This window comes from Macrococcus sp. CoH-51_TC_04 (assembly GCF_058188655.1).
Map to the genome: position 1 here is coordinate 57,672 of NZ_JBVGOY010000004.1, position 115,343 is coordinate 173,014.

Annotated in this window: 129 protein-coding genes, 1 other RNA gene and 1 riboswitch (2 of these 131 cut by a window edge); of the genes, 105 read left to right on the forward strand and 25 right to left on the reverse strand. The window is 36.4% G+C overall.

Annotated elements, in window-relative coordinates; genetic code table 11:
- Positions 1-553, forward strand: partial view of a polyglycerol-phosphate lipoteichoic acid synthase LtaS gene (gene ltaS, locus ACZ2V4_RS05295; protein WP_419895396.1) — the 3' portion only. The gene continues 1,385 nt to the left of window position 1, outside the view; only the last 553 of its 1,938 coding nucleotides appear in the window; its start codon lies beyond the left edge, outside the window; it ends in the stop codon at positions 551-553.
- A gap of 233 nt (positions 554-786) precedes the next feature.
- Here ltaS and ACZ2V4_RS05300 read toward each other — a convergent pair whose 3' ends face one another.
- Positions 787-1,602, reverse strand: a complete 816-nt coding sequence (locus ACZ2V4_RS05300; RefSeq protein ID WP_283721827.1) for a ZIP family metal transporter — start codon at positions 1,600-1,602, stop codon at positions 787-789.
- 128 nt (positions 1,603-1,730) lie between these two features.
- On the opposite strand from ACZ2V4_RS05300, the gene ACZ2V4_RS05305 reads away from it, so the two are divergent.
- From ACZ2V4_RS05305 to ACZ2V4_RS05330, 6 genes are all read left to right on the forward strand, one after another.
- Positions 1,731-3,605 (forward strand): ABC-F family ATP-binding cassette domain-containing protein, encoded by a 1,875-nt coding sequence (locus ACZ2V4_RS05305; RefSeq protein WP_283721826.1) that lies wholly within the window; start codon positions 1,731-1,733, stop codon positions 3,603-3,605.
- A gap of 3 nt (positions 3,606-3,608) precedes the next feature.
- Entirely contained in the window at positions 3,609-5,375 is a 1,767-nt protein-coding gene (recQ, locus tag ACZ2V4_RS05310) for a DNA helicase RecQ (protein ID WP_219494026.1), read from the forward strand.
- A gap of 64 nt (positions 5,376-5,439) precedes the next feature.
- Positions 5,440-6,360: an ABC transporter ATP-binding protein gene (locus tag ACZ2V4_RS05315; protein WP_490514588.1), complete on the forward strand. Its 921-nt coding sequence runs from the start codon at positions 5,440-5,442 to the stop codon at positions 6,358-6,360.
- A complete protein-coding gene (locus ACZ2V4_RS05320; protein WP_490514589.1) occupies positions 6,360-7,874 on the forward strand; it encodes an ABC transporter permease/substrate-binding protein in 1,515 nt (504 codons plus the stop codon). Before ACZ2V4_RS05315 ends, ACZ2V4_RS05320 begins: the two co-directional genes overlap by 1 nt.
- Before the next feature lie 84 nt (positions 7,875-7,958).
- Positions 7,959-9,011 carry a histidinol-phosphate transaminase gene (hisC, locus tag ACZ2V4_RS05325; RefSeq protein WP_283721825.1) on the forward strand — a complete coding sequence of 351 codons (1,053 nt, stop codon included), beginning with the start codon at positions 7,959-7,961 and terminating at the stop codon, positions 9,009-9,011.
- Positions 9,012-9,076: 65 nt separating this feature from the next.
- Positions 9,077-9,610 carry a 5' nucleotidase, NT5C type gene (locus ACZ2V4_RS05330; RefSeq protein WP_490514590.1) on the forward strand — a complete coding sequence of 178 codons (534 nt, stop codon included), beginning with the start codon at positions 9,077-9,079 and terminating at the stop codon, positions 9,608-9,610.
- 88 nt (positions 9,611-9,698) lie between these two features.
- Here the strand turns inward: ACZ2V4_RS05330 and ACZ2V4_RS05335 are convergent, their stop codons facing one another.
- From ACZ2V4_RS05335 to ACZ2V4_RS05355, 5 genes are all read right to left on the reverse strand, one after another.
- The gene (locus ACZ2V4_RS05335; RefSeq protein ID WP_283721824.1) at positions 9,699-10,607 is read right to left on the reverse strand and encodes a diacylglycerol/lipid kinase family protein; all 909 of its coding nucleotides are present in this window, start codon (positions 10,605-10,607) and stop codon (positions 9,699-9,701) included.
- Positions 10,608-10,692: 85 nt separating this feature from the next.
- A complete protein-coding gene (locus ACZ2V4_RS05340; protein ID WP_283721823.1) occupies positions 10,693-12,204 on the reverse strand; it encodes a peptide MFS transporter in 1,512 nt (503 codons plus the stop codon).
- A 283-nt stretch (positions 12,205-12,487) separates the two neighbouring features.
- On the reverse strand, positions 12,488-14,002 hold the full coding sequence (locus ACZ2V4_RS05345; RefSeq protein WP_490514591.1) for a peptide MFS transporter: 1,515 nt from the start codon (positions 14,000-14,002) through the stop codon (positions 12,488-12,490).
- Between the two features lie 158 nt (positions 14,003-14,160).
- Entirely contained in the window at positions 14,161-14,661 is a 501-nt protein-coding gene (queF, locus tag ACZ2V4_RS05350; protein ID WP_219494808.1) for a preQ(1) synthase, read from the reverse strand.
- Between the two features lie 10 nt (positions 14,662-14,671).
- A complete protein-coding gene (locus ACZ2V4_RS05355; RefSeq protein ID WP_419895400.1) occupies positions 14,672-15,526 on the reverse strand; it encodes a DMT family transporter in 855 nt (284 codons plus the stop codon).
- A gap of 358 nt (positions 15,527-15,884) precedes the next feature.
- On the opposite strand from ACZ2V4_RS05355, the gene nrdI reads away from it, so the two are divergent.
- The 4 genes from nrdI to ACZ2V4_RS05375 all read left to right on the forward strand — a co-directional run bounded on the left by nrdI (position 15,885) and on the right by ACZ2V4_RS05375 (position 20,249).
- Positions 15,885-16,274, forward strand: a complete 390-nt coding sequence (gene nrdI, locus ACZ2V4_RS05360) for a class Ib ribonucleoside-diphosphate reductase assembly flavoprotein NrdI (protein WP_283721821.1) — start codon at positions 15,885-15,887, stop codon at positions 16,272-16,274.
- Positions 16,237-18,342 carry a class 1b ribonucleoside-diphosphate reductase subunit alpha gene (gene nrdE, locus ACZ2V4_RS05365; protein WP_283721820.1) on the forward strand — a complete coding sequence of 702 codons (2,106 nt, stop codon included), beginning with the start codon at positions 16,237-16,239 and terminating at the stop codon, positions 18,340-18,342. The genes nrdI and nrdE overlap by 38 nt, the downstream gene beginning before the upstream one ends.
- A 61-nt stretch (positions 18,343-18,403) precedes the next feature.
- Positions 18,404-19,372, forward strand: a complete 969-nt coding sequence (nrdF, locus tag ACZ2V4_RS05370; RefSeq protein ID WP_283721819.1) for a class 1b ribonucleoside-diphosphate reductase subunit beta — start codon at positions 18,404-18,406, stop codon at positions 19,370-19,372.
- A gap of 127 nt (positions 19,373-19,499) precedes the next feature.
- A complete protein-coding gene (locus ACZ2V4_RS05375; protein ID WP_241427482.1) occupies positions 19,500-20,249 on the forward strand; it encodes a FixH family protein in 750 nt (249 codons plus the stop codon).
- Positions 20,250-20,325: 76 nt separating this feature from the next.
- Here ACZ2V4_RS05375 and murB read toward each other — a convergent pair whose 3' ends face one another.
- Positions 20,326-21,240, reverse strand: coding sequence for a UDP-N-acetylmuramate dehydrogenase (gene murB, locus ACZ2V4_RS05380; RefSeq protein WP_490514630.1), 915 nt, complete (start codon positions 21,238-21,240; stop codon positions 20,326-20,328).
- 54 nt (positions 21,241-21,294) lie between these two features.
- Positions 21,295-21,792: a GrpB family protein gene (locus ACZ2V4_RS05385; protein WP_458619840.1), complete on the reverse strand. Its 498-nt coding sequence runs from the start codon at positions 21,790-21,792 to the stop codon at positions 21,295-21,297.
- A gap of 90 nt (positions 21,793-21,882) precedes the next feature.
- Here ACZ2V4_RS05385 and ACZ2V4_RS05390 point away from each other — a divergent pair, with 90 nt between their 5' ends.
- The gene (locus ACZ2V4_RS05390; protein ID WP_219494053.1) at positions 21,883-22,782 is read left to right on the forward strand and encodes an EMYY motif lipoprotein; all 900 of its coding nucleotides are present in this window, start codon (positions 21,883-21,885) and stop codon (positions 22,780-22,782) included.
- A gap of 19 nt (positions 22,783-22,801) precedes the next feature.
- On the opposite strand, the gene ACZ2V4_RS05395 is transcribed toward ACZ2V4_RS05390, so the two are convergent.
- A complete protein-coding gene (locus ACZ2V4_RS05395; protein WP_219494055.1) occupies positions 22,802-23,017 on the reverse strand; it encodes a hypothetical protein in 216 nt (71 codons plus the stop codon).
- 144 nt (positions 23,018-23,161) lie between these two features.
- Here ACZ2V4_RS05395 and ytxJ point away from each other — a divergent pair, with 144 nt between their 5' ends.
- A complete protein-coding gene (ytxJ, locus tag ACZ2V4_RS05400) occupies positions 23,162-23,482 on the forward strand; it encodes a bacillithiol system redox-active protein YtxJ (RefSeq protein ID WP_219494056.1) in 321 nt (106 codons plus the stop codon).
- Positions 23,483-23,554: 72 nt separating this feature from the next.
- Entirely contained in the window at positions 23,555-24,625 is a 1,071-nt protein-coding gene (locus tag ACZ2V4_RS05405) for a glycerate kinase (RefSeq protein ID WP_490514592.1), read from the forward strand.
- Positions 24,626-24,702: 77 nt separating this feature from the next.
- On the opposite strand, the gene pepT is transcribed toward ACZ2V4_RS05405, so the two are convergent.
- The 5 genes from pepT to ACZ2V4_RS05430 form a co-directional block, all read right to left on the reverse strand.
- A complete protein-coding gene (gene pepT, locus ACZ2V4_RS05410) occupies positions 24,703-25,926 on the reverse strand; it encodes a peptidase T (protein WP_490514593.1) in 1,224 nt (407 codons plus the stop codon).
- Between the two features lie 115 nt (positions 25,927-26,041).
- Complete coding sequence (locus tag ACZ2V4_RS05415; protein ID WP_419895404.1) at positions 26,042-26,506, reverse strand: threonine/serine exporter family protein; 465 nt, start codon at positions 26,504-26,506, stop codon at positions 26,042-26,044.
- Complete coding sequence (locus ACZ2V4_RS05420) at positions 26,503-27,273, reverse strand: threonine/serine exporter family protein (RefSeq protein ID WP_120786624.1); 771 nt, start codon at positions 27,271-27,273, stop codon at positions 26,503-26,505. The genes ACZ2V4_RS05415 and ACZ2V4_RS05420 overlap by 4 nt, the downstream gene beginning before the upstream one ends.
- A gap of 13 nt (positions 27,274-27,286) precedes the next feature.
- Entirely contained in the window at positions 27,287-28,351 is a 1,065-nt protein-coding gene (gene gdpS / locus ACZ2V4_RS05425; RefSeq protein WP_219494062.1) for a GGDEF domain-containing protein GdpS, read from the reverse strand.
- A 14-nt stretch (positions 28,352-28,365) separates the two neighbouring features.
- Positions 28,366-29,223: a YitT family protein gene (locus ACZ2V4_RS05430; RefSeq protein ID WP_420494231.1), complete on the reverse strand. Its 858-nt coding sequence runs from the start codon at positions 29,221-29,223 to the stop codon at positions 28,366-28,368.
- A gap of 190 nt (positions 29,224-29,413) precedes the next feature.
- On the opposite strand from ACZ2V4_RS05430, the gene ACZ2V4_RS05435 reads away from it, so the two are divergent.
- Complete coding sequence (locus tag ACZ2V4_RS05435) at positions 29,414-30,460, forward strand: glycosyltransferase family 4 protein (RefSeq protein WP_219494066.1); 1,047 nt, start codon at positions 29,414-29,416, stop codon at positions 30,458-30,460.
- A gap of 13 nt (positions 30,461-30,473) precedes the next feature.
- Here the strand turns inward: ACZ2V4_RS05435 and ACZ2V4_RS05440 are convergent, their stop codons facing one another.
- On the reverse strand, positions 30,474-31,112 hold the full coding sequence (locus tag ACZ2V4_RS05440) for a YigZ family protein (protein ID WP_219494068.1): 639 nt from the start codon (positions 31,110-31,112) through the stop codon (positions 30,474-30,476).
- A gap of 133 nt (positions 31,113-31,245) precedes the next feature.
- Between ACZ2V4_RS05440 and fakB1 the strand changes: the two genes are divergently transcribed.
- The 22 genes from fakB1 to whiA all read left to right on the forward strand — a co-directional run bounded on the left by fakB1 (position 31,246) and on the right by whiA (position 54,998).
- Complete coding sequence (gene fakB1, locus ACZ2V4_RS05445; protein ID WP_219494070.1) at positions 31,246-32,097, forward strand: fatty acid kinase binding subunit FakB1; 852 nt, start codon at positions 31,246-31,248, stop codon at positions 32,095-32,097.
- Positions 32,098-32,162: 65 nt separating this feature from the next.
- Positions 32,163-33,380, forward strand: coding sequence for a DEAD/DEAH box helicase (locus ACZ2V4_RS05450; RefSeq protein WP_219494072.1), 1,218 nt, complete (start codon positions 32,163-32,165; stop codon positions 33,378-33,380).
- On the forward strand, positions 33,355-34,035 hold the full coding sequence (locus ACZ2V4_RS05455) for a ComF family protein (RefSeq protein ID WP_219494074.1): 681 nt from the start codon (positions 33,355-33,357) through the stop codon (positions 34,033-34,035). The genes ACZ2V4_RS05450 and ACZ2V4_RS05455 overlap by 26 nt, the downstream gene beginning before the upstream one ends.
- Before the next feature lie 64 nt (positions 34,036-34,099).
- Positions 34,100-34,660 (forward strand): ribosome hibernation-promoting factor, HPF/YfiA family, encoded by a 561-nt coding sequence (gene hpf, locus ACZ2V4_RS05460; protein ID WP_219494076.1) that lies wholly within the window; start codon positions 34,100-34,102, stop codon positions 34,658-34,660.
- A 292-nt stretch (positions 34,661-34,952) separates the two neighbouring features.
- The gene (gene secA / locus ACZ2V4_RS05465; protein ID WP_413474222.1) at positions 34,953-37,481 is read left to right on the forward strand and encodes a preprotein translocase subunit SecA; all 2,529 of its coding nucleotides are present in this window, start codon (positions 34,953-34,955) and stop codon (positions 37,479-37,481) included.
- Between the two features lie 6 nt (positions 37,482-37,487).
- Positions 37,488-38,589 (forward strand): peptide chain release factor 2 gene (gene prfB / locus ACZ2V4_RS05470; RefSeq protein WP_419895409.1). Its coding sequence is split into 2 segments (ribosomal slippage): positions 37,488-37,559 and positions 37,561-38,589, totalling 1,101 coding nucleotides; the frame shifts between segments, so codons are not numbered across the junction.
- A 75-nt stretch (positions 38,590-38,664) separates the two neighbouring features.
- Positions 38,665-38,976, forward strand: a complete 312-nt coding sequence (gene cccB, locus ACZ2V4_RS05475) for a cytochrome c551 (RefSeq protein WP_490514594.1) — start codon at positions 38,665-38,667, stop codon at positions 38,974-38,976.
- Positions 38,977-39,178: 202 nt separating this feature from the next.
- Positions 39,179-40,153, forward strand: coding sequence for a LysM peptidoglycan-binding domain-containing protein (locus ACZ2V4_RS05480; protein WP_490514595.1), 975 nt, complete (start codon positions 39,179-39,181; stop codon positions 40,151-40,153).
- Positions 40,154-40,346: 193 nt separating this feature from the next.
- Positions 40,347-40,787: a CHAP domain-containing protein gene (locus ACZ2V4_RS05485; protein WP_219494081.1), complete on the forward strand. Its 441-nt coding sequence runs from the start codon at positions 40,347-40,349 to the stop codon at positions 40,785-40,787.
- 82 nt (positions 40,788-40,869) lie between these two features.
- Complete coding sequence (locus ACZ2V4_RS05490; protein WP_219494083.1) at positions 40,870-41,409, forward strand: TlpA family protein disulfide reductase; 540 nt, start codon at positions 40,870-40,872, stop codon at positions 41,407-41,409.
- A gap of 10 nt (positions 41,410-41,419) precedes the next feature.
- Positions 41,420-42,064, forward strand: coding sequence for a YfbR-like 5'-deoxynucleotidase (locus tag ACZ2V4_RS05495; RefSeq protein WP_219494084.1), 645 nt, complete (start codon positions 41,420-41,422; stop codon positions 42,062-42,064).
- Entirely contained in the window at positions 42,064-42,297 is a 234-nt protein-coding gene (locus tag ACZ2V4_RS05500) for a CsbA family protein (RefSeq protein WP_219494086.1), read from the forward strand. The genes ACZ2V4_RS05495 and ACZ2V4_RS05500 overlap by 1 nt, the downstream gene beginning before the upstream one ends.
- 168 nt (positions 42,298-42,465) lie before the next feature.
- A complete protein-coding gene (gene uvrB / locus ACZ2V4_RS05505; protein ID WP_413474444.1) occupies positions 42,466-44,454 on the forward strand; it encodes an excinuclease ABC subunit UvrB in 1,989 nt (662 codons plus the stop codon).
- A gap of 4 nt (positions 44,455-44,458) precedes the next feature.
- A complete protein-coding gene (gene uvrA, locus ACZ2V4_RS05510) occupies positions 44,459-47,278 on the forward strand; it encodes an excinuclease ABC subunit UvrA (protein WP_219494089.1) in 2,820 nt (939 codons plus the stop codon).
- Between the two features lie 155 nt (positions 47,279-47,433).
- Complete coding sequence (gene hprK / locus ACZ2V4_RS05515) at positions 47,434-48,363, forward strand: HPr(Ser) kinase/phosphatase (protein ID WP_219494091.1); 930 nt, start codon at positions 47,434-47,436, stop codon at positions 48,361-48,363.
- Position 48,364: 1 nt separating this feature from the next.
- Positions 48,365-49,204, forward strand: a complete 840-nt coding sequence (lgt, locus tag ACZ2V4_RS05520) for a prolipoprotein diacylglyceryl transferase (RefSeq protein WP_420496410.1) — start codon at positions 48,365-48,367, stop codon at positions 49,202-49,204.
- Positions 49,182-49,655 (forward strand): acyltransferase, encoded by a 474-nt coding sequence (locus tag ACZ2V4_RS05525; RefSeq protein WP_219494096.1) that lies wholly within the window; start codon positions 49,182-49,184, stop codon positions 49,653-49,655. The genes lgt and ACZ2V4_RS05525 overlap by 23 nt, the downstream gene beginning before the upstream one ends.
- Before the next feature lie 21 nt (positions 49,656-49,676).
- Positions 49,677-51,095: a tetratricopeptide repeat protein gene (locus ACZ2V4_RS05530; protein WP_490514596.1), complete on the forward strand. Its 1,419-nt coding sequence runs from the start codon at positions 49,677-49,679 to the stop codon at positions 51,093-51,095.
- Between the two features lie 53 nt (positions 51,096-51,148).
- The gene (gene trxB, locus ACZ2V4_RS05535; RefSeq protein WP_219494100.1) at positions 51,149-52,078 is read left to right on the forward strand and encodes a thioredoxin-disulfide reductase; all 930 of its coding nucleotides are present in this window, start codon (positions 51,149-51,151) and stop codon (positions 52,076-52,078) included.
- A gap of 80 nt (positions 52,079-52,158) precedes the next feature.
- The gene (rapZ, locus tag ACZ2V4_RS05540) at positions 52,159-53,067 is read left to right on the forward strand and encodes an RNase adapter RapZ (RefSeq protein ID WP_413474230.1); all 909 of its coding nucleotides are present in this window, start codon (positions 52,159-52,161) and stop codon (positions 53,065-53,067) included.
- Positions 53,054-54,046, forward strand: coding sequence for a gluconeogenesis factor YvcK family protein (locus ACZ2V4_RS05545; RefSeq protein ID WP_490514597.1), 993 nt, complete (start codon positions 53,054-53,056; stop codon positions 54,044-54,046). Before rapZ ends, ACZ2V4_RS05545 begins: the two co-directional genes overlap by 14 nt.
- Position 54,047: 1 nt before the next feature.
- Positions 54,048-54,998, forward strand: a complete 951-nt coding sequence (gene whiA, locus ACZ2V4_RS05550) for a DNA-binding protein WhiA (protein WP_219494106.1) — start codon at positions 54,048-54,050, stop codon at positions 54,996-54,998.
- An 82-nt stretch (positions 54,999-55,080) separates the two neighbouring features.
- Here the strand turns inward: whiA and clpP are convergent, their stop codons facing one another.
- Positions 55,081-55,665, reverse strand: a complete 585-nt coding sequence (clpP, locus tag ACZ2V4_RS05555) for an ATP-dependent Clp endopeptidase proteolytic subunit ClpP (protein WP_283719990.1) — start codon at positions 55,663-55,665, stop codon at positions 55,081-55,083.
- A gap of 161 nt (positions 55,666-55,826) precedes the next feature.
- On the opposite strand from clpP, the gene ACZ2V4_RS05560 reads away from it, so the two are divergent.
- The 12 genes from ACZ2V4_RS05560 to ssrA all read left to right on the forward strand — a co-directional run bounded on the left by ACZ2V4_RS05560 (position 55,827) and on the right by ssrA (position 68,191).
- On the forward strand, positions 55,827-56,066 hold the full coding sequence (locus tag ACZ2V4_RS05560; protein ID WP_219494110.1) for a glutaredoxin family protein: 240 nt from the start codon (positions 55,827-55,829) through the stop codon (positions 56,064-56,066).
- A 133-nt stretch (positions 56,067-56,199) separates the two neighbouring features.
- Positions 56,200-57,222, forward strand: a complete 1,023-nt coding sequence (locus ACZ2V4_RS05565) for a sugar-binding transcriptional regulator (RefSeq protein ID WP_423245840.1) — start codon at positions 56,200-56,202, stop codon at positions 57,220-57,222.
- A gap of 137 nt (positions 57,223-57,359) precedes the next feature.
- A complete protein-coding gene (gene gap / locus ACZ2V4_RS05570; protein WP_012656429.1) occupies positions 57,360-58,373 on the forward strand; it encodes a type I glyceraldehyde-3-phosphate dehydrogenase in 1,014 nt (337 codons plus the stop codon).
- A gap of 106 nt (positions 58,374-58,479) precedes the next feature.
- The gene (locus ACZ2V4_RS05575; RefSeq protein ID WP_490514598.1) at positions 58,480-59,670 is read left to right on the forward strand and encodes a phosphoglycerate kinase; all 1,191 of its coding nucleotides are present in this window, start codon (positions 58,480-58,482) and stop codon (positions 59,668-59,670) included.
- Positions 59,671-59,686: 16 nt separating this feature from the next.
- Positions 59,687-60,433 (forward strand): triose-phosphate isomerase, encoded by a 747-nt coding sequence (gene tpiA / locus ACZ2V4_RS05580; protein WP_219494115.1) that lies wholly within the window; start codon positions 59,687-59,689, stop codon positions 60,431-60,433.
- The gene (gpmI, locus tag ACZ2V4_RS05585) at positions 60,433-61,968 is read left to right on the forward strand and encodes a 2,3-bisphosphoglycerate-independent phosphoglycerate mutase (protein WP_420494243.1); all 1,536 of its coding nucleotides are present in this window, start codon (positions 60,433-60,435) and stop codon (positions 61,966-61,968) included. The genes tpiA and gpmI overlap by 1 nt, the downstream gene beginning before the upstream one ends.
- A 91-nt stretch (positions 61,969-62,059) precedes the next feature.
- Positions 62,060-63,364 (forward strand): phosphopyruvate hydratase, encoded by a 1,305-nt coding sequence (gene eno / locus ACZ2V4_RS05590; protein WP_219494118.1) that lies wholly within the window; start codon positions 62,060-62,062, stop codon positions 63,362-63,364.
- Positions 63,365-63,457: 93 nt separating this feature from the next.
- Positions 63,458-63,691: a preprotein translocase subunit SecG gene (gene secG / locus ACZ2V4_RS05595; RefSeq protein ID WP_012656434.1), complete on the forward strand. Its 234-nt coding sequence runs from the start codon at positions 63,458-63,460 to the stop codon at positions 63,689-63,691.
- Between the two features lie 96 nt (positions 63,692-63,787).
- A complete protein-coding gene (locus ACZ2V4_RS05600; protein WP_219494120.1) occupies positions 63,788-64,528 on the forward strand; it encodes an alpha/beta hydrolase in 741 nt (246 codons plus the stop codon).
- Positions 64,529-64,540: 12 nt separating this feature from the next.
- Entirely contained in the window at positions 64,541-66,865 is a 2,325-nt protein-coding gene (gene rnr / locus ACZ2V4_RS05605; protein WP_490514599.1) for a ribonuclease R, read from the forward strand.
- 10 nt (positions 66,866-66,875) lie between these two features.
- The gene (gene smpB / locus ACZ2V4_RS05610) at positions 66,876-67,337 is read left to right on the forward strand and encodes an SsrA-binding protein SmpB (RefSeq protein ID WP_219494125.1); all 462 of its coding nucleotides are present in this window, start codon (positions 66,876-66,878) and stop codon (positions 67,335-67,337) included.
- 495 nt (positions 67,338-67,832) lie between these two features.
- Positions 67,833-68,191: a transfer-messenger RNA gene (gene ssrA / locus ACZ2V4_RS05615) on the forward strand.
- 105 nt (positions 68,192-68,296) lie between these two features.
- Here the strand turns inward: ssrA and ACZ2V4_RS05620 are convergent.
- Positions 68,297-69,403 carry a tyrosine-type recombinase/integrase gene (locus ACZ2V4_RS05620; RefSeq protein WP_490514600.1) on the reverse strand — a complete coding sequence of 369 codons (1,107 nt, stop codon included), beginning with the start codon at positions 69,401-69,403 and terminating at the stop codon, positions 68,297-68,299.
- A gap of 10 nt (positions 69,404-69,413) precedes the next feature.
- Positions 69,414-70,061: a helix-turn-helix domain-containing protein gene (locus ACZ2V4_RS05625; protein ID WP_490514601.1), complete on the reverse strand. Its 648-nt coding sequence runs from the start codon at positions 70,059-70,061 to the stop codon at positions 69,414-69,416.
- Positions 70,062-70,228: 167 nt separating this feature from the next.
- Between ACZ2V4_RS05625 and ACZ2V4_RS05630 the strand changes: the two genes are divergently transcribed.
- From ACZ2V4_RS05630 to ACZ2V4_RS05730, 21 genes are all read left to right on the forward strand, one after another.
- Positions 70,229-70,435 (forward strand): helix-turn-helix transcriptional regulator, encoded by a 207-nt coding sequence (locus ACZ2V4_RS05630; RefSeq protein ID WP_283711609.1) that lies wholly within the window; start codon positions 70,229-70,231, stop codon positions 70,433-70,435.
- Positions 70,436-70,449: 14 nt separating this feature from the next.
- Positions 70,450-70,617 (forward strand): hypothetical protein, encoded by a 168-nt coding sequence (locus ACZ2V4_RS05635; protein ID WP_490514602.1) that lies wholly within the window; start codon positions 70,450-70,452, stop codon positions 70,615-70,617.
- On the forward strand, positions 70,614-70,910 hold the full coding sequence (locus ACZ2V4_RS05640; RefSeq protein ID WP_490514603.1) for a hypothetical protein: 297 nt from the start codon (positions 70,614-70,616) through the stop codon (positions 70,908-70,910). The genes ACZ2V4_RS05635 and ACZ2V4_RS05640 overlap by 4 nt, the downstream gene beginning before the upstream one ends.
- A 45-nt stretch (positions 70,911-70,955) precedes the next feature.
- Positions 70,956-71,822 (forward strand): primase C-terminal domain-containing protein, encoded by an 867-nt coding sequence (locus ACZ2V4_RS05645; RefSeq protein ID WP_490514604.1) that lies wholly within the window; start codon positions 70,956-70,958, stop codon positions 71,820-71,822.
- Positions 71,815-73,536: a DUF927 domain-containing protein gene (locus ACZ2V4_RS05650; protein ID WP_490514605.1), complete on the forward strand. Its 1,722-nt coding sequence runs from the start codon at positions 71,815-71,817 to the stop codon at positions 73,534-73,536. The genes ACZ2V4_RS05645 and ACZ2V4_RS05650 overlap by 8 nt, the downstream gene beginning before the upstream one ends.
- Positions 73,537-74,116: 580 nt before the next feature.
- Positions 74,117-74,554, forward strand: coding sequence for a hypothetical protein (locus tag ACZ2V4_RS05655; protein WP_283711604.1), 438 nt, complete (start codon positions 74,117-74,119; stop codon positions 74,552-74,554).
- A gap of 13 nt (positions 74,555-74,567) precedes the next feature.
- A complete protein-coding gene (locus ACZ2V4_RS05660) occupies positions 74,568-75,131 on the forward strand; it encodes a hypothetical protein (RefSeq protein WP_490514606.1) in 564 nt (187 codons plus the stop codon).
- A 3-nt stretch (positions 75,132-75,134) separates the two neighbouring features.
- On the forward strand, positions 75,135-75,779 hold the full coding sequence (locus ACZ2V4_RS05665; protein ID WP_490514607.1) for a hypothetical protein: 645 nt from the start codon (positions 75,135-75,137) through the stop codon (positions 75,777-75,779).
- Between the two features lies 1 nt (position 75,780).
- Entirely contained in the window at positions 75,781-76,218 is a 438-nt protein-coding gene (locus ACZ2V4_RS05670; RefSeq protein ID WP_490514608.1) for a hypothetical protein, read from the forward strand.
- 1,132 nt (positions 76,219-77,350) lie between these two features.
- Positions 77,351-77,887, forward strand: coding sequence for a pathogenicity island protein (locus ACZ2V4_RS05675; RefSeq protein ID WP_103214643.1), 537 nt, complete (start codon positions 77,351-77,353; stop codon positions 77,885-77,887).
- Between the two features lie 24 nt (positions 77,888-77,911).
- Positions 77,912-78,241, forward strand: coding sequence for a hypothetical protein (locus ACZ2V4_RS05680; RefSeq protein ID WP_101140377.1), 330 nt, complete (start codon positions 77,912-77,914; stop codon positions 78,239-78,241).
- A gap of 22 nt (positions 78,242-78,263) precedes the next feature.
- Positions 78,264-78,581, forward strand: a complete 318-nt coding sequence (locus ACZ2V4_RS05685; RefSeq protein WP_283727819.1) for a hypothetical protein — start codon at positions 78,264-78,266, stop codon at positions 78,579-78,581.
- On the forward strand, positions 78,568-78,945 hold the full coding sequence (locus tag ACZ2V4_RS05690; RefSeq protein WP_490514609.1) for a LuxR C-terminal-related transcriptional regulator: 378 nt from the start codon (positions 78,568-78,570) through the stop codon (positions 78,943-78,945). The genes ACZ2V4_RS05685 and ACZ2V4_RS05690 overlap by 14 nt, the downstream gene beginning before the upstream one ends.
- A 162-nt stretch (positions 78,946-79,107) precedes the next feature.
- Entirely contained in the window at positions 79,108-79,524 is a 417-nt protein-coding gene (locus ACZ2V4_RS05695; protein ID WP_283711596.1) for a hypothetical protein, read from the forward strand.
- On the forward strand, positions 79,524-79,904 hold the full coding sequence (locus ACZ2V4_RS05700; protein ID WP_283711595.1) for a hypothetical protein: 381 nt from the start codon (positions 79,524-79,526) through the stop codon (positions 79,902-79,904). Before ACZ2V4_RS05695 ends, ACZ2V4_RS05700 begins: the two co-directional genes overlap by 1 nt.
- The gene (locus tag ACZ2V4_RS05705; protein ID WP_490514610.1) at positions 79,897-80,673 is read left to right on the forward strand and encodes a hypothetical protein; all 777 of its coding nucleotides are present in this window, start codon (positions 79,897-79,899) and stop codon (positions 80,671-80,673) included. The genes ACZ2V4_RS05700 and ACZ2V4_RS05705 overlap by 8 nt, the downstream gene beginning before the upstream one ends.
- Positions 80,674-81,232: 559 nt before the next feature.
- A complete protein-coding gene (locus ACZ2V4_RS05710; protein WP_490514611.1) occupies positions 81,233-81,460 on the forward strand; it encodes a hypothetical protein in 228 nt (75 codons plus the stop codon).
- 91 nt (positions 81,461-81,551) lie between these two features.
- Positions 81,552-81,824: a hypothetical protein gene (locus ACZ2V4_RS05715; protein WP_490514612.1), complete on the forward strand. Its 273-nt coding sequence runs from the start codon at positions 81,552-81,554 to the stop codon at positions 81,822-81,824.
- Positions 81,825-82,121: 297 nt separating this feature from the next.
- Positions 82,122-82,331, forward strand: a complete 210-nt coding sequence (locus ACZ2V4_RS05720; protein WP_490514613.1) for a hypothetical protein — start codon at positions 82,122-82,124, stop codon at positions 82,329-82,331.
- Between the two features lie 201 nt (positions 82,332-82,532).
- Complete coding sequence (locus ACZ2V4_RS05725) at positions 82,533-82,817, forward strand: hypothetical protein (protein ID WP_490514614.1); 285 nt, start codon at positions 82,533-82,535, stop codon at positions 82,815-82,817.
- 224 nt (positions 82,818-83,041) lie between these two features.
- Positions 83,042-83,203, forward strand: a complete 162-nt coding sequence (locus tag ACZ2V4_RS05730; RefSeq protein ID WP_158552752.1) for a hypothetical protein — start codon at positions 83,042-83,044, stop codon at positions 83,201-83,203.
- Positions 83,204-83,290: 87 nt separating this feature from the next.
- Here ACZ2V4_RS05730 and ACZ2V4_RS05735 read toward each other — a convergent pair whose 3' ends face one another.
- Positions 83,291-83,545, reverse strand: coding sequence for a hypothetical protein (locus ACZ2V4_RS05735; RefSeq protein WP_099482562.1), 255 nt, complete (start codon positions 83,543-83,545; stop codon positions 83,291-83,293).
- A 177-nt stretch (positions 83,546-83,722) separates the two neighbouring features.
- Between ACZ2V4_RS05735 and aroD the strand changes: the two genes are divergently transcribed.
- Positions 83,723-84,445 carry a type I 3-dehydroquinate dehydratase gene (aroD, locus tag ACZ2V4_RS05740; protein ID WP_420494264.1) on the forward strand — a complete coding sequence of 241 codons (723 nt, stop codon included), beginning with the start codon at positions 83,723-83,725 and terminating at the stop codon, positions 84,443-84,445.
- Positions 84,446-84,513: 68 nt separating this feature from the next.
- The gene (locus tag ACZ2V4_RS05745; protein WP_420496414.1) at positions 84,514-85,047 is read left to right on the forward strand and encodes a nitroreductase family protein; all 534 of its coding nucleotides are present in this window, start codon (positions 84,514-84,516) and stop codon (positions 85,045-85,047) included.
- Between the two features lie 43 nt (positions 85,048-85,090).
- On the opposite strand, the gene ACZ2V4_RS05750 is transcribed toward ACZ2V4_RS05745, so the two are convergent.
- Entirely contained in the window at positions 85,091-85,414 is a 324-nt protein-coding gene (locus tag ACZ2V4_RS05750) for a thioredoxin family protein (RefSeq protein ID WP_012656442.1), read from the reverse strand.
- A 127-nt stretch (positions 85,415-85,541) separates the two neighbouring features.
- Between ACZ2V4_RS05750 and ACZ2V4_RS05755 the strand changes: the two genes are divergently transcribed.
- The 13 genes from ACZ2V4_RS05755 (at position 85,542) to ACZ2V4_RS05815 (ending at position 96,369) form a co-directional block, all read left to right on the forward strand.
- Positions 85,542-85,895, forward strand: coding sequence for a Spx/MgsR family RNA polymerase-binding regulatory protein (locus ACZ2V4_RS05755; protein ID WP_219494133.1), 354 nt, complete (start codon positions 85,542-85,544; stop codon positions 85,893-85,895).
- Positions 85,896-85,968: 73 nt separating this feature from the next.
- Positions 85,969-86,337 carry a glycine cleavage system protein GcvH gene (gene gcvH / locus ACZ2V4_RS05760; RefSeq protein WP_219494135.1) on the forward strand — a complete coding sequence of 123 codons (369 nt, stop codon included), beginning with the start codon at positions 85,969-85,971 and terminating at the stop codon, positions 86,335-86,337.
- Positions 86,338-86,404: 67 nt separating this feature from the next.
- Positions 86,405-86,794: a toprim domain-containing protein gene (locus ACZ2V4_RS05765; protein ID WP_219494136.1), complete on the forward strand. Its 390-nt coding sequence runs from the start codon at positions 86,405-86,407 to the stop codon at positions 86,792-86,794.
- Positions 86,766-87,077, forward strand: coding sequence for a thioredoxin family protein (locus ACZ2V4_RS05770; protein WP_490514615.1), 312 nt, complete (start codon positions 86,766-86,768; stop codon positions 87,075-87,077). Before ACZ2V4_RS05765 ends, ACZ2V4_RS05770 begins: the two co-directional genes overlap by 29 nt.
- 49 nt (positions 87,078-87,126) lie before the next feature.
- A riboswitch (SAM riboswitch) is annotated at positions 87,127-87,229 on the forward strand.
- 72 nt (positions 87,230-87,301) lie between these two features.
- On the forward strand, positions 87,302-88,330 hold the full coding sequence (locus tag ACZ2V4_RS05775; RefSeq protein ID WP_419956631.1) for a methionine ABC transporter ATP-binding protein: 1,029 nt from the start codon (positions 87,302-87,304) through the stop codon (positions 88,328-88,330).
- The gene (locus ACZ2V4_RS05780) at positions 88,320-89,015 is read left to right on the forward strand and encodes a methionine ABC transporter permease (protein ID WP_120786594.1); all 696 of its coding nucleotides are present in this window, start codon (positions 88,320-88,322) and stop codon (positions 89,013-89,015) included. Before ACZ2V4_RS05775 ends, ACZ2V4_RS05780 begins: the two co-directional genes overlap by 11 nt.
- 54 nt (positions 89,016-89,069) lie before the next feature.
- Positions 89,070-89,894, forward strand: a complete 825-nt coding sequence (locus ACZ2V4_RS05785) for a MetQ/NlpA family ABC transporter substrate-binding protein (protein ID WP_490514616.1) — start codon at positions 89,070-89,072, stop codon at positions 89,892-89,894.
- 188 nt (positions 89,895-90,082) lie between these two features.
- Positions 90,083-90,859 carry a Fe-S cluster assembly ATPase SufC gene (gene sufC / locus ACZ2V4_RS05790; protein ID WP_120786592.1) on the forward strand — a complete coding sequence of 259 codons (777 nt, stop codon included), beginning with the start codon at positions 90,083-90,085 and terminating at the stop codon, positions 90,857-90,859.
- 30 nt (positions 90,860-90,889) lie between these two features.
- Positions 90,890-92,194 (forward strand): Fe-S cluster assembly protein SufD, encoded by a 1,305-nt coding sequence (gene sufD, locus ACZ2V4_RS05795; RefSeq protein ID WP_413474266.1) that lies wholly within the window; start codon positions 90,890-90,892, stop codon positions 92,192-92,194.
- 24 nt (positions 92,195-92,218) lie between these two features.
- Complete coding sequence (locus tag ACZ2V4_RS05800) at positions 92,219-93,454, forward strand: cysteine desulfurase (protein WP_490514617.1); 1,236 nt, start codon at positions 92,219-92,221, stop codon at positions 93,452-93,454.
- Positions 93,444-93,908: a Fe-S cluster assembly sulfur transfer protein SufU gene (sufU, locus tag ACZ2V4_RS05805; protein WP_101140368.1), complete on the forward strand. Its 465-nt coding sequence runs from the start codon at positions 93,444-93,446 to the stop codon at positions 93,906-93,908. The genes ACZ2V4_RS05800 and sufU overlap by 11 nt, the downstream gene beginning before the upstream one ends.
- A gap of 20 nt (positions 93,909-93,928) precedes the next feature.
- Positions 93,929-95,326 carry a Fe-S cluster assembly protein SufB gene (gene sufB / locus ACZ2V4_RS05810; protein WP_219494144.1) on the forward strand — a complete coding sequence of 466 codons (1,398 nt, stop codon included), beginning with the start codon at positions 93,929-93,931 and terminating at the stop codon, positions 95,324-95,326.
- 116 nt (positions 95,327-95,442) lie between these two features.
- Positions 95,443-96,369: a magnesium transporter CorA family protein gene (locus ACZ2V4_RS05815; protein ID WP_219494146.1), complete on the forward strand. Its 927-nt coding sequence runs from the start codon at positions 95,443-95,445 to the stop codon at positions 96,367-96,369.
- 54 nt (positions 96,370-96,423) lie between these two features.
- On the opposite strand, the gene ACZ2V4_RS05820 is transcribed toward ACZ2V4_RS05815, so the two are convergent.
- Together ACZ2V4_RS05820 and ACZ2V4_RS05825 are read right to left on the reverse strand one after the other, a co-directional pair.
- On the reverse strand, positions 96,424-97,185 hold the full coding sequence (locus ACZ2V4_RS05820; protein ID WP_413474269.1) for an ABC transporter permease: 762 nt from the start codon (positions 97,183-97,185) through the stop codon (positions 96,424-96,426).
- On the reverse strand, positions 97,182-97,898 hold the full coding sequence (locus ACZ2V4_RS05825) for an ABC transporter ATP-binding protein (RefSeq protein ID WP_420494268.1): 717 nt from the start codon (positions 97,896-97,898) through the stop codon (positions 97,182-97,184). The genes ACZ2V4_RS05820 and ACZ2V4_RS05825 overlap by 4 nt, the downstream gene beginning before the upstream one ends.
- A gap of 72 nt (positions 97,899-97,970) precedes the next feature.
- Here ACZ2V4_RS05825 and ACZ2V4_RS05830 point away from each other — a divergent pair, with 72 nt between their 5' ends.
- The 7 genes from ACZ2V4_RS05830 (at position 97,971) to ACZ2V4_RS05860 (ending at position 104,651) form a co-directional block, all read left to right on the forward strand.
- Positions 97,971-98,819: a DUF72 domain-containing protein gene (locus ACZ2V4_RS05830; protein ID WP_219494152.1), complete on the forward strand. Its 849-nt coding sequence runs from the start codon at positions 97,971-97,973 to the stop codon at positions 98,817-98,819.
- A gap of 11 nt (positions 98,820-98,830) precedes the next feature.
- Positions 98,831-99,664: a sulfite exporter TauE/SafE family protein gene (locus ACZ2V4_RS05835; RefSeq protein ID WP_219494153.1), complete on the forward strand. Its 834-nt coding sequence runs from the start codon at positions 98,831-98,833 to the stop codon at positions 99,662-99,664.
- 15 nt (positions 99,665-99,679) lie between these two features.
- The gene (locus ACZ2V4_RS05840; RefSeq protein WP_490514618.1) at positions 99,680-100,996 is read left to right on the forward strand and encodes a bifunctional metallophosphatase/5'-nucleotidase; all 1,317 of its coding nucleotides are present in this window, start codon (positions 99,680-99,682) and stop codon (positions 100,994-100,996) included.
- A gap of 86 nt (positions 100,997-101,082) precedes the next feature.
- Positions 101,083-101,997 (forward strand): lipoyl synthase, encoded by a 915-nt coding sequence (gene lipA, locus ACZ2V4_RS05845; RefSeq protein ID WP_219494157.1) that lies wholly within the window; start codon positions 101,083-101,085, stop codon positions 101,995-101,997.
- Between the two features lie 7 nt (positions 101,998-102,004).
- Complete coding sequence (locus ACZ2V4_RS05850; RefSeq protein ID WP_241427485.1) at positions 102,005-102,475, forward strand: YutD family protein; 471 nt, start codon at positions 102,005-102,007, stop codon at positions 102,473-102,475.
- A 60-nt stretch (positions 102,476-102,535) separates the two neighbouring features.
- Positions 102,536-103,498 carry a serine hydrolase domain-containing protein gene (locus ACZ2V4_RS05855; protein ID WP_490514619.1) on the forward strand — a complete coding sequence of 321 codons (963 nt, stop codon included), beginning with the start codon at positions 102,536-102,538 and terminating at the stop codon, positions 103,496-103,498.
- Positions 103,499-103,559: 61 nt separating this feature from the next.
- On the forward strand, positions 103,560-104,651 hold the full coding sequence (locus ACZ2V4_RS05860; RefSeq protein WP_490514620.1) for a serine hydrolase domain-containing protein: 1,092 nt from the start codon (positions 103,560-103,562) through the stop codon (positions 104,649-104,651).
- A gap of 39 nt (positions 104,652-104,690) precedes the next feature.
- On the opposite strand, the gene ACZ2V4_RS05865 is transcribed toward ACZ2V4_RS05860, so the two are convergent.
- Positions 104,691-104,954, reverse strand: coding sequence for a DUF3055 domain-containing protein (locus ACZ2V4_RS05865; protein ID WP_219494163.1), 264 nt, complete (start codon positions 104,952-104,954; stop codon positions 104,691-104,693).
- Between the two features lie 83 nt (positions 104,955-105,037).
- Between ACZ2V4_RS05865 and ACZ2V4_RS05870 the strand changes: the two genes are divergently transcribed.
- The 7 genes from ACZ2V4_RS05870 (at position 105,038) to dltD (ending at position 110,627) form a co-directional block, all read left to right on the forward strand.
- The gene (locus ACZ2V4_RS05870; RefSeq protein WP_219494165.1) at positions 105,038-105,475 is read left to right on the forward strand and encodes a DUF86 domain-containing protein; all 438 of its coding nucleotides are present in this window, start codon (positions 105,038-105,040) and stop codon (positions 105,473-105,475) included.
- Positions 105,462-106,247: a TIGR01457 family HAD-type hydrolase gene (locus tag ACZ2V4_RS05875; RefSeq protein ID WP_219494166.1), complete on the forward strand. Its 786-nt coding sequence runs from the start codon at positions 105,462-105,464 to the stop codon at positions 106,245-106,247. Before ACZ2V4_RS05870 ends, ACZ2V4_RS05875 begins: the two co-directional genes overlap by 14 nt.
- Positions 106,248-106,462: 215 nt before the next feature.
- A complete protein-coding gene (locus ACZ2V4_RS05880) occupies positions 106,463-106,594 on the forward strand; it encodes a teichoic acid D-Ala incorporation-associated protein DltX (RefSeq protein WP_283721788.1) in 132 nt (43 codons plus the stop codon).
- 15 nt (positions 106,595-106,609) lie between these two features.
- On the forward strand, positions 106,610-108,016 hold the full coding sequence (gene dltA / locus ACZ2V4_RS05885) for a D-alanine--poly(phosphoribitol) ligase subunit DltA (RefSeq protein WP_219494170.1): 1,407 nt from the start codon (positions 106,610-106,612) through the stop codon (positions 108,014-108,016).
- Positions 108,016-109,227 (forward strand): D-alanyl-lipoteichoic acid biosynthesis protein DltB, encoded by a 1,212-nt coding sequence (dltB, locus tag ACZ2V4_RS05890; protein WP_490514621.1) that lies wholly within the window; start codon positions 108,016-108,018, stop codon positions 109,225-109,227. Before dltA ends, dltB begins: the two co-directional genes overlap by 1 nt.
- A gap of 12 nt (positions 109,228-109,239) precedes the next feature.
- A complete protein-coding gene (gene dltC, locus ACZ2V4_RS05895; protein WP_413474280.1) occupies positions 109,240-109,476 on the forward strand; it encodes a D-alanine--poly(phosphoribitol) ligase subunit 2 in 237 nt (78 codons plus the stop codon).
- The gene (gene dltD / locus ACZ2V4_RS05900) at positions 109,473-110,627 is read left to right on the forward strand and encodes a D-alanyl-lipoteichoic acid biosynthesis protein DltD (RefSeq protein WP_420496418.1); all 1,155 of its coding nucleotides are present in this window, start codon (positions 109,473-109,475) and stop codon (positions 110,625-110,627) included. The genes dltC and dltD overlap by 4 nt, the downstream gene beginning before the upstream one ends.
- Before the next feature lie 43 nt (positions 110,628-110,670).
- Here the strand turns inward: dltD and ACZ2V4_RS05905 are convergent, their stop codons facing one another.
- Positions 110,671-110,913 carry a NifU family protein gene (locus ACZ2V4_RS05905; protein WP_041635844.1) on the reverse strand — a complete coding sequence of 81 codons (243 nt, stop codon included), beginning with the start codon at positions 110,911-110,913 and terminating at the stop codon, positions 110,671-110,673.
- 100 nt (positions 110,914-111,013) lie between these two features.
- On the opposite strand from ACZ2V4_RS05905, the gene ACZ2V4_RS05910 reads away from it, so the two are divergent.
- On the forward strand, positions 111,014-111,322 hold the full coding sequence (locus tag ACZ2V4_RS05910; protein WP_219494174.1) for a YuzD family protein: 309 nt from the start codon (positions 111,014-111,016) through the stop codon (positions 111,320-111,322).
- A 47-nt stretch (positions 111,323-111,369) separates the two neighbouring features.
- Here ACZ2V4_RS05910 and ACZ2V4_RS05915 read toward each other — a convergent pair whose 3' ends face one another.
- Complete coding sequence (locus ACZ2V4_RS05915) at positions 111,370-112,434, reverse strand: NAD(P)/FAD-dependent oxidoreductase (protein WP_219494176.1); 1,065 nt, start codon at positions 112,432-112,434, stop codon at positions 111,370-111,372.
- Between the two features lie 158 nt (positions 112,435-112,592).
- Between ACZ2V4_RS05915 and ACZ2V4_RS05920 the strand changes: the two genes are divergently transcribed.
- The 5 genes from ACZ2V4_RS05920 to ACZ2V4_RS05940 form a co-directional block, all read left to right on the forward strand.
- Positions 112,593-112,829 (forward strand): YuzB family protein, encoded by a 237-nt coding sequence (locus ACZ2V4_RS05920; RefSeq protein WP_219494178.1) that lies wholly within the window; start codon positions 112,593-112,595, stop codon positions 112,827-112,829.
- 11 nt (positions 112,830-112,840) lie between these two features.
- Complete coding sequence (locus tag ACZ2V4_RS05925) at positions 112,841-113,200, forward strand: HesB/IscA family protein (RefSeq protein WP_419895421.1); 360 nt, start codon at positions 112,841-112,843, stop codon at positions 113,198-113,200.
- Positions 113,201-113,338: 138 nt separating this feature from the next.
- The gene (locus ACZ2V4_RS05930; protein WP_490514622.1) at positions 113,339-114,556 is read left to right on the forward strand and encodes an NAD(P)/FAD-dependent oxidoreductase; all 1,218 of its coding nucleotides are present in this window, start codon (positions 113,339-113,341) and stop codon (positions 114,554-114,556) included.
- Between the two features lie 87 nt (positions 114,557-114,643).
- Positions 114,644-115,123: an NUDIX domain-containing protein gene (locus tag ACZ2V4_RS05935; RefSeq protein WP_283721780.1), complete on the forward strand. Its 480-nt coding sequence runs from the start codon at positions 114,644-114,646 to the stop codon at positions 115,121-115,123.
- Between the two features lie 10 nt (positions 115,124-115,133).
- A protein-coding gene (locus ACZ2V4_RS05940; RefSeq protein ID WP_283721779.1) for a YuiB family protein crosses the window boundary here: on the forward strand, positions 115,134-115,343 show its 5' portion. It continues 111 nt past the right edge of the window; the window shows 210 of its 321 coding nt (coding positions 1-210); the start codon lies at positions 115,134-115,136; the stop codon falls past the right edge of the window.

The following is a 115,343-nucleotide window of genomic DNA, read 5'->3' on the forward strand; positions in this document are numbered from 1 at the left end:
AGGACTCTATGATGATTCTGTAATATTAATTTACGGTGATCATTATGGTATATCTGAAAACCATAATAAAGCGATGGCAAAATTATTAGGCGAAGAAATTACGCCAACAAAATTTATGGACCTACAGCGTACAGGTCTATTTCTTAAAGTGCCAGGTGTTGAAGGTAAGGTTGATCATACTTATGCAGCTCAGGTAGACGTAGCACCGACGTTATTACATTTACTTGGAATTGACGCTAAACCATATGTGATGTTTGGGACGGATTTATTCTCTAAACAGCACAAGGACACTGTAACTTTTAGAAATGGTGATTTCATAACATCAGAATATAAATCGATTAATGGTATCTTTTATAGTAACAAAACAAACCAGCCTCTAACAGATAAAAAGCAAGAGGCTGCAGCAGAAACAATAAAAAGACAAGCTGAAAAAGAATTAGAAATGTCTGATGCGCTTATCAATGGTGACTTGTTAAGATTCTATAACAATCCAGAGTTTGAGAAAATTAACGCTTCAAAATACCATTATGATAATGGTGACGTATCTCAATAATAAAGAAAGCCGGTCAATATAGAAAACTTAAATTGTTTTCTATATTGACCGGTTTTCTTTTGCTGAGGGCCAAGAATCGCATTTTTTATTAAATTCAGCGATGAATAAATGATTATTGACGGTGAAAAAAATGCTGACCCTGGCGACAAAATTCAAACGACGCAGAAAACAAAGAACATTTTCTTGGCGCCGTTTTTATTTTGCTGCGGATCAAGATCGCATTTTTTTCAACCTTAGCCCAGTGCGACGTCTAATATCATCATAATTGTAAATCCGACCATGAGTCCCATTGTAGCTAAGTCTGTATTATCTCCAGACTGAGATTCTGGTATCAGCTCCTCTACGACTACGAATATCATTGCACCTGCTGCAAATGCAAGTGCGTACGGTAAGAGTGGCGTTACAAGTAAAACAGCACCTGCTCCGATAACTGCAAATATCGGTTCGACGATTGCTGAACCGTGTCCGAGATTAAATGCTTTCATCTTAGACTTACCATCACCATGTATTGGCAAAGATAATGCTGAACCTTCAGGTATGTTTTGAATACCAATACCGATTGCAAGCCCTATTGCACCCATTAGTGCAGCACTATTCCCGCTGACAACACCACCAAATGCGACACCTAAAGCTAATCCTTCAGGAATATTATGCATCGTAATTGCTAAAAAAAGTAATGTAGATTTCTTAAGATTTGTTGATGGTCCTTCATTAATATGCCCAGGATTAGAGGCATTTGGATGGATATGTGGAATAACGACATCGAGCAGGCGTATAAAGAGACCGCCTAATAAAAAGCCGATTGCAGCTGGTAACCATGGTGTTACGCCATTGTCTTCACTAAAACTGATTGCTGGTGATAGCAAAGACCAGAAGGATGCAGCAATCATAACGCCCGCGGCAAAGCCTTGCATCGTATTCAGCACTTTATTATTTACAGTCTTGAAGAAAAATACGATAGACGCACCAAGTCCTGTCATCAGCCATGTAAAGATTCCGGCGATTCCAGCCTGTACCATTGGTGATAACTCACTAAACCATTCGAACATATGTACCTCCTTATAAAAAAACTGTATAATATTATATTGATATTTATAATACATAACTATATCATATACGTGTTTAATGAGATATTGTTTCTTATATGAAATAAAGAAAATAAGTGGGAGTTTATATTATGGAAGCATATAAAATAGAAAATTTGACAAAGCAGTACGGTGTAAAAACGGTATTCGAAAACCTTAGCTTAAGCATTTCAACCGGCGATAAAATTGCACTTGTTGGTATCAATGGAACAGGTAAAAGTGCACTGTTAAAATGCATTGCTGAAATAGAGGAACATAATGGAACAGTGACTCATCCCAATGGATTTACAATCGAGTACGCAGCACAATCGCCTGTACTAGATGAATCACTTTCAATTACTGATAATGTGCTGGACCGTGCGCATCCAGTGATGCAGTTGTTTAAGAAATATAATCACATATTAAAACAGATGGAATCAGATTATAATGACACATTGGCACATGAACTTAGCGAAATTCAGACGCAGATTGAACAAATGGATGGATTTACATATCGCAGCTCTGCAGAAGCAATTCTTACGAAACTCGGAATATTGAATCTTGAGGCGCCGATTACTACACTTAGTGGTGGACAGAAGAAGCGTGTTGCGCTTGCAAAATCTTTACTTAAGGCACCTGATTTACTGTTACTTGACGAACCGACCAACCACCTTGATTTTGAATCCATATATTGGCTCATTCAGTTCATAAAAAATTATAAAAAAGCTGTTCTCATAGTGACACATGACCGTTACTTCCTGAATGAGATTACGAACCGTATTGTTGAATTAAGAAATGGTAAGCTCTATCAGTATCGTGGTAACTACGAAGATTACGTCGTTCAAAAAGCCGAAGATGAACTTATCCTTGCTAATCAGGAACAGAAGGAAAAGCAATTGTATAAACAAGAACTCGCCTGGATGCGCAAAGGTGCGAAAGCGAGAACAACGAAACAGCAGGCGAGAATTGACCGTTTCAGTGATATAGAAGATAAAGTGAAAGCGCAGAAGAAATCGGAAACGATGGAAATCAATCTTCAAAATAAGCGTCTTGGTAAGCAAGTATTTGAACTAGAATCGGTTGGGATGCACTTTGACGATAAAATATTATTTGAAAGCTTCAGTGATATTGTGCAGACGACAGATCGTATCGGTATTGTTGGTCAGAACGGCACAGGAAAGTCCACGCTATTGAATCTGCTGGCTGGAGAGCTTACACTAAAAACGGGGACGATCAAAGTAGGCCAGACAGTGAGAGTCGGATATTACCGACAAGTAGAGATGGAACTGGAAAAAGATATGCGTATGATCGACTTTTTAAGAGAGAAAGCTGAAATAGGTTTCACTTCTACAGGTGAAAAGATTTCCGTTACGCAATTACTGGAACGCTTCTTATTTCCGTCCGCTGTTCACGGTACCTATATTAGTAAACTGAGTGGTGGAGAACGTAAGCGCCTCTATTTACTAAGTATATTGATTCAAGGACCTAACGTATTATTGCTGGATGAACCGACAAATGATCTGGATACAGAGACATTGACCGTATTAGAACAGTATCTTGAGTCATTTAAAGGTGCTGTCATCACGGTCAGCCATGATAGATATTTTCTGAATAAAGCAGTGACTTCCTATTGGTATGTACATGAAAATACAGTTCATAAAATACTAGGGGATTTTGAAGATTACCTGGACTTCAAATCACAGATAGAGAGCAATATTACCATACAGTCGCCAGAGAAAAGTGAGAAACATAAAAATCAAGAAAAGGGAACAAAACGTGTATCCTATAAAGACAAACGCCGCTTTGAATTTTTGACAGATGCGATTGAATCATTAGAACAGGACATTGCAGATATTGATAATAGAATTGCACAAGAGACGACAAATTATGATAAACTCAATCAATTGACGACTGAACGTCAGGAGAAAGAAATACTATATGAAACATACTTTGAAGAATGGGATGAACTTTCTGCACGAATGGAGTAGGTTATGAAACACATATTACAAGAGTATTTTGGTTATTCCAGCTTTAGGCCCGGACAGCAACAATTAATAGATTATGCGATAAATAATATTCCGACACTTGGCATTCTTCCGACAGGTGGCGGGAAATCTATATGCTATCAAGTGCCGGGCATCTACAAAGGAGGATTGACGCTCGTCATAAGCCCGCTCATCTCATTGATGAAAGACCAGGTGGATGCACTCAATGCGAGTGGTATTAAAGCTAGCTATATCAATTCTTCATTAACGAAACAGGAAATGCGTGCAGTTGAAACGCAATTAATTTCAGGTGAGTGTCAATTTCTGTATGTTGCGCCTGAACGATTTGATAATCATTCTTTTCAGCAGCTGTTATACGCCCTTGATATTCGACTTGTCGCTTTCGATGAGGCACATTGCATATCAAAATGGGGACATGACTTTAGACCCAGCTACCGTGACGTCGTACAAAAGGTGATGACGTTACCTCACCATTTTACGCTTATGGCATTAACAGCTACGGCTACCGTAGATGTTAAGGAGGATATATGCAGCTTACTGCATATTCAACTGGAGCATGTTGTTGAAACAAGTACAAAAAGAGAAAACTTGAAGTTCATCGTAGACCCGACGTATCAGAAACAAAAGATGGTGATTGACTATATAAAGAGTCATAGTGATGCATCAGGAATTATCTACGCTAGCACAAGAAAGCAAGTAGAGTTGTTAAGTGAAGTGTTTGAAGTGAATCAGATTCGTCATACATTCTATCATGCCGGACTTAAGAAGGAAGAAAAAGAACGTAATCAAAGTGCTTTCGTTCGAGATGATATTCCGGTAATGATTGCAACGAATGCATTTGGAATGGGGATTGATAAATCCAATGTCAGATATGTCATTCATTATAATATGCCGCAGGACTTAGAGAGCTATTATCAGGAGGCAGGGCGAGCAGGCCGTGATGGTTTGAAGAGTGAGTGTATTTTAATGTATTCAGAAGCGGATATTAAGTTGCAGCATTTCTTTATTGAGACAGCGCCTGAACCAGTGCAGGAATTAAAGAAAGACAAACTGAGTAAAATGATTCAATATACGAAGACGAAGCGCTGTCTGCAGTCAACCATCATTAATTACTTTAATCCAAATGAACCACTGAAAAATTGTGGTCAGTGCTCTAACTGTCTGAGCCAGGATGAGAATTATAATATGACGACAGAAGCGAAACAAATATTAAGTTGTCTCATCCGCATAAAGATTCCTGTAACTAAACACCTGCTTTCTAAAGTGCTGCACGGAGAAAATGATGATCAGATTCACAACGAATCACTGCACAAGCTCTCTACTTTTGGGTTATTAAAGGACTATGAGGCGAGCGCTGTGCAATCATTTATCGATACGTTAATCTTTAATGGCTATATAAGAATCCATGATCACTATCTATATTGTGATGAAGCAGCAAAAGCCATCTTATTTAATGATGAACAGGTGATGACATATTATAAACCGAATCAATACAATGAGAAAGTAAAAATTACAACGATAGGTGCTATAGATGATACATTGTTAAGGGCACTTAAGACCGCACGTAAAGAATTAAGTGAACGGCTGGATATACCACCATTTACTATATTTTCTGATCATACACTTGAGCTCTTTGCTGATAAAAAACCTGTTTCTAAAGAAGATATGATACTAATCGAAGGTGTCGGATCATATAAGCTAAAACATTACTGCCCAAAATTTATTGAAGTGATTCAGGATTATGTAAGCTAATGTGTTGTTTAACTTCTAGAGTTTAGGTTATATATATTACATTAAATTCTATAAGAGGTGCAACATGATAAAATTTAAACATGTATCGAAACGTTATGGTGAAAATACGGTTGTGGATGATATCAACTTTGAAATTGAAGAAGGAGAATTCTTTGTTATCATCGGACCTTCGGGTAGTGGAAAGACAACGACATTGAAGATGATCAACAGATTGGTTCCGTTGTCAGAAGGTTACATTTACTTTAAAGATCGACCTATCAGTGATTACAAACTTGATGAGATGCGCTGGGATATCGGCTATGTGCTACAACAAATTGCACTATTCCCTCATATGACAATTAAGGAGAATATTAGTCAAGTGCCTCTTATGAAGAAATGGTCTCAAGAACGTATCGATAAAGATGCGGTGCGCTTATTGAATATGGTTGGACTTGAAAGCGAAGCATATTTACATCGTTATCCTGATGAATTATCCGGTGGACAGAAACAACGTGTAGGTGTTGTTCGTGCTTTAATGGCGGATCCTCCAGTAATATTGATGGATGAACCATTTAGTGCACTAGATCCTATCTCACGTGAAAAGCTGCAGGATGATCTCATTCGTCTTCAATCAGAAATTAAGAAGACGATAATCTTTGTTACACATGATTTATCTGAAGCTTTGAAGCTTGGTGATAGAATATGTTTGATGAATAATGGGAAGATAGAACAGATTGGAACACCTGAATCATTCATCAATGCCCCGAATAATGAATTTGTTAAGACATTTATGGGTGATGCGGTGCAAATTAAGCAATATGCTAGAAATATAATGAGGTCAATCGATGTAGCTACTTCAGCACAAGTAGCACCGGATACTTCATTGCATGATGTCTATGCCTTACTCACTGAGCATGAATATATCGCTGTAATGGAAGATACAAGAAGAATTGGTGTTATATCACGCAATGACGTATTACGTCAACTGAGTAAGGAGGCGATGTAATGAATACGTTATGGCAGACATTTTCAGAACGTAAGTATGAATTATTGGAGGCATTGTTCGAACATATTCAAATTTCATTTATTGCTTTATTAATTGCAACATTCATTGCGATACCGATTGGAATCTATTTGACACGTCATTCGAGGATTGCTGAACCTATTATTAATGTGACAGCGGTATTACAGACAATTCCATCTCTTGCATTGCTCGGGTTGATGATTCCACTATTCGGTATTGGTCGAGTGCCAGCAATCATAGCCCTCGTCATCTATGCTTTACTGCCGATTCTGCGCAATACATATACAGGGATCAAAGAAGTAGATCCTTCACTGAAAGAGGCAGCGAGCGGAATCGGTATGAATACATTCCGTCAGCTGACAAAGGTTGAAATTCCTTTAGCGATGCCGGTCATTATGGCTGGTATCAGAACAGCGATGGTCTTGATCATCGGTACTGCGACACTTGCAGCATTTATAGGTGCGGGTGGCTTAGGAGATTTAATTCTTCTTGGTATAGACCGTAATAATACAAGCATTCTCCTGTTAGGAGCAATTCCGGCAGCACTACTTGCATTAATATTTGACTTCCTGTTAAAGCGTATGGAGAAATTGAGCTACAGAAAGCTTATCTACATTCTCGGTGTGATGCTGCTTGTATTTTTACTTGTAGCAGTAGGACCTTTATTATTTGGTAAAGAAGAGAAGCTGAAATTTGCAGGGAAGCTTGGAACAGAACCAGAGATTATTACAAATATGTACAAATATGTCATTGAAGAAAAGACGGATGTCTCAGTTGAGGTTTCACCAGGTATGGGTAAGACAACATTTTTATTCAATGCTTTGAAATCAGATAATATTGATGGCTACCTGGAGTTTACAGGGACAGTGCTTGGAGAAATCACTAAAGAAGATCCTGAGGCAACGACAGAAGCTGAAGTTTATCAGCAGGCTAATGAAAGTCTGAAGAAAAAATATGATATGGCTTTACTAAAACCAATGAAATACAACAACACATATGCACTCGCAGTAAAGAAAAGTTATGCTGAAGAACATAACTTAAAAACGATATCTGATCTTGAAAAGATGAAAGATGATATCAGAGTAGGGTTTACTTTAGAATTTAATGATAGAAATGATGGTTACAAAGGAATCCAGAAGAAATATAATATCAAGTTTAATAACGTGAAGACGATGGAACCGAAGATTCGTTATCAGGCAATTGATCAGAATAAGATAGATCTGATGGACGCTTATTCAACGGATGCAGAACTTAAGAAATATGATATGGTCGTGCTGAAAGATGATAAACACCTATTCCCACCATATCAGGGTGCGCCTTTATTAAAACAAAGTACAATTGAGGAACATCCACAGGTTGTCGATGCATTAAATGAACTTGCAGGTAAGATTACGGATGAAGAAATGCAGAAGATGAACTATGAGGTTGCATATAACAATAAGACGCCAGAAAGTGTCGCAAAGGCATATTTAAAAAAAGAAAAGATTATAAAATAAATTAATTTGTTAAAAAGATAGCAAAAATTTGCTATCTTTTTTTATTTTCTCTATCATAATATAAAATGAATTGGAGGGTCTAATATGAAACCACAACTAGAAAGTCTAGGCGTCTACAAGGCGGGATTATCAGAGGAAGCATTAAAGCGCAAGTTTAATGTTGAGGGAGACTTCAGCAGACTGGCATCGAATGAAAATCCAATGGGCCCGTCCCCGGAAGTATACAAAGCCATTCGCTCACAAGATGCACTCAACTATTATCCTGATCCAGAAGCGGTACACTTAAAAGCATCACTCGCTCATTTCTATCAGGTAGATAGTGACCAAATTCTCATAGGAGCTGGATTAGATGAAATTATCATGATGATTTCGCGTGCACGTCTGAATCCCAAAGGCCACATCCTGACGAGTGAAGGTACTTTTATTCAGTATACGACACATGCACTGATTGAAGATAATGAAGTGGTCAGTGTACCGTTGAAGGAAGGGAAGTTTGATCTGGAAAGTTTTAAAGATAAGATGAATGATGAGACAAGTATCATCTGGATCTGTAACCCGAATAATCCGACAGGTACTTATGTTACTGAAACAGAATTAACTGGATTTTTAGAGAGTGTACATGAAGATGTAATGGTCGTACTGGATGAAGCATACTTTGAATTTGTTCTGCGTGAGGATTATCCAGATGGCGTAGCGTTACTTAAACGCTTCCCGAATCTGATTGTGCTCAGAACATTCTCTAAAGCCTATGGGTTAGCAGGACTACGTGTAGGATATGCCATAACATCTAAAGCATATATTGATGTGTTCAATAAAGTAAAGCTGCCGTTTAACGTGACAGCACTTTCGCTAGTCGGAGCAATTGCTGCATTAAAAGACCAGCAATATTTAAAGGATTATGTTGCTCATAATGATAAAGAACGTAATAAATTCTTTGAAGCGGATTACAAAGAACACCTTATAGATAGCGTAACAAACTTTATATTTGTGAAGACGAATCAGGCTGAAGCGTTATTCGAAGCATTGATTAAGGGTGGAGTAATTGCTAGACCGATGCCTAACGGGGTAAGAATATCAATTGGTACGCGTGACGATAATGAAAAAGTTCATAAAGTACTCAATTCATTCTTCAGTTAATCAAATTACTACAATTAGCAATCTAGATTGCTTATAATAATAGTAATACAGGATAAAGGATGATTATGATGAGACAGTCAATTGCAATTGATATGGATGAAGTACTTGCAGATACATTGAAGAAAGTTATCTTTCAGTTTAATGAAAGTGCAGGTATGTCCTTAACAAAAGAAGATTTGTACGAAAGGAAACTTCGCACAGAATACCCAGAACACGTGGATAAATTAGACAAGCTGTTACTAGATCGAGGTTTCTTTAGAGATTTAGAAGTATTTCCTGATGCAGTACGTGTCGTAGAGCGACTCAACCATCATTATGATGTCTATATTGCTACAGCTGCGATGGATGTGCCGACATCATTCGATGCAAAATATGAATGGCTGAGAGAGCATTTTCCATTTTTAGATCCACAGCATTTTATCTTCTGCGGTAATAAAAGCATTGTTGGAACAGATTATCTGATAGATGATAATCCGAGACAGCTGCGCGCATTTAAAGGCAAAGGTATTATCTTTGATGCGGTACATAACCGAAGTATTTCTGAATTTGATAGAGTAAATTCATGGAGCGATGTTGAACGTTATTTCCTGGATAAATAGATACTAAGCTTTATATATGTAACGACAACACCCAAACCATATCTATATGGTTTGGGTGTTGTCGTAATAATGATAGTATCTATATCTATTAAAATAATGTATTCACTGGCGCTGTTAAGATCTTAAGTTTATTTGGAACAATCGTAACGTCAAGCGGTGTCACAAGATCAATTTCTCCGTCTACATCTACTGACAGTTCATCTTTTGTTTTCAGATGAACATGTTCTCCGGAGATGTGTTCAATATTCTGACTGATTTCATTCCAGTTGACTTCTGATTTCTCACCGATCATGTCTGTAAATGATTTAAGGCCGCTATCTTTAAAGATGAATACATTGAGAATGCCGTCACTTGGTGAAAGTTCAGATAGTGGTATGCGATTTCCGCCGATAAACTGACCGTTTGCGATAATAATCATAGAAGATGTACCATATGATTTGGTGCCATCAACTTCAATTTCATACTCAAAGAAGGTAGGATTAGAGACATTTTTGATCATAGAGAAGAAGTAGCTGAACTTGCCGATTTTACTCTTTACTTGTGGATTGACCCCTTCAGAGTTATCAACCATGAGACCCATTCCTGCAAAGTTAAGTGCATAGCGTTCATTAGTCTTTAGCACATCATAATATTTAACTTCTGACTCGAGTAGCTGAGTAGCAGCACGTACAGGGTCCGGGTTTAGATTTAACGTTTTTGTGAAGTCATTAAATGTGCCACCTGGGAGGATTCCGATTGGTTTATGGTAGCCGCCATCAATCATCCCGTTAATCAGTTCATGTACAGTACCATCACCACCAAGAATAAGAAATATATCATATGGCTGTGAAGACTGTGTAAGTAGTTCATAGATCTCACCTTGCTCTAAGCTTCTGTAGATTGTTAAATGGGTAATTATCTGTGATAGATGCTTTGTAACCTCTCCGATGATTTCGTGTACATCACCTTGTCCTGCTTTATCGTGATAAAATAATATGCCGTTATTAAATTTATGCACATTGACACCTTCTTATTGTTATTTGTTATGTTATATTATATACCTCGTTTGCCCAAATTAAAAACACAGCGCATAGGCGCTGTGTCTAGTGAATACCATCCATTTTCTTTGAAATCCATTTATTCATTAACAATATGATAACAAACAGTATCATGGCAATCGTACCAATAAAAATAAAGTATTTCGTATAACCAAGTGGTTCTATAAGTTTTACAAACTGTGCATTTAATCCTTGAGCTGTAGCATTCGATAAGAACCATAAGCTTAGCATTTGTGAATTAAATGCGACAGGTGCCAATTTAACAGATACCGAAGAACCTGTCGGGGATAAACATAATTCTCCGATAACACATAGTAAGAAAGATAAAACTAGCCATAACGGATTGATGAGGTGTGTCTCATTTTGTGTTAATGGAAGAATCATCACTAAGAAACTCAATCCTGCAAACAAAATCCCTAAAGTAAATTTAAATGGTGTCGTTGGATTACGCTTACCTAATTTAATCCATAATGTCGAAATGACAGGTGCTAATATTACGATAAATAATGGATTTAATGATTGGAAGTATGCAGCTGGCAACGTATAATCAATACCAAATAAAGGTTTCAAGTCCAGCTGAGTTCTTTCAGCTGCAAATAATGCCAGGGTATTTGCGCCTTGTTCCTGAATGACCCAGAACATTACACTCGCTAAGAACAATGGAATATATGCAAGTAATCTTGAACGTTCAGTTGATGTCACATCCTCACTTCGATACATAGTGAACCAGTAGACGATAGGGAGTACAATGCCGAGAATCGTTACGACGAATGAAAATGTATTAAATGTAAGGATTCCCATCATTAAAGTAACTACAATGATACTAATAAGTGCAATTGCTGCGATAACAATGTTTCTTGAGTAACGTTTCTTTTCTTCGCCTTGTAATAGGTTTGTAGGCTCATTTCCGACTAAACCGAGTGATTTACGATTGAAGATGATATATACGACTAATGCAAGCGCCATGCCAAGGGCTGCTGCTAGAAATCCGATATGATAGTTATATTGTTTTTGGAGTGCACCAACAATTAATGGGGAAAGAAAGGCACCCATATTAACAGACATATAAAAAATTACAAAACCACCATCCATACGACTATCATTTTTATGATACAGTCCGCCGACGACATTAGAAATATTGGGTTTCATTAATCCGGATCCCACAATAATTAAAAACATAGATGCTAGAAATGTAGGAACTCCAAACGGTAAGCTCATTGCAATATGTCCGAGCATAATTAATGTTGCCCCGTAGAGCAGGGCTTTTCGGGAACCAATCAATCTGTCGGCAACCCAGCCACCTAAAATTCCTGTCATAAAGATCAATGATCCATACATCGATCCAATACTCGCGGCAGTTGTCTTATCTATACCCAGCCCACCGTTAGCAACCGTATCATACATGTAATAAATTAAGATTGCGCGCATCCCATAATAACTGAAGCGTTCCCAGAACTCTACAAAGAATAGAATCCCTAATCCTCTAGGATGTCCGAAAAACCCAGTCTGTGGTACACTTTGTACCATTTCTTCACGGGAGTATTTCGTTGTTTCCATAATTTCACCTTCCGTAATAAAAATATTCTGAAAATTAATGTTATTTCAGAATATAATTTTACCATTAAATTAATATCATTCAATAACTTTTTAAAAAGACGAAATTTTCAAAAAGTTGATATGCTAGTTTCGTTTAAAGAGTTAAAGTGTTATGTTTTAATTTTAATATAATATATTAATTATAATATGTATTACTAATATAATAATTTCACGATATTAAGCAACTCAAAAACACCCTTAAAGCATCCTATATACTTTAAGGGTGTTAAAATTTATAAAGTTATTAGTGAATCCCTTTCATGAAGCGTTTCATAAAAGGACTTACAATAAGTAATACAATCCCTAATCCGATTGTAACCATTCCGATGTTACCGAAGTATGTTGCGTTATTAACAGTATCATAATATTTAACGAGTACTTGACCGTTAAATAACTGCGCGACTGTGTTTGCTAAGAACCATATACTCATCATTTGAGATGCGAATACACTCGGTGCAAGTTTTGTTGTTACTGATAAACCAGTAGGTGATAAGCAAAGCTCAGCCATTGTTACTAGCAAGTAGCTTAATACTAACCAGGCCGGATTCATTAAAGCGTCGCCGTTATGCGTTAATGGATAAACCATCACGACATAGCTGAAACCTGCTAAAAATAGTGCGATACTGAACTTAACTACTGTTGGTGGATTAAATCGTCCAAGTTTTACCCATAACCATGCAAATAGTGGTGCAAGTGTTACTATAAATAATGGGTTTAGTGACTGGAACCAAGCTGGTGGAATTACAAAGTTAATGGCACCATTTGTCACTTTAGCTAAATCTAACTGTGTATTCTTATCGGCAAACGCAGCAAGGATTGTTGAACCTTGCTCCTGAATTGACCAGAATACAACAGATGCTAAGAATAATGGAATATATGCTGCTACACGTGATTTCTCTTCAGATGTCGTCTTTTTGGATACGAACATCATAATAAAGTAAACAACTGGCAGACCAATACCCAGTGCTGTTACAAGTGACATAAATGTTTGTAAGTTTAAGTTTCCAGTAAGTTGGGCGAATAAGAAATAAATTACAAATGCAATAACAATCACTGTTACATATGTGAGTGTTTTCTTTTTATCTTCAGGTGTTACTGGGTTTGGGATGTCCAATCCAGATAGCCCTAAAGTGGGTTTAGCACGTAATACATAAATAATTAGTCCAAAGAACATTCCGACAGCTGCAACAGCAAATCCGTAATGGAATCCGGCATTTTTCTGTAGCCATCCGACAATTAATGGTGAAATAAATGCACCTAAGTTAATAGACATTACAAATAGTGTGAATGCTGAATCTACCTTCGGATCGTTCTTCTCATAAATTTCTCCGACATTTGAAGAAATATTCGGTTTAAGCAATCCTGTACCTAAAATGATAAATAATAGTGCGACAAGTAACAAGGTGAAGTTATTCGGTAGAGATAGTAATATATGACCGATCATGATGAGAATCGCGCCATATAATATGGCTTTTCGCGTTCCGATAAATCGGTCAGCAAGCCATGCACCTACCACACCGCTCATATAGATCATCGCACCATATATTGATACGATTTGTAATGCAAGTGCATCAGGTAATCCAAAACCGCCATCTTTAACAGAATAATATAAGTAATAAACTAATATTGCTTTCATTCCATAGTAACTGAAACGTTCCCAGAACTCAGTTATCATAAGTGTAAACAGACCTTTAGGATGTCCAAAGAATCCAGTTCTCGGCATACTATTTATAATTTCTTCCCTTGTATGTTGAGACATTCATTTTCCCCCTTCAAATTTAAATACTATAATAAGATAATATTGTACACCTAAAAGAATATTTAGACAATTCGAATTTTGAATAATTTTAAAAAGAATGTAAATAATAAAAATAACGAAGCGGAGATTTTGAAATCTCTCAGCTTCGTTATACCGTGCTATCTATTTGTAATCGTTTCAGGATATAAATCATGATTCATCAGACGATAAGATGCCATTTCTTCATATTTAGTTCCTGGGCGCCCGTAGTTCGTATATGGATCAATTGAAATACCACCACGCGGTGTGAACTTACCCCATACTTCAATGTAGTGTGGGTCCATAAGTTCAATTAAATCATTCATAATAATATTCATACAGTCTTCATGAAAATCTCCATGGTTTCTGAAGCTGAATAAGTATAGTTTTAATGACTTTGATTCAACCATCTTGATATTTGGAATATAGCTGATATAAATTGCAGCGAAGTCGGGTTGTCCTGTAATCGGACATAAACTTGTGAACTCCGGACAATTAAACTTAACAAAATAGTCACGACCTTGATGTTTGTTATCAAATGACTCTAATATTGTCGGGTCATATTCATATAAATATTTATTGTTCTGATTACCAAGTAACGTAATATCCTGTAATTCTTCTTTTTGTCTTCCTGACATAATAGCCTCCTGATTAATGTTGTTTCACTTTTGCTTTTACAAACATATAGTAGCTCGCAAAGAATATTATAATATATCCGAGATAACTTAGTAAGTCCGGGGTCTCATTAAATAGAATAAATCCTATAATTGCACTGAATAACACAGTCGTATAAAAGAATATTGAAATATCTTTCGCTGGTGCATAGCTATAAGCGATTGTTAATCCGAATTGTCCGAGCGTAGCAAATAGGCCGGATAGAATCAGATAGATGATCTGCGCATTTGTCATGGGTTGATATGTCAGCAATGTGAGTGGAATAAGTACAATTGTTGATACGAACGAAAAGTAAAACACAGTCGTATAGAACTTCTCTTTTGAACCGAGTACACGTAATGTTGTATAGGCAAGTCCTGCAAACATGGCGCCAAGGACACCTATTATGGCAATATACATATCTGAACTGAAATTCGGCTTAATGATAAATAGAGCACCAATAAATGCAATTATCATGCTGATGAATTGATACTTTTTAATATATTCCTTTAAAAACCATGCACAAAATAAAATAGTGAAGAATGGACTGAGTTTATTCAGCATATCTGCATCACTTAACACCATGCGGTCAATTGCATAATAGTTAAGAAGCACACCAATCATTCCAAAGACACTTCTTAAAATAAGCGTTAGCTGGTTCTCTCTATGACCAAAAAGAGGCGCTTTATACTTGTATACGAAATACAGAGGAAGGATTATTCCGATAATATTACGAAACAATGATTTCTGTATGACTGGCAAATCTCCAGAGAGCTTTACGAAGGCACCCATTAAACTGAAACCAACCGAAGCAGCAACCAACCATAATATTCCTTTTATTTTATTATTCATATGTGTCCTCCTTTTTCAGTAATATGAATATATTTTCAATAATTTAAATACAAAATTTCTTACGTTTATCAAAGTGAGTAGTAGCAAAGGGTTGCTCGTTTTCTTCAAAAGTCAACCCTAAAAATATAAATTTTTACAAGGTTTTAACGTTGAAAACCCCTTTATAAATGCTATAATTATTCGTATATCTTGTGGTTGTTGGAAAATATACCACTATATCTTGTGTTCGGTATTGATGCGAACACAATACTTGCGAATTGCTAAAAGTCAAGCACATAATACATAAATTTTTGGGTAGTTTTAAAGATAGTTTTAATATTATTGTTCACAACTGCTTTTAAATGAGAGGAGTGATATTATGCTCATCGTCTATTATTCGCTCACTGGAAATGTGAAACGTTTTATACAGAAAACAAAGTATGCAAATACATTAACTCTGGATCAAGCGGAAGGTATAAATGAACCGTATATCATTGTAACAGGAACGATAGGGTTTGGCGAGATACCGGATCCAGTTAGACAGTTTCTGGACCGTCATAGTGCAAATTTAATAGCTGTAGCAGCCAGCGGTAACAGAAACTGGGGTCAGAACTTTGCACGTGCAGGAGACTTAATAAGTAGTACATATCATGTGCCATTATTAATGAAGTTTGAACTACACGGTAATGATAAAGATGTGAAAGAATTTAATATAAAGGTGGAAGAAATCAGTGAATATCGCACAAGAGAAACAGTACAATCATATTGAACTTAATAACCAGGTCACAAAACGTCGAGAAGATGGCTTCTTTGATATTGATAAAGATCAAGAAGCGCTTAAAGTTTACTTAGAAGAAATAAAAGATAAAACGATAACATTTGATACACCGATTGCGCGTCTTAAGTATCTCGTTGAACAAGATTTTTATTATGATTTATTTAATGAATATAACGAAACAGATTTGAACGATATTATTAAGTATGCACAAGACATTGAATTTAACTTTGCGAGTTATATGTCGGCAAGTAAATTCTTTAAAGATTATGCATTGAAAACAAATGATAAACAGCAATATCTAGAAGATTATAAAGAGCATGTTATTATTGTAAGCCTATATTTAGCTAAAGGTGATGTAAATAAGGCGAAACAATTAATCTCTGCGATGATTGAGCAACGTTATCAACCGGCGACACCTACATTTTTAAATGCAGGCCGTGCAAGACGCGGTGAGCTTGTATCTTGTTTCTTATTAGAAGTAGATGATAGTTTAAATTCTATCAACTATATCGACTCAACTGCGAAACAATTATCTAAAATTGGTGGCGGTGTTGCAATTAACTTGTCAAAGTTACGCGCACGAGGAGAAGCAATTAAAGGCATTAAAGGTGTGGCTAAAGGTGTATTACCTGTAGCTAAAGCGCTCGAAGGCGGATTTAGTTATGCGGACCAGCTAGGACAACGTCCAGGTGCAGGTGCTGTATACTTAAACATCTTCCATTATGACGTGCTTGAGTTCTTGGATACGAAGAAGGTAAATGCTGATGAAGACTTACGTTTATCAACGATTTCTACTGGACTTATCGTACCAAGTAAATTCTTTGATTTGGCGAAAGAGGGCAAAGATTTCTTTATGTTTGCACCACATACAGTGGAACGTGAATATGGTTTAACGCTAGACGATCTAAACATTGATGAAATGTATGACGAACTTGTGGAAAATCCAAATATTATGAAGAAATCTAAAGATGCACGTGAAATGTTAAACTTGATTGCTCAAACGCAACTTCAATCGGGTTATCCATACTTAATGTTTAAAGACAATGCGAACAAAGTGCATGCAAATTCGAATATCGGTCAGATTAAGATGAGCAATTTATGTACAGAAATCTTCCAATTACAAGAAACATCCATTATTAATGATTATGGCACTGAAGATGAAATCAAACGAGATATTTCATGTAACTTAGGATCATTGAATATTGTGAATGTAATGGAATCTAAGAAATTTAAAGATTCAGTACATACTGGTATGGATGCACTTACAACTGTGAGTGATGAAGCGGATATTAAAAATGCTCCTGGTGTGGCAAAAGCAAATCGCGAACTGCATTCGGTTGGGCTTGGTGTCATGAACCTACATGGCTACTTAGCAAAGAATAAAATTGGATATGAATCAGAGGAAGCGAAAGAATTCGCAGCGACGTTCTTTATGATGTTAAACTATTATTCATTAGAACGCTCTATGGAAATTGCCCTTGAACGAAATGAGACATTCGCAGACTTCGAAAAGTCAGATTATGCATCTGGTACTTATTTCGACAAATATATTGCGAAAGACTATAGACCTACAACAGACAAAGTTGTTGAACTTTTTGAAGGGATAGCAATCCCAACGCCAGAAGATTGGGCAGGTCTTAAAGAAAAAGTGATGGAAAATGGACTATTCCATGCATATCGTCTTGCTATTGCACCGACACAAAGTATCTCTTATGTGCAAAATGCAACAAGTTCTGTTATGCCGATCGTTGATCAGATTGAGCGTAGAACTTATGGTAATGCTGAAACATTCTATCCTATGCCATTTTTATCACCTGAAACAATGTGGTTCTACAAATCAGCATTTAATACAGATCAAATGAAGTTGATTGATCTAATTGCGACAATTCAGGAACATATAGACCAAGGTATCAGTACAATATTATTTGTGAACAGTGATATTTCTACGAGAGAACTTGCAAGACTATACGTATATGCACATCATAAAGGTTTAAAATCACTGTATTACACAAGAAATAAATTGTTAAGTGTTGAAGAATGTACAAGCTGCGCAATCTAAATCATTAAAGGCTGAATTATCAGCCTTTAAAATATGTATAACAATCAAAAGGACTGAAAATATGATAGCCGTTAACTGGAATACACAAGAAGACATGACAAATATGTTCTGGAGACAGAATATCTCACAGATGTGGGTAGAATCAGAATTTAAAGTTTCAAAAGATATTGCAAGCTGGAAAGAGTTGACTGAAGATGAAAAGTATACATTCAACCATGCACTTGCTGGTCTCACAGGATTAGATACACATCAAGCGGACGATGGTATGCCACTCATCGGTCTGCATACGAAAGATTTACGTAAAAAAGCAGTTTATTCATTTATGGGGATGATGGAGCAGATCCATGCAAAAAGTTATTCTCATATTTTCACTACGCTCTTACCATCTGCTGAAACGAACGATTTACTTGATAACTGGGTTGTGAATGAACCACATCTAAAGTTTAAATCAGAAAAGATAGTTTCTAGATACCATAAACTTTGGGGCAAAGAAGCAACAATCTATGATCAGTATATGGCACGTGTTGCCAGCGTATTCTTAGAGACATTCTTATTCTATAGTGGATTTTATTATCCACTATACTTAGCTGGTCAAGGTCGCATGACGACGAGTGGAGAGATTATTCGTAAGATTCTGCTAGACGAATCTATTCACGGTGTATTTACAGGATTAGATGCACAAAGTTTACGCAATGAATTAACAGATGATGAGAAATTGCGTGCAGATAAAGAGATGTATGATTTATTAAAGGAACTCTATGCAAATGAAGAGCGTTATACTAAGATGCTGTATGACCGTGTCGGGCTCACAGAGGATGTCTTAAATTATGTACAGTATAACGGTAACAAAGCATTAGCAAACTTAGGATTTGAACCTTATTTTGAAGAGAAAGGCTTCAATCCAATCATTGAGAATGCCTTAAACACTTCTACGAAAAACCACGACTTCTTCAGTGTTAAAGGTGATGGTTATGTCATTGCATTAAACGTAGAAGCATTAACAGACGAAGACTTCCAATTTGAATCTTAATATTTGACGAGCTTGTGACAAATGTCGCAAGCTCTTTTTAAGTACAGTATTTGTCACAAATTGGACATTGCTACAAATATATAAAACAGACATAATTGTAAGCGTATAAATATTGAGGAGGAACACTATGAACGCTAAAAGATTATTGATGATAGGTCTATGCACAGTTGCTTTAGCAGCATGTGGCAAAGAAGAAAAGAAAGAAGGGCATGAAGGGCATGAAAATCATGCAACAACATCTGATAAAAAAGTACAACCGTTAACGGTAGATCTAACTGTACCTGAGCATGTAGAAAAGGGGAAAACAGTAGAAATTAAAGCACTCGTGAAACATGGAAAAGAAAAAGTGAATGATGCTGATGAAGTAATGTTTGAAGTGATTAAAGATGGCGACACAAAAAATTCTGTTAAAGAAAAAGTTAAAGAAGCGAAAGATGGTGTTTACACGTTTACATATAACTTTAAAGAAGATGGCACATATAACATTATTAGCCATGTTACAGCATTTAACCAGCATACAATGCCGAATAAAGAAATAACGATTGGAGATGCTGCACAACAGCATAGTCATCAAGATCACCATCATGCCGGTATGATACATATAATGGATATTAAAGCAGAGAAAGATAAAGAAACAACATTAATGATGCATGTAATGGATGCAGAAGGCAAGCCGTTAACAGAGGCATCTGTTGCAAGATTTGAAGTGAAGACACCTTCTGGAAAGACTGAGTGGGTGGACTTGCAGGAAAGTAAACTCGGAGAATATGAAACAAAACATACATTTGCTGAGAGTGGGAAATATACCGTTACAGCACATGCAGAAAAGCAACCTGACTTTCATGTTCATAATGATACAGAATTTGAAGTGAAATAAGCGCGTCAATAATAAAGAGCTTGAGATATCATACTGTATATCTCAAGCTCTTTTTGGCTAATATTAACTCTTTTTATTATAATGGTTCTCCGATAATTCTTACTTCTGTTTCTAGCGCAATGCCTGAATTTTTATAGACAGTTTCCTGAATGTGGGCAATCATATTTTCGTAATCAGTCGCAGTTCCTTCGTTCACATTTACGATAAAACCAGCATGTTTTTCAGACACTTGCACGCCGCCGATGATGTGACCTTGTAACTGTGCCTCTTGAATAAGTTTACCAGCAAAGTGACCCGGTGGACGTCTAAACACACTGCCGCAAGATGGGTATTCTAGTGGCTGCTTTGATTCTCGACGTTCAGTGAGTATGTCCATTTGTGACTGGATAGACTGAATATCCCCAGGAGCAAGCTTAAAACTAGCTTCAAGTACGACAAAATGTTCTTTTTGGATAATACTAGTACGGTAGTCAAGTTCTAATGCCTGATGATCAAGTGAGATGATTTCACCCTCATGGTTAATGACTAAGGCATGATCAATCACATCCTTAATTTCACCGCCATAAGCTCCAGCGTTCATAAATACAGCACCGCCAACAGAGCCTGGAATACCACACGCAAATTCAAGACCGGTTAAATGATGGTCTCTTGCAGTTCTGCTAACATCGATAATCGCTGCACCACTGCTGGCAGTTATACACTGCCCATTAACTTTTATTTTGGTAAGGTTAAGTAGACTGATAACAATGCCTCTAATGCCACCATCTCGAATGATAATATTTGAACCATTTCCTAAAAATGTAACTGGGATATCATTTTGTTTAGCTACATTTAATGCGGCCTGTACCTCTGCATAGTTTGTCGGTATGACATATATATCAGCATTGCCACCAGTTTTCGTATAAGTATATTTCTTTAATGGTTCATTGATTTTTATATGTTCTGACTGAATAGATTTCTTCAGTTGATCGACTATAGTATGTAATTGCATAAATGTTCGCCCTTTCATTGAATTCATTCCTCATTATAGCAAAGGATAGCATAATTAGACAGAAAGACATTGATGAAACCATGACGATTTTTCATCTTCATATTGTTTCAAGTTGAGATGCTCATCAATCTTCTGTTTAAAATGATTATATTCCGTAATATGATTCAGTAAATAGCGTTGCCCTTCCAAATATTGAACTTGTTTTTTACTATCTTTCTCAACAATATGAAGTCGTACTTGTTCATTAAGTGTTTTAAGACTATCAAACTGAGAAAAGACACATTTTTTCTTATATGGATGATGTAATCTATAAAATCCTGATAAGTTTAAACGTTTTTCATCCAATGTCGTTATTTCATGAAGTCGCTTCACAATTACAAGAATATCGATAATTCCTGAAGTATTTGCTCCTTCAATTGCAGTTGAGCCGATATGATATGTTTTAATCACTGGTGAATCGAGCAGGTTTAATAAACTTTGCTGTATTATTTTGTACTCTGATACATAGCGATCAGGGGAATAGTTGATAAAATTATTAGGTTTTACTTTCATTTTAAATCTTCCTTTCAAGTCTGAAAAAATAAATCATGTTTTCATTCTAATCATTTTTAGGTATAATATTGATATCTAAGGAGAGCCGATATGAATAAAATTAATATATTTATATATTTAATAATGAGTATATCAATTATTCTTGCAGCATGTGGGGATAAAGTGACATCTGATATTAAAAATTATAAAGCGGAAATGCATGATGTACAATCAGAAGAAAAGAAGCTTGTACATGAATTGGATAAACTAGGTTTAGATAAAGCTGATCAATTGCTCGGATCGGAAGTAACAGAAGAAAAGAAAAAGAAGTTGAAGTTAATTGAAGAATCGATACATAACAAGATAAGGCCTCAGTTGAAAGTTTATGAACAAAAAGTGAAAGCCATTAACCCTGAAACCTCTGAAGTAAAGGAAGTTCATAACATTTATAAAAGAAATTTAATCAAGAAAAAACAGTTTATTCTGGATCTGGAACACTATATGAAGTTGTTTAATCAATCGATTCAATCTAATGAAAAGATACTTCAGTATACGGAAGTATTTGAAAAAAATAAGGCTTTAAGTGAACAATATGCAAATCAAGTTTCAGCCAATGGGAAAGACGCAAAGGAATACGAACTATTAGCGGATGTTATTAATGACAATAGTGAGCAGCTTAAAAACAAAGTTGAATATTTATCAACTGATGCAACGGTTAAACAAAAGCAGCAGTATATTGAAAGTAAACTACTCCCATTTCTAAAATCGAATATTGACAAACTTAATCAGACTCAGATCTCTTCAAAAAATGTATTGGGTATGCGTAAAGCAACAATTGAAATTTATTATAGCCTGATGAATTATTATAGAGAACGTAAGCTTGCGATGAATATTGAAACCAAGTTACAAAATATGCCGATTCAAGATATTCTGAAAAACACAAAATATATCCAGTCAATCGATGATGAATATTATGAAGCATTAGGAAAGCTAGAAGAAAAAAATAAATGATACCATTATAAGGTATCATTTATTTTTTTAAATATTGTTGTTCCTTCTGTTTCTTTGATATGATGATGTTTTTAGAAATTACTGTAAGCACCCAGATGATAAATGCAGCAATAATGATGAATGAAAGTCCACTATGATTTTTGAAATCAATGACAAACAATACTACGTAAATAAACAGACATAAATTAATAGTATCTACGAAAGTCCAGCGTTTTAATGGATATTTTTGATTCATTATAACCTCCAATAAAGATATTTATTTCATTATATCATGTGTATTATATTAAGATAGGGGTATAATAAATATTAATGCGATTGCTAAATACGTAGAAGCGTGATATATTTTATCTTTGAAGGCACAGATAGGTGGAAAAATAAGATGATGATTAAAATTAATACAATCGAGCAGTTCGAGAAGTTATTAGAAGAACATACGAATGTATATTTCCTGAAACACTCTGACACTTGTCCGATCTCTGCAAGTGCATATGACCAGTTCGAGAACTTTATGTATGAAAGAGATATTAATGGTTATTACTTAATTGTTCAGCAGGCTAGAGAACTTTCAGACTATATTGCTGATTTAACTAAAGTAAAGCATGAATCTCCTCAAGCTTTTTATTTCTCAGATAAAACTGTGAAATGGCATGACAGTCATAGAAATATTACAATAGCAAATCTTTCTAAAGCAGAAGAATAGAATGTACGATGCTTTATCAAAACAATCGATAACTAATAGAATTTCTATTAGTTATTTATTTTGGAGGAAACGATGAAGATATTAATAGCGATGGATACTTTCTTTAATACGTTGTATTCTCAACATGCGAATCAGTATGTATATGACGGGATAGAGACAGAAGATGCAAATGTAGTGATGGTACCATTATTTGAGAGCGATAAAAATATGATTGATGCTCTGCTCACATGGGAAAAAGGCGCGAAACTCTCACAGCAAGTATATAATGGCAATTTAGTTGAAACAGATATTCAAGTCGCACGTGTTGCTCACGATACAATGCTAATTGATGCAGGACAGTTCTTAAATAGTGAAGTGCCTGAAGAAACGTCAAGTTACGGACTTGGTCAGATGCTGATGAATGGTTTGGATATGGGAATGACATCCTTTATTATCTCGTTAGGAAATGTTGCAGTATTCGATGCAGGTGCAGGGATGCTACAGGCATTAGGTGCTAAGTTCTATGATCGAGATCACCAGTTGATTGATAGTGTGATGCATCAAGGGCTGCTTAAATTTGTACGTTACATGCATTTTGATGATATGGATTCAAGATTAAAACATGTGAACTTCAAAATTATTTCTGACCATAAATATCATAATTACGGAAAAAAAAGTCAAGTCAGTGCGCAGGACTATGCTTTTGACGTTAAGCAACGAGTAGATAATAGTATATGGTATATGCTACAGCAATTTAAAAAGCACGGCTTAGATTATACATACTCTCCATATGGAGGGGATGGTGGAGCGCTTAGAACAATCTTTGAACAATACTTTAAAGCAGATATCAGAACTTCCGCACAACTCATCTTTGGACGAACGCATATTGAATCTTTATTAGAAGAAGCAGATGTGATTATTTATGGTGGAGGAAGTAACGAAGAGACATCAGGCTCATTGATTGTCAGTGAAATCAACAATCGCATCGATGAAAGTAAGCAATATATTTATCTTTCTGCAGGCAAACAATTTCTTGCGCATCATATAAAGGATAGCGTCGTACCACTAAATGTCTATCCAGAAGTTACTGAGCTTACAGAAGATATACAGATCGGATTACAGTTGCAGCAAGCTATTCAAAGTATCATGAAATTAAGTAAGTAATATAAGACCCGAACAGTGTAGACATAAATTATGCCTGCGTTGTTCGGGTCTTGTTATAGTGATGAGGATGTTGAAGCTTAAGCTTTCTCTTCAAACTTCTGTAATATACCAACGATATTCATAACAGCACGTTCCATATCATCAACAGAGACGTATTCATATGGGCCATGATAATTTTCTCCACCTGTAAATAAGTTTGGTGTAGGTAAACCCATATATGATAACTGACTGCCATCAGTACCCCCACGAATCGGTTCAACAATTGGTTCTATGTTTAATGATTTCATTACTTCAAGTGGGATATCTATAAGCTGTGGATGTGGTGTAATTTTCTCGCCCATATTATAATACTGATCATTAATCTCGATATGCGCAGCTTGTTCACCATATTCTTTCTGTATAGACGTTATGATGTCACGCATCGTTACTTTACGTGCTTCAAACTGCTCACGAGAATGATCTCTTATAATATATGAAAGTTGTGCACGTTCAACATTTCCATTCAACTCCATCAAATGGAAGAAGCCTTCATAACCTTCTGTATGTTCCGGTACTTCGTTTGCCGGTAAAGAAGACTGGAAGCGTACTGCAAGGTTGAGCGCATTCACCATTTTATCTTTAGCGCTTCCCGGATGCACATTTACCCCGTTAAACGTAATATTGACGCCTGCTGCATTAAAACTTTCATATTGTAGTTCTCCACGACGGCCTCCGTCGATCGTATATGCAAAATCACAACCAAAACGTTCTACGTCAAAGTTATGCGGCCCGCGTCCGATTTCTTCATCTGGAGTAAAGCCGAAACGAATCTTGCCGTGTTTGATCTCAGGGTGGGCAATCAAGTATTCTATTGCTGTCATAATTTCAGCGATACCTGCTTTGTTATCCGCCCCAAGCAATGTAGTACCATCTGTCGTAATTAATGTGTGTCCTTTGTAAAGCGAGAGTTCCGGAAACTTTTCAGTTTCAATCTTAAGCCCACTCTTTAAAGTGATAGCATCACCATCATAAGATTGAATAATCTGAGGATTAACATTTGTTCCAGTGAAATCTGTAGCTGTATCTACATGTGCTAACAGACCGATAACAGGAACTTCTTTATCAGTATTGGATGGCAATGTTGCAAATAAGTAACCAAATTCATCGATATCCGTTTCAAGACCTAAGTGCTCAATTTCCTGTTTAAGCTGATTAAGAAGATTCCACTGTTTATCCGTTGATGGTGTTGTTGTACTAGAAGCATCGGACTGTGTATCGATAACAACATAAGAAGTAAGTCTATCAATTAGTTTTTCTTTCATCTGTATTCCTCCTGTCTTCATTATTATTATTCTATACTTAAAATGAATATGTGTCATGAATAAACTACGAAATCCGAAAGAAAAATTTTAAAAAACTAGGAACGTTTATTTAACATCAAACGTTCCTAGTTTTTTTATTCTTATGTTTAAAATGTTTATACATTTTCATAGTCGTTAAAAATAGCATTTCCGCAATCAATAGACCAAATGCAATTGCGCCAGAAGATAATGTCGCCTGACTCCCTTTAATAATTGCTTCACTAAAATCAGAGATAATCAGGTTCTTTGTTGCATCGTAAGCGACACCACCGGGAACGAGTGGTATGATACCTGATACATTAAAGATGATGACAGGACGTTTATAAATTCGTGCAAGAATATGTGCACATAGACTAAGAGCGAAGCTTCCAAGGAATATACTCACAGCATCAGATAATCCATTTGAATTCGCAATGTAATAGACAATCCAGCCAATGGCACCAACAAATCCACAAGCAATAAGTAATTTTCTTGGCGCATTAAAGATAATCGAGAAGAATAAAGTCGCGAAAAAACTGATGAAAGTTTGAAAAATGATCATATTGTACCTCCAAAGATGATGAAGATCACGCCGACACCTGCACCAATTGCGAAAGCGGTAAGCGCCGCTTCTACACCTTTAGTAATACCGGCAATGAGCTGACCTGCCATCATATCACGAATTGCATTTGTGATTGGGACCCCTGGTACAAGGGGCATAACACCCGATATGATGATTTTATCGAGCGATTCACTGAAAAAGTACTGCACACATGCGATGGCAATTAAAGCAATCACGACTGAACCTGCAAACTCAGCGAAAAAACGAATCTTAAAATATGCTCCTATACGCTCACAAATATAATATCCAGCGAGTCCGCTAATAAATGCAGGTATTGCATCTGACGGGCTACCGTCAAACATAAATAGAAACAGTAAGGATACAATACCTGAAGACAAAACTTTAAGCCAGAATTTGTATTGAAGGTTTTCTTTATCTAATATAGACAGTGCCATCTTTGCGGATTCCAAAGAAACTTTTCCTGATGTAATCGCTCGTGAGATTTCATTGACTTCTGAAATCTTTTCGAGGTCGGTAGTACGGTCTGATACACGATATAAGCGTGTCGAACTTTTTTCGTTAAGAGAGAAGATGATCGCAGTAGGTGTTACAAAACTATGCGTGTTATGAAGTCCGTAAAATTCTGCGATTCGCGTCATCGTATCTTCCACCCGATAGGTTTCTGCTCCTGACTCGAGAAGGATTCTACCTGCAAGCATTGCAACATCTTTTACTTTTTGTTCATCGTAAAGTTGATTTGAAAGCATCTTTTTCTCCTTTTTACTTAATGATAGGGTTGAACATAATCGTATTTGCTCCTTGTTTTTTCGCAGCATGCAACATTTCATCTGCTTCTTTAAAGATTTTACGATGTGTCTTAATTTCAGATCTTGGAATATATCCGACTCCGATTGTTACTGTAAGATGAATCGTTTCTCTATTTTGCAGGTGGAACGTAGAGTTTATTACACCGTTTTTTATGCTTTCTGCAATCTTTACTGTATCATTTAATGACTTGTCATTAAAGATAACTGAGAATTCTTCGCCGCCATTTCTGAAGATTTTAGATTGATCAGGAACATAGTTGTTTAGAACTTGCGACATTTGTTTTAATACTGCATCTCCAGCATCATGACCAAACTTATCATTGACCTCTTTAAAGTCATCGATATCGATAAGTAATAGTGAAAGTGACTGTTTTTGCTCAGAGGACTGGCGGCTGATGACGTTTAAATATCTGTCAAATGCACGCACATTTCCTAAGCCGGTTAAATAATCCACGACATGTTCTTTGTTGAAGCGACTCAGCATTTTCTGTACACGCCATATATCCACAAACATCACGCTCGAACTTAAAGATAGTATGAAACTGGAAATAATCAAAAGTATCATCTCATTAATGATAAACATCTGTTTAATCCAGGTATATACTGCGATGATTAAGATACTGATTAAATTCAGCACTTGAATAGCTTGTATGTCCTGTAATTTGATGAACGGTCCAATCATGCTCACTACAGTAGCGATGATCAGCAAATAGAGTGAAGAAGGAAATGACGTTCCTAATAGATATATATCTACTACAACAATAATGCATGCACTTAAAAATGTATAAAAAAAGTTTGTAAATCTACCGAGAAAAAGTAGAGGAACAAAGGCAAGGTTGAACGAAATTTCTTTATAGCCAATCGGATACGTCAATAACAGTATAGCGATAGTGGTCATGAGTAGTGCGATATAAGGTTTCTTGAAGATGATTTCCCTATCTTCAAAAAACTGAATTCTATGGAATAAGTAAATACCACTGACAGTTACAGCGATATTATAGATAATTGCTTCAATCATATAAGTTCTCCTTCCTATTTTGAGCGGTATATTTTTGCAGCGCTGAACCCTCGTCCTATTATTTCAGAAGTGTTAATAAAGATTACGAAAGAATCTGGTTCTTCTTCTGTTATCAGATTTTTAAAATAAATTGCTTCTGTTTGTTCCATGACAGAAAACAATATGGTTTTACCATTGCGGTCAAAGCCACCAAAGGCATTGACAGAGGTTACACCACGTTCAATTTTATTGTGAATAATATCTATCACTTGTGTTTCCTTTGAAGTAATGATAAAAACAAGTTTGTTGTCACCAGTTCTAAGTTGAACGATATCTATTACTTTACTTGTAACAAATATAGAAATTAATGCATATAATGCAAGTTCGAAATTAAATACGAAAGCACTGAAAATTACGACAAACGCATCGACAACGAGCTGTGCATATCCACTTGATAGACCGCTATACTTTCTGACGATCTGAGCAAGGGTCGCTGTCCCACCTGTAGAACCGTTTCCTCTATAGACAAGTCCAAGCCCGATACCGAGCACGATACCACCATAGAGTGAAGCTAATAATGCATCTTTAGTGCCGTATTGTACAATATCTTGTGTTAAAAAAATTGTAAGTGGCACGAGGAACGTTGCAATTAAAGTCTTCAGGCTAAACGAACGGCCTAATGCAAACCAACCAATTATAAAAATAGGTAAGTTGAAGACAAACTGCACAATCGACGGGTCTAGATGGAATAGGTGATTAAGGATTGTACTTAAACCTGAAATCCCACCTGCAGCAATCTTGCCAGGTAACAAAAATAGATTGTAGCTTATGCCTACAATAATCGACCCGATTAAAGTATAGAGAATATCCATTATTGTTCTGTTCAATTGCATATTATCCTCTCCATCCATTAAAAAATAAGCAAAGCAAGATGCTTTGCGTAAATAATTTCATAATTAGACCTTAACCGTCTTATTATGAAATAAATAAAATGCATAGTCAATTATTACTTATTATAGAAATTAATTGATAACATCATTAATTGTGATATTATTAAGAAGAATGAATTCAAGAGGTGTACACATGCTCACATTAAAACTAATCATTATAACAGCATTATTCTCTTTCGTACTTACACCTATAATTATCAGATTTTCATACTTCATTGGTGCTGTCGATAAACCCAATTACCGTAAAGTACATACTAAACCAGTATCGATGCTGGGTGGGGTGATAATCCTATGTGCATTTTTGTTCGGTTTATGGATTGGACAGCCAGTTGAAAAAGAAATATATCCAATTATTATCGGTGCGATACTCATACAAATAACGGGCCTTATTGATGATTTTATTGATCTTCCGGCTATAATCAAGCTCATTGCACAAATCGGGGTTGCAACAATCGTCGTCTATCACGGAATTACGTTAGACTTGATTACTTTACCATTCGGTATCGTCATTGAATTTGGAATATTTAGTATTCCAATGACAATACTATGGATTGTAGCTGTAACAAATGCAATCAATCTTGTTGATGGTCTAGATGGTCTTGCAGCAGGAGTTTCCGGTATTGCCTTAGCGACGATAGGGTTTATCGCCATCATTCAGCAGAATATATTTATCATGATGCTCTGTAGTGTACTCATCGGAGCATTACTCGGCTTCTTGAAATATAACTTTTATCCGGCACGTATCTTTCTTGGAGATAACGGTGCGTTAATGCTAGGATTTATTATCGGTGTCCTTAGTCTTCTTGGGTTTAAGAATATCACGTTAATTTCTCTGTTCTTCCCTGTCATTATCCTTGCAGTGCCGTTTATCGATATGTCGTTTGCAATGATTCGTAGATATAGACAAGGCAAGCCGATTATGCAGGCAGATAAGTCACATCTGCATCACAAATTACTGCAGCTTGGTTATACGCATCCTCAGACAGTGATGCTCATCTATTCAATTGCAGCATTGTTTAGCGTTGCCTCAGTCATCTTATATCTATCCTCAGTGTGGGGTGCGATATTAATCGTGCTGCTGTTGATTATCACGATTGAATTAATCGTTGAATTTACTGGATTAATAGATGATACCCATCAGCCATTACTCAACTTCATGCGCAGCATTATAAAGAAATAACATCTAGAGCACTCTAGATGTTATTTCTGATGTCGAATGGGAGCATCAGTTCAGATTTCACTTGGATAACTGGGAGGCCTTGTGTGAGTTCTGTAACAAAGTTAATGAATTCATCTTTATCTTCAGAAACAAGTTGTACGTCATATATCACTTTATCTGTATATGTTTGATTTATGATGATAAATTTGTCGTCGATGGCGTGTTCAAACTTTCCCGAGAGCTCATATGGTAATGTTACCTGAATCATCAGCCCGTTTTTATAGATTACTTTACCAGCTAGCTGAATCGCTTCAGACACCCTACCTTGATAAGCGCGGATTAAACCACCACTGCCAAGCTTGATACCACCGAAGTAACGTGTGACAATGGCCACAACGTTATGGATGTCATTTTTCTTCAAAGATTCTAACATCGGTACGCCTGCAGTACCACTAGGTTCGCCATCATCATTTGCTTTTTGAATCTGGTGGCTGTCACCGACTGTATAAGCTGAGCAATTGTGAGTAGCATCTTTATGCAATGCTTTTATCTCGTCAATCTTTGCCTTTGCCTCATCTTCGTTTTCGACTTTAAATAGATATGTAATAAATCGTGATTTATTAATCACTGTTTCTTGTTCAATATTCTGCTTAATTGTGATAAAGTTTTTCAAGTAGGTCACCTCTTTATATTATAATCATTATTTTAACAAAAATTTTAAAATTCTATCATATATCTTTATCCTTTATTTTTATTTATAAACTGTATAGAATATAAAATGGGATGTATTGGAATGGAGGGTATAAATGAAAACGGCAATAATTACTGATTCAACGAGCTATCTTTCACAGGAAATGATCGATCGTTATGATATACGCGTAATTTCACTGAATGTAATATTCAAAGATCAAGTCTTTGTTGAAGCTGAATATGCTGCAACGCAGTTCTACGAGCGTATGCGTTCTGAGAGACAGCTTCCTACGACAAGTCAGCCAACAACAGGCGAATATATTACATTACTAGAACAGCTGAAATCTGATGGTTATACGGATTGTATTGCGATACATTTATCAAGCGGGATCAGTGGAACATATCAGAATGCAATTACTGCAGGAGAGATGGTAGAAGGCATCAATATGCATGCCTTTGACAGTGAAATTGCGTGTATGGTAGCAGGTATGTATACACTTCGTGCAGCTGAGCTTAAGGATATATTATCACCACAACAAATTATCGAAGAATTAAAGCTGTTAAGAGCACATTCAAATGCTTATCTTCTGGTTGATGACTTGAAGAATCTTCAAAAAGGTGGTCGGCTTAATGGTGCACAGGCAATTATAGGAAGTATGCTGCAAGTAAAACCGATATTATATTTTGAAGATAAGATCATAGTTCCTTATGATAAAGTTCGCACAAAGAAAAAAGCAGTGCAGTTCGTCCAGAATAAAATTAAACAAGAAGTAGTTGCACCAGCTACACTTGTAGTCATACATGCCAACGCAGAGGAAGAAGCAGAAGTGATCATGCAACATTTGAAATCTCAGTTTCCGGATGCAGATGTCATTAAAAGTTATTTCGGTCCGGTTATCGGTACGCATGTTGGAGAAAAGGCACTTGGTATTGGCTATGTACACCATAAGTTTGAATTTTTTCAGTAAAGTCTTTCATATTATTATTATTTCAGCACACTTATTTAAGTGTGCTTATTTTTATGGAGGTAAATATGCTGCAATATATAACTGATAATGCTGATATTCCTTCTGTAATAAAAAAAGGAAATAAATATCACTGTAACTATTGTCTGAACGATAAACAATATTTGTTTCATAGCTATTATCACGAAGGAATAGAGAAGGAGATTGTATATTGTCGCACCTGTCTCTCTCATTATGCGACAACGGAAAACTTTATAGCACTTGAACCATGTCAGAAGAAGGCGGAAGTTGTAACACTACATCTCCCGTTCGAACTTACAGCCCAGCAAAAGCGTGCGAGTGATTATATTGTAGGACAGTTTCATAAGAATCAAGATAGTCTGCTCTATGCTGTGACAGGTGCAGGTAAGACAGAAATGATGTTGCAGGCAGTTGTTGAAGCTAGAAAGGAAGGATGTAACGTTGCGATTGCAGCACCGAGAACTGACGTTGTAAAAGAATTAGCACTACGCATGCAGGAATATATGCCAAGAATACAGATTGATGTGCTGTACGGAGGTCATCAGGGGCTAACAGCAGGTCGCCTCGTCGTTACAACTGTGCAGCAGCTTATTCAGTTCAATGAGCATTTTGAATTAATTATCGTGGATGAAATTGATGCCTTCCCGATGAGCTACGATCCACGCCTGTCAGAAGTACTTAAACGAGCTATGCATGAAAAAGGAACAATCATCTATCTGTCAGCCACACCACCAGCACATTTAATGAAGCTCCCTCATATTTATTTACCGTCACGATATCATAATCGTCCCTTGCCGCTACCGAAACTTCACTATTACAAAATTAATAGCAGATCGTTAGAACAGAAACTTAAAGATATTGTTAATACGACGCTCATCTTCTTTAATGATATTAAGCAAATGGAAAAATATTATGCTGCACTTCCTGAATCTCTACAAGCGGATGGGACGATTGTTTACTCAAATGATGATGAACGCCATGATAAGGTAGAAGCCATTCGATGTGGAGAATATCGCTTCATATTTACAACGACCATATTGGAGCGTGGATTTACGCAAGAGAACTTATCGGTCTGGGTCATCAATAGTGAAAGGTTCACGTGGGACAGCCTCGTACAGATTGCAGGCAGGGTCGATAGAAAAGGGGCAAGTATGAATGGAGAAGTCGTCTTCTTTCACGAAGGCCTAAGCGGCCATATGACGAGAGCGATACAAACAATTAAAAGGATGAATAAAAAGCATGGTCAATCGATGTCTGCAGTGTGAAGAGCTGATACCACTCACCCTTACAATTAATACATTATTCCATAAGCCGAAGTTTTTATGTGAACAGTGTACCGCATCATTTACGAAGATGGATACGAGACGTTGTGAACACTGTCATAAAAAACTTGCTGAGGATGAAATGGAATGCAGAGACTGCCTATTTCTTGCAAAATTAAATGTAAAAATAGAAAAAATTTATACTATTGCTGATTACACGCCCTTTGTAAAATCTATGATCTTACAGTATAAAGGACTGGGTGACTATATCCTTAGCAAGGCATTTGCGGAAATATTATTACTCCATTACTCAGCGCACTTCTTTAAAAAGTATGACCATATCATCGCGATGCCGATATCAAAAACGCGACTGCACGATAGAGGATTCAATCAAGTTGCTGCAATATTAGACGCAGCACAAATACTCCATCATGATGTGTTAGGAACGCATTATCGCGATAAGCAGTCCAGAATGACGAAGAAAGAACGCCTGCAGCAAACCAACCCTTTCTATATGAAACAACCGCTAAAACCAGGAGCACGTATATTACTAATAGATGATATTTATACGACAGGTTTAACTGTGCATCAGGCAGCAAGTGTATTATTATCCAATAAAGATTGTCGAGTAGAGGTGTTAGCGTTTGCAAGAGCCTGAATATTTGGTAAAATAGAGTTAGGAAGAAACATCATAAGAATAGTTTCAAAAGGAGCGATGCTTTATGTTTAGATTTGAAATTCATGGTGACAACATCACTGTAACGGATGCAATCAGAAATTATATCGAGGAGAAGCTTAGCAAACTTGAAAGATACTTCACGAACGTGCCGGAAGCGAATGCACATGTGAAGATTAAAACTTATCAAGACGGTAAATCTAAAGTAGAAGTTACGATTCCTCTTAAAAATGTGACATTGCGTGCAGAAGAACGTCATAATGATTTGTATGCTGCAGTCGACTTAATCGTTGAGAAATTAGAACGTCAAATGCGTAAACATAAAACGAAAGTAAACCGTAAATTCCGTGAAAAAGGTGTGGAAAATGATATTTTCCCTGTATTGCCTGGTACTGAACCTGAAGAGGAAAAAGGGGATGAAATCGAAATCATTCGTTCTAAGCAATTTGATCTTAAACCGATGGATGCAGAAGAAGCCGTGTTGCAGATGAATATGTTAGGTCATGATTTCTTTATCTTCAATGATGGTGAAACAAACGAAACAAATATTGTTTACAAACGTAAAGATGGTAAGTATGGATTAATTGAGACATCAGTTGAGCGATAGTGAGTGAAGAAAGAAGTCGGAACTTCAGTTCCGGCTTCTTTCTTTGCATGTCCTGTATTTTGCTATAGCTCATAACGCTTTTGTCATAACCTTGTTGACGGTATTCCAAAAGCTGAGCTTACGACAGAATCCAGGCCATGCAGAAAATACAAACCATTTTCTTTGCATATCCTGTATTTTGCTATAGCTCATAACGCTTTTGTCATAACCTTTATATTTCAATTACAATTAAATACATGCTATAGTTATATGTTGTATACAAATGTACTTTGTAACTAAAGGAGAGAACACGATGGGATTTATTAAGAAGATGTTTGACGGCAACAAGAAGGAAGTAAAATCCTTGAGAAAAGTTGCTGATCAAGTGCAGGCTTTCGAAGAAGAGATGAAATCTTTATCAGATGAAGCATTGCAGAATAAAACGAAAGAATATCAAGTAGAATTACAAAAGATAGAAGAATATAAACAACAAGAAGCTTATTTAAATAAGATTTTACCTGAAGCATACGCAGTAGTGCGTGAAGCATCACGTCGTGTTTTAGGAATGTTCCCTTTCCCGGTACAAATTATGGGGGGAGTGGCAATTCATCGCGGTGACATTGCAGAGATGAGAACCGGTGAAGGTAAGACGTTAACGGCGACGATGCCGGTTTATTTAAATGCGCTTACAGGTCGTGGTGTACATGTTGTTACAGTCAATGAGTATCTAGCAAGTGTACAAGCAGAAGAAATGTCTCACCTATATAATTTTTTAGGACTAACGGTAGGTGTTAATTTAAATAGTTTAACTACGGAAGAAAAACGTGCAGCCTATGCTTGTGATATTACATATAGTACGAATAATGAACTTGGGTTTGATTATTTGCGTGATAACATGGTGACATATAAGGAAGAACGTGTTATGCGTCCACTGAACTTCGCGATTATTGATGAGGTTGACTCAATCTTAATTGACGAAGCGCGTACGCCTTTAATTATTTCGGGTCAAGCGGAGAAATCGACGAGCATGTACATTCAGGCCAATGTCTTTGTTAAGATGCTTAAAGATGAAGTTGATTACAACTATGATGAGAAGACAAAAGGTATTCAGTTAACTGAAAATGGTATCGATAAAGCAGAACGTATGTTTAAGGTTGATAATTTATATGATGTAAAGAATGTTAACTTAATGCATCATATTAACATTGCTTTAAAGGCACAACGCGCTATGTTAAAGGATATCGACTATGTTGTAGAGGATGGCGAGATTGTCATCGTTGATCAGTTTACAGGCCGTACAATGCCGGGTCGTCGATTCTCTGAAGGGTTACACCAGGCGATTGAAGCGAAAGAAGCAGTTGAAATTCAAAATGAATCTAAGACGATGGCTTCTGTTACATTCCAGAACTTCTTCCGTATGTATAATAAACTATCGGGGATGACCGGGACTGCAAAAACCGAAGAAGAAGAATTATTAAATATCTATAATATGGCCGTTACTCAGATCCCTACTAACAAACCCGTACAACGTATTGATGGTGCTGATTTGATCTACGCTTCAGAAAAAGGGAAGTTCCATGCTGTTGTGGATGAAGTGATTCGTCGTCATAAAGAAGGACAACCTGTCTTATTAGGTACTGTGGCAGTTGAAACAAGTGAATATATTTCAGAGTTGCTAAAGAAAAAAGGGATACGCCATAACGTATTGAATGCGAAAAACCATGAACGAGAAGCTGAAATTGTACAAAATGCAGGTCAAAAAGGTGCTGTGACCATCGCAACGAATATGGCAGGTCGTGGTACGGATATCAAGCTCGGAGAGGGCGTTAAAGAACGCGGTGGCTTAGCAGTTATCGGTACCGAACGCCATGAGTCTCGCCGTATTGACGATCAGTTACGTGGTCGTGCAGGACGTCAAGGAGACCCGGGTTATTCTAGATTCTATTTGTCGTTACAAGATGAACTGATGGTTCGTTTTGGTTCGGAACGTATGTCTACGATGATGACAAAGCTCGGCATGAATGATGATCAGCCGATTGAATCTAAGATGGTGTCGCGCGCTGTAGAATCTGCTCAAAAACGTGTTGAAGGAAATAACTATGATAGCCGTAAACGTACGTTAGAATATGATGATGTATTGCGTAAGCAGCGTGAGATCATCTATGCGGAACGTAATGAAATCCTTGAGAAAGATGATTGTTCAGATCAAGTGAAAGCAATGATTGAACAATCTGTGCGTCGTGCAGTGGACTACCACTTTACCGGTGATGAGAGTACACATGATTATGAAGCTTTTAAAAATTATGCAGAAGATATGTATCTGACAGAAGGCGCACTATCAGTTGACGAGATTAGTCGACGAGATAACGAAGAAATCTATGACATTGTAATGAGTAAAGTTATGGCGCAATATGAACATCAAAAAGTAGAATTGCAGGAGCAGTTCCATGAGTTTGAACGCATGATCATGTTACGTACGATTGATATGAAATGGACAGATCATATCGATACGATGGATCAGTTACGTACAGGAATTCACCTGCGTAGTTATGGTCAGATTAACCCACTTCGTGAATATCAGAACGAAGGATTAACTTTGTTCGATACAATGCTTGAATCTATTGAAGATGATGTTTCGAAATACATTCTGAAATCAATCGTTGATAGAGGAGAACAAGTAGAACGAGAACAAGTCGGTAAAGGTGAAGCGATGGTTGCAAATGATGGCAAAGAAAAAGTGAAGCAACAGCCAAAAGTTAAATCAGAACCAGATATCGGTCGTAATGAACCTTGTCCTTGTGGTAGTGGAAAGAAATATAAAAATTGTCACGGAAGAGGGTAAATTGATTTGGAACAATTTGAAATAAAAAATACACTTGAAACTTTGACTGAAAAGATTGATAGTTTCAGGGGGTCTCTTTGACTTAGAAGAAAAAGAGACGAGTATTAAGGAATACGAAGAAATGATGTCTGACCCGGATTTCTGGAATGATGGAGATAAGGCTCAAGATATCATCAATAAGAATAATGCACTTAAATCAGTTGTTCAGGAGTTTAGTACACTCGAAGAAGGACTGGAAAACAGTGAAGTGCTGTTTGAGATGTATAAAGAAGAAACAGATGAGGATACACATCAGGAACTCATCGAGCAGCTCAATACACTCCAGCAAATTGCGAATGACTTTGAACTTAAGATGTTATTGAGTGGAGAATTTGATGCGAATAATGCAATATTAGAATTGCATCCAGGTGCTGGTGGTACAGAATCACAGGACTGGGGAGAAATGCTGTTAAGGATGTATCAACGATTTGCGGATAAAAAGGGTTTCAAAGTTGAAACTGTAGATTACTTACCGGGGGATGAAGCGGGGATTAAAAGTGTGACCTTACTGATTAAAGGACATAATGCTTACGGCTATTTAAAGGCTGAAAAAGGTGTTCATCGTCTCGTAAGGATTTCTCCCTTTGACTCATCCGGACGCCGTCATACTTCATTCGTTTCATGTGATGTTACACCAGAGTTTGACAATGACAATATTGAGATTGAAATTAATACAGAAGACATTAAGATCGATACGTATCGTGCAAGTGGCGCTGGAGGGCAGCACGTTAATACAACGGATTCAGCCGTGCGTATTACGCATCAGCCGACAGGTATTGTAGTAACCTGTCAGAATGAACGTTCTCAAATAAAGAATAGAGAGCAAGCAATGAAGATGCTTAAAGCGAAACTTTATCAAAAGAAAATAGAAGAACAAGAAGCAGAGCTTGCAGCCATCCGTGGTGAACAAAAAGAGATTGGCTGGGGAAGCCAGATCCGTTCATACGTATTCCACCCGTATGCTATGGTAAAAGACCATAGAACAAACGCTGAAACCGGAAATACAAATGCGGTAATGGATGGCGATATAGATTTATTTATCGATGCATACTTAAAGAGTCAGTTGTAAGATTATTTTATAAATTTTCCTTTTTTATGAATTATAAGCTATAATTAAAGTAATCATAAATTAGGGGGCTGACCAATGAAAAAATTATATGCAGGTATCATTACTTTATCGTTATTAGGTCTTGCAGCATGCGGATCAGATGAAGCGGAGAAGAAGACTACTTCATCTGATCCGGGACAAGAAATTTATGCAAATAATTCCTGTATAGGGTGTCATGGACGTAACCTTGAAGGTGCAAGCGGGCCGAATCTACAAGAGGTAGGCAGCAAATACTCTGAGCAGCAAATTCATGATATCATCATTAAAGGTAAAGGGAATATGCCAGCAAAAGTAGTCGATGGCGAAGATGCAAAAAAAGTTGCAGCATATTTAGCAAAACAGAAATAATAATATAAAGTAGGTGAAATGATTAATATTTCATCTACTTTTTTCGTTATGAAATGATATTTCTGAAAATTACGTTCTATGATAGAAGCATAACGATTACATTACAAAAATATTACATTGGTAGATATTGTGTAAGGATATGGTATATTATGTCTTGTAGAAATTTACTAAGAACACTAAAACTCAGGAGGCAACACATATAATGAAAAAAGCATTAGTTACGATTGCGGGAATCACAGCAGTTACAGGAGTAGCTTCACAAGCATACGCAAGTGAACATCATGTTCAAGCAGGTGACACATTATGGGCGATTGCACAAGAGAATGGTACAAGCGTAGATGCACTTAAAACATTAAATAATTTAAATAGCGATCTTATCTTAGTGGGACAAACATTAAAGGTAGAGAATACTGATACTTATACAGTTAAAAAAGGCGATACATTACACACAATCGCATCTCAATTTGATTTAACAGTGAATGATATTATGTCATGGAACAACTTAACTTCAGATACGATTGAAGTAGGTACAAAGTTAAACTTGACAGCACCTATTGCTAAAGTTCAATCAGAAACAGTTCAACCTGTTACACAAGCGAACGCACCAGTAGCACAACAAGCTGAAGCACCAGCGCAACAGTCATACCAAGCGCCAGTACAACAATCATACCAAGCACCAGCGCAACAAACGGCAGCGCCAGCACAACAGTCATACCAAGCGCCAGCACAACAGTCATACCAAGCGCCAGCACAGCAAACGGCAGCACCAGCACAGCAAACGGCAGCACCAGCGCAACAGTCATACCAAGCACCAGCGAAGAGCTATAAAGCACCTGTAAATGGTAATGTAGCGCAAGTCGCAAATGGTATAGCGGCAGGAAAATCTTATGTTTACGGTGCGAATTCTGCTAGTGCAGTAGATTGTTCAGCATTTGCTCAACAAGTACTCGCTGCTCAAGGGAAATCAATTCCACGTACAACATATGCACAAATGGCTGCAGGAACACGTGTTTCAACACCTCAAGCAGGAGATTTAGTATATTTCAATGGTGGAAGCCACGTTGGGGTATACATTGGTAACGGTCAAATGATCGATGCTTTAAATCCATCTGAAGGTATTGGACAACGTCCAGTAAGTTACGTAAATGGTTCAGTAGCAGGATATTACAGATTCTAATAAGTCATGGGACAACTTGTCCCATGATTTTTTTAATTTTAACAATTAACTTGGAGCTGCAATCATTATGTAATAATCAAATTATTATATGTTAGTTGTATTAACCATATATTACATGTAAGTTACATTGGATTTTTCGCTTTTTCTATATGGTAATATCTATTTAGCTAATAAAACAACCGGAGGATATTACATGAAAAAAGTTATACTTTCAATAATTGCAATAATCATGCTGGGGACTACAACTGAAGCAATTTATCCAAATAGTCAACAGGCACATGCTTACAATAATCCTGTAAAGAAAGCTGGATACAATTATTATTATAAAGGAAGCTGTGTATATTATGCGTTTAATAGACGTGCACAACTTAAACGTCCTGTAAGTAACAATTGGAACAGTGCAAAATACTGGCCATCGAATGCACGAAGAATGGGATATAAAGTGAGACGTACACCTGTATATGGTGCAGTCATGATTTCTCAAAAAGGTTATCATGGTCATGCAGCAGTTGTAGAACGTATCAATCGCAATGGAAGTATACTCGTCTCTGAAATGAACTATCCACGTAGCGGCGTGAAGACTTATAGAACAATTTCAAAAGCACAGCGCTCTCAGTTTGAATATATTTACTAATAAAATAATATTAAAATGATTAAATCTTACACACCGTTCGTGTTGTAAGATTTTTTTGTTATAATATGTCATGAGGTGTCCTATGAGAAGATTGATAACAATTCTGTTAGCTGCTATATTTGTTGCACTAGCAACTTATTCAATTTATACTGTAATACAATTTAATAAAGGCAATGAGGAGCCCGGTAATATTGTGACACATAATCACCCGCTTAATAATAAGCAGATTGGTGATATAGCTGTTACAGATATGAATGGTCAGAAAAAAGAAATTGCATCACTTTTAAAACATGATATTACGATAATCAATGTTTGGGCATCGTGGTGCGAGCCGTGTAAGAAAGAGATGCCTGAGCTTGTGACGTATGGAAAAGAGAAACCTAATCATGTCGGTCTTATTGGATTCAACGTGCAGGATAAAATAGAAAAAAGAGACGCGTTTATCGATAACTATAAACCGACATATCCGATGTACACGTTAGATGAAGCGTCGATGAAACGATATAAAATCTACAATATTCCTACGACGGTATTCGTCGATAAACAAGGTAAAGTGTTGAAGACATATGTAGGCGAACTTAATCAACAGAAAATAGAAGAAATTATCATGCAGATTCAATAGGAGGGATTCAATGGGTGTCCATCAATATTTCAAAAGTTTGTCGGATCTAGAAAAGTTAATACGATGTCCCGGAAAATTTAAATACCAGGAACATAATGTTGCCGCACATTCATTTAAGGTCACTAAGATTGCACAATACTTAGCAACTGTCGAGGAGTATCATGGCGCAGAGATTAACTGGAAAAATGTATATGAGAAAGCATTAAACCATGATTACCCTGAAATCTTCACCGGAGATATAAAGACGCCTGTTAAATATGCGTCGAAAGAATTGAAACGCTTATTCAGTGAAGTTGAAGAAGAAATGATCGGTAAGTTTATTGACAGTGAGTTTCCGGAAGCTTATAGAGAAATATATCGAGAACGCTTAAAAGAAGGTAAAGACGATACGCTTGAAGGTCAGATTCTGTCTGTAGCAGATAAGATTGATTTGTTATATGAATCTTTTGGAGAGATTCAAAAGCGGAACCCAGAACCATTATACTTTGAAATTTATGACAAAAGTTTAAGAACGATTATAAAATTCAAGCACCTTTATTGTGTGCAGGATTTTCTGGATAATATTCTTCCGGATATGCTTCAGGAGAAATTTATTCCAAGATCTGAACTGCGTGAAATAACGATGGCAATCTTGCAGCAAAAGGACAATATATAATGACGATATGGTATATATTAGCATGTACATTACCTGCATTTCTGGTGATTTGTTTCAGTATGATTGTACGTAATAAATATACAGGATTACTGTTGTCGGTTATTGTTATCGGCGTATCTGTTTACAAAGGATTCTTTCATTCACAGATGATTGTGTTTTTAGATACGCTGAGCCTGATAGTCGGCTATTTGTTCGTAGAGATGTACAACCTGGATAAAGATAATCAAACATAGGAAGTTGAATACTAAAGACGACTTTTCAAAATAGAATCCGGTAAATGCAAGACATTTAATAGTGTCTATACGTTTATCGGGTTTTGTCATATGATGCACGTTAAACGAATGAAGATTTACGAACAAATGTTTGTACCTTAAGCGTATATTTTGGTAAAATGTAAATCGATGAGGAGGGGACGTATGGAACATCATGACTTTAAGATACATTCAGACTATCAGCCAGCAGGAGATCAGCCTGATGCGATAGAGAAAATCGTACAAGGAATCAAAGAAGGTAAACGCTATCAGACGTTATTGGGTGCTACTGGTACAGGGAAGACGTTTACGATGAGTAATGTCATTGAACGTATCGGTAAACCTACGCTGATCATGGCGCATAATAAAACATTAGCAGGTCAGCTCTATAGTGAGTTTAAAGAGTTTTTCCCAGAGAACAGAGTTGAATATTTTGTAAGTTACTATGATTATTATCAGCCCGAAGCTTATGTGCCTTCTACAGATACATTTATAGAGAAAGACGCATCGATTAACGATGAAATTGATAAGTTACGTCACTCAGCGACAAGTGCCTTATTTGAGCGTGATGATGTGATTATTATTTCTTCCGTCAGCTGTATATATGGTTTAGGGAACCCAGAAGAGTATCGGGATCTTGTTGTCAGCGTACGTGTAGGTATGGAGATGGAACGCAACCAATTATTACGCAAGCTTGTAGATGTGCAGTATACGCGTAATGATATAGATTTTCGTCGTGGTACATTTCGTGTTCGAGGAGATGTTGTGGAAATCTTTCCTGCATCTCGTGATGAGCAGTGTATACGTATCGAGTTCTTCGGTGATGAGATAGAACGCATACGTGAAATCAATTATTTAACAGGTGAAGTGCTGAAAGAACGAGAGCACTTTGCGATATTCCCGGCAAGTCACTTCGTCACACGTGAAGAGAAGATGAAGCTTGCGATTGAAAGAATAGAGAAGGAACTAGAGGAACAACTGAAGAAATTTCGTGACGAAGGGAAGCTGCTTGAGGCACAGAGACTTGAACAACGTACGAATTACGATCTTGAAATGATGCGAGAAATGGGCTTTTGCTCAGGAATAGAAAACTATTCTTTACATCTGACTTTAAGACCTAGAGGGTCGACGCCATATACGTTGCTGGATTATTTCGGTGACGACTGGCTGATCATGATGGATGAGTCTCATGTTACGGTGCCACAAGTTCGTGGTATGTATAATGGGGATCAGGCGAGAAAGAATGTTCTCGTAGAGCATGGTTTCAGATTGCCGAGCGCGCTGGATAATCGTCCGCTGAAGTTTGAAGAGTTCGAACAAAAAGGACATCAGTTTCTCTATGTTTCCGCTACACCTGGTCCTTATGAGATTGAGCATACAGACGAGATGGTGGAACAAATTATCCGACCGACAGGATTGCTGGATCCTATTATAGAAGTGCGACCATCACAACATCAGATAGATGATTTGATGGAAGAGATTCGTGTGCGCATCGAAAAGAATGAGCGTGTACTTATTACGACACTTACTAAGAAAATGAGTGAAGACTTAACAATTTACTTAAAAGAAGCTGGAATAAAAGTTAATTACCTGCATTCAGAGATTAAGACGTTAGAGCGTATAGAGATTATCCGTGATCTAAGACTAGGTGTATTTGATGTATTGGTCGGCATCAACCTGCTTAGAGAAGGTCTGGATATTCCCGAAGTGTCGCTCGTCGCGATATTAGATGCGGACAAAGAAGGATTTTTGCGCAGTCAGCGTTCATTGATTCAGACGATTGGACGTGCTGCCCGAAATGAACAGGGGCGCGTCATTATGTATGCAGATAAGATAACAGAGTCTATGCAGTTTGCGATTGATGAAACATCACGTCGTCGTTCGATACAAGAAGCATATAATGAAGAACATGGAATAACTCCGACAACCATCAATAAGAAGATTCGTGATGTCATCAGTGCCACATTAGAAACAGATGAGGAACAAAAACCCGTACAGAAGAAGAAATTAACGAAGAAGGAAAGAGCACGTACAATAGAGCAGCTTGAACATGAAATGAAAGAAGCGGCAAAAGCTTTAGATTTTGAACGTGCTACAGAACTCAGAGATGCACTGTTTGAGTTAAAAGCAGAAGGGTGAGCGGATGAAGAATAAATCTATTATCGTCAAAGGCGCAAGAGCGCATAATTTAAAGAATGTTGATATTGAAATTCCGAGAGATAAACTCATTGTTATGACAGGATTATCAGGTTCAGGTAAATCTAGTCTTGCATTCGATACCATCTATGCTGAAGGTCAGCGTAGATATGTGGAATCATTGAGTGCATATGCCAGACAATTCTTAGGACAGATGGATAAACCGGATGTGGATACGATAGAAGGTTTATCCCCTGCAATTTCGATTGACCAGAAGACAACAAGTAAGAACCCGAGAAGTACAGTTGCAACTGTTACAGAAATTTATGATTATTTAAGACTGCTATATGCTAGAATCGGCACACCTTATTGTCCGAATCATGGTATCCCTATCGAGTCACAGACGGTACAGCAGATGGTGGATCAAGTTATGGCATTAGAGGAAAGAACAAAGATACAAGTTATGGCTCCAATAGTGCAGGGCCGAAAGGGAACGCACAAGAAACTCATAGAAGAGATCTCAAAAAAAGGATATGCACGTATCATGGTAGATGGTGAAGTTTATGATGCTTCTGAAACAATCGATCTCAATAAAAATACAAATCATGATATCCATGTTATCGTAGACCGACTTGTTGTGAAACCAGGCATTGAGACCCGCCTGGCAGATTCTCTCGAAAATGCATTGAAACTTGCAGAAGGTAACGTTGTCATCGATTTGATCGACGGAGATGAGTTGAAGTTTTCAGAGCATCATGCCTGTCCAATTTGTGGATTTTCAATAGATAAGCTAGAACCTCGAATGTTCTCGTTTAATAGCCCGTTTGGTGCATGTCCCGATTGTGATGGACTAGGTACAAAATTAACAGTCGATTTAAATCTTGTCATTCCTGATGATAGCAAATCATTAACAAATGGTGCATTAGTGCCATGGGAGCCCATCAGTTCGAACTATTATCCGACATTACTCAAGCAGGCATGTAAACATTTTGGGATTTCTATGAAAGCACCTTTTAGAGATTTATCTAAGAAAGATCAGGACATCATCCTGTATGGACATTCAGATGATATTTCCTTTACATTCAGACAGGATAATGGTGTAACACGTAAACGTGTAATGAAGTTTGAAGGTATTGTGAATAATATTGAACGTAGATACAAGGAAAGTCCTTCAGAATATACACGTGAACAGATGAAGAAATATATGGTGGATGAGGTCTGTGATACGTGTCATGGCTATCGTCTTTCTGAAGAAGCGATGAGTGTTAAGATTAATAGTCAGCATATAGGAGAAGTTGTAACGTTATCTATCAGAGAGGCATTACAATATTTCAGTAAGCTTGAACTTTCAAAGAAAGAACAGCAAATTGCTGAACTCGTTCTGAAAGAAATCACTGAAAGGTTGACATTCTTATATAATGTAGGGCTGGAATACCTCACTTTAAATAGAACAGCAGGAACGCTTTCTGGTGGAGAAGCCCAACGTATCCGACTTGCAACGCAGATTGGTTCAAGATTAACAGGTGTAATGTATGTTCTGGATGAACCGTCCATAGGTCTGCATCAGAGAGATAACGACCGTCTCATTGATACATTGAAATCGATGAGAGATATTGGGAATACCCTTATTGTCGTTGAACATGATGAAGATACGATGCTTGCCGCTGATTATTTGATTGACATTGGTCCAGGAGCCGGCGTGCACGGAGGAGAGATTGTCGCACAAGGTACACCTAAGCAAGTGATGAAGAACAAGAAATCGCTGACAGGTCAGTATTTGAGCGGTGCAAAAAAAATAGAGCTTCCTGAAAAAAGACGTACACCGGATGGAAGATTCTTATCGGTAGAAGGTGCAATAAGTAATAACTTGAAGGACGTGGACGTTCAGATTCCACTGGGTATGATGACGGTGGTAACCGGAGTCTCCGGTTCCGGAAAGAGTACGCTTGTTAACGATGTGCTGTATAAGGCACTTGCTCAGAAGCTATATAAATCGAAAGAAAAACCGGGACCTCATAAAGCGGTAAAGGGGATAGAGCATATTGATAAGATAATCGATATTGATCAATCTCCTATAGGTAGAACACCACGTTCAAATCCTGCGACGTATACGAGTCTCTTTGATGATATACGTGATGTCTTTGCGCAGACGAATGAAGCGAAGTTAAGAGGCTATCAAAAAGGTCGATTCAGCTTTAACGTTAAAGGCGGACGCTGTGAGGCTTGTCACGGAGACGGCATTATCAAGATAGAGATGCACTTTCTTCCTGACGTCTACGTGCCATGCGAAGTCTGTCATGGCAAACGCTATAATCGTGAAACGCTGGAAGTGAAATATAAAGATAAGAATATTGCAGATATACTCGAGATGACGATAGAAGATGCGTATCATTTCTTTGAGAATATTCCTAAGATTAAGCGTAAACTTAAGACCATCATGGATGTTGGATTAGGGTATATTCAGCTTGGACAACCTGCTACAACACTTTCAGGGGGTGAGGCACAACGTGTCAAATTAGCTTCGGAACTGCATAAACGCAGTACAGGTAAAACGTTATATATTCTAGATGAACCGACGACTGGATTACACGTTGATGATATTGCAAGGCTACTGAAAGTTTTACAGCAACTTGTTGACAATGGGGATACGGTTCTGATCATCGAGCATAATCTGGACGTCATCAAGATGGCCGATTACATTGTTGACCTCGGTCCAGAAGGTGGAGATAACGGTGGACAGATTATCGCAAGCGGCACTCCAGAACAGATTATGCAAGTGCGTGAGTCATACACAGGTCAATATTTAAAACATCATATAGAGAAATAACTGTTGAGGTCATTGTCAGATCATCTCTAGCTAAACCCGGGCGCTGTAGAAATTGTTAATAATTTTCTGCAGTGCTCGGGTTTTGTTGGTGATTATGAATTGTAAATTGATATAAAGTTATTTAATATAAATGATAAGAGAAAGTGAGGAAAACTATGATAACAAGTATAGAACTAATTGATAAATTTGACCTTAAGTTTTTAGCGGGCAATGTCGCAATAGAAATCCCGGTGGCTAATGCAGACATTTCGCGACCGGGCCTTGAGATGGCAGGCTTCTTCTCTCACTATTCTTCCGATCGCATACAAATACTGGGGACGACTGAGATGTCTTTCTTTGAAACGTTGTCGAAGGAAGAACGTGCAGAACGAATGGTAAAGCTTTGTCGTAAGGAAACACCGTGTATTATCTTAACAAGAAACATTCCGGCCCCGCAGGAACTAATCGATGCATGTAATCGTAAAGGGACACCACTCCTTCAGAGCAAAGAAGCGACGACAAGTTTAATCAGCAAGATTACATCTTATCTTGAGAGTGAGCTTGCGCCTGAAACGACGATGCACGGAGTTCTGGTCGATGTATATGGGGTAGGTGTATTGATTACCGGTGATTCTGGAGTAGGTAAGAGTGAGACAGCACTAGAACTTGTCAAGCGTGGACATCGACTTGTTGCAGATGACAATGTGGAGATAAAGGAAGTTTCACGTAATGTACTGATGGGCAAAGCACCAAAGCTGATAGAACATCTTCTTGAAATTAGAGGACTAGGAATCATCAATGTAATGACCTTGTTTGGCGCAGGGAGTGTCCTTCCAGAGAAACGTCTAATGCTCAATATTAATCTAGAAACATGGGATAAAGATAAAGTTTACGACCGCATAGGATTAATCGAAGAAAAATTATCGATCCTTGATTCTCAAATTACGAAGAAGACGATCCCTATCAGACCAGGGCGTAACTTAGCAGTAATCATAGAAGTTGCTGCGATGAACTATCGTCTCAATAAGATGGGAACAAACACCGCAAAAGATTTTAATGAACGCCTGAATGAACAAATTAGAAAGCAGTCGATAAAGGAGATTTAACATGACACCATTTAATCCAGTTGCATTCGAGCTCTTTGGCTATCCTGTAAGATGGTACGGTATTATTATTGCATTTGGTATTTTAGTCGGATATCTTATCGCTCAAAAAGAGACAGAAAAAAAGCATTTTAAAGAAGATACGTTGATCGATATTGTCATGTGGTCTATCATTTCGGGGATAATTTGTGCTCGTATCTATTATGTATTATTTAAATGGGATTATTATCAGGATCATTTTTCTGAAATTCCGTTGATTATGAACGGTGGCATAGCAATACACGGTGGTTTGATCGGTGCAATTGGTATGGCATATTTCTTATGTAAAAAGAAAGGAATATCGTTTTTTCAGCTTGGAGATATTGCGGCACCGAGTATCATTCTCGGACAGGCAATTGGTAGGTGGGGAAACTTTATGAATCAGGAAGCTCATGGTGATATGGTTTCAAGAGATTTCCTGGAGTCATTGCATTTACCGAAATTTATAATCGATCAGATGAATATTGGTGGAGCATATTATCATCCGACCTTCCTCTATGAATCGTTATGGAGCTTCACAGGATTTGTTATATTATTATTGATACGTAAACGACTGAAGATTGGTCAGACATTTCTTTTATATACGATATGGTATTCGATTGGGCGTGTGTTTGTGGAAGGATTAAGAACAGATAGTTTGATGCTCACATCAAATCTGCGTATTGCCCAAGTGATTTCGATCGTGATTATGATTGCAGCGACTTTAATATGGCTCTATCGTAATTATAAATATCGACTGCCGCGTTATGGTGAAGTAAATGAACCTATAAGGAGCTCCGCTTATGCGTCAGTTAAATCGCTATAGATTAGAGGGGCCTAATCCGTTATGGCAGATGTATAAGACGGTCTCATTCTTTAAGGTTTGCCGTAACTTTGTTGTTATTGAATTGTGTCGCATTCTGCCATCAGTGAAATGGAAACATTACCTGTTCAGTAAATGTCTGAAGATGCAGCTCGGACATCATGTGTCATTTGCTTATAAGGCGATGCCTGATCTGATGTTTCCTGAACTGATAAAAATAGGGGATAACTCAATCATTGGGTATAATGCAACGTTACTTGCACATGAATATTTGACGGACGAGTATCGCACTGGAAAGATTACGATTGGTAGAAATGTATTAATTGGTGCAAATGTTACAGTCTTGCCGGGGGTCACAATAGGTGATGGTGCGAAGGTTGGCGCAATGACAGTTGTATCGAAAGATATTCCTGCGAATGCCTTTGTATACGGTAATCCGATGCACATAAAATAATAACGAACGGAGGTGAGATGGATGAGTAATGTTATCCGTTTTCCAGCAACTGAAGATGAATATTATCAAATTGGAGTAAAGAAGCAGAGTGAACATCATTACGAAGAGGCCATCTCATTCTTCATAAAATCACTGGATTTAAATCTCAGATACGATACAGTACAGCACATTGCTTTTTGTTTTTCGGAACTTGGTAATTTCGATAAAGCACAGCATTATCTAATAGATTATTTTAAAGATGATTTTAATGAAGAAGATGTCTTCTATGATCTGAGCCAGCTCTTTATTAGACAACGTGATCCTAATAAAGCCTTTTTATTCGGTATGTATTATTGTCTGCTCACAGATGACCATGTATATCTTGACGAGCTGAAAAAAATGTTTGAAGTCGTTTATAATGACGTCACTAAAGTAGAGATAGAAAGTGAAAACTTTGTCGTCCATTACATCTTTCAGTATTTTTTTGAGCATATGAATTACGATATTGCCTTAGAATGGATTGATTTTCAGCCTTATAATATTCAGATGCGTACTGAAGTGCGCAATTTGAAGGCCATGACTTTACTATTTAATAGCAAGTACCATGAAGCGGCAAAGATATTAAAGCAATTACTTGAGGAAAATCCTGCTGATATTAATGCGCTCTGTCACTATACTTTACTGCTATACAACACACATCAGACGAAAACTTATGAATCCTATTTGAAGAAACTTAGAACGATTATCCCGATTAACGATGACGAAAAATTTAAACTGGGTATCGTACTTAGTTTCCTGAAGGAATATACAGAATCCTATCAACTGCTGTTTCCACTATATCAAAAAGGAAAGTTTCACAGTTCACAGATGCTGCATGCGTTAAGTTATTCAAGCTATGCACTTGGCTATGTATCGCAGTCTGATATGTTCTTTCAGCAGCTCGGTGAGATTGTAAGCCACCCTGGTGTAAGTCCACGTAAGATGGCTGAAGGTGAAGCCTATATTATGGATGATGTTATGCCGCTTTTAAATAGTGAAGATCAGCATCGTCGTATTATTGGCATCTTTCTGTTATCGCGTCTCAAGGATAAGACGTTGATGATCAATCAGAAAGTATGGAATCAGCTTGAAGAGATGGGGGATTACGAAAAGTTATATCTCTCTTATATCTTTCATAATATTCAGCTTGTTAAACTAGACTTCATTCATAGAGGTCTTGAATTAATCTATGATCAGGATGGCAGGCTGGAGCTGATGGAGCGATGGATTGATATGGCAGAGGCCATCATAGACAAAAAATTAAATCTTAAGCAGATCAATGCATATACAGCGGTTTGCTACTTCCTATTTGAAAGAGCACGAAATGAAAAATTATCAAAACGTGCGGTGATAGAAAAATTTAACACGACGCGCTACCATTTTATGAAGGTGTATGAACAGTTCAAGCAAAATAATATTTAAAAACCTGGAATTCATGTATATTATAAGTACTGAACAAACATGGAGGTATAATTATGAGTGAAATTAAAGAATATGACGTAATCATTGTTGGTGCTGGTCCAGCCGGGATGACAGCAGCAGTCTATGCGTCTAGAGCAAACCTATCTACGATTATGATTGAACGTGGTATGCCTGGTGGACAGATGGCCAATACTGCAGATGTCGAAAATTTTCCTGGATTTGATTTGATCACAGGACCTGACCTTTCAACGAAGATGTTCTCTCATGCACAGAAATTCGGTGCAGAATATACTTATGGTGATATTAAAAATATTACTGTTGAGGGCGATGACAAGATTGTGGATTTAGGTGACAAGCAGTTAAAAGCAAAAGCTGTTATTATTGCGACAGGTGCAGAATATAAGAAAATTGGTGTGCCAGGAGAATCAGAACTTGGGGGACGTGGTGTATCTTACTGTGCTGTGTGTGATGGTGCATTCTTCAAGCAGAAGAACTTAGTAGTAATTGGTGGGGGAGATTCTGCAGTTGAAGAGGGTGTATATTTAACGAAATATGCAGACAAAGTAACAATCGTGCATAGAAGAGATACATTAAGAGCTCAGAAAATTCTTCAGGAACGTGCATTTAAAAATGATAAGATTGATTTTATCTGGAATAGTACGTTAAAATCAATCAACGAAAAAGAAGGAAAAGTCGGATCTGTAACATTGATCGATAATGAAGGTAAAGAGACAGATGTTGAAACAGATGGAGTATTCATCTATATCGGTATGCAGCCACTGACAAAACCATTCCAGCATCTAGGTATAACTGACGAAATCGGCTATATTATGACGAATGAAGAGATGGAGACGAATATTCCTGGAATATTCGCTGCTGGTGACGTTAGACAGAAGAAGCTTCGTCAAATCGTAACAGCGACAGGTGACGGCAGTATTGCTGCACAGAATGCTCAGCATTATATTGAAAGCTTGAATGATTAATATATTCATAAAAATAGATACGCATTTTGTGCGTGTCTATTTTTATGAATTCATGTAGAATGAAATTAAGATGAGGAGGAATGTATATGTCGAACGAAGATACATATAAACGACTGGTTGTTGTCACTGGAATGAGCGGTGCGGGGAAAAGTGTAGCAATTCAATGTCTTGAAGACTTAGGTTATTTCTGTGTTGATAACCTGCCCCCTATATTGCTGCCGAAGTTTATCGAACTGATGAATAATAATACAGAATCTCTGTCACGCGTAGCTATCGGGATTGACTTGCGTGGGAAAGATTTCTTTAATAGTTTACAAGAAGAAATTCAAAATATTATCAATCTAAATGAAGTACTCGTACAAGTTTTATTCGTCGAAGCAAGCGATCAAATATTAGTTTCTCGTTATAAAGAAACAAGACGTACACATCCGCTTCAGGATAACATTTCATTGATTGATGCGATTCAGGAGGAGAGAATGCTGCTTGCTGATTTAAGAGGGGTTGCAACACACATTATTGATACCTCTGAGTATAAGCCAAAAGCATTGCGCTCTAAAGTGATTGAAATCTTTGGATCTGGCAAAGATAATATATTCACGATTAATGTGATGAGTTTCGGCTTCAAGCATGGATTGCCCATCGATGCAGATATCGTATTCGATGTGAGGTTTTTACCGAATCCATATTACATAGAAGAAATGAGAAAATTAACAGGTCTCGATCCCCTCGTATATGACTATGTCATGAAATGGAAAGAGACTGAAATGTTCTACCAGAAATTAATCGATCTGCTGAAGTTCGTCATTCCTGGTTATATGCGCGAAGGTAAAAGTCAGGTTGTCATCGCTATCGGATGTACAGGTGGACAGCACCGTTCAGTTGCATTAAGTGAACGTATCAGTAATGAATTAAAGGACTTCTTTGACTTTGAGCTTCATACTCGCCACAGAGATGCACTTATTGAGGGAACGATCAATGAAAAGGCTTAAAGTCTGTCTTATCGGTGGGGGTACAGGTCTTTCAGTTATGGCGAGAGGGCTTAAAGAATATCCTGTTGATATCACCGCCATTGTAACTGTTGCAGATGATGGAGGAAGTACAGGTAAGATAAGAGATGTCATGGATATCCCTGCACCTGGAGATATTAGGAATGTACTTGCAGCCTTAAGTGACGTAGAACCCATGCTTGAGAAATTATTTCAGTATCGCTTTAATTCGGATACACTCGGAGGGCATCCTGTAGGCAACTTAATGATTGCAGCAATGACAGACGTCACGGATGATTTCGGTCATGCTGTCAAAGAACTAAGTAAAATATTGAACGTTAAAGGGACGGTGATTCCTTCGACAAATACGAGTCCGATATTGAATGCCGTAATGGAAGACGGTGAAATTGTTGTCGGGGAATCTCTTATTCCTTTAAAGTTCAAAAGAATAGATAGTGTCTTCTTGACACCTGGATATATCAAACCGATGCAAGAAGCTATAGATGCAGTTCTGGAGGCGGATCTCATTGTATTGGGACCAGGCAGTCTTTATACAAGTATCATTCCAAACTTAGTCATCCGTGAACTAGGGGACGCTGTTATTGAAAGTAAAGCGAAGAAGCTCTACGTTTCTAATATTATGACACAACCAGGTGAAACGACAGATTACTCGGTATCAGACCATATAGAAGCGATTCATAAACATGTTGCCTCTCCATTTATTCAGTTTGTCATTGCCAATGAACTTGTACTTCAAAATAAGATTAACGAGAATTATGAAAAGCGTAATTCAAAATTTGTAACGTGTGACTCTGAGAATATTAAACGTTTGGGAATCACGCTTATCACAGATGATAATCTCGTTGAAATCAACGAGGAAGGTGCGGTACGTCATAATAATGAAGTGCTCGCTGATATGATTTATGAATTAGCATTAAGTGAAATCAGTACAATTGAATTCACTCAGAAAGAGGGAGAATAAATTGTCATTTGCTTCAGAGATGAAGAATGAATTGACGCGGATAGAGACAGATCTCTGCTGTAGTAAAGCAGAACTTGCCGCGCTCATTCGGATGAACGGAAATTTAAATATACAGAATATGCAGTGGGTGATTAATGTACAATCAGAAAACGCAGCCATTGCACGACGTGTATATAGTTTGACAAAGAAAATATTCGGTGTTGATATTGAATTACTCGTACGTAAGAAAATGAAATTAAAGAAAAATAATGTCTATATTTGCCGCATCAAGATGAAGACAAAAGAAATTCTTGATGAACTAAGCATATTGCAAGATGGCCAGTTTGTGCAGCATATCGATCAATCACTGATCAAAGAGGAATGTTGTAAACGCAGCTATTTAAGAGGGGCATTTTTAGCAGGAGGATCTGTAAATAACCCAGAGACATCTTCGTATCATCTTGAAATATTCTCGTTATATGAAAGTCATTCTGAAGGATTAACAGAAATGATGAATGGTTATGGACTGAATGCGAAGACTTTGGAACGTAAGAAAGGATATATTTCGTACTTAAAAGAAGCGGAAAAAATCTCAGACTTTCTGAGTATTATAGGTGGATATCAGGCATTACTTAAGTTTGAAGATGTGAGGATTGTCAGAGATATGCGAAATTCCGTGAATCGTCTTGTCAATTGTGAAACGGCCAACTTAAATAAGACGATTGGTGCTGCGATGCGCCAAGTAGAGAATATTCGATTGATTGATGAAGAAGTTGGTATCGATGAACTTCCAGAACGATTAAGAGAGATTGCGAGACTGCGTGTGCAACATCAGGATATCTCCTTGAAAGAACTTGGCGAGATGGTTTCTACCGGTGTGATATCGAAGTCGGGAGTGAATCATCGATTAAGAAAGATAGATGAGATTGCTGAGAAATTAAGAAATGGGGAACATATTGAATTGAAGAAATAAAATATTAGTTATTTTCCATTTTAACTACAAAAAAATAGCGTGTACTAAGAGCTTTTACTTAGTACACGCTATTTTTATATCTTTATTCTGCTGGATGCATAACTTCGTCGATCAAGCCATAAGCTTTCGCTTCATCAGCTGTTAAGAAATTATCACGATCTGTGTCTTTTTCAATCTTTTCGATAGGTTGACCTGTACGTTCAGCTAAGATGCGATTTAATTTTTCGCGAGTTTTTAAAATGTGTCGTGCAGCAATTTCAATTTCGGTTGCTTGCCCTTGTGCGCCACCTAATGGCTGATGAATCATAACTTCAGCATTCGGTAGAGCGAATCTTTTTCCTTTTGTACCCGCTGCGAGTAGGAATGATCCCATCGATGCTGCCATACCGATACAGATTGTCTGTACATCAGGTTTGATGTGCTGCATTGTATCATAGATAGCCATACCAGCAGTCACGCTACCACCTGGTGAGTTGATGTATAGGTAGATATCTTTCTCAGCATCTTGTGCTTGTAGGAATAATAATTGAGATACGATAGAGTTTGCCACGTTGTCATCGATAGCCGATCCTAACATAATGATACGGTCCTTTAACAGACGTGAATAAATATCATATGCGCGTTCTCCGCGATTTGTTGATTCAATTACTGTAGGTATTAAGTTCATTAGTAAATCCTCCTTAAGATTCGTTTAAAGTTCGTTAAATTTAATATACACTATAAAGTCAAAGATAGTCAAAAAAAGCGCTCATATCATTCATATTTTTAACGTTACTGCTAATATTATAGTATTATTTAGGTCGAAATCACATTAAAAGGAGTGTATTTATGAAAGAACTTACTTTATTAGTAGGAAATCAATGTGGACTTTGTAATGATGCAAAGATTCAAATTGCCCTAGCACAAGAAGATATTGATTTCACTGTGAACGAAATCAATATTACGAGCGATCCAGCATTAGAAGTGCAATATTTCATGTCGATTCCAGTACTATTACATAATGATGTTGTGATACAGGAAGGCCAGATTGATTTTGTGACCATTCTGGAATATTTAAGCGATAACTGAAGAAAGCGTATTCATTATTTTTTTAGGAGCTTTTACTTGCTTACTATAGATGGACTTGCTATTATGTATGTGTAACGCAAGTTACTTTTTGACCCGAGCGGGACAAATTTTGTCCATAACTAATTGAGGAGGGATGTATTTGAATGCTTTATTTGAGGTTCAAAAGAAGCTTGTCCCTGATTTAGTTGACAAGATGTACCGAAGATTTCAAATACTCTCTGCAATTGAGCTGCAACAGCCGATTGGCAGACGGGCACTTAGTGAAACGGTTCACCTCAGTGAACGCATCCTTAGAACTGAGACGGATATATTAAAAACACAGGGTTTGATTATCATTACGTCTAAAGGAATGTCAGTAACTGAAAGTGGCGAAGATGTGCTTTACAAGATGAAAGCTTCTATGGATAGTTTGACTAGGCTAGAACATATTGCACATGCAATTGAAAGTCGTTTTGCTATTCAAAAGGTGATCGTTGTAAGTGGTGATGCAGACATCGATGATGAAGTGAAGCTTAGGATGGGTCAGGCGACAAGCGAGTATCTAGAAAGCTGTTTTGAAGATGGGACTAGAGTAACTGTAACTGGAGGATCCACAATGGCGCACATTGCGCGTTCAATGCGTCCTACAGATAAATCTATCAATTTTATTCCTGCGCGTGGCGGATTAGGTGAAGAAGTTTCTTTTCAAGCTAATGCGATAACGCATTTGATGGCTGAACAGACGGGTGGGACGTTCGAAGTTCTTTATGTCCCGGACCAAGTAAGTGAAGCAGGTTATAATGCACTTCTTGAAGAACAGTCTGTTAGACGTGTATTACATCATATTCAACAGGCAGATATTGTACTGCATGGCATTGGTTCAGCTCAGAAGATGGCGGAACGAAGACACTCGTCACCACAAGTTATGAAGAAACTGATGGATGGCAATGCTGTTGCCGAAGCTTTCGGTTATTATTTTGATGAGGATGGCAACATCGTTTATCGTGTAAGAACAATTGGTATACATCTTGATGATCTTACTGAAGATAAAAGAATCATCGCTGTAGCAGGAGGAAATAGTAAGAAAGAAGCGATAGCTTCCTATCTGAAGATAGCTCCGAAGCATACAGTATTGATTACAGATTCAGTTGTAGGTAACTGGCTGATGAATCAGTAGTTTCAAAGGAAATCTTAATATCAGAAGTGTAATATTTTTATTTTTCTGTGTATTTTGATTATAATAAGGATGTATGATGAAGTTGGTAGTAAAGGGTATACCCCTTAAAAATAGACATTTAAAGGAGGCCATACATTATGGCAGTAAAAGTAGCAATTAACGGGTTTGGTAGAATCGGACGTTTAGCATTCAGAAGATTACAAGAGGTAGAAGGTATTGAAGTAGTAGCGGTTAACGATTTAACAGACGATAAAATGTTAGCGCATTTATTAAAATATGATACAACACAAGGGCGTTTCAAAGAAGAAGTTGAAGTTATTGAAGGTGGATTCCGTGTCAACGGTCGCGAAGTTAAATCATTCGAAAATCCTAACCCTGCTGAATTACCATGGGGCGAACTTGGAATCGACGTAGTTTTAGAATGTACTGGTTTCTTCACAGATAAAGAAAAAGCTCAAGCGCATATCGAAGCAGGCGCTAAAAAAGTATTAATTTCAGCGCCAGCAAAAGGTGACTTAAAAACTGTAGTATATAACGTTAACCATGACGTATTAGATGGTTCAGAAGAGATCGTTTCAGGAGCTTCATGTACTACAAACTGTTTAGCACCAATGGCTAAAGTATTAAACGACGAATTCGGAATTATCGAAGGTTTAATGATGACAGTTCACGCATTCACTGGTGATCAAAACACATTAGATGCACCACACGCAAAAGGTGACTTCCGTCGTGCACGTGCAGCAGCGAACAACATCGTACCTAACTCAACAGGTGCTGCAAAAGCAATCGGTTTAGTTATCCCTGAATTAAAAGGTAAATTAGACGGATCAGCGCAACGTGTTCCAGTTCCAACAGGTTCAGTAACTGAGTTAACTACAATCTTAGAAAAAGAAGTTTCAGTTGAAGAAGTAAATGCTGCAATGAAAGCTGCTTCTAACGAATCATTCGGTTACACTGAAGACGAAATCGTATCATCAGACATCATCGGTATTACTTACGGTTCATTATTCGATGCAACACAAACACGTGTAATGACTGTTGGTGAACACCAAATGGTTAAGACAGTTGCTTGGTACGATAACGAAATGAGCTACACTGCACAGTTAGTTCGTACATTAGAATTCTTAGCTGAACAAGCACAAGCTAAATAATAGTTTATTCACGCGTAAGCGGGGGAAGATTTCGCTTCTCCTGCTTTTTTTAATAAGTTATTTGGTATAATTATATTGTAAGAATATATTATTAGGAGGCCATAACATGGTTAAAAAGGTTGTTTCAGATTTAGAGTTAAAAGATAAAAAAGTACTCGTGCGTGCTGATTTCAATGTACCGATGAAAGATGGGAACATTACGAACGATAATCGTATCGTTGAAGCATTACCTACTATTAAATATATTATCGAGCAAGGCGGGAAAGTGATATTATTCTCTCACCTTGGTAAAGTGAAAACCGAAGAAGATAAGGCGAATTTATCACTTCAACCTGTAGCAAATCGTTTATCCGAATTACTCGAAAAAGATGTTCAGTTTGTAGCTGAAACACGTGGAGAAAAGTTAGAATCAGCAATTAATGCATTACAATCAGGTGAAGTATTATTATTCGAAAACACACGTTTCGAAGATGTTGATGGTAAGAAAGAAAGTAAGAACGATGCGCAACTTGGGAAGTATTGGGCATCACTTGGAGATGTATTTGTGAATGATGCGTTCGGTACTGCCCACCGTGAGCATGCATCGAACGTTGGTGTTGCGACACATATAGATACTGCTGCAGGATTCTTGATGGAAAAAGAAATTAAGTTTATCGGTGATGTCGTTGAAAAACCAGAACGTCCTTTCGTTGCCATTTTAGGTGGTGCGAAAGTATCAGATAAAATCGGTGTTATCGAGAACTTATTAGAAGTAGCTGATAAAGTATTGATCGGTGGCGGCATGGCGTACACTTTCTTAAAAGCGCAAGATAAAGAAATTGGTCATTCATTATTAGAGGAAGATAAAATTGACTTAGCGAAAGATTTAATGGAACGTGGTAAAGATAAACTTGTTTTACCTGTTGATGCGAAAGTGACAAAAGAGTTCTCAAATGATGGAGAAATCGAAGTAGTAGCAATCGATCACATTCCAGCTGATTTACAAGCTTTAGATATCGGTCCTAAAACAGTTGAATTATTTGGCAAAGAACTTGAAGGCGCTAAAACTGTCGTATGGAACGGACCGATGGGTGTATTCGAAATGAGTAATTTTGCGAAAGGTACCGTAGGAGTATGTAAAGCAATTGCTGAACTGAAAGACGCGACTACAATTATCGGCGGTGGAGATTCAGCAGCAGCAGCAATGGACCTTGGATTCGCAGATAAGTTCACGCATATCTCAACAGGCGGCGGCGCTTCGTTAGAGTACTTAGAAGGTAAAGAACTGCCAGGTATTAAATCAATTTCTGACAAATAAAAAGGAGTTTTTATAAATGAGAAAACCAATTATCGCAGGAAACTGGAAAATGAACAAAACGGTAAAAGAAGCGAAAGCATTTGTTTCAAGCTTACCAGAGTTACCGGCAGAAGGTGTTGATGCAGTAATCTGTGCACCACATATTCAATTAGATGCAATTATTTCTGCTGATGTTAAAAACTTACAGGTTGGTGCTCAAAATTGTTATTTTGAAGATAGCGGTGCATTCACTGGCGAAACATCTCCAGCAGCATTAAAGGATCTAGGTGTACAGTATGTAGTTTTAGGACATTCTGAACGTCGTGAATATTTTAGTGAAACAGACGAAGATATTAATAAGAAAGCATTGGCTGTATTTAAACATGGGATGACACCAATCATTTGTTGTGGTGAAACAGACGAAGAACGTGAATCAGGTCAGTTTGAAGCTAAAGTAGGTGCTCAAGTAAGCAACGCGCTTAAAGGTTTTGACGCTGAACAAGTGAAACAGCTTGTTATTGCCTATGAACCTATCTGGGCAATCGGAACAGGTAAATCTGCAACAAGTGAAGATGCTGAAGCAAGCTGTAAGTTCGTGCGTTCAGTTGTGGAAAAAGACTTCGGTAAAGATGCAGCTGCAGCTGTGCGTATCCAATACGGCGGATCTGTTAAACCAGGTAATATTAAGGAATATATGGCAAACGAAAACATCGATGGTGCATTAGTAGGTGGCGCATCGTTAGAAGTGGATTCTTTTGTTCAATTGTTAGAAGGTGCTAAGTAATGAAAAGCCCGACAGCTTTAATCATTTTAGATGGTTTTGCAAACCGTAAAGAAACATTTGGGAATGCAGTCGCTCAAGCACATAAACCAAATTTTGACCGTTACTACAATCAATATCCACATAGCGAACTGAAAGCATGTGGATTGGATGTAGGATTGCCTGAAGGACAGATGGGGAATTCTGAAGTGGGCCATTTAAACATTGGAGCAGGCCGTGTTGTCTATCAGTCTTTGACACGTATCAATAAATCGATTGAAGATGGTGACTTCTTTAAGAATCAGGTGCTGCTAGACGCAATGCAGCATGTGAAAGAGAATCATACAGTGCTGCACTTAATGGGATTACTCTCTGATGGTGGCGTGCATAGTCACTATGAACATTTATTTGCGTTACTTAAACTTGCGAAAGAGCAAGGGGTGGACAAGGTTTATGTGCATGCGTTTTTAGATGGTCGCGATGTCGGTCAGCAGACAGCGCTTAAGTATATCGAGGCAACTGAAAAGCAGTTTGAAGAGATTGGTATCGGTCAATTTGCTTCTGTTTCTGGTCGTTACTATGCGATGGATAGAGACAAACGCTGGGATCGTGAGCAATTAGCATATGATGCTATGACATACGGAAAAGGTGTAGAATATAGTTCAGCCGCTGCAGGTGTAGAAGCAAGTTATGCAGAAGGTGTAAATGATGAGTTCGTTGTTCCGTTTGTGGTTAAAGACCACGAAAAAGGAGAAGAGAACACGGGTGTAAACGACGGAGATGCGATGATTTTCTTCAACTTCAGACCTGACCGTGCAGCACAGCTTTCAGAAGTATATACGAATGAAGAATTTGACGGCTTCAAGATGGATAAGCGTCTAATCGGGATTAAGTTCGTAACATTTACTAAGTACAACGATCAAGTGAAAGCAGATGTTGTGTTTGAAAAGGTAGATTTAGTGAACACAATCGGTGAAGTCGCAGCAAGTAACAACTTGACACAACTGCGTATCGCTGAAACAGAAAAGTATCCGCACGTCACTTACTTTATGAGTGGTGGACGTAATGATGAGTTTCCAGGCGAACGTCGTGTGTTGATAAATTCACCGAAAGTTGCAACCTACGACTTACAGCCTGAAATGAGTGCATATGAAGTACGCGATGCATTGCTTGCTGAACTTGATAAAGGCGATTTAGATTTAATTATTTTAAACTTTGCTAATCCTGATATGGTTGGACATTCTGGCATGCTGGAACCAACGATTAAAGCGATTGAAGCGGTGGATGAATGTCTAGGTGCAGTAGTAGACAAGATCTTGGAAATGCAAGGGACAGCGATTATTACAGCTGATCACGGTAATTCGGATGAAGTGGTAAAGCTTGATGGTAGTCCGATGACAGCACATACAACAAATCCAGTACCTGTGATTGTGACGCGTGAAGGTATTACGTTGCGTGACGGCGGCCGTCTAGCTGATCTAGCACCGACATTAGTCGATTTATTGGGTGTTGAACAACCTGAAGATATGACTGGTGAGTCGTTGATTCAAAAAGGTTAATGTGATACAGAAAATGAAATACAAATAATTGATTATTTCAATTAAATCAATAATAATAAATAAGAACACAAATTGAGAGGAGTTTTTATAAATGCCAATTATTACAGATGTTTATGCACGCGAAGTATTAGATTCAAGAGGTAACCCTACAATTGAGGTAGAAGTATTTACTGAAAGTGGCGCACTAGGGCGTGCATTAGTACCATCAGGAGCTTCAACAGGTGAACACGAAGCAGTAGAACTACGTGATGGTGATAAAGACCGTTATATGGGTAAAGGTGTTTTAAAAGCTGTAGAAAACGTAAATGAAATTATCGCACCTGAGATTATTGAAGGTGACTTCTCGGTACTTGATCAAGTATCAATCGACAAAATGATGATTGCTTTAGATGGTACAGATAACAAAGGTAAATTAGGTGCCAATGCAATTTTAGGTGTGTCTATCGCTGTAGCTCGTGCTGCTGCTGACTACTTAGGTATGCCTTTATACAAATATCTAGGTGGATTTAACGGTACTGAATTACCAGTTCCGATGATGAACATCGTTAACGGTGGTTCTCACTCAGATGCACCGATCGCATTCCAGGAGTTCATGGTATTACCAGTAGGAGCACCAAACTTCAAAGAAGCATTACGCTGGGGCGCTGAAATTTTCCACAACTTAGCGAAAATCTTAAAAGGCCGTAATTTATCTACTGCTGTAGGTGATGAAGGTGGATTCGCACCGACATTTGAAGGTACTGAAGATGCTGTTGAAACAATTTTAGAAGCGATTAAAGCTGCAGGACTTGAGCCAGGTAAAGATGTATTCTTAGGATTTGACTGTGCTGCTTCTGAGTTCTTCGAAAACGGTGTATATGACTACGCTAAATTTGAAGGTGAAAACGGTAAAAAACGTACTTCTGCTGAACAAGTAGATTATTTAGAAGAATTAGTAAACAAATATCCAATCATCACAATTGAAGATGGTATGGATGAAAATGACTGGGAAGGCTGGAAAGCATTAACAGATCGTTTAGGCAATAAGGTACAACTTGTTGGTGATGATTTATTCGTTACGAACACTAAGATTTTAGAACGTGGTATTAACGAAGGCGTTGGTAACTCAATCTTAATTAAAGTGAACCAAATCGGTACTTTAACTGAAACATTCGAAGCAATCGAAATGGCTCAAAAAGCTGGGTACACTGCAGTTGTTTCACACCGTTCTGGTGAAACTGAAGATACTACAATTGCGGATATCGCAGTTGCAACAAACGCTGGACAAATTAAAACAGGTTCATTATCACGTACTGACCGTATTGCGAAATACAATCAATTGTTACGTATTGAAGATGAATTATTTGAAACTGCAAAATTTAAAGGTTTAAATGCATTCTACAACTTAAATAAGTAATTATATTTATAAAGGAGAGGCGTGACGACGTCTCTTCCTTTTTTTATGAATATATGGTAAAATGTTAAAAGTTATCATATAGGAGGACCACTCATGAATACGCTATTAACCGTTTTATTAATTATAGATTGTTTCGTATTAATCACAGTTGTACTTTTACAAGAAGGTAAGAGCAGTGGTTTATCAGGTGCAATCAGCGGCGGTGCTGAGACACTTTTCGGTAAACAAAAACAACGTGGTGTAGAATTAATATTAAATAGAATCACAATTGTTGCATCGGTATTATTGTTCTTAATTACTATTGCTATTGGTTACTTTAATATTTAAAACAGGTCCGGACAATCGCGTTCGGGCTTTTTTATTTTAAATCTGTTCCTAAAAAACTTACAATAGTAGATGAGGTTATTAAAAGGAGAATGTATTATGAAAATAAGATTACCAGAACCGTTCTTTTTTGAAGAGGGAAAAAGAGCAGTTCTATTATTACATGGGTTTACAGGGAATTCATCAGATGTGAGACAACTTGGAAGATTCCTGCAGAAAAAAGGTTATACAAGTTATGCACCGCACTATGAAGGTCACGGGGTACCCCCGGAAGAACTGCTTGCATCTAGTCCCCACGTATGGTGGAGCCAAGTCCTAGAAGCTTATGATTTCTTAGTTGAAAAAGGGTATAATGAAATTGCAGTAGCAGGACTATCGCTTGGTGGTGTCTTCGCTTTGAAGCTGGCGCAATATCGTGATGTGTTAAGTGTAGCTACAATGTGCAGTCCGATGTATATTAAGACAACTGGCAATATGTATGAAGGTGTCCTGGCATATGCGCGTGAATTTAAGAAGCGTGAAGGTAAACCTGAAACTCAGATTAATCAGGAAATGGAAAATTTCCATCCGACAGATATGCTTGTAGATTTACAAATGACGATTCAAGATGTCCGAGATACAGTAGATAATGTATACGCACCACTGTTTGTAGCTCAAGGTAGACTAGATACGATGATTAATCCAGATTCAGCGAACATCATCTATAATGAAGCAGAAAGCGATGACAAAGAAATGCATTGGTATGAACAAAGTGGTCACGTTATAACAATAGATAAAGAAAAAGAACAGTTATTTGAAGATTATCATCAGTTTTTAGAACAATTAGACTGGTCAAATTAAAGGAGGAATTATATGCATCTGTATGAACATGAAGTAATTGCATATTTAAAATCATTAAAGGGTAGTGCAGTTACGATAGAAGCAATAGAAGCGCATCTAAATCTTGAGAGTGCAGATGCATTTAAAGATTTAGTTAAAACGCTTGTACATTTAGAACAAACAGGAAAATTGAGTCGCACGAAAAACGATAAGTACTACATTGCATTTGATGGTAGTAAAGCACTCGTAAAAGGAACGCTGAGTCAGCATAAGAAAGGTTTTGCATTCGTAAGAGCAGAGGACGAAACAGTAGATGATGTATTTATTCCACCGAATAAGATTAATCGTGCTATGGATGGAGATACGGTACTCGTGAGCGTATCAAAGGCGCGAGATGGTCGTAATGAAGGTGAAGTAAAGGCAATTGAAAAGCGTGCAATTACTCAAGTTGTCGGTACTTATACTGAAGCGAAACATTTCGGTTTTGTATTACCCGACGACTCAAGAATTACACAAGATATCTTTATTCCAAAAGGTAAAAATTTAGGGGCAGTTGAAGGTCATAAAGTACTCGTAGAACTTACGCAGTATGCTGATGGTACGAATAATCCTGAAGGTATGGTAAAAGCCATTCTTGGTCATAAAAATGATCCAGGCGTTGATATATTATCGATAATTTATCAACATGGGATTAATATTGAATTCAATCCAGCGACGATTGAAGAAGCTAATAATGTACCAGATGAAATCAATCCCTCAGAAATCACAGGAAGAACGGATTTACGTGACGTTCTGACGATTACAATTGATGGAGCTGACGCAAAGGACTTAGATGATGCAATCAGCGTTGATAAGCTGGATAATGGGAACTACCGTTTAATCGTCTCTATTGCTGATGTCAGCCACTATGTAACAGAAGGATCTAGTCTTGATGCAGATGCATATGAACGTGGCACAAGTGTGTATCTAGTGGACCGCGTAATTCCGATGATACCACATCGACTCAGCAATGGTATTTGTTCACTTAATCCACACGCAGACCGTTTAACATTAAGCTGTGAGATGGAAATCACACCAAATGGACATACTGTAAATCATAAGATCTATGAAAGTGTGATACATTCGGACGAACGTATGACTTATGATGACGTGAATGCAATATTAGAGGATAAGGATGCAGCTTTAATCAATAAATATGCACATATTCATGAACTACTATTACACGCCAAAGATTTAGCAGCGATTCTTAAACGTATGCGCGAAGCACGTGGAGAGATTGATTTCGATTTAAAAGAAGCAAAGATATTAGTAGATGAAGACGGCGTTCCTAGAGAAGTAGTGATAAGAGATAGAGGGCTCGGTGAGCGCTTGATTGAATCCTTTATGCTTGCAGCAAATGAAACAGTTGCAGAACACTTTGCAAAGATGAAAGTACCGTTCATCTATCGCGTACATGAAGAACCGAAAGCGGATCGCCTGAAACGTTTCTTTGAGTTTATTACAAACTTCGGTATATTAGTTAAGGGTGGCACAGAGAATATTCATCCGAAAACGTTGCAGAATATCGGTAACGAAATTCATGGTAAACCTGAAGAACTCGTTATCTCGACACTTATGCTGCGCTCGATGCAACAGGCGAAGTATTCAGAAGAAAACTTAGGTCACTTTGGATTATCAGCTGAATATTATACGCACTTCACATCCCCGATACGACGTTATCCAGATTTAATCGTGCACAGACTGATTCGTAAATATTTGTTCGAGAAATCTATGGACGATAAAGCACAGGATTTCTGGGCAGAAGCATTGATCGAGATTAGTGAGCATACTTCTAAACGAGAACGCCGTGCCATCGATGCCGAACGTGATACAGATGATCTGAAGAAGGCGGAATACATGGTGCAGCATATCGGTGAAGAATTTGACGGGATTATCAGCAGTGTTGCAAACTTCGGTATGTTCGTTGAACTTGAGAATACAATCGAAGGTATGGTTCATAATTCAAACATGACAGACGATTACTATAACTTTGATGAACGTCATATGGCGATGATTGGTGAACGTCACGGTAAAGTATACAGAATCGGTCAGAAAGTGCGCGTAAAAGTTGTGAATGTCAACGTTGATGAACGCATGATTGACTTTGCGATTGTTGGTATGGATATGAAGAAGATTGAAGATAAGATTCGCGAAGTGAAAATTAAAGCGAAAAGGAACACAAAATCATCTGATGAAAAACCGCAAAAAAAAGGACGCGGTAAAGCGCGTGGCACAGAAATGAGTAAGAAGCATAAAAATAAGAAACCGTTCTATAAAGCGAAAGCGGTGAAAAATTCAGGACGTAGAAAGAAGAAGTAGAGGTGACGTTATGCCTAAAGGAACCGGAAAAGTATTAGCACAAAATAGAAAAGCGAGTCACGATTATACGATTGAAGAAACGATAGAAGCGGGAATCGAACTTAAAGGAACAGAAATTAAGTCCATTCGACGTGGAAGCGCAAACTTACGTGATTCCTATGCACGCGTGTATAATGGTGAAATGTATGTCTACAATATGCACGTTGCACCTTATGAAGAGGGTAATCGATTTAACCATGATCCACTTAGAACACGCAAGTTACTATTGAAAAGAAAACAGATCGATAAACTGTTTGGACAGACTCGTGAACAAGGCTACACGCTTGTACCACTGAAGCTATATATTAAAAACGGCTACTGCAAGATGCTGATCGGTGTAGCGAAAGGTAAGAAAGACTACGACAAGCGTCATGCCCTAAAAGCAAAAGAAGCGAAACGTGAAATGGACCGTGCAATGAAAGAAAGATATTAGAATAAGTACGACCTGCTTATGTGGCAGGTCGTATTTTGATGTGTGAGATTAAGATGAAGTAGCGATTGCTGCTGAAGATGGCTCATAAATAAAAAACATGAGCCAAGATGAATACCAAGAACAGGGTATAGTGCTGAGGATGGCCCATGAATTAAAAACATGGGCCAAGATGAATGCCGAGAGCAGGGTATGGTGCTGAGGGTGGCTCATAAATAAAAAACATGGGCCAAGATGAATGCCAAGAACAGGGTATAGTGCTGAGGATGGCTCATGAATAAAAAACATGGGCCAAGATGAATGCTGAGATGAGAGTATACTGCTGAGGATGGCTCATAAATAAAAAACATGGGCCAAGATGAATGCCAAGAGCAGGGTATACTGCTGAAGATGGCCCATAAATAAAAAACATGGGCCATCTGCAATGCAATCATTTTTCTTGATACTCACTTATAATTTTGTTATATTAGAAAATGCTAGTTAGAAAATACTAACCACGGGGGCGTTACGGATTCGACAGGGGTCACTTGGGCTGGTATAGCGTGTCGGAGGGTTGTCTTCGTCATCAACACAACAGTTTATAATAACTGGCAAAACAAACAATTTCGCAGTAGCTGCCTAATCGCACTCTGCACCTCTCTCAAGCATCGCCTATGTGCCTGATGTAGAGGTTCAACTTAAGTAGGATACGCTGTACACCTCCGCTTGCGGTCTGTACAGAAGAGATTAATCGAGCTAGCTATTAACCAGGATGTCCGTTTTCAGGTTAATAGCGAAACTTAATAACAGGACTACACACGTAGAAGTATCAGCTGCAGGATCCTTGGACGCGGGTTCGACTCCCGCCGTCTCCATACATAAACCTTTTAGCCTTATGGTTAAAGGGTTTTTATTTTTGTTCCCCCAATATCCCCCCAATTTCCCCCCAGCACATAAAAAAGCACTCACGCTTAATGTGAGTGCTACAGCAGGTTTATTATATCTTTTTGAGTAGACGGGTACAGATGCCCGTATCGTTCGGTTACTTCGTTTATGCCATTATGCCCTAATCTTTGTGCAACGATCATTGGACTAGCACCATGATTAATTAATAATGATGCATGGCTATGCCTAAACTCATGTATTACTATTCTGTCAAAAGTCTCATCATCATCTTTTAAAGCATCATCTATCGCATCATAAGTAGAATATAGCCATCTATCTATAGTGCTATCGCTTATGGACTTAAAGAAGCTACCAAACACTACATAATTATCTTTATATATCTGATTGGCTTTATACCATGCCTGGTACTCTTTTAAATCATCCATTATGTGAGTCGGTAGGTAAACATCTCTTATTGATGCTTTAGTCTTTGGAGACGTTACAACACCATTATAATCAGTCTTATCTATTCTGATATATTCATCATCCCAATTAATATCTTCCCACGTAAGAGCCCTTATTTCGCCTTTACGAGCCCCCGTATAAAATAGCATCTTGAAGAACATTTTTTCTCTAGCATTAGATACATAACTAATAAATGTGTTGAATTGTTCTAAAGTCCAATAATTAAAACGCTTGTTTGATTCTATTTCAAAGTTACCAACGATAGATGCAACGTTCTTCTCTAGTCCATGATATTTAATTGCATGGTTTAATATCTGTACCAGGAATACATGCATCTTCTTTAGGTACTCGCCACTTAATTCTTCTTTTAACTTCTTTGTCTGAAACTTCATTATCATTTTAGTATCCATATTGAACACATCAACGCTATTAAAGTATGGCAGCAAGTGATTGTTTAGGTGTGTTCTCAAAGTCTTTGTGCTGGATGCCTTACGTCTTGCAGAGTACCATTCTAGGTATTCTTGTGCTAACTCATTAAATGGCAGTCTATTTATTTTGCCGATTCCCTCTAATTCATCAATGTACTTGTTACACTCTTTTACAGCATCCTTACGCATCTTAAAGCCACTTCTCATAACCTCTTTACGTTTACCCGTCTCATCATAGTACTTAATACGGAAGTAATAGGTATTACGTTTATCATCCTTATAGATATTGTGAGATAGTCTTAGATCATGCATAGGCTAGTCCTCAATAACCTAATTCTGTTGGATCATTTAATTTATCTATTAGAACATTTAATTCATTTATATGTTCTTTTATTTTCTCTTCTTCATATAATTCTTGTTCTAAATGATATTCTGATTCTCTTTTTTGAATTTCTACTTTTCTTATCAGATAATCATTAATCATTTTGTTAATGTACTTTTTGTCATCGTCATTAAGTTTTATTTTTCTATAATATTTATCATTAAGGACATCATCAAAATGAAATTTCAAATCATTTATTGGAAATTCTTCAACGCTGGTATAAGTTATGCCATTATAACTTGTATATTTAAAAATATTAGGAGAATCTTCTACCATAAATGCACCGTATAATGTATTTTCTTTTTGATTATCATTTTTAGTTTCTATCTTAATTTTTCCGTTAGAAATTTTATTAATATCATCTGCATATTTATTAAATTCAATATAATTATCGGATAGGAATTTCAAAACATCAATTACATAGTTGATTGACTTAATATTTCTTTTACCATTTTCAATACCACTAACATGTCCTTGTGAATAACCTGTATGTTCTGCTACTTTACTTGTAGTTTCTTTTTTTAATAATCTTATTTTTTTGAGTAATTTTCCCACTTCTATCATTTCATTTTCATTTAGTTTTTCCATAAAAGTTAATCCCTCCATTTAAGAATAATTGTATCAAAAACAATCAAATTTGAATAGCATGATTTAAATTTAATTCAAAGTATTGCAAATTTAAAACAGGTATGTAATAATCAAATCATGAATAATATGAATTATATATTATTCAATTAAATCAAAGGAGGAGTAAAATGAAGCATTGGAAATTATATGTGTGCCGAAAGGAAGCAGGTAAAAGCCAGGGAGATATTGCAAAAGTATTAGGTATATCTACAGGTCGCATGCAACTTAAGGAATGCAAGAAAGCCGAGTTTACATTATCGGAATGCCAAAAGTTAGCTGATTACTTCAATACTACACTAGATGAGTTGTTTCCTAGTGAAGAGATGACAGTATAGGGAGGTAAAAGAAGATGAACGCACTTATTAAAACAGTCGCATATACATTTATTGCTTTATGTGTAGCCGATACATTTTCAAAAAATCATGTTGAGATGCAAACGATTATATTTTTTGGTTTATTGCTTGCAGTGGTCTATGAGTTATCAAAAGTAAACAAATTGGAGGAGAAAATAAAATGACAAACTTAAACGATGTATTAGTAGATGTGAAAAGTCTCAAATTAAAGGTAGATGCACTTAATAATTTAGTATTTAGCAATTTAGAAGATGCAGAAGATAGATTAGAACAACAATGGATTAAGGAAAACTTTACGTTAAGAACGATGACTGAAGAACAAACGCAGGACTTATTTATCCTTTCAACAGTGATCAGTGATGTGTGGAAATCAGTAGAGAGGTTACAAGATGAAATAAAAAAAGCCGATAACGTTAAACCCGACCAAGAGCCAACGTTACCAGCAGCAGACGAGTAATAATGAAATTACTCAACTGTATATTATATATGAAAGTGAGAGTCAATGCTATTGAGTCATAACTCTAATATAAAAATTATACCACATATTAAAGTAAATCACTACAAAAATCTTTATTCTAACTCATTTTTAACAAGCAAAGCACTTACATTTAAAGAGTTAGTTAAATACTTATCTGATGTCAAAGTATCGGATGATAAATATAGCAACGGAGCTTATATATTAGGCGATATGAAAGATACACATAGGAATGATGAGAACGTGCTTAATCGTCATGCACTTGCACTAGATATTGATGATCTACCGACAGATACAAGCATAGTAGAGGATATTGAGAATATGTTTTCATTCTCTTATATCTTGTACAGTACATTCAGTCATAGGGTAGATAAGCCACGTTTTAGATTAATCATTCCATTAAGTAAACCGATAGAAAAAAAGTATTACAAGCCAGCTATCAAATTCTTTGAAAAGCAACTCGGTGTGAAAGTCGATGAAAAATCATTTACATGGTCTCAATGTATGGCACGAGCAGTTAAACAGTCAGATAATGCAGATTTTATATTTAAGTATCAAGACACCTATTATATCGACACAGACACCCTTATAAGTGGCTTAAAGCCATACATGGATAAAGATATACCTACTGATATGAATAATGCTTATAAGCGAGATGATAGCCATTGGCAGACGATTGCTTATGGTGGATTATCAGAGGGAGATGGAAGAAACAACGCATTAGCATCCATCACAGGACACCTTATGCGAAAGAATGTAGATATAAATCTTGTTATTGGTTTGCTTACTACATGGAATGACAGCAACAATCCACCTTTACAACTAAAGGAATTTGAAAGAACTGTTAGATCGATAATCACTAAAGAACTACAACGCAGACAGGGAGGTGCTTGATATCGCAGAAACTGAACAACTCAAAAAAATAGCATCGGAACTGATGCAAGTACAAAAGGAAACAAACACGCAAGAGATTATTCCTAACAAATTTAACATAAATAGTAATGGTGCTTTATCTGTAATAAAGAGTTTTACGAAAGATAAAGATACAGGCGAACAAATACCGAACTATGAATATGTAGCAAAGAACTTTCCGAGAATTGAAGGGAAGTATAGAGATATTGAAACCGATGCACTTTTCTATGTGATCTCATTCAATGACGGTGGCAAGCGAATAAATAAGCGAGTTAAAGCCACGACACTCACAAGAAAAGCAGAATTACTAGAATTATCTACTTATGGTTTAGATGTTTCGGATAACAACTATAAAAGTATCATGTTATTTCTTTCATTGATGCAAGCGACTAATGAATATATAGAAACACAAGCATCAACACGTATCGGACACATAAAGAATAACTTTATCATTCCTAATTCAAAAGACAATGATACAAAGCTATTTATCGAGGATGCATCATATCAGAAAATGGCAGATGCTTTTAAAAGCAAAGGAACATTGGAAAGTTATCAAAAGAATGTATTTAATCTCATCAGAGATGAGCCTACAGCAGTTGTTACGCTTTACGGTGCTTTAGGTAGTGTGTTACTTAAAGAACTTGATATAGAGCCATTTATACTTGATTTAAGTGGTAAGACATCAACAGGTAAGACAACAATATTAAAGCTTGTTGCGAGTTGCTGGGGAACTAGTGAACTTGTAAACAGTTGGAATTCGACACAAGTCGCAATAGAACGTAAAGCATCATTTTATAATTCATTCCCTTTGTTGCTAGATGATACACGAGCAGGCAACCCACATGTCATTAAGAATGTGATTTATAGCCATTCAGTTGGACACGATAAAGGCAGAGGGAACACTACCAGCATCAACAAAGAGAATAGTTGGCAATCAATATTAATCAGTACAGGGGAAAATGCCATAAGTGAGTATAGTGGTGGCAGAGGTGGTGCAGGTGCTAGAGCAATCACGCTAGAGGATGAGCCATTTAAAGAGCCACGATTTAATGAACTCTATATAGCCATATCTAAAAATTATGGCACTTTAGGAATTGCATTTTATAAGCAGTTTACAGACAACAAGCAATTATATATAGATCACTACCAGGATATATGTAAAAAGTATCATAGTAAATCTAATAATAATGAAGTGCTTGAAAGACTATCACGAGCCTTTGCATTACTAGAACTCACAGGCTCTATATTGAACGATATTAAAGGTTTTGAACATAACTATAGCGAGTATGTAGAACAAGCCTACAAGTCGATGCTAGAGCAAAATAAGGCTATTGATAAGCCTAAAGAGTTACTTATATCAGTACTAGAATACATGGATAGTCATAGAGATAACATCCTATATGCTGGCGAGAAGTTTGGCAGAGGGGAGATAATCGGAATTTATAAGGATAACTTCCTTGCAGTAATGCCACAAACACTCAAAACATTGTTGGAAATCGAATTACAGAAAACGTTAAAAGAGTGGCAGTCAAGAGGTTACTTAGTAACAGATAGTAATAGAACTGTAAAGCAGGTTAAACAGAGTGGCAGAAGATACACAGCTTATGCAATAAGGAACTCAACTATCAATGAATTAGGTTTTGATTTTAAAGAAATAAAAAATGATTATCAAGATAGTACAACAAGTACAACATAGATACAACGTTATATTTTAAATTGTTGTACCGATAATCATTGATATATCAACGGTTAAACAAGATAGTACAACAAGTACAACGTTATTTTAAATATATATATAAGAATTTTCGATAAAAAGAAAAATACAAATATATTAAGTGTATCTTCAAAAAATGGTGTACCCGTTGTACTATTTCTTGAAAACGTTGGGAGAGTAAGGCTTAACGGTACAACATTGAGGTTGTACCTTACATTACTAATGTTGTACTGTTGTACCTTTATTAAACTGTCACACATTAATAGATAGGGGGAATCGTTGATGAAAGTAGCAGAGAAACCTAGTACGACAAAAGAGCCGAAAGAATTGGCTTAATAACAGGTATCAGTGACGAGATATATTTTTGTTCGATTAGTCGTATATCGACAGTGTACCTGGAACGATTAAACAAGTATGAGTGGATGGCATGGAGAGAAACTTATTTACCTAACAGCGATAAACTTAAAAGTCACAGGTTAATTGCACGTGGAGGTATAAGGTATGTTTTATCGGAAGCTAAAAAATATATCAAATATGTAACTCGATAAGGGAGGACAAGACAATGACAGTACCAATTAAACCATTCAGACTTTTAAAGCATCATGCAACAAGAGAAGATTATGGATCATGTGAAAGGAACAATATCCCGACTTGTCACATCACAAGTACACATGGCAAGTATGCAACTTTAGAGATAGACTTTATCACTTGTGATTATAGATTATCTTCATACGGTCAATGTAAGATGCAGGGCATGTTGAACATGGAACTTGTTTTTGCATGGTTACGAGGTTATAACATCACGATGAATAAATCGAATATCGGCAGCAGCGTGATTGTGGTCAAATCGGACATGCTAACAATCAATACAATAATCACTCAACTCAATGTGTTATCAAGTGATGCACGATTATTCAGACATAAACATGAAACAGACGATATACAAGCCTATGTAAGAACAACGTACCACCCGAAAGGGAACACTAAAATTTTAGTTTAAAGGAGAAATCAAAATGAACACACATGAAATATTCAGCGACATTCACAATAGATTTACAAGCACAAAGGAAATAGAAACGAAGCATCAGGAACTATTAGAACGATATAAGGCTTTGCCATCTGAAATTGATTATTACAGAAAGCGTGGCGATGTTTTAAAGGCATCAGAATTAAATAAGGAACAAGCTAAAGTAGAGAAAGAGTTTCTAGCACTGGATAAGCAAACAGGAACACAACCAGTAGTAACGCAAGCAGAATTAAAGCAATTTAACGAAGCGTACACAAGCGAGATTGAAGATATTAAAGCAGAGTATCAGAAACACGCAGAGAGCCTTACAAAGCAGTTAGAAGCCATTACAGAGGTATATAAACACATGGCAGAGTTACGATATGAAGCAAAAGAACGTGTAGCTAAAAAGCGTTTTCTTGAAGCACATAAAGACATTAATGATACAACGGACTACAACCCAAACATGCCACTACTCGACATACAAATAGTTAATGGTACAAACCCACATGACTATGCACAGCAGCTTAAAAACAATCTATTAAACCAATTACAAAAGGCAGGTAAATAAAACATGAAAACAATCAAACGTAAATTTAAAGAGAACGCATATTCAGAGGTAACGATTCAATTATTCAATGAGGTACTATATCGCAAGTTAGAAGATAGAAAGAAAACTCAACTCGAACGTGAAGCATGTATTAGAGAATTAAAAGAACTTGATGTTAAAGAAGATTATTATAAACGCACTGGAGACTATGAAAAAGTTATTCAGCTATCTAAAGATAAGCAGGACAAGTTAAAGAGAATTGAAGAAATTGATAATCTACTTAATCATGATGATCTAAAAGTATCAGATGATGAACACAAGCAATTCAATGCTGCATACGATGATGAAGTGAATACAATCACATCAGATTACAAGCAACAAAAGAAAGTGGTAGACGAAGCAATCAGCAATCTCACAGAAGCATATAAACAACTTGCAGTGCTAAAGGTGGAAGCAGGAAGAAGATTATCACGTAAAGAATATGTAGAAAGTAATATCAATGGCGACAGCGTTACTACTATTTTTAGAGGTGTGTTGCCACCTAGTGCAGTATATCAAAAGGACGATACAACAGAGGAAGCAATCGCTAGGAAAGTATATCAACAATTAGACAATGCCAACGGACAAGCATTTAAAGAAGTTAAAACAAATAGAGGGGAATTAAAATAATATGATTACATTTAAACATGCAGTAGAAACTAAATTAAGTGAAGAAAAGAATTTTATCGCTTTTCAATTAATGACACGAAATCTTGATATTGAAGTATCAGAAACTAAAGACTTCAACACAGCAAGCCAGGTAGAGAAAGAATGTGAGTTATCGGGTAAGATGCTAGAAAAGTTACCAAAGGTAAGCAGCTTTAAATTGATGCTAGATAATGATGTGAATAAAGCGATTGATGTTAAGCCGGCAGTATTTGAAAAGATTAAAGATAACAATGGTTATTATATGGTACTTGATATTAAAGCAGAGGGCATTGAGCGATTAGGTGTAAGCAACTTACTTAAAGCGAAGCAAGTGCAAGTGTACGTTTCAGCAGTGACACAAGAGCAGGAGATCATCACAGGTTTATCTGATATTGTCGCATTATCATTCAGCAGTAAATAAAAATCGTGGAACAGGTGTTCTATATTGATGGCTTGATTAGAACATATGTTTGACAGTATAACGATATAAGAGGTATAATTAGTGTAGATACAGAGATATAGATCTATACGAAACAGACAAGCGTTCGTTTAAATTAGTACATGCTTTTCCTCCCTTATTAACGTAGGTATAAAAAAATTAAGCCATCAGCACATTGTGTTGGTGGTTTTTTTAATAAACAAATACAAGAGTAGAACAACTTCAATCATTGCTGGAACTTATCAATTGAATATAACAATGTTAGTGTACTGCATTCATGAATGAAGCATACAGAGATAACATGGTTTACTTACTTGATACAGATGTGAGAGCAACTTATAGATGATTGATAAGCGATAAGTATTCATTAGATCATTAGATTGATATAAGAAGATGAGTAACAAGTGATGATGTGATTGGACTTGAATATCTCGATTTACATTCACACATTCCAAAAACTCTTTTTTGTAAATATGATTGAAGATGATTCTATAATGTATGAACAATGTTAAGTATGAACAATGTAGAAGTTGAATGATGAACAAGTGTTGCAACGATAACAAACATTAAATGATTTTAAATAAAAAATAATTAAACAAATAATCAAATAAATAATTGAATGAATGAAGATAATAAATAAAATTCATTCACATTAAGATACAAATGATAAACAACTATATAAAGGTGTATAAGATAGTCAAATAAGCAATATACAAGCATTACAGGAAACGTTGTAGAGAGATATGAACAAGAATATCAAAGGAATAAAACGAGTTGTAGAAAGCCTTAAAACGTTAAATAAAGCGACAGAGTAGCAGGATAGGAAAGCAGCAGGAATAAAAGAAGACGGGAAAATATTTTTTAGAGTAAGGGGTCGAATGAACACCTAAGGGGAGAGAAAAAATGAACAACGAATCGGAGTTACATTTTTGAGATTGTTTAAAATAAAAGTGAAATATGTGGGGATAAACTCTATCGTATCAAGCCTTTAAGCAATTAGGGGGAGGGCATCAATAAACCCCTACCCACTTTTTTAAGGACAACAACGTATCGCTCTCTTTTACGACCAAATTCCCAAAACGAAATATTTCAAACTTGAAAACGAGGTGCATTAATGAAGATTATCAAGTGTAAAACAGTGTTTTCATATATAAAACATGACAAGCTAACTGAATTTGAACTACTTACAAGATACAATCCGATATATATCAAGAAAAAAATTGGTTTCATGAGTTATCAGATTAGCGAGATGTACCACCTCAATATGAGCCATGCAACAACAAGCGATGTACATGGCTATATTACTATAGGATGCCCACTTGAGAATCTAGTGATATGGATAATCTCACAGAAAGAAAGCCTACAGCGATATATAGAGAAGTCTAAAGGCGATATAGCGATGCTGGAACACTGTACAAAGCGTTATACACATAAAGAGCAGCAACAGATTAAACGTTACCTAGTGACGAATGGCAGCTATAGGAACGATGAACTTATTGAACGACTATGTAAAGAACTCTATGTAATGGCTATGTATCAGAGAAACCAACGCAATAAGAATAGAAGAAAAGAAAATGCGACGATCGTTGCAAACCACGTTGAAATGGTAAGACAAAAATTAAGCACTGATAAAGAACTTTTAGCAGTGTAGAGACGATAAGGGAGAGAATGCAGCATGATGTATAAAGTAAGTTGTGATGAAAGAGATTATAAGGTACTTGAAAGGTATATGAGACAGTATCATGACTATGTAAAGCAGTATAAGGATAAGCCAACCGATATGTCACAGATTAAATATGAACGTCTGAAAGCTATTGTAGAGGGAATAACGCAAACATATAACAATGCTTCATTATTTGAGCAGCAACTTATCAAGCTATCATGGTGGGAAAATGAAAGCGATGATGTTATTCAGAAAGTATTGAATAGGGGAAAGCTCACAATCGAAGCATTCAGGGAAAAAGTATTAAGAGAAGTTGCGAATAATACAGGATATGTTGTTTAGCCATAATGGAGGGATAAAGAAGATGTGGGAACCACTTACCGAACACGACTATAAAATGATAGAACTTAGAATAAAGCAGTATCATTCATTAGCAGAGTGGCTACATTATCATCCTGGAACAGAGGGAGATTATATAGATAATGTTAGGCACATAGTAAATTCGATTGCTAAAGTGTATAACTCTTTGGATGTACCTAGCCAACACTTATTTAAGCTGCTGTGGTGGGAATGTGAGCCAATAGATGTTATTGAAGATGTGCTGCATGTATCGAAAAGGACAATCAACAGACATAAGAAATTAATACTTGATAGGATAGGTGCAGAACTTGGTATCGTGTGAACGTGAAGCATTAAAGAACCATATAAGTGGTTACCATAAAGGACAGGTGCAACAACAACAACCGATGCAGCAGTTAGATGGTTATGATCTAGATATTGATGATACTGATTTTTATACAATAGATGATGTTTCAGAGCATAACATAGATGATGCAGCACAGCACTATGAACAAGCGTGTAATGTTGCTGGAATGAGTATGTTGAGGGATAAGGTGTATCAGTTAGGAACAGATAGAGAGATACACGTATTCAATATGATGTTACAGGGTAGAACGGTCAACGAGATGTGCAAAGTCTTTAATATGAGCCATACAACAGTGAACAAGTATATCAATGGCTTGCTGGATAAAGTAATAGAGGGATAGCCAAACGATATGAAATTTAAAAGATTTTAAATAGCGTAAAGGAATAATTAGTAGATATATAGCAAAATTTTGTTATTATATTATAAACAACTCTTGTTGACAAGTACTAAAAATAATTACATAATGTATTAAGCTATGAATTATAAGTTTGGGGTGAATAATATGAATAATAAAAATATTATTAATGTTTTTGAGATATTTAATAAAGATGGTGAAAGAATCGAACAAAGTACTCTACGCGATTTTTTAAACTCAACTGAATTGATATTATTAGATATTACAAAATCAGAATTAGATTTATCAACTGAGTATGAATGGATTGAGGACAATCTTCAAGAAGTACTACTTAAAGTAACTATGAATCTAAGTGATCCCTTGCTTCTTAATATATTAAAAACCAATAATCGTGAATTAGAAATTTTAAAAAAACGTGATATTAATAATAAAGATAAATATATTTCTTTTATCAATTTACTATGTAATTTAGAAATTAAGTTAGACTTTATCACGAAAATTAAAGAAGAAAAAGATATTAAAGAAATTATTGGTAATTATGATTATGTTGAGGTTGCTGCATAATGGTAGAAAAATATCATATAGAATTAATAAGTACAGAACTAGAATTGTTCAATTTTATAAAAAAGAAATCTAAAGATGATTATTTTGAAAATCCAGAACCGCAATATAAAATACTTCTAAATAAGGAAGTATCAAATGTTCGTTCTGGACTAATACTTGTAGAACTAGAAAATGACTATTATGAATTAAAAGTAGGGTACAAAGGGAACTTTAAAAGTTTATTAACGCAAGATATAAAAAATGATGAACTGAGTAAATTGATTATCCCATTATTATTACCATTCGTAAGAGTCTTAATTCATAATAATTTAAGAGAAGCTGGCTTTGAATTAATGCTACCTACTATAGATGTTAAAAGAAGTATTAGTTCAGATGATTAATATTGAAAAGAAAAATAACTTTAGATTAACTGAAACAACTAAAAAATCTATTCAAAACATTTCTAGTGTACTGAATTATTTTAAAAATAATGATGCAACTATCTATTCTATTTTAGTGACACTACTAGTAGAAATCAATGAATTATTTTCGAATTATTACTATAATGAATTGACAAAAACGGATTTAAAAGAATTTGTTAACTTAAAAGTCTCCCAAACAGAGATGTTATTTAACCAAAAGGGAACTAAAGATATTGAACAGTTGAAGTCACTTAAAAGAAGTATTGGTAACCTTACTCATGAAGTTATTAGTATATCTCATAAGCAAATAAATGATATTAGAGGGCATCTTACTGAAGGTGTTTGTCTGTCATATTATGCTGATAGTAAAAAAGAATACAAAGGAAATGAAATCGTTGATAGTACTTTTGTTTGGGATGCTGAATTTTATAATGATAAAACATATTATCAATATGAAAATGGCGGAGAAATTGCTAAGTCTGTGGATATTTATAATTTTAACAAAATTATAAATATGATAGAGTGCAAAACTAAACCAATAAAAGAAGTTTCAAAAAATGAACATCAATTGTATTTTTTAGAGATGATGCAAAGTGAGATTCAAAATTACATGATTGATATAGAAGTAGAAATAAATTTGTTTATTTTAGATGGCTACAATCACTTATCAAATGAATTGAAAGATACTTGCTCTCATTTAGGAATTAGAGTTATTACATCCAAAAATATAATTAATCAAAATATCTAACCACTTACTTAATGTAGGTGGTTTTTCTTATATCATTCTACAATACCTCAACAGTATGTTAAAATTATCCATAACGACTATATAAGGTGGTTAGACAATGAAATTGGATAAAGTAATCAATGCACTTATAATTATTTTTATCGGCGTTATATTGCTGCATATACCGAATAATATATTTGATTGGCATATTAAAGCACAAATAAGAACAGTACAAATAAGTATAGCAATAACTATCTTTATACTTTACTTCATTAATATGTACATAGAAAAGAGAGAGCAAAGCCATTAATAGTACATTTTACGAGTACTACACCAATCGTTGCTGCATATAAGGAGGGATAACGTGAATTTAGCACTGATATTAATATTCTTTCCCGTACTCATTACAACGTTATTCATGATCACTAAGGATAAGAAAAGCGACAAGCACAAGCAGTAGGTAGCCATGAAATATGGTTATCTATTTTTTATTTGTAACTGAAAAAATATGTATGCATTACGAATGTATTTGTATATAATATTTTTAAAATAAAGTGTATGCAGATAAAGGGGGATGCTTATGCTGACAATCAATAAAAAGATATACGAGATTTTAAAAGGAATTTCAAATAACGGTATACCGAAATGCGATAACAAAAACAGATTAATTCCATTATTAGATCATTTATTATTACATGGTTATATTTTAGAAGAAAAAGAGAATATGGAAGAAAGAACATACATTTTAACCGATAAAGGAAAAACAATGCTAAAAGGTCTTGAAAATAAAGAAACAAGTATCGATTAGGACGATTTTAAGAACAATAACTTTGTTTAGTAGGGTAAGTAGTGCATTAAATGTGTTTAAAATCTCCTATATAGAAACGAGGTTAATAAGATTGAATGTTAATATAGATTTATCTGAATTAGAAAAAGCAATACTAGAAGTAATTAAAAACTCTACCTCACAATATGAGTATATTGGCTTTGCTGATGTTAAACAATTCGTTAAAATAAGTGGAATATCTAAAAGCGATTTAGAAAAAAAGGTACTAACAGATTTGGAGTTTCAAAGAAAATTTGTTTTTAGATTTGAAGACAGTAAGAAAAGATATATAAAGATTAAAGGGGCATTAAATTACATAGAAAATAGCTTGTTGAAAAGTTATTAAAGGAGGATAGCACATGAAAGTTACATGCTATGACAAAGATGGAAACGTAATTGATCCAGCACAAGCGAAAGTACCTAAAGAACTCCGAGAGCAGATAAGAAGAATATTCAATGGGAGCGATATAAAAAAATAATTTTATTCACAATCACTAAAGAAAAGCAACAAGCACATGCAATAGATAGCCATGAAATATGGTTATCTATTTTTTGTAGTCTTTACAATTTCTTAATGTGTAACATTGAACTAATTTTATATAATGATATTGATAATTCATTATACATATTAGGGGGATGCTTAATGCTGCAACTGAAAGAAAAGCTGCATCTGATATTAAAGTGTATATCAACAGATAGCATGGCAAAGTTAAAAGATATGGATAGAGCATTACCACTGATTGAACATTTATTTTTTCATGGTTTCATTAAGGAGTTACAAGATGAATGCCAGGAAAAGAAGTATGAACTTACTGATAAAGGTATCAAAATGCTAAAAAACATAGAAAAATAGAATTTTAGGTGTCGGAGAAACGCCCTCAGATGCATCGAAAATTGATAAGTAAGGTAGTAGCCCACTAACTGTGCTTAAAATCGCTTATATCGAATGGCTAAAAATGATTTTTTATATATTATGTAAGCGTGATTCAGTTTATCATTGCTCTTATACTATATAGATGATATTCTTTATAAGAATAATATTGGGAGGAAAATTATGGAGTTATTAATTGCTATTATAGTTTTATTGTGTACTTTTTATATCTTAAAAAATTTATTATTCATTTATGCAGGTTTAATACCAAAACTTATCGGTAATCCATCAAGGACGGAAGATGGTAATCATTTTATTTATTTTATGTTAACTATCATTGTTAGTTGCATCTCTGTAATGATCATACTTATATTCTTTTATAAAATACTAGGTGGGTTTTATCCTTTAGGAGTTATATTAGCTGCTTTATTTTTTAAGTTTGGTACTAATAAAGGTGTGACAGAGTAACCATCATTCCCCCAAATTTTATCGAAACTTAAAATTTATACGTTTTACATCAATTCTGTAATACCTCGAAAACGTTTATATATTAATGTTTTAAGCTACTTTCACAAGTATTCAAATATGTAAAAATCAATTCCCGCCGTCTCCATACCTTAGCCTATAACACTTGGTGTTATAGGCTATTTATTTTGTGCTATATTGGTTATAGACGAACAAAGGAGGATGTTATGAATAATTTTATGAATGGTCTAGCGGTTATATTGTTTATTGCATTTTTACTGTCATTTGTTATACCGTCAATCGATGATTATAAGTATTATTTCTTAGGATTGGCAGTATTGTTATCGATATTAACATTATCACAAGAAGTGAAACGATCTGATAAATAGGTAGGTATAAGCAAGGTGGCGCGTGTATAAATTTACGAGCCACCTCGAGACATCACATCATCAACCGAATGCATAAATTAATAACCGTTAATCACGCGGGTTAACGGTTATTTCTTTCGTGTCATGACTAATTGCTATAGCAATCTGGTTACTGTTGTTCGGGTTGGTGAAAGCAACAGGTTCTCCATTATTAAATTCAATGATATCAAGAATACTATGACTTTTGTAAATAGGTTTCGTTACTGCGATATAAGATTTATTTTCTACTAATCGAATCGGAATTTTAGTATTATTCGTTAATGACCAGCCTGGTAAATATTTAAGATTGAATGTATTTTTCATAGTATCACCTTTAAGTTAAATTTGTGTTCCGCCATTTAAATTGAGATACAAATTTAAAATGAGGTTATTTTCATATAATAAAGAACAAAGATGTTGTAGAATGGAGAAAACAGCTCGTTTCAAACACATATATACATTTTACCACAGTTTCGGGCTTTCATTTGAGGAGGATTTAAATTGAGTGATAAAGGTTTAGCGATTCCAAAGATTATCGTTACATTATCAGATGTGCAAAATAAGGATAATATTCATGTAAAAGAGGCTGAGGAAAACAGTGCTTTCTTTGATATTATTGAGTACCGTGCAGATTTAAAGGTGATGACAATAGCGGATTATAAAGATGAACTTCTATATATTAGAAGCCGTTTTCCAAATAAGAAGATGTTGTTTACATATCGTATGTTCGATGATAGAGACCGAGCAACGATAGAAGCTGCAGATTATTATGAGATTATTAAGTTTATAATTTTAAATGACCTCTGTGATATTATTGATATTGATTTAATGATTTATGAACAATACATGACAGATTTATTACAGCTCGCGCGTCAGCATCAAATTGAAGTACTGATCAGTCATCATGAATTTCAGTACACACCTCGTATAAAAGATATGCTTGCGATGTACAAGAAGATGATTACACTAGATGCAGATTACTGTAAACTTGCAGTAATGCCTCATGATGGTAAAGATGTGCTGAATCTAATGGATGCAGTGTATGAAACGAAGCAAGCTTATGATACGAATGTTATTGGTATAGCGATGGGTGAAATCGGCAAGATAACACGACTTGCATGTGGTGTATTTGGTTCGTCAATGACGTTTGGCTATGTAGGTGAACCTGTAGCACCAGGACAGATTCATGTACGTGATCTGCATCATCGGCTTGCACTGTATTAAGTTTACAAATGAACATCCTTTTACTATAATTGATAATAGTTATCAATTAGTGTGAGAGGATGTTTTTTATGGAATTAAAACAGGCAATTAAAGAGAGAAGAAGTATTAAGCAATATGAAGATACGACAGTTGACGACAGCGTGGTTAAGGATTCTATCGAACTCGCGACATATACACCAAACCATGGTATGCGTGAACCGTGGCGTGTAGTATGGGTGAAGAAAGAACGCTTAGCTGATTTTGGACAATTGTTTGCTGATATCGCATTTAAAAACAATGAAGAGAAGTATCAGACGCATATTGAAACAGTTAGAAAGTTAGCTGGAGTACTCGTCATAGTTGGAAAACGCGATCGCCGTCAGAAAGAAAACTTTGAAGATTTACTTGCAGTTGGCGGGTTTATGCAGACACTATCACTCGCTCTATTTGAAAACGGTGTTGGTAGCTGCATAAAAACACAGCCCCCCTATCTAAATCCAAAAATGAACGATGCATTAAATGTTCAAGATGATGAAATAATCTATGGTGTAATTTATTTAACAGCACAAACTGAAGCACCATACAAAGAAAGAAAGCAAGAAAACTTGATTACGCTATTTTAAAATAAAAACTGCGCATCCAGTTAACCGGACGCGCAGTTTTTTGTTATTTTGTTAAATGTTCTGCTAGAAATGCTTTCACTGATTCAGGTGTTTTGGCGTTCGCTGAATGCAAGTGTGCTAGCTTTTCACTATTCTTAAAAATTAAGATGCTTGGAATGCCCATAACGTCGTTTTCATCTGCTGCTTCAGGCACTTGGTCACGATTAATCTTATACCAGTTATAGTTGTGATATTCGTCAACAATTGGATCAATCCAAAAGTCCATACGCGTACAGTCTGGGCACCAATCTGCGAAGAACTTGATAACAACAGGTTCCTCACTTGCAATAATTTCTTTAAACTCTTCGTATTGACTAATTGTTCTCACTTTTATTACTCCTTATATACTTTTCTTATATTATACTTCTTTTTAAGAAGTAAAGAAAAGAAAACGCTTAGTTGTCGTAATCTTACAAAGTTGTTATGATTGAGGTATCATATTCAGGAGGTTACATATGATTAAATTTTATCAGTTACCCAGCTGTACAACCTGTAGAAAAGCAGCAAAATACCTTGCGGATAATGGTGTGAGTTTCGAGCCGATTCACATTGTGGAACATACACCCACTGCAAAAGAGTTTGATACAATTATTAAGAATACTGGTGTTGATGTGGATTTATTATTCAACAGGCTAGGCACAAAGTATAAGGAGCTTGATTTAAAGGAAACATTGCCGGATAAATCGTATGAAGAGAAATTAGAGCTTCTTGCCTCAGATGGAATGCTTGTAAAACGTCCTTTAGCTGTAAATAAGGATAGAATCACTTTAGGATTCAAAGAAGCGGACTATAAACAAACTTGGTTATAAAAAAGATTGAAGAAACGCTTACATTATGTCATTATAAAAGTGTTAAGTATTTTATTTATATGGAGGGCTTATAATGTCGAACTTAAAATTTTCAAAAGATCATGAGTGGGTTAAATTAGAAGATAACGTAAAAGTAATCGGAATTACAGACTTTGCACAATCAGAACTAGGGGATATCGTATTCGTTGAACTTCCTGAAGTAGGCGATGAAATTACTACTGGTTCACCATTTGGTAGCGTTGAGTCGGTTAAAACTGTTTCTGAATTATATGCTCCAATCTCAGGCAAAGTTGTTGAAGTTAACTCTGAATTAGAAGATTCTCCTGAATTAGTAAACGAATCTGCTATGGACCAAGCATGGATGATCAAAGTTGAAGCAGATGACAGCGAACTTGATGAATTAATGGATCAAGCGCAATATGATGAAATGATTAATGCATAAATGATATACTTTCCTTGATAATAAATTTATCAAGGATTTTTTAATATGACGAAAAAGGTGATGGAAAATGTCTGTAATTCAGAAGGTCATCGTGGTAGAGGGTAAGCGAGACAAGAAAAGATTACAAGAAGTATTAACGGAACCTGTACATATTATTTGCACAAATGGCACAATGGGCATCGAGAAGTTAGATGCCATGATTGAAGACCTGTATCATCATAAAGTGTACATCATGACCGACAGTGATAAAGCAGGGCGCAAGATCAGAGCGTGGTTTAAGCGTCATTTAAGCGAAGGACATCATATTTATATCGATTCAAAGTATGGTGAGGTGAGTAATTGTCCACTTGATTACTTAGCGAAAGTTGTCAGTCGTCATGACTTTGAAATTAAAGAACAGTTTGAATGGAAAGGTAAGTCGCAACCTTATGAGTATCAGAACGCATTTGCAATCTAAAGATCTAGAAAGAATACAAGACAATTATATTATTTTTGGCTACACCCCTTTTTGTGGCACATGTAAACTCGCAGAAAAGATGCTGGATATCGTTAACATGTCACTGAAGATGGATATATTAAAGCTTGATTTGAATTATTATGAATCCCTCAGTACACAGTATAAGATTTCAAGTGTACCTGTATTGCTCATCGTCAAAGACAATGAAGTCGTTGACACGATATTTCGATTTGAGTCTGTTACTTCAATATACGAAATTTTATCGAAATCTATTGACGAATAATTCAATCTGCTTTATTATAAAAATCATTAACAAAACAATTTAATAGTTGCTCTTATCAAGAGAGGTGGAGGGATGTGCCCTTTGAAGCCCGGCAACCGTCTGAAAAGAAATGGTGCCAATTCACATAAAGTGTAAACTTTAGAAGATGAGAGAGTCGAATATATCACTATGTCGTCTTTCTTATGTATTTAAGGAAGACGACTTTTTATTTTAGGAGGATGCACGTGATTAAGTTAAATAATGTTGTAAAGACTTTTACAACGAAAAAAGGTGACATCACTGCTGTAGATCGTGTTTCACTGGATATTACGCAAGGTGAAATCTATGGAATCATCGGCTTTAGTGGTGCGGGTAAAAGTACGTTAATCCGTATGTTTAACGGTTTAGAAAAACCGACGTCTGGTGAAGTGGTGGTTGATAATGATATTATCAATCAACTTGATCAGAAAACATTGAATATGAAACGCCAGAAGATCTCGATGATCTTCCAGCACTTTAACTTGTTATGGTCGCGTACAGTGTATGACAATATTGCGCTGCCACTGGAAATTGCAGGTGTTAAGAAATCAGATATCGATGGTAAGGTGAAGTCATTAATCAATCTTGTTGGACTCAATGGTCGAGAAAATGCATATCCTTCCGAACTGTCTGGGGGTCAAAAACAGCGTGTAGGTATCGCGCGTGCACTGAGTAACGATCCGAAAGTACTGTTATGTGACGAAGCAACAAGTGCACTTGACCCTCAGACGACAGACGAAATTCTTGAACTGCTCGTTGATATCAACAAGAAGCTGAACTTAACAATCGTGCTGATTACACACGAGATGGAAGTTATCCGTAAAATCTGCCATCGTGTCGCAGTGATGGAACACGGTAAGGTCGTTGAAGAAGGTTCAGTATTAAGTGTATTCAACAATCCACAGACGAACATTACGAAGCGCTTCGTAAAAGATGATATCTCTGACGAAGAACTGGAAGCTTCTATCAAGGAGATTAAAGCAGAGTATCCTGTAGGGGCACTGCTTCGACTTAAGTTCATCGGTTCTGCTACAGGACAGCCGATTGTCAGTCAGGTGATACAGAAGTATGGTCTGGATATGAATATTCTGGCAGGTAACGTAAAGCATACACAAGCAGGCTCATTTGGACATTTAATCGTCCATTTAACGTCGGTGAATGGTGATCTTACGAAAATTGCGGATGAACTTAAGCGTCACGGTGTAGAAGTGGAGGTAGAACAAGATGCAAACTAGTTTTTTAGATACGCTTAAAGAGATGCTGAGCTTCAAAAATGTAATTTGGGCAGATGTATGGACAGCAACGGTAGAAACGTTGCAAATGACATTGATTGCAACCTTCTTTACATTTTTCTTCGGGTTGATTATCGGGATTATCTTATTCCTCACATCACGCAGTAACAATAAAGGAGTGCGCATCTTTTATTCCATCACTGCATTTTTAGTGAATTTATTCAGAGCGATACCATTTATCATTTTAATCTTGCTCCTGTTCCCGTTTACTAACTTAATTATGCAGACAATTAGTGGTGTAAAAGGCGCATTGCCGGCACTCATCATCGGAGCTTCACCATTTTATGCGCGACTCGTTGAAATTGCGATGAAAGAAATTGATAAGGGTGTTATTGAAGCGGTGCAGTCAATGGGTGCAAATACCTTTACATTAGTTCGTAAAGTATTGATTCCTGAAAGTTTACCGGCACTTGTGTCTGGTATTACAGTAACAGCAATCGCTTTAGTAGGGTCTACTGCCATTGCCGGGGTTATCGGTGCAGGTGGATTAGGGAACCTAGCTTATTTAGTAGGGTTCACTAGAGCACAGAATGATGTCATCTTAGTTTCGACAGTGTTAATATTACTGCTTGTATTTGCGATACAATTTATCGGTGATATAATCACAAAACGTATTGATAAACGATAATCAGTTCCAATGGAATTTGACTATAAATTAAATAACGGAAAGAGAGTGAATTAAATGAAAAAGTTTATATCATTATTATTCGTAGCTACATTAGTACTTGTACTTGCAGCTTGTGGAGACAACGAAAAGAAAGCTTCTAAAGAAGACGATAAGACGATTACTGTCGGCGCTTCACCAGCACCGCATGCGGAATTACTTGAACAAGTTAAACCAGTATTAGAAAAAGAAGGCTATACTTTAAAGATTAAGACAATCAATGACTACACAACTCCGAACCGTTTCTTAGATGCAGGTGAGCTTGATGCAAACTTCTTCCAGCATACACCATACTTAGACACTGAGAAGAAAGCAAAAGGATATAAAATTGAATCAGCAGGTAACATCCATATCGAACCGATGGCTATCTACTCAAAGAAATATAAATCATTAAAAGAGCTTCCAGAAAACGCTGAAGTATTTGTATCAAATAACCCAGCTGAAGAAGGGCGTTTCTTATCATTCTTTACTGAAGCTGGATTAATCACATTGAACGATGGCGTAGATCCAGTAAAAGCTACGTTTAAAGATATTAAAGAAAATAAGAAGAACATTAAATTCAACAACAAGCAAAGTGCTGAATTCTTACCGAAATCATATAACAATGGTGAAGGTGATGCAGTGATCATTAACTCTAACTTTGCACTTGAAAATAAACTGAATCCATTAAAAGATTCAATTGCGATTGAAAAGAGTGATTCACCTTACGCAAACTTGATCGCGGTACAAGAAAGACACAAAGGTGATGCTAAAATTAAAGCTTTAGTGAAAGCATTACAATCTAAAGAAACACAAGATTTTATCAATAAAAAATATAATGGTGCTGTAATCCCGGCGAAATAATATTAGAAAAGATGAATGTTCCTATAGGAATATTCATCTTTTTTTATTATTTAATCTCATTTAATTCATATTCGTTCTCAATTACGTTATAATTAAAACTGTGATTTATGTCATAGGCCTTTGACCTTAGATTAAAATTATTATAAACTAGATGAGATGAAAATTTTATATAAATGGAGGACATCAATATGGTATCAGTATTAGAAATTAAAGATTTACACGTTGAGATAGAAGGTAAGGAAATTTTAAAAGGTGTGAACCTGACAATTAAGCAAAATGAAATACATGCAATCATGGGTCCTAACGGTACAGGTAAATCAACTTTATCTGCTGCAATCATGGGTCATCCGAAATATACAGTGACTCAAGGTGAAGTATTACTTGATGGTGAGAACGTATTAGAGATGGAAGTTGACGAACGTGCGCAAGCAGGTCTTTTCTTAGCAATGCAGTATCCATCAGAAATTTCAGGTGTGACAAACGCGGACTTCTTACGTTCAGCAATTAATGCGAAACGTGAGGAAGGTAAGGAAATCAACTTAATGCAATTTATCAAGAAATTAGATAAAAATATGGAGTTCTTAGAAATGGATCTTGATATGGCACAACGTTATTTAAACGAAGGATTCTCTGGTGGGGAAAAGAAACGTAACGAAATTCTTCAGTTAATGATGTTAGAACCTAAATTCGCGATTTTAGATGAAATTGACTCAGGTTTAGATATCGATGCGCTTAAAGTTGTATCAAAAGGAATCAACGAGATGCGCGGAGAAAACTTCGGCTGCTTAATTATCACGCATTACCAACGTCTATTAAACTATATTACTCCAGACCACGTTCACGTAATGATGCAAGGTCGCGTTGTAAAATCAGGTGGAGAAGAACTTGCACAACGTCTTGAAAAAGAAGGATACGACTGGATCAAACAAGAGTTAGATATTCAAGATGAAACTGTAGACGCATAAACCTGATTAAACATATAGGAGGATATATTCATGAGCAATACGATAGATTTTACACAAGAAATATTAACGGATCTTTCAGCAGCACGTAAAGAACCATCATGGATGCAAAATTTACGTCAAGATGCACTTAATAAATTAAATACAATCGAAATGCCAAAGCCAGATAAAACGAAACTGGATAAATGGAATTTCGATGTGCATCATAAAGTAGTAGAAAGCGAAACTTTTACGTCTAAAGAAGCGTTACCTGAATCTGTTAAAGCACTAATCGATTTAGAGAACACGCATAACTTAATTGTTCAACACAACAACACACCTGCATTCATTGAAATTGAGGAGAAACTTCAATCTCAAGGTGTTATCATTACCGATATACAAACAGCGCTTACAGAACACGGTGAACTTGTAGAGCAATATTATATGACAGATGCTGTTAAAGTTGATGAGCATCGTTTAACGGCTCTTCATGCCGCTATGATGAATGGTGGATTATTTATCTATGTGCCACGTAACGTCGTTATTGAACATCCTGTTCAATACATCGTGCTACACGATAATGAAGATGCGAACCTGTTCAACCACGTTATAATCGTAGCTGAAGAAAGTTCAGAAGTAACATACGTTGAAAATTACTTATCTGGTGTTACATCAGCTAAAGGTCACCTTAACATCATTTCAGAAGTTATCGCTAAAGATAATGCGAAAGTAAACTATGGTGCAGTAGACTTCTTGAATAAAGATTTAGTTGGACATGTCATTCGTCGTGGTATTGCAAGTCGTGACGCAGTTATTGACTGGGCACTAGGATTGATGAATGATGGTGATACGATTCATGATAATACGACTTACTTAATGGGAGATGACTCTAAGAGCCACCTTAAAATTGTAGTTGTTGGTCGCGGTTCACAAAAATTAAACTTTACATCACAAATTATTCAGTACGGCAAACGTTCTGAGGGTCATATTTTAAAACATGGTGTAATGAAAGACAGCGCATCATCTATCTTTAACGGTATCGGATACATTAAACACGGTGGAACGAAAGCGGATGCACAACAAGAATCACGTGTATTAATGCTCTCTGAGAAAGCCCGTGGAGATGCAAATCCAATTCTATTAATTGATGAAGATGATGTAACAGCAGGACACGCGGCATCTGTTGGTCGTGTTGATCCGCTGCAACTCTTCTACTTGATGAGTCGAGGTATTTCTAAACAAGAAGCAGAGCGTCTCGTAATTCATGGATTCTTAGCGCCTGTTGTTAATGCATTACCGATTGAAGCAGTTAAGAAACAATTAACAGAAGTAATTGAGTCTAAAGTTACTGGTAAATAAATACGTTTGAAAGGTCTTGATAGTGTGACCAATTTAAATATACAAGCAATTCGTAAAGATTTTCCGATTCTTTCAGAAGTGGTCAATGATAGACCACTCGTTTATCTTGATTCTTCTGCAACGAGTCAGAAACCAAAGAGCGTCATCGATAAAACAGTAGAATATTATACGCATATGAACGCAAACGTTCACCGTGGTGTGCATACACTTGGGACTCGTGCAACAGATGGTTACGAAGGGGCACGTGAGACCGTTCGTAACTTCATCAATGCAAAGTACTTCGAAGAAATTATTTTCACACGCGGGACAACGACAGCGCTCAATCTTGTTGCTCAGAGTTTTGGCGATCGCGTAATCGAAGCTGGTGATGAAATTCTCATTACTGAGATGGAACACCATGCAAACCTAGTACCTTGGCAACAGCTTGCAAAGCGTAAAGGTGCAGTACTGAAATATATTCCACTAAACGAAGACGGTACGATTTCTCTAGATTCCGTTAAAGACGCATTGACAGATAAAACGAAGATTGTATCGATAGCCCATGTTTCTAATGTATTAGGAACAATTAATGATATACAGGCCATCACAGAACTTGTACATGCACAGGGTGCCTATATGGTCGTTGATGGTGCACAGTCTGTTCCACATATGAAAGTTGATGTCCAGGCGCTTGGATGTGATTTCTTCGCTTTTAGTGGACACAAGATGTGTGGCCCGACAGGAATCGGTGTGTTATATGGTAAGAAAGCATTACTTGATAAGATGGAACCGATTGAATTTGGTGGAGACATGATTGATTTTGTTGGATTACAAGACTCAACATGGACAGAACTGCCGACGAAGTTCGAAGCAGGGACACCGCTTATTGCAGAAGCAGTTGGCTTAGCGGAAGCCATTAAATATTTAGAATCTATTGGTTTAGATAACATTCTAGAATATGAACATGAGTTAATAGCTTATGCTTACGAACAGATGTCAGCAATTGAAGGACTTGAAATTTATGGCCCGACCGCTGATAAACGTGCAGGTCTTATTACTTTTAATCTTGAAGGCGTGCATCCACATGACTTAGCAACCGCTTTAGATAGTCATGGTATCGCCATCCGTGCGGGACATCACTGTGCTCAACCTCTTATGAAATGGTTAGGTCAGTCATCAACTGCACGTGCAAGTTTCTACATCTATAACACAAAAGAAGAAATCGATCAGCTAGTAACAAGTTTAAAAGAAACGAAGGAGTTTTTCAGTTATGAGTTTTAATAATTTGGATCAGCTATATCGTTCAGTTATTATGGACCATTATAAGAATCCTCGTAACAAAGGGATTATTGAAGATGGTACATTAACGATTGATATGAATAACCCCACTTGTGGGGATAGAATTCGTTTAACTTTAGATGTAGTCGATGATATCGTTAAAGATGTGAAGTTTGAAGGTGAAGGGTGTTCTATCTCAATGTCAAGTGCTTCGATGATGACAGAAGCCATTAAAGGGAAATCAGTAAGTGAAGCACTTGGAATGGGAGAAGAATTCTCTAAGATGATGCTTGGAGAAGACTATACATTTGATGAAAGTGCTGGAGACATCGAAGCGCTTTCTGGTGTGGCGAAGTTCCCCGCACGTATTAAATGTGCGACACTTGCCTGGAAAGCATTGGAACGTGGCACGAAAGAAAACAATGATACACATGTCAGTGAAGAAATAGATGAATAAAATAAAAGGAGTGACGTCAATTGGCTAAAAAAGCACCTGAAGTTGGAGATTACAAATATGGTTTCCACGATAAAGACGTATCGATTTTCCGTTCAGAAAGAGGATTAACAGAGGATATTGTACGTGAAATTTCAAAGATGAAAGAAGAACCACAGTGGATGCTAGACTTCCGCTTAAAATCATTAAAGCAGTTCTATAAGATGCCAATGCCTACATGGGGTGGAGATCTATCAGAACTTAACTTCGATGAAATTACGTATTACGTAAAACCATCTGAACATACAGAGCGTTCATGGGATGAAGTACCTGAAGAAATTAAACAGACATTTGATAAATTAGGTATTCCAGAAGCTGAACAGAAGTATCTTGCAGGGGTATCAGCACAATATGAATCAGAAGTTGTATATCATAATATGCAAGAAGACCTTGAAGACCAAGGGATTATCTTTAAAGATACAGATTCAGCATTACGTGAAAACGAAGATATCTTTAAAGAACACTTTGCGTCAGTAATTCCACCTGCAGATAATAAGTTCTCTGCATTAAACTCAGCAGTATGGTCTGGTGGATCGTTTATCTATGTACCTAAAAACGTTAAACTTGAAACGCCGCTACAAGCATACTTCCGTATTAACTCTGAAAATATGGGACAATTTGAACGTACATTAATCATTGTTGACGAAGGGGCAAGTGTACATTACGTTGAAGGTTGTACAGCACCCGTTTATACGACGAATTCATTGCACTCAGCAGTCGTTGAAATTATCGTTAAAAAAGATGCTTACTGCCGTTATACAACAATTCAAAACTGGGCGAACAACGTATTCAACTTAGTTACGAAACGTACTTTCGTCTATGAGAATGGAACGATGGAATGGATTGATGGGAACATCGGTTCTAAACTTACGATGAAATATCCAGCATGTTACCTACTAGGTGAAGGTGCACGTGGTATGACATTATCTATTGCTTTAGCAGGTAAAGGACAAGTTCAGGATGCTGGAGCGAAGATGATGCATATGGCACCGAATACTTCTTCTACAATTGTTTCGAAATCAATTTCAAAACAAGGTGGTAAAGTAGTATACCGTGGTATCGTTCACTTCGGACGTAAAGCGACGGGTGCACGTTCAAACATCGAATGTGATACATTAATTATGGATAACGAGTCAACATCAGATACAATTCCATATAACGAAATGTTAAACGATAACATTTCATTAGAGCATGAAGCGAAAGTTTCAAAAGTATCTGAAGAACAACTATTCTATTTAATGAGCCGTGGTATCTCTGAAGAAGAAGCGACTGAAATGATCGTAATGGGCTTCATTGAGCCATTCACGAAAGAATTACCGATGGAATATGCAGTTGAGATGAACCGTTTGATCAAGTTTGAGATGGAAGGCTCGATTGGATAGTCTTCACATATAAAAAGATTGGGGTAACCCAATCTTTTTTATTTTTTCTAATTATCTATAGATTTTAAATGGAAGTTATTATAAGATTTTAATGTTGATATCACGGAGGTGGGCAAATGATTACTACATATATTAATTCAGAAGAAGGCACAATTATTAAAACAGAGAAGTATCAACTGAATAACTGGGTTAACCTTGTCATGCCTTCCCGTGAAGAAATGGAAGAAGTTGCAGAAGCATTTGAAGTTCCTATAGAGTTTCTCGAGGATCCACTTGATCCAGAGGAAGGGGCACGTATTGAATATGATGAAGATTCTAACAGTACATTAGTGATAACGGATTTTCCGGTACTGGATAAGAATATAAGGCAGACAGAATCGTATATTACAGTGCCTATCGGTATCATATTAAGCAAAGGTTATATTATAACGATTTGTTCAAGAGAAAACGATCTATTCAATAAGATTGTAAATCTGACCTTTGATCTTCGGATGAAATCTCGATTCTTGCTGGAAGTGATGCTTACAGTTGCAACGAAATATAATAACACATTGAAGAAAATAAATCGTGAGCGTATTAAGATTGAAGCAAACTTAAGACACTCCTTAACGAATAAGCAGCTGTATGAATTAATGGAGATTGAGAAGAGTTTAGTCTATTTCTTGACGTCACTTACTGCAAATGGAGATACGATAAAAAAAATATTCAGATCACGTTCACTTAAACTTTACGAAGAAGATAAAGAATTGCTGGAAGATTTAATGATTGAGAATACACAGGCCTTAAATACGACAGAGCTTTATACACGCATATTAGAAAGTATTACAGGATCTTATTCATCATTAATTGCGAATGAAATGAATAATATTATGCGGATATTAACACTGTTTACAGTATTTTTAACGCTTCCGACACTTGTGTTCAGCTTCTTCGGAATGAATGTAGATTTACCGAAACTAACTTGGTATGGAACAATTGGTGTGGCATTAACGTTAATGCTTGTAACGTTTATCACACTCTATAAAAGGAAAATGTTTAAATAAAAGGTCGAGACTCTATGTCTCGACCTTTTATAAATTCTGCATAAGCAATATAGATTACGATTTTGAATATTTGCCTATGTATTGCTCACGGTCATTAAATAAGGTTGGATAGCTTAAGAATCCGACAAGGACACTTGATAACGTTGCTGCAGTCATTAACAGGAAGATTATTATAAGCTGTAGCTGTGCGGCAACAAGAGGATCAGCTCCCCCGATAATCTGGCCACTCATCATACCAGGAAGCTGAACGAGTCCCATCGTCTTTGTGCTTTCGATTGTTGGTATCATCGAATTTTTAATGCTTGTCATCAATACTCTGTGAATTGCTTGTTTTGGAGTACCCCCAAGTGACAGGATTAATTCAATCTGTTCGTCATTCTGGTCCAATTCACTTAAGAAACGATTTAAGAATAAAAGTGAAAGCACCATCGCATTACCAATCATCATTCCACTGATCGGTATAACATATCTTGGTTCAAATGGAATAATACGAAATCCCGTCAGAATACCGATTGTCAATACTTCCACAACGATAAGCGTAAGGACAATTTTCCAGGTGATTCCTCTGATTCCTTGTCCTTTTTTAATGATGTTCTGAGTTGCTGCTACGATCATAAGTAAGATCATTAAAAACATATAAATAGGATGATTGCCATCAAAGACAAAGGTCAATATATATCCTACAATCATCAGCTGGATTGTACTTCGTACTGCAGCGATGATAACATCTTTCTCAAGACCTAGCTTGAGCACAGCGCTCATCACTAACGGTATAATTACAAATATAAATGCGAGTGAAATTTGAAAAAGTGTCATTCTATTTCTCCTTTCAAGAATGCTTTTAATACAGGATGTTCTGTCGTTTCTAGTTCTGAAGAATGGCCTGCTACGATAAATTGTCCATCCTTTAACATACAGTAATCATCTGTGATGCGTTTTGCCTGTTCTACATCATGCGTAATCCATATAATGGTCACACCGAACTGATCACAGATTTTGCGTATGAGGGCTTCTGCTTCCTTGACGCTTCTTGGATCCAGACTAGACGTAATCTCATCCAGTAATAATACTTCCGGTTGATTAACAAGCGTTCTGGCAATCGATAGACGTTGCCTTTGTCCGCCAGATAATGATTTAACATCAGTCGTTAGCTCCGTTGTCTCCAGATTTACCTGATCCAGCAGTTCCATTGCTTTATGTTCATCAAGCGTGTCCCCGAAAATCGAGCGCGGTAGATTAAGGTTGTCATATACTGTCCCTTGAATCATCGGTGCGCTTTGAAGTGCCATTCCAATCTGCTGCTTCAGCTTGATAAGGTCGAATGATTGAATCTCTTTTTCACCGATATAGATATTACCGGAATCCGGACTTCTCAGACCATTGATCAGTTTCAGCAATGTTGTTTTGCCCGCTCCAGAGGGTCCGATAAGTGCTGTAATCTTACCTGAATGAAAGGTTGTCGTAATGTCTTTTAAGATTTGTTTATTATCAACAGAAAAGTTGATATGTTCTAATTTGATATCAGTCATAAGTGCTCCTTCTTAGTTCAGTTTTCTCATCGTTTTCCTTACTTTATGATAAGATTGTAAATGGGTGATGATATGATATATATTGGATTAACAGGATGGGGCGACCACGATTTATTATATGAAGATTTAACGAATAAATCAGAGAAGCTTTTTAACTATGCTGCACATTTTCCCATCGTTGAATTAGATGCGACGTACTATTCACTGCAGCCGGAACGTAATATTCGTAAATGGATCAGTGAGACGCCGGACAACTTTAAGTTTATCGTGAAGATTCATCAGGCATTAACAGGACATAATGATATCAGCAAGTTTGCTGCCAATAAAGAAGAACTGATCCGCCAGTACAAACAGATGATTCAGCCACTCTTTGCAGCGGGAAAGCTCGGTTGTATATTAATTCAGTTTCCACCTTGGTATGAATGTTCTACTATTAATATTAACTATATCATCTATTTAAAACAACACCTTAAACCATTTCCACTCTGTATCGAGTTTAGAAATGATAGCTGGTTTACAGATGATATGAAAGAGCATACGTTACAGTTTCTTTATGAACATGAACTGATGCATTCTGTGTGTGATGAACCCCAGGCGGGGCATGGCTCTATTCCTTTCGTCAATAGAGTTACTTCAAATACAGCGTTGATGCGACTTCACGGAAGAAATATTGCTGGATGGACAAAGAAAGACTTAACAGATGATGAATGGCGAGATGTCAGATATTTGTACGATTATAATGAGACGGAACTCAAGCACATTGCACAATCGCTAAAGATACTAGATCATAAAGCAAAGGACGTCTATTGTCTATTCAACAATAATTCCGGGGGTCATGCAGCTAAAAATGCTAAACAGATATGTGAGTTATTAGGTATTGAATATACAGGGCTGAATCATAAACAGCTGAAATTATTTTAGGAAGTGACATGATGACAATTCAAGCAATTATTATATTAATTATTCTCGGTTTATTCTCAAGTATTATCGGCGCTATCGTTGGAATTGGTGGCGGTATAATCATTGTTCCTGCACTCATATATCTTGGGATGGATGCTGGGATTATTGATGGTATTACACCGCAAAAGGCAATCGGGACTTCTACAGTGATTTTAATCTCTACTGGACTGACCGCTGCAATTGGATATATGAAGAATAAACAGGCAGATCTGAAGAATGCAGTCATCTTTATGATCGGTATCATTCCTGGTGCATTAATTGGTGCACATTTAAGTAAGTATTTAACATTACATAGCTTCAATCTATACTTTGGAATATTTCTCATTATCATGAGTATTGTTCTTTTGGTGAGAGATAAGATAAAACCGATAAGACTTTTTCAGAATAAAGCACATGAGAAGACATTTACGGACAAGGAAGGTGTGACATATCATTATAGCATTGCACCTGTTCCGGCTGTAATTGCGACTTTCTTCGTAGGTTGTCTGACAGGGTTATTCGGCATTGGTGGTGGTGCCCTGATGACCCCTTTGATGATCATTATCTTTAGATTTCCACCTCATATTGCAGTAGGTACAAGTATGATTATGATTTTTGTGTCTAGTGTGACAGGAGCAGTGAGTCATATCGCTCAAGGTAATATTATATGGCCCTATGCACTCATCTTGATTGCTGCCAGCTATGTTGGCGCACGTATCGGTGTACGTATCAATAAATCAATGAAATCCTCAACGGTCGTTATGATGCTCAGAGTAATCTTGATGCTGTTAGGAATATATTTAATAATTAAGAGTACGATAAGCTAAGAGAGGTGAAGCGACATGGAAGTGAAATTATTTCATACGAACGATATACATAGCTATTTATCCAACTATCATAAAATTAGTCGTTATCTCAATGATAGACGTGAAGAACACACAGATATGATTTATTTTGACCTGGGGGATCATGTGGACAGAAGTCATCCGCTGACTGAGGCAACATTAGGAAAATCGAATATAGAATTACTGAATGATGCACAAGTAGATGTAGTGACGATCGGAAATAATGAGGGAATCACGCTCGATCATGATGCGTTCAATCAACTTTATCAAGATGCACGGTTCGAAATTACATGCTGTAATCTATTTGATGAACAGGGCAATCTTCCAGAAAACATTCGCACATCCGTTATTATGGAAAGACAAGGAATCACTTATGGTATCATCGGTGCTACAGCTGAATTTACACCTTTTTATAAAGCGCTAGGCTGGGAGGTTACGGATCCGATGTCTGCCATTATTCGTGAAGTACATCGCATTCATGAACATGTAGATGTCGTGATTATTCTGAGCCATCTCGGAAAGTTCTTTGATCGACAGCTTGCTGAAGCTTGTCCGCAAATTGATATTATACTAGGTGCACATACACATCATTTCTTCCAGCAAGGAGAAGTTGTAAATGATGTACTTATCGGTGCTGCTGGTAGATATGGTGAGTACATCGGAGAGATGACTTTAATATTTGAAGGGCGAAAGCTTATCCGTAAAAGTGCAAGGTTGATTGATACGAACGACCTCAGACCAACAGGAGAAGACTTCTTTGAAGCAGGTGCAGCGCTGCTCAGCCAAAAAGTTTCAGACAAGCAGCTGGATTTGCCGAGACGCCTTTACAGTGCATCCTATACAACAGATCTGCTCTCACAAGCTTTGATGGATTTCACAGGTGGGGACTGTGCCCTGATTAATTCTGGTCTTATTGTAAAAGGATTTGAAGGTAGAGGTTTTTCATATTTCGATTTACATACGATGCTGCCACACCCGATTAACCCAGTTAAGATTACGCTCTCAGGACGTGAACTAAAAGAAATTATCAATATGAGTATGCTGCATGATTACCGCGATGACATTGTCAAAGGTTTCGGATTCAGAGGGGATATCTTTGGAATGTATGTATGGAAGAATATTGGTTATATACAGTCACAGCAACGCTATTTCATTGGTACAGAGGAAATAGATAATCATAAGAAATATTATTTAGCGACACTCGATATGTATACTTTCGGAAGATTCTTTCCCCAGTTTACGCAAAATGAAAAGCGCTATTATATGCCAGAATTTTTACGTGATATTATGGAAACAGCAGTGAAAAAAATATAATACACATGCTGAGTTTATAAATTTGACAATAATGGCATCTTACATATATGTTATAATGAAATCATCAGAATTTTGGAGGGATTAGTTTGGCTACAAAAAATGAAGAAATACTAAGAAAACCCGAATGGCTAAAGATAAAATTAAATACTAATAAAAGTTACACTGGTCTAAAAAAAATGATGCGCGAGCACAATTTAAATACAGTATGTGAAGAAGCAAAATGTCCGAATATCCATGAATGCTGGGGTGAAAGAAAGACTGCGACAATCATGATATTAGGTGCAATCTGTACACGTGCATGTCGTTTCTGTGCAGTTAAGACAGGATTGCCGAATGAACTTGACTTAAACGAACCAGAACGTGTTGCAGAATCTGTTCGTCTAATGAATCTAAAGCACGTCGTTATCACAGCAGTTGCTCGTGATGACCTAAAAGACGGTGGTGCACATGTTTATGCGGAAACAATTCGTCAAGTACGTGAAGTCAATCCATATACAACAATTGAAGTATTACCATCTGATATGGGTGGCAGCATTGAGAACTGGGAAACGTTGATGGCAGCAAAACCAGATATCTTAAACCATAATATTGAAACGGTAAGACGCCTTACGCCAAGAGTTCGTGCGCGTGCAACGTATGACCGTTCTCTTGAAGTATTACGACGTTCTAAAGAACTATATCCAGATATCCCGACAAAATCGAGTTTAATGGTTGGACTTGGAGAAACAACAGAAGAAATCTACGAAGTGATGGATGATTTGCGTGCAAATGACGTAGATATTATGACAATCGGTCAGTACCTTCAGCCAAGCCGTAAACACCTTAAGGTCCAAAAATATTATACACCGCTTGAATTCGGTAAGTTACGTAAAGTAGCGATGGAAAAAGGATTCAAACACTGCCAGGCAGGACCAATGGTGAGAAGTTCATATCATGCAGATGAACAAGTAAATGAAGCTGCGAAAGAAAAACATCGTTTAGGTGAGCTTTCTAGTAAGTAGGTGCGCTATGATCATACAGACTGGACGACATTATTTTGAAGTCATTGAGAATTATCGAGAAGCATTCAATCAGGAAATGTTTGACCATCGATATTCAGAAATATTAGATCGCTATCCTTATATTGTTGGCGATATAGGATTCGAACAGCTCAGGCTACGTGGTTTCTTCGAAGATAATAAAAAGGGCTCGGAAGTAAATAAAAGGTTCTCTACAATCCAGGATTATTTACTTGAGTACTGCAACTTTGGATGTGCATATTTTGTTCTGAGAAGACTGAATGAACAAGAAGTTGTAAAGCATTTCGGTGCTGAGGTTGTGATTGCAGCGAATACATCACAACAAGATGACACAAAGCGTGCTGAGTCAGAGGTGCCTGTTCAACTAGAGAAACAGACACAAGTTGAAAAACAACAGCAGAATGAGCAAGAAGAGCCAACTGAGCATAAAGATAAGACCTTCAAATATTTTCAGAAATAAATTGAATTTATTATACTAGACCGAAAAGCATATGCTTTTCGGTTTTTTTAGGAGAGCGTAATGAAAATAGCCTTTGAATTTTTATTTAATCGTAACCGTAATATATCTTACACTGCAATAGATAAATATTTACATGGTCTAAACTTTAATGGACAAATTCGAATAAGTCATGAAGGAAAAGGTATCTTACATCAAAGCTATGGATATAAAAACTTAAACCAGGATCCGATAACATACGATACACAATTTTTAACAGCATCTATACAAAAATTTATTACGGGTATTATCATTGAACAACTGATAGATGAAGGTAAAATCCGTAGAATGGATAAGATTGTTAAATATATTAACGGTTTACCTGATTTTATTACGATTGAAGACTTATTACTTCATATTAGTGGACTTAGTCCGTATAAGGTACATCACAATTTTTATGGACTTGATCAATCCGTAAATATGATTCGAGCATCGGGTGCTAAACTACCATTTCATAAATTTGATTATAACGATGCAAACTATATATTACTCGCAAAACTAATCGAAATTGTCGAAAACCAGACGTATAGAGCGGTAGTTTATGACAGAATTATCGACAAATATCAGCTTGCGCATAGTTGCTTTTATGATGAAGTTACCGGTGCAACGACGGGCCTTCATCAATTTGGTAGTGTACTTATTGAAGATTGGCATAATGATCTTGATAAGTACTATGGAGCAGGAAATATGTATATGTCACTGAAGGATATTGATATACTTAGTCATCTATTCGCTAACCATCTTATCTTCAATAAACCAAAAACAGAGTTCATACTAGCACCTCATCGATATAAAAATCAAAAGTACAGAAGTGGGATTTCTTTAAGAGATAATTATTTAAGATTAAGAGGCTCTTTATATGCACATGATGTTGTTGTTTATTTTAATGCAAAATCGTTTATTTGTGTGGCATCCAATAGGGAAAGCAATGTATATCAAGCAGAAACAATACTATTAAATATACTCAATTCAAATGAATATTGCTAATAATTGACAATTATAAATAAAAGTTATAAATTCTACATATCACATTGTCAAAGAGGTATTTATGAGAAAGCTAATCGTTTTGTTGCTAATCATTGGATTATGGGCAGCATTAATTTATGAATTAACAGGAAAAAATAATGAAGGACATGAAGCAAGAGATAAACAAAATACAGGTGTTCAAACAAACATAGTTAAAACGAATCAAAATGATACATTAAAAATACAAGTAGATCAATTGATAAAGAAAAATCACTTTAATGGAAGTGTATTTGTTGCTTACAATAATGATACATTGTTAGATCAGTCTTATGGATTTAAAGGTGCTGATCAGACTGAAAAATTTGACGAGAATAGCATGTATTTAATTGGTTCTTGCCAAAAATTAATAACCGGGATTATTACAAAGCAACTTGTTGATGATAGGATAATTAATGTTGATGTACCTGTTAAACAATACATTCCAAATTTCAAATATCCAAATATTAAAATAAAAGATTTAATATTACATCGCTCGGGGTTAGTGAAGTATGCATCTCATGGAGATTATCATGGATTAGATGCATCAGTTGATAATATAAATGCGACAGGTCTTGGCCAAGTTCCTCATGGATCATATTTATATAATGATGCAAATTATATTTTACTTGCAAAGGTGATAGAAAATGTCACAGGAAAATCTTATCAGCAAAATGTTGAACAGCGTATATTTAAGAAATATCATTTAAAAGAATCAAGTTTTTTTGATGACGAAAAATTAAGCCCTTATTTTGTTAAAGGATTAAAGTATGTGAATCATAATTGGAAAGCGATAGAGCCAACGGGCTTGGATAAATTTTATGGTGCAGGGAATATTTATATGTCTCCGAAAGATATGGGAATTTTATTGAATGATGTGATGCAATATAGAGTGTTAAGTAAGTCACAATTAGATTCAATATCGAAGCCCATGATTTTTAATATACATTCTAAATATAGATATGGTATGTCCTTAAAAAAAGAATATTACCGTTCGCGTGGATACTTCTTTGGGATAGATTTTGTCAGCCTGTTTAATCATAACAAGGTCGTCGTCGTTGCTACTAACAAACTAACACAAAATGAAATTCCTAATAATGAGAAATTGGCACAACAGATTTATAGTCTACTAAAATAAAAAAGCGATAATGATTATTATAATAATCATTATCGCTTTTTATAGAATGACCTCATATAAAAAGCTCTTTATTTCTTCTGCATCACTTTCATTGACACCAAGTACGTGTTCAATATAGCCAGGTTCATCCAGATCATCTCGACCAATAATACCGAATTTGTTTGATTGTGTATTTAATACAATGGTCTTACCGTAATGTCGGTCAGTTTGAATTAAAGTCAAATCATGTCGGCTATCGCCAACAAAGCTGACGAATCTGACTTTGGCTTGTTCTTCATCATCATATAAGAACATATCTATCATTTTCTTCACCTCATTTAAGAATAGTATACATTGAAGTGCAGCGGAATACAAAATTTGATAAACTGAGAAGTGGAGGCGATGGTATGTATTTCGTAGATAGAGAAGAACTCACATTAAAGTTAGCGTATATCAATCAATTATCACAAGTGTTAGAAGAGAGTGAAGGATACGCACTCGAGCGTATTGCGCATATGTTGATTGAGAGTGTTGTAGATGTAGGAAATATGATTATCGATGGATTTATTATGCGAGATCCAGGAAGTTATAAAGATGTATTGGATATCCTTGAAATGGAACAAGTAATTCCTGCACAAGATGCGCAGATGATGCGCGATACATTGTATTTAAGACAATGGTTTGTACGTGATTATATTAATATTGATCACAATGAAGTGAAGCGTGTATTTATGGAGAATATTGCAAGCTATAAACAGTTTAAAGCAAATGTGGATACATTTATCGAAAATGAATTAGGACCAGTATCAGCATTTGGAAAGGGTGGAAAAGTTGAAGAAGTATAAAGGTTATCTGTTAGATTTAGATGGAACGATGTACGCTGGCACACGCGTTATAGAAGGTGCAAAGGAATTTATCGAATATTTGTCGAATAATAATCTACCCTATCTCTTTGTTACAAATAACGCATCGAAACGTCCGGATGAGGTTGCTGAGAAATTAACGGATATGGGATTTATCGCAACGCCTGATAATGTTGTCACAAGTGCAATGGCAACAGCAAGTTATATCGCAGAAGAACATCCAGGTGCAAGTGTCTATGTTATTGGTGGTACTGGAATCAGACAAGCATTACAAGATGAACAGCTTGTTATTACAGATGATATTCATGTGGATTATGTCGTTATTGGCCTAGATGTAGACATCAACTATGAAAAATTATCTAAAGCATGTCTTGCTGTGCGTAATGGAGCTCGATTTATTTCGACAAATCCAGATACGTCTATTCCGACAGAACGTGGATTTTTACCAGGGAATGGAGCTTTAACGAGTGTGGTCTCTGTATCAACGGGTATAGAACCTAAGTTTATCGGTAAACCCATGGAAACAATTATGAATAAAGCAGTAGATATGATGCAATTACCGAAAGAAGAACTCGTAATGATCGGTGATTTATATATGACAGACATTATGAGTGGTATCAATGCAGGGATAGATACATTACATGTTCAAACAGGAGTCAGCACTTATGAACAGGTGATGGCAGAGCAAGTTCCGCCAACGCATAGTGTTAAAAACTTATTAGATGTTATTCGCATATACGAAACTGGTGAATAATATACGTGTGTTAATCATCAAAAGAAGAAAACAGAAGTATAAAAATACTATGAGAAATCATAGTATTTTTTTTGTGTCCAAATTATGAACAGGAAATTTATTGATTTTAAAGTTAAAAAATAGTAATATCAGTTATTGTAAATAAATTATTAATATAATTTTAATGTTTGAAATATAGTTGTAATATAATTAGGTGAGAATAAAGAGGTGAAGCCATGAAAGATACAATAAACGAGAATACTAGATTAGTACTCCTAACTTTACTTTATATTTCAATACTGTTCATGTTGTTCTGGATATACGCTGGTGGAAGCGTTGAGAATAACTTTATATACAATGAATTTTAATGTAAGAGGTGGAAAATGGATTTTCTAAAAACGTTTGAACAAGTTGTAAATCAGCAGCCAGAAAAAATTGCTTTTATTCATAGAGAGGAAACGATGACGTATCGTGCACTTGATTTATTAAGTGATGATTTGGGGCAGAAGTTATTACATTCGAAAAAACCACTCATCGTATACGGACATATGTCAAAATGGATGCTAGTAGGTATGATCGCATCACTTAAAGCTGGAATTGGTTATGTACCGATAGATGTGTCGATACCAAGTGAACGTATAGATAAAATAATCGATACAATCCAACCGGAATTTATCTTTGCGACAGAAGAATTAGCAACACCCATACAAACGATAACTCCAAGTGACGTTAAAGAAGAATACTATAATTTACCAGGTCTTAAAGCGGATGATGTAGCCTATACAATATTCACAAGTGGGTCGACAGGGATGCCAAAAGGAGTAACAATACTGAGTGAATCATTAAATGAATTTACAGAGTGGATGACATCTTTATACGAAACACAAGAAGAAAATTACTGGTTAAATCAGGCGCCTTTATCTTTTGATCTTTCGGTAATGGCCGTATACCCTTCACTAGCGACGGGAAGCACATTAGTGATGATTGACAAGGATATGATCAAAAAACCGATCGGCATTTATGAAACTTTAAAACGATATCCGATATCGGCGTGGGTATCTACGCCGTCATTCATGGAAATGTGTTTAATGCTACCGGAATTTGACGCAGTGCATCATAGTAATTTAAAGTATTTCTACTTCTGTGGTGAGGCACTCAAGCATAAGACAGCTGAAAGCTTAAAGTCCAAGTTTAATGATAGTCATATTTACAATACTTATGGTCCTACTGAAGCAACTGTTGCAGTGACAGGATTAGAAATAACTGAAGATGTACTGCACAAATATAACCCTTTACCTGTTGGATATGCACGACCAGGTGTTACATTATCTATTACCGATGATGAGCTGCACGTTCATGGTAATGCGGTAAGTACAGGTTATGTCAATGCGCCGGATAAGACTGCAGCGCAATTCTACCAAGATAAAGAACGTAGCTACCGTACGGGAGATAAAGCTAGACTTGAAGATGGACTATTGTTTATTGACGGGCGTATTGACTTTCAGATTAAACTGAATGGTTACCGTATGGAGCTTGAAGAGATAGAACATGTGATTACTGAGCAGGAAGGCATTAAGGCGTGTATTGTAACACCTGTTGAGAAACAAGGAAGAGTACAATACCTAATTGCCCATGTTGTTGCAATTAATCTTCAAGAAGCTACTGTTAAAGAAAAGCTAAAAAATGAATTGCCTGAATATATGATTCCAAGAAAGTTTAATGTGATTGATCAAATTCCTATGACTGCAAACGGGAAAGTAGATCGCAAAGCACTATTAGGTGATCGATAATGATACCTTATGGAGATTTTCAGTTTTTCTTTATAGCATTAGCACTATTGGTACCTGTCATAGTACTCGGTTTCTGTGGAAGAAGGAACCATTATTATAATTGGGTTGTTACAGTTATCATGCTGGTTTTAATCTTTAAAGATCCTAACAAGAACCTTTTTGGCATATCGATACTGTCGTTTGAGATGATTAGCTTTATTATATATATCATCTATCAACTTATTATAATTAGTAGTTATTTAAAGTTAGTAAAGCACAAAAATACCTTATCTTTGTTTATTATCTTTTTAGTGTTATCTATTGCCCCGCTGGCAGCTGTAAAAGTAATTCAAAGTTCACTATTTGGTTTTACAGGTCATCTAGGTGAATTTTCTATTAAATCATTAATTGGATTCTTAGGGATATCCTATATCATGTTTAAATGTATTCAAATAATTATGGAAATAAGAGATAGACGCATCAAAACACTTAATTTATTTGAAGTACTGAAGTTCTTAACCTTTTTTCCGACGATCTCTTCCGGTCCTATTGACCGATATAAACGATTTAATAAAGATATTGCGAGAGAGATAACTCAGGAAAAATATTCTGATCTTTTACAAAAAGCAATTCATTATATTTTTATTGGATTTTTATATAAATATATCATTGCGTATTTTATTAACCAGAAAGTAATATTGAATATAACTTTTGAGAATTCAGATTTATGGATGAAGATTATCTATATGTATGCTTATAGTTTCTATCTCTTCTTTGATTTTGCGGGTTACAGTTTATTTGCCCTTGCATTTAGTTATATTATGGGTGTTGAAACACCACCGAACTTTAATCAGCCTTTTAAAGCAAAGAACATCAAAGATTTCTGGAATAGATGGCACATGTCACTGTCTTTTTGGTTTAGAGACATGGTGTATATGCGTTTTGTATTCTTTATTTCAAAGAATAAATATATTAAGAATAACTTTACGACAAGCAATATAGGTTTTATGCTGAACTTTCTTATCATGGGTATCTGGCATGGCATTGAATGGTTTTATATAGCATACGGAATATACCACGGTATCTTATTTGTACTATATGGTTATTATGAACAATACCGAAAGAAACATCCTTATAAGTTACCAGTAAAAGTAGTTGATTTCATAGGAATTCTGATTACTTTCCACGTTGTGGCATTTGGATTTTTAATTTTTTCAGGAAAACTATTTTAGGAGTGAAGAATAATGGAATTTAAACAAGAAGTATTAGATGTAATCGCAGATGTAGCAGAAAACAATATTGTAAAAGAAAATCCGGACGTAAGAATATTTGATGAGAATATTCTTGATTCGTTTGCAACAGTCGGATTATTACTTGCATTAAATGATCGATTAGATATGGATCTCACAATCACCGACTTTGATCGTGATGAATGGGCAACACCAAACATGATAGCAGATGTATTAGAAGAATTAAGATGATTAAAAAGTTCTTACCGGCAATCATTGCCATTAGTCTATTTGTAGTTTTTTTAGCAATGCCATCTGACTATCTAAAAAGATATGTTCCTTTTAAGACAGTAACCGGTGATGGTGTCAATTTAAATGAAATAACATTTAAGGGAAGTGCGATTCAGACAGAGATGTTCGAAGATAAGAAGTTCTACCCGATATTTGGTTCAAGTGAACTTGAGAAACGTGATCCCTTTCATCCGACGCATATATTCAAAGAAAAGAAATTCGGTAAGATCCCTTTTCTTATTGGGACAGGTGGATCTACCGACTTAATTCACGCCATTAATATTGGAAGTCATGCTGGGCATATCGAAAACAAAAAGTTTGCAATTATCATTTCACCACAATGGTTTACAAAAAAAGGACTGGAAGATAATAATTTTTCTGCACGATATTCTCAATTACAATTAGATAAACTATTGAGCAATCCAAATCTATCTCCAGACTTAAAGCATAGGATGAGTAAGAGATTAATGCATTTTTCTGCGACTAAGGATGATGAACAAGTTAATGTGTATGCAAATAGTGAAGCGGATAATAGCGAAGTTTCAAGGGGCATCTATGAAAATCTTATGGAGAAAAATGATATTGTTAAATCAAAGTTCATGATTCCTGGAAATCGATTTAAAAAGAGAAAGCATCTCGATCTAGAACACAAATCTTGGGAAGAAATCAGAGATTTAGCAGTGAAATTTGGAAGTAGGCATGCAACTAACAATCCATATTTTATGAGAAATGAATATTTTGATATGATACAAAAACATCAAAAAAAATTATATAGAAATGGTGAGTTTTATATCAACTCTCAAGAATTTAACGACTTACAATTATTGCTTGATATTTTAAAGGAGAGCAAATCAGACCCGATATTTATCTCTATTCCTGCTAATGGAAAATGGTATGATCATATCAATATTCCACAATCTCAAAGACAGCCAGTATATGATAAAATCAACAAGAAAATCACTTCAGCTGGATTTAAACTCTATGATTTAAGTGATAAGGAGTACGAACCATATGTATTAAGTGACGCAGTACATATCGGCTGGAAAGGATGGGCGTATATAGATGAACAGATGGACAATCACATTCATCATCGTCCAATAACAACCCCGTAAGTAAAATAAAATCCCAAATCAACAGTGTTGATTTGGGATTTTATTAAAATACTTGTTCAACCTCAACGACGCCAGGCACTTCTTCAAGTAATGCGCGTTCGATACCTGCCTTTAATGTGATTGTAGAAGAAGGACATGTACCACATGCGCCAAGTAAACGTAATTTTACGATACCATCTTCGACATCAACTAATTCGCAGTCGCCGCCATCTCTTAAAAGAAATGGACGTAACTTTTCAAGCACTTCATTGACTTGGTCAAACATTGTTTGCTGTTCAGTTGTCATAATAACTCCTTTCCAAGAGTATTACTATGTAATTACTCATTTCTTTAGTATAATCAATATAGCATATTTTAATGAAAAAATTAAGGGGGATGGCTTATAAATGATAAATGTTATCATCTATGGTGCCGATGTTGTGTGTGCAAGCTGTGTCAATGCACCGACGTCAAAGGATATTTATGACTGGATTCAGCCAAATTTAAAACGGAAATTTCCAGAGCTCGCATTTAATTTTAATTATATTGATATTAATAATAGTTCTAATTTAACGGATCATGATGAAAATATCATTGAACAGATTAACAATGATGAATTATTCTATCCACTGATTACGATGGATGATGAGATTGTTGCAGATGGTTACATTCAATTGCCGCAAGTAACAAAGTTTGTAGCGCAACATTACCGTTAAAGTATTAACGGATAGTATAAGAACCCATCAAATGATGGGTTCTTATATTATCCATTATGATATTTATATAACCAGAGTACACCTGACTTCATAAGTCGTGCAAGTCTTCCTGTAACGGTTTTTTCCATCAAGAATGCAAAGCCTTCTTTATCTCCTAATGAGCCCATGAACCCCTGAATTTTAAGTTCTGGCATTGTTTCAGGTAGCGATTTATTCTGCCATATATGTTTCATGACATCAACAATCTGTTCTGCTTGAAGTTCCGCAAGTTGTGCACTTGGTGCATGTGGTAGTGCAGCACAGTCGCCTACTACGAAGACATTGCGATGCTCAGGTATTTGGTGATACTGATTCACTTTTACACGATTACCTTCAGCAAGTTCGACAGGTAGTGTACGAACTAATTCTACAGGTTGGATGCCTGCAGTCCAAACGCAAATGTCTACATCATAGGTGATGTCATTATTATAAAGTTTCCCTGGCTCCACCTTAACAACATTGGAGTTCGGTATCACTTCAACGTCATTCTTATCGAACCATTTCTTTACATATGTACTCAACTTCTCTGGGAATGCAGGAAGTATGCGTTCACCACGATCAAATAATCGAATCTTAAGATCCTTTCTTGATTCTCGTAGCTCACTTGCAAGTTCTATCCCACTTAAACCGGCGCCTACAATTCCAACGCAGCTGCCATTTGGTAAGTCAGCGATCGCCTGATATGTTTTGCGTGCTTTCGTCATCGTCTGAATACTGTAGGTATATTCTTCAGCGCCTGGTACGTTGTGATACTTATCTTCACAGCCGAGTCCAATAACGAGTTCATCGTAATCTACATGATTTTCACCGAGTGAAATAATCTGTTTATCCAAGTCAATATGTGTTACTTCCCCGAAGACAATATTCAGACGTTTGTCCTTTGGGAATTCTACACGTACATCTTTATCCGATTCCGTTCCAGCTGCAAGTGCATAGAACTCCGTCTTAAGTCCGTGAAATGGTATCTTATCAATCAAAGTAATATTGTACTCATCCGGTAACGTATTAGGCAAAAGACGTTGCATAATACGCATATTACCGTATCCCCCACCAAGTAACACTAAATTTTTCATTGTATTCTCCCCATTTATAAGTCAAAGTTCTATAGTTTTTGTACAATTTAAATTATAATATAGTTTGACTTTAATTTATAGCCATTGTAAGTTTCTCGCTATAAAAAAACTTAATGATTCTTGATAAGTAATAGTTATCATGAAAAAAGGATGATCAGATGAATCCAATCGTAGAATTTTGTATTTCTAATTTAGCTAAAGGTGGCCAGGTCGTTTTTGATGAGTTGTCTCAGGATGAGCATCTGGACGTACTTGAATATGGCTGTCTGACTTATTGCGGGCAATGTAACGAGAGTCTATATGCACTGGTTAATGGTGATATCGTTACTGGTGAGACGCCTGAAGCGTTAAAGAAGAATATTTATCAGCACATAGAAGAAACATGGATTTTTTAGGAGGTAATGCAATGTCAACAGTAATATTAACAGAAGCAGCAGCATATGAAGTAAAATCGATGATGCAACAAAACGGTATGCCAGAAGGTTACTTAAGAATTTCAGTCAAAGGTGGGGGCTGTACCGGATTATCATACGGTATGAGTGCAGAGGAATCACCATCGGATAATGATGAAGTATATGATTTCTATGATGTAAAGGTACTTGTAGATAAAGCCGATGCACCGATATTGAAAGGAACAACTGTAGATTTTAAACAATCATTAATGGGGGGCGGCTTTGCAATCGAGAATCCGAATGCAATTGCTTCATGTGGTTGTGGCAGCTCGTTCAGAACGAAAGACGTCGCTGGTACGCCTGAGAACTGTTAAGCAGTTTTTATTTTGCTTGTATATGCTTGAATTCAAAGTGTAAAAGGATTATTATAAAAGATGGAACACTTAAAATTATATTTGTGACATATATCACAAGATTATTGGAATAAAATTATATAAGAATGGGTGAAATCGATGGGTTTTGAGAGAAAGAGAGTTGTGATTTTAGGTGGAGGTTACGCTGGATTACAAACAGCTACTAAACTTCAAAAATTAGTAAGTTCACAAGATTGTGATATTACGCTTATTAATAAGAATGAATATCACTATGAATCAACTTGGTTACATGAAGCATCTGCAGGTACACGTGCATATCAAGATTGTCTATATCCGATTGCGAGTGTTTTAAATCAGTCTAAAGTTGACTTTGTTACTGCTGAAGTTACAAAGATTAACAAAGATGAAAAGACAGTTGAAACGTCTAAAGGTACGTTCAATTTTGATATTTTAGTCGTAGCATTAGGTTTCGAATCTGAAACATTCGGTATCACTGGTATGAAAGAACATGCCTTCCAAATCGAGAATATCAATACTGCACGTCGTATTGCTACACATATTGAAGAGCGTTTTGCGCATTATGCAAACAGCGCAGACAAAGATGATAAGGACTTAGCAATCTTAGTTGGTGGTGCAGGATTCACTGGTATCGAATTATTAGGTGAACTTGCTGAACGTATTCCTGAACTGTGTAAAGAATACAATATCGATCAGTCTAAAGTTAAAGTGACATGTGTAGAAGCAGCACCAAAGATGTTACCGATGTTCTCTGAAACATTAGTGAAATATGTTGTAGATTATCTTGAAGCACGTGGTGTTGAATTCAAGATTGCAACACCTATCGTTGCAGCAAACGAAAATGGTTTCGTTGTTAAAGTTGACGAAAAAGAAGAACAACTTTATGCAAACACAGTAATTTGGGCTGCGGGTGTACGTGGTTCTAAATTGATGGAAGAATCATTTGACGGCGTTAAACGTGGTCGTATCATAATTCGTGAAGATTTACGTATCGACGGTTACGATGATATCTTCGTTATCGGTGACTGTTCAGCAGTGATGGCTGGCGAAGGTGACAACAAACGTCCATTGCCAACGACAGCTCAACTTGCAATGCAACAAGGTGAATTTACTGCAGATGCAGTTAAACGTTTATTAAACAATGAGAAATTAGCTACTTTCGAATATGATGATAAAGGAACAGTATGTTCTTTAGGTTCACATGATGGTGTAGGTGTTGTATTCGGTAAAGAAATTACTGGTAAGAAAGCAGCATTTATGAAGAAATTAATCGATACACGTGCTGTATTCAAAATTGGTGGTACAGGTGTAGCGTTCAAAAAAGGTAAATTTCTATAATTGCTATAGAATTTGTACTAAGAATCTAAGTTTGTAGGGATGGGATGCAATGTCCCATCCTTTTTATTTATATAAAGTGGTGAAGAGATGAAAAGAGATAAAGTATGGCTTGGCGTTAGTGGCCTTGTAATAAATGAGCAAGGTGAATGGCTTGTCGTTACGAAACAATATGGGGGTATGAAAGGAATGTGGAGCTTTCCTGCAGGTTTTGTCGATAATGGAGAGACTGCAGACCAGGCAGTATTAAGAGAAATATATGAAGAGACGGGTATTGAAGGTTCTGTTGAAGGTGTAATTGGATTACGTACAGGGGTAATTAAAGATATCATTTCAGATAATATGATCATCTTTTTAGTACGTCCTGCACATACAACGATTCGTCAAGACATTCCTGACGAAGAGATTAAAGATGTACAGTTCCGTAGCACTGATGATTTATATCAAGATGATCACTGTAGCCCCATGGTTAGAGCGCTGATTGATGAAATGCAGGAACCTTTGCGTTTAAAGAGTACGACTTCACCGGGCCCACAGTTTAACTATACACATTATCATTTATTTTTATAGGAGGATTCAAGTGACAGCATTATTACAATTAATTATATCTACTATCTTGTTTTTTGTATTGTTTTTCGGAATAGCGTTTATTCTCAATATGCTGTTAAAATCTACGTGGATTATGACAGCGCTTTATCCTTTTGTCGTATTTGCGATTGTGGATAAGATTTCTACAGCAGATTATATACTGAAACCAAAATTTGCATTCAACCAGCTTATACGTGGAATC

Coding starts and splice junctions, on each gene's coding strand:
- ACZ2V4_RS05300 (WP_283721827.1), bottom strand. CDS start 1,602: ATGTTCGAATGGTTTAGTGAGTTATCACCAATGGTACAGGCTGGAATC.
- ACZ2V4_RS05305 (WP_283721826.1), top strand. CDS start 1,731: ATGGAAGCATATAAAATAGAAAATTTGACAAAGCAGTACGGTGTAAAA.
- recQ (WP_219494026.1), top strand. CDS start 3,609: ATGAAACACATATTACAAGAGTATTTTGGTTATTCCAGCTTTAGGCCC.
- ACZ2V4_RS05315 (WP_490514588.1), top strand. CDS start 5,440: ATGATAAAATTTAAACATGTATCGAAACGTTATGGTGAAAATACGGTT.
- ACZ2V4_RS05320 (WP_490514589.1), top strand. CDS start 6,360: ATGAATACGTTATGGCAGACATTTTCAGAACGTAAGTATGAATTATTG.
- hisC (WP_283721825.1), top strand. CDS start 7,959: ATGAAACCACAACTAGAAAGTCTAGGCGTCTACAAGGCGGGATTATCA.
- ACZ2V4_RS05330 (WP_490514590.1), top strand. CDS start 9,077: ATGATGAGACAGTCAATTGCAATTGATATGGATGAAGTACTTGCAGAT.
- ACZ2V4_RS05340 (WP_283721823.1), bottom strand. CDS start 12,204: ATGGAAACAACGAAATACTCCCGTGAAGAAATGGTACAAAGTGTACCA.
- ACZ2V4_RS05345 (WP_490514591.1), bottom strand. CDS start 14,002: ATGTCTCAACATACAAGGGAAGAAATTATAAATAGTATGCCGAGAACT.
- ACZ2V4_RS05355 (WP_419895400.1), bottom strand. CDS start 15,526: ATGAATAATAAAATAAAAGGAATATTATGGTTGGTTGCTGCTTCGGTT.
- nrdI (WP_283721821.1), top strand. CDS start 15,885: ATGCTCATCGTCTATTATTCGCTCACTGGAAATGTGAAACGTTTTATA.
- nrdF (WP_283721819.1), top strand. CDS start 18,404: ATGATAGCCGTTAACTGGAATACACAAGAAGACATGACAAATATGTTC.
- ACZ2V4_RS05375 (WP_241427482.1), top strand. CDS start 19,500: ATGAACGCTAAAAGATTATTGATGATAGGTCTATGCACAGTTGCTTTA.
- murB (WP_490514630.1), bottom strand. CDS start 21,240: ATGCAATTACATACTATAGTCGATCAACTGAAGAAATCTATTCAGTCA.
- ACZ2V4_RS05385 (WP_458619840.1), bottom strand. CDS start 21,792: ATGAAAGTAAAACCTAATAATTTTATCAACTATTCCCCTGATCGCTAT.
- ACZ2V4_RS05390 (WP_219494053.1), top strand. CDS start 21,883: ATGAATAAAATTAATATATTTATATATTTAATAATGAGTATATCAATT.
- ACZ2V4_RS05395 (WP_219494055.1), bottom strand. CDS start 23,017: ATGAATCAAAAATATCCATTAAAACGCTGGACTTTCGTAGATACTATT.
- ytxJ (WP_219494056.1), top strand. CDS start 23,162: ATGATGATTAAAATTAATACAATCGAGCAGTTCGAGAAGTTATTAGAA.
- ACZ2V4_RS05405 (WP_490514592.1), top strand. CDS start 23,555: ATGAAGATATTAATAGCGATGGATACTTTCTTTAATACGTTGTATTCT.
- pepT (WP_490514593.1), bottom strand. CDS start 25,926: ATGAAAGAAAAACTAATTGATAGACTTACTTCTTATGTTGTTATCGAT.
- ACZ2V4_RS05415 (WP_419895404.1), bottom strand. CDS start 26,506: ATGATCATTTTTCAAACTTTCATCAGTTTTTTCGCGACTTTATTCTTC.
- ACZ2V4_RS05420 (WP_120786624.1), bottom strand. CDS start 27,273: ATGCTTTCAAATCAACTTTACGATGAACAAAAAGTAAAAGATGTTGCA.
- gdpS (WP_219494062.1), bottom strand. CDS start 28,351: ATGATTGAAGCAATTATCTATAATATCGCTGTAACTGTCAGTGGTATT.
- ACZ2V4_RS05430 (WP_420494231.1), bottom strand. CDS start 29,223: ATGCAATTGAACAGAACAATAATGGATATTCTCTATACTTTAATCGGG.
- ACZ2V4_RS05435 (WP_219494066.1), top strand. CDS start 29,414: ATGCTCACATTAAAACTAATCATTATAACAGCATTATTCTCTTTCGTA.
- fakB1 (WP_219494070.1), top strand. CDS start 31,246: ATGAAAACGGCAATAATTACTGATTCAACGAGCTATCTTTCACAGGAA.
- ACZ2V4_RS05450 (WP_219494072.1), top strand. CDS start 32,163: ATGCTGCAATATATAACTGATAATGCTGATATTCCTTCTGTAATAAAA.
- ACZ2V4_RS05455 (WP_219494074.1), top strand. CDS start 33,355: ATGGTCAATCGATGTCTGCAGTGTGAAGAGCTGATACCACTCACCCTT.
- hpf (WP_219494076.1), top strand. CDS start 34,100: ATGTTTAGATTTGAAATTCATGGTGACAACATCACTGTAACGGATGCA.
- secA (WP_413474222.1), top strand. CDS start 34,953: ATGGGATTTATTAAGAAGATGTTTGACGGCAACAAGAAGGAAGTAAAA.
- cccB (WP_490514594.1), top strand. CDS start 38,665: ATGAAAAAATTATATGCAGGTATCATTACTTTATCGTTATTAGGTCTT.
- ACZ2V4_RS05480 (WP_490514595.1), top strand. CDS start 39,179: ATGAAAAAAGCATTAGTTACGATTGCGGGAATCACAGCAGTTACAGGA.
- ACZ2V4_RS05485 (WP_219494081.1), top strand. CDS start 40,347: ATGAAAAAAGTTATACTTTCAATAATTGCAATAATCATGCTGGGGACT.
- ACZ2V4_RS05490 (WP_219494083.1), top strand. CDS start 40,870: ATGAGAAGATTGATAACAATTCTGTTAGCTGCTATATTTGTTGCACTA.
- ACZ2V4_RS05495 (WP_219494084.1), top strand. CDS start 41,420: ATGGGTGTCCATCAATATTTCAAAAGTTTGTCGGATCTAGAAAAGTTA.
- ACZ2V4_RS05500 (WP_219494086.1), top strand. CDS start 42,064: ATGACGATATGGTATATATTAGCATGTACATTACCTGCATTTCTGGTG.
- uvrB (WP_413474444.1), top strand. CDS start 42,466: ATGAGGAGGGGACGTATGGAACATCATGACTTTAAGATACATTCAGAC.
- uvrA (WP_219494089.1), top strand. CDS start 44,459: ATGAAGAATAAATCTATTATCGTCAAAGGCGCAAGAGCGCATAATTTA.
- hprK (WP_219494091.1), top strand. CDS start 47,434: ATGATAACAAGTATAGAACTAATTGATAAATTTGACCTTAAGTTTTTA.
- lgt (WP_420496410.1), top strand. CDS start 48,365: ATGACACCATTTAATCCAGTTGCATTCGAGCTCTTTGGCTATCCTGTA.
- ACZ2V4_RS05525 (WP_219494096.1), top strand. CDS start 49,182: ATGCGTCAGTTAAATCGCTATAGATTAGAGGGGCCTAATCCGTTATGG.
- ACZ2V4_RS05530 (WP_490514596.1), top strand. CDS start 49,677: ATGAGTAATGTTATCCGTTTTCCAGCAACTGAAGATGAATATTATCAA.
- trxB (WP_219494100.1), top strand. CDS start 51,149: ATGAGTGAAATTAAAGAATATGACGTAATCATTGTTGGTGCTGGTCCA.
- rapZ (WP_413474230.1), top strand. CDS start 52,159: ATGTATATGTCGAACGAAGATACATATAAACGACTGGTTGTTGTCACT.
- ACZ2V4_RS05545 (WP_490514597.1), top strand. CDS start 53,054: ATGAAAAGGCTTAAAGTCTGTCTTATCGGTGGGGGTACAGGTCTTTCA.
- clpP (WP_283719990.1), bottom strand. CDS start 55,665: ATGAACTTAATACCTACAGTAATTGAATCAACAAATCGCGGAGAACGC.
- ACZ2V4_RS05560 (WP_219494110.1), top strand. CDS start 55,827: ATGAAAGAACTTACTTTATTAGTAGGAAATCAATGTGGACTTTGTAAT.
- ACZ2V4_RS05565 (WP_423245840.1), top strand. CDS start 56,200: ATGTATTTGAATGCTTTATTTGAGGTTCAAAAGAAGCTTGTCCCTGAT.
- gap (WP_012656429.1), top strand. CDS start 57,360: ATGGCAGTAAAAGTAGCAATTAACGGGTTTGGTAGAATCGGACGTTTA.
- ACZ2V4_RS05575 (WP_490514598.1), top strand. CDS start 58,480: ATGGTTAAAAAGGTTGTTTCAGATTTAGAGTTAAAAGATAAAAAAGTA.
- tpiA (WP_219494115.1), top strand. CDS start 59,687: ATGAGAAAACCAATTATCGCAGGAAACTGGAAAATGAACAAAACGGTA.
- gpmI (WP_420494243.1), top strand. CDS start 60,433: ATGAAAAGCCCGACAGCTTTAATCATTTTAGATGGTTTTGCAAACCGT.
- eno (WP_219494118.1), top strand. CDS start 62,060: ATGCCAATTATTACAGATGTTTATGCACGCGAAGTATTAGATTCAAGA.
- secG (WP_012656434.1), top strand. CDS start 63,458: ATGAATACGCTATTAACCGTTTTATTAATTATAGATTGTTTCGTATTA.
- ACZ2V4_RS05600 (WP_219494120.1), top strand. CDS start 63,788: ATGAAAATAAGATTACCAGAACCGTTCTTTTTTGAAGAGGGAAAAAGA.
- rnr (WP_490514599.1), top strand. CDS start 64,541: ATGCATCTGTATGAACATGAAGTAATTGCATATTTAAAATCATTAAAG.
- smpB (WP_219494125.1), top strand. CDS start 66,876: ATGCCTAAAGGAACCGGAAAAGTATTAGCACAAAATAGAAAAGCGAGT.
- ACZ2V4_RS05620 (WP_490514600.1), bottom strand. CDS start 69,403: ATGCATGATCTAAGACTATCTCACAATATCTATAAGGATGATAAACGT.
- ACZ2V4_RS05625 (WP_490514601.1), bottom strand. CDS start 70,061: ATGGAAAAACTAAATGAAAATGAAATGATAGAAGTGGGAAAATTACTC.
- ACZ2V4_RS05630 (WP_283711609.1), top strand. CDS start 70,229: ATGAAGCATTGGAAATTATATGTGTGCCGAAAGGAAGCAGGTAAAAGC.
- ACZ2V4_RS05635 (WP_490514602.1), top strand. CDS start 70,450: ATGAACGCACTTATTAAAACAGTCGCATATACATTTATTGCTTTATGT.
- ACZ2V4_RS05640 (WP_490514603.1), top strand. CDS start 70,614: ATGACAAACTTAAACGATGTATTAGTAGATGTGAAAAGTCTCAAATTA.
- ACZ2V4_RS05645 (WP_490514604.1), top strand. CDS start 70,956: ATGCTATTGAGTCATAACTCTAATATAAAAATTATACCACATATTAAA.
- ACZ2V4_RS05655 (WP_283711604.1), top strand. CDS start 74,117: ATGACAGTACCAATTAAACCATTCAGACTTTTAAAGCATCATGCAACA.
- ACZ2V4_RS05660 (WP_490514606.1), top strand. CDS start 74,568: ATGAACACACATGAAATATTCAGCGACATTCACAATAGATTTACAAGC.
- ACZ2V4_RS05665 (WP_490514607.1), top strand. CDS start 75,135: ATGAAAACAATCAAACGTAAATTTAAAGAGAACGCATATTCAGAGGTA.
- ACZ2V4_RS05670 (WP_490514608.1), top strand. CDS start 75,781: ATGATTACATTTAAACATGCAGTAGAAACTAAATTAAGTGAAGAAAAG.
- ACZ2V4_RS05675 (WP_103214643.1), top strand. CDS start 77,351: ATGAAGATTATCAAGTGTAAAACAGTGTTTTCATATATAAAACATGAC.
- ACZ2V4_RS05680 (WP_101140377.1), top strand. CDS start 77,912: ATGATGTATAAAGTAAGTTGTGATGAAAGAGATTATAAGGTACTTGAA.
- ACZ2V4_RS05685 (WP_283727819.1), top strand. CDS start 78,264: ATGTGGGAACCACTTACCGAACACGACTATAAAATGATAGAACTTAGA.
- ACZ2V4_RS05695 (WP_283711596.1), top strand. CDS start 79,108: ATGAATAATAAAAATATTATTAATGTTTTTGAGATATTTAATAAAGAT.
- ACZ2V4_RS05700 (WP_283711595.1), top strand. CDS start 79,524: ATGGTAGAAAAATATCATATAGAATTAATAAGTACAGAACTAGAATTG.
- ACZ2V4_RS05705 (WP_490514610.1), top strand. CDS start 79,897: ATGATTAATATTGAAAAGAAAAATAACTTTAGATTAACTGAAACAACT.
- ACZ2V4_RS05710 (WP_490514611.1), top strand. CDS start 81,233: ATGCTGACAATCAATAAAAAGATATACGAGATTTTAAAAGGAATTTCA.
- ACZ2V4_RS05720 (WP_490514613.1), top strand. CDS start 82,122: ATGCTGCAACTGAAAGAAAAGCTGCATCTGATATTAAAGTGTATATCA.
- ACZ2V4_RS05725 (WP_490514614.1), top strand. CDS start 82,533: ATGGAGTTATTAATTGCTATTATAGTTTTATTGTGTACTTTTTATATC.
- ACZ2V4_RS05730 (WP_158552752.1), top strand. CDS start 83,042: ATGAATAATTTTATGAATGGTCTAGCGGTTATATTGTTTATTGCATTT.
- ACZ2V4_RS05735 (WP_099482562.1), bottom strand. CDS start 83,545: ATGAAAAATACATTCAATCTTAAATATTTACCAGGCTGGTCATTAACG.
- ACZ2V4_RS05745 (WP_420496414.1), top strand. CDS start 84,514: ATGGAATTAAAACAGGCAATTAAAGAGAGAAGAAGTATTAAGCAATAT.
- ACZ2V4_RS05755 (WP_219494133.1), top strand. CDS start 85,542: ATGATTAAATTTTATCAGTTACCCAGCTGTACAACCTGTAGAAAAGCA.
- gcvH (WP_219494135.1), top strand. CDS start 85,969: ATGTCGAACTTAAAATTTTCAAAAGATCATGAGTGGGTTAAATTAGAA.
- ACZ2V4_RS05765 (WP_219494136.1), top strand. CDS start 86,405: ATGTCTGTAATTCAGAAGGTCATCGTGGTAGAGGGTAAGCGAGACAAG.
- ACZ2V4_RS05770 (WP_490514615.1), top strand. CDS start 86,766: ATGAGTATCAGAACGCATTTGCAATCTAAAGATCTAGAAAGAATACAA.
- ACZ2V4_RS05780 (WP_120786594.1), top strand. CDS start 88,320: ATGCAAACTAGTTTTTTAGATACGCTTAAAGAGATGCTGAGCTTCAAA.
- ACZ2V4_RS05785 (WP_490514616.1), top strand. CDS start 89,070: ATGAAAAAGTTTATATCATTATTATTCGTAGCTACATTAGTACTTGTA.
- sufC (WP_120786592.1), top strand. CDS start 90,083: ATGGTATCAGTATTAGAAATTAAAGATTTACACGTTGAGATAGAAGGT.
- sufD (WP_413474266.1), top strand. CDS start 90,890: ATGAGCAATACGATAGATTTTACACAAGAAATATTAACGGATCTTTCA.
- sufU (WP_101140368.1), top strand. CDS start 93,444: ATGAGTTTTAATAATTTGGATCAGCTATATCGTTCAGTTATTATGGAC.
- ACZ2V4_RS05815 (WP_219494146.1), top strand. CDS start 95,443: ATGATTACTACATATATTAATTCAGAAGAAGGCACAATTATTAAAACA.
- ACZ2V4_RS05820 (WP_413474269.1), bottom strand. CDS start 97,185: ATGACACTTTTTCAAATTTCACTCGCATTTATATTTGTAATTATACCG.
- ACZ2V4_RS05825 (WP_420494268.1), bottom strand. CDS start 97,898: ATGACTGATATCAAATTAGAACATATCAACTTTTCTGTTGATAATAAA.
- ACZ2V4_RS05830 (WP_219494152.1), top strand. CDS start 97,971: ATGATATATATTGGATTAACAGGATGGGGCGACCACGATTTATTATAT.
- ACZ2V4_RS05835 (WP_219494153.1), top strand. CDS start 98,831: ATGACAATTCAAGCAATTATTATATTAATTATTCTCGGTTTATTCTCA.
- ACZ2V4_RS05840 (WP_490514618.1), top strand. CDS start 99,680: ATGGAAGTGAAATTATTTCATACGAACGATATACATAGCTATTTATCC.
- ACZ2V4_RS05850 (WP_241427485.1), top strand. CDS start 102,005: ATGATCATACAGACTGGACGACATTATTTTGAAGTCATTGAGAATTAT.
- ACZ2V4_RS05855 (WP_490514619.1), top strand. CDS start 102,536: ATGAAAATAGCCTTTGAATTTTTATTTAATCGTAACCGTAATATATCT.
- ACZ2V4_RS05860 (WP_490514620.1), top strand. CDS start 103,560: ATGAGAAAGCTAATCGTTTTGTTGCTAATCATTGGATTATGGGCAGCA.
- ACZ2V4_RS05865 (WP_219494163.1), bottom strand. CDS start 104,954: ATGATAGATATGTTCTTATATGATGATGAAGAACAAGCCAAAGTCAGA.
- ACZ2V4_RS05870 (WP_219494165.1), top strand. CDS start 105,038: ATGTATTTCGTAGATAGAGAAGAACTCACATTAAAGTTAGCGTATATC.
- ACZ2V4_RS05880 (WP_283721788.1), top strand. CDS start 106,463: ATGAAAGATACAATAAACGAGAATACTAGATTAGTACTCCTAACTTTA.
- dltA (WP_219494170.1), top strand. CDS start 106,610: ATGGATTTTCTAAAAACGTTTGAACAAGTTGTAAATCAGCAGCCAGAA.
- dltB (WP_490514621.1), top strand. CDS start 108,016: ATGATACCTTATGGAGATTTTCAGTTTTTCTTTATAGCATTAGCACTA.
- dltC (WP_413474280.1), top strand. CDS start 109,240: ATGGAATTTAAACAAGAAGTATTAGATGTAATCGCAGATGTAGCAGAA.
- dltD (WP_420496418.1), top strand. CDS start 109,473: ATGATTAAAAAGTTCTTACCGGCAATCATTGCCATTAGTCTATTTGTA.
- ACZ2V4_RS05905 (WP_041635844.1), bottom strand. CDS start 110,913: ATGACAACTGAACAGCAAACAATGTTTGACCAAGTCAATGAAGTGCTT.
- ACZ2V4_RS05910 (WP_219494174.1), top strand. CDS start 111,014: ATGATAAATGTTATCATCTATGGTGCCGATGTTGTGTGTGCAAGCTGT.
- ACZ2V4_RS05915 (WP_219494176.1), bottom strand. CDS start 112,434: ATGAAAAATTTAGTGTTACTTGGTGGGGGATACGGTAATATGCGTATT.
- ACZ2V4_RS05920 (WP_219494178.1), top strand. CDS start 112,593: ATGAATCCAATCGTAGAATTTTGTATTTCTAATTTAGCTAAAGGTGGC.
- ACZ2V4_RS05925 (WP_419895421.1), top strand. CDS start 112,841: ATGTCAACAGTAATATTAACAGAAGCAGCAGCATATGAAGTAAAATCG.
- ACZ2V4_RS05930 (WP_490514622.1), top strand. CDS start 113,339: ATGGGTTTTGAGAGAAAGAGAGTTGTGATTTTAGGTGGAGGTTACGCT.
- ACZ2V4_RS05935 (WP_283721780.1), top strand. CDS start 114,644: ATGAAAAGAGATAAAGTATGGCTTGGCGTTAGTGGCCTTGTAATAAAT.